The sequence below is a fragment of the Pseudomonas fuscovaginae SE-1 genome, from assembly GCF_000364705.1.
GTDB lineage: Bacteria > Pseudomonadota > Gammaproteobacteria > Pseudomonadales > Pseudomonadaceae > Aquipseudomonas > Aquipseudomonas fuscovaginae_A.
The window spans coordinates 1-81391 of the sequence record NZ_AQOH01000061.1 but is presented as its reverse complement, the minus strand read 5'-3'; the positions used below and the strand labels follow the sequence as shown (position 1 = coordinate 81391).

Annotated in this window: 73 protein-coding genes, 2 tRNA genes and 1 pseudogene; 36 read left to right on the top strand and 40 right to left on the bottom strand. The window is 63.6% G+C overall.

The annotated features are described in order from the left end of the window. Positions 1-137: 137 nt before the first annotated feature. The 7 genes from K675_RS0107250 to K675_RS0107220 all read right to left on the bottom strand — a co-directional run bounded on the left by K675_RS0107250 (position 138) and on the right by K675_RS0107220 (position 8293). Complete coding sequence (locus K675_RS0107250) at positions 138-992, bottom strand: D-hexose-6-phosphate mutarotase (protein ID WP_017902848.1); 855 nt, start codon at positions 990-992, stop codon at positions 138-140. 125 nt (positions 993-1117) lie between these two features. After that, the gene (locus tag K675_RS0107245) at positions 1118-2467 is read right to left on the bottom strand and encodes a carbohydrate porin (RefSeq protein WP_017902847.1); all 1350 of its coding nucleotides are present in this window, start codon (positions 2465-2467) and stop codon (positions 1118-1120) included. Positions 2468-2557: 90 nt separating this feature from the next. Further along, positions 2558-3715, bottom strand: a complete 1158-nt coding sequence (locus tag K675_RS0107240; RefSeq protein ID WP_017902846.1) for an ABC transporter ATP-binding protein — start codon at positions 3713-3715, stop codon at positions 2558-2560. A gap of 2 nt (positions 3716-3717) precedes the next feature. Beyond that, on the bottom strand, positions 3718-4563 hold the full coding sequence (locus tag K675_RS0107235; protein WP_017902845.1) for a carbohydrate ABC transporter permease: 846 nt from the start codon (positions 4561-4563) through the stop codon (positions 3718-3720). Next, a complete protein-coding gene (locus K675_RS0107230) occupies positions 4556-5464 on the bottom strand; it encodes a carbohydrate ABC transporter permease (RefSeq protein WP_026145004.1) in 909 nt (302 codons plus the stop codon). Before K675_RS0107230 ends, K675_RS0107235 begins: the two co-directional genes overlap by 8 nt. A 148-nt stretch (positions 5465-5612) precedes the next feature. Then, positions 5613-6899 carry an ABC transporter substrate-binding protein gene (locus K675_RS0107225; protein ID WP_017902843.1) on the bottom strand — a complete coding sequence of 429 codons (1287 nt, stop codon included), beginning with the start codon at positions 6897-6899 and terminating at the stop codon, positions 5613-5615. 125 nt (positions 6900-7024) lie between these two features. Then, the gene (locus K675_RS0107220; protein WP_017902842.1) at positions 7025-8293 is read right to left on the bottom strand and encodes an AGE family epimerase/isomerase; all 1269 of its coding nucleotides are present in this window, start codon (positions 8291-8293) and stop codon (positions 7025-7027) included. A gap of 340 nt (positions 8294-8633) precedes the next feature. Here K675_RS0107220 and K675_RS0107215 point away from each other — a divergent pair, with 340 nt between their 5' ends. Beyond that, entirely contained in the window at positions 8634-9278 is a 645-nt protein-coding gene (locus K675_RS0107215; RefSeq protein WP_017902841.1) for an AP2 domain-containing protein, read from the top strand. On the opposite strand, the gene K675_RS0107210 is transcribed toward K675_RS0107215, so the two are convergent. From K675_RS0107210 to edd, 4 genes are all read right to left on the bottom strand, one after another. Next, positions 9247-10707 (bottom strand): sensor histidine kinase, encoded by a 1461-nt coding sequence (locus K675_RS0107210; protein WP_017902840.1) that lies wholly within the window; start codon positions 10705-10707, stop codon positions 9247-9249. The genes K675_RS0107215 and K675_RS0107210 overlap by 32 nt on opposite strands. Further along, positions 10697-11428 (bottom strand): response regulator, encoded by a 732-nt coding sequence (locus tag K675_RS0107205; RefSeq protein WP_017902839.1) that lies wholly within the window; start codon positions 11426-11428, stop codon positions 10697-10699. Before K675_RS0107205 ends, K675_RS0107210 begins: the two co-directional genes overlap by 11 nt. Positions 11429-11617: 189 nt before the next feature. Then, positions 11618-12577, bottom strand: coding sequence for a glucokinase (locus K675_RS0107200; protein ID WP_017902838.1), 960 nt, complete (start codon positions 12575-12577; stop codon positions 11618-11620). Beyond that, positions 12574-14400, bottom strand: a complete 1827-nt coding sequence (gene edd, locus K675_RS0107195; RefSeq protein ID WP_017902837.1) for a phosphogluconate dehydratase — start codon at positions 14398-14400, stop codon at positions 12574-12576. The genes K675_RS0107200 and edd overlap by 4 nt, the downstream gene beginning before the upstream one ends. 212 nt (positions 14401-14612) lie before the next feature. On the opposite strand from edd, the gene gap reads away from it, so the two are divergent. After that, positions 14613-15614 (top strand): type I glyceraldehyde-3-phosphate dehydrogenase, encoded by a 1002-nt coding sequence (gap, locus tag K675_RS0107190; protein WP_017902836.1) that lies wholly within the window; start codon positions 14613-14615, stop codon positions 15612-15614. A 71-nt stretch (positions 15615-15685) separates the two neighbouring features. Here the strand turns inward: gap and K675_RS0107185 are convergent, their stop codons facing one another. The 10 genes from K675_RS0107185 to K675_RS0107140 all read right to left on the bottom strand — a co-directional run bounded on the left by K675_RS0107185 (position 15686) and on the right by K675_RS0107140 (position 24436). After that, a complete protein-coding gene (locus K675_RS0107185; protein WP_017902835.1) occupies positions 15686-15913 on the bottom strand; it encodes a hypothetical protein in 228 nt (75 codons plus the stop codon). Continuing rightward, the gene (locus K675_RS0107180) at positions 15913-16629 is read right to left on the bottom strand and encodes a lipopolysaccharide kinase InaA family protein (protein WP_017902834.1); all 717 of its coding nucleotides are present in this window, start codon (positions 16627-16629) and stop codon (positions 15913-15915) included. Before K675_RS0107180 ends, K675_RS0107185 begins: the two co-directional genes overlap by 1 nt. Before the next feature lie 4 nt (positions 16630-16633). Then, entirely contained in the window at positions 16634-17314 is a 681-nt protein-coding gene (locus tag K675_RS0107175) for a class I SAM-dependent methyltransferase (protein ID WP_017902833.1), read from the bottom strand. A 193-nt stretch (positions 17315-17507) separates the two neighbouring features. Then, a complete protein-coding gene (locus K675_RS0107170; RefSeq protein WP_017902832.1) occupies positions 17508-18788 on the bottom strand; it encodes a sensor histidine kinase in 1281 nt (426 codons plus the stop codon). After that, entirely contained in the window at positions 18778-19461 is a 684-nt protein-coding gene (colR, locus tag K675_RS0107165) for a two-component system response regulator ColR (protein WP_017902831.1), read from the bottom strand. Before colR ends, K675_RS0107170 begins: the two co-directional genes overlap by 11 nt. Positions 19462-19699: 238 nt before the next feature. Continuing rightward, complete coding sequence (gene groL / locus K675_RS0107160) at positions 19700-21346, bottom strand: chaperonin GroEL (protein ID WP_026145003.1); 1647 nt, start codon at positions 21344-21346, stop codon at positions 19700-19702. A gap of 50 nt (positions 21347-21396) precedes the next feature. Further along, positions 21397-21690 carry a co-chaperone GroES gene (locus K675_RS0107155; RefSeq protein WP_017902829.1) on the bottom strand — a complete coding sequence of 98 codons (294 nt, stop codon included), beginning with the start codon at positions 21688-21690 and terminating at the stop codon, positions 21397-21399. 261 nt (positions 21691-21951) lie between these two features. Continuing rightward, a complete protein-coding gene (locus tag K675_RS0107150) occupies positions 21952-22425 on the bottom strand; it encodes an FxsA family protein (RefSeq protein ID WP_017902828.1) in 474 nt (157 codons plus the stop codon). 65 nt (positions 22426-22490) lie between these two features. After that, complete coding sequence (locus tag K675_RS0107145; protein WP_026145002.1) at positions 22491-23222, bottom strand: HugZ family protein; 732 nt, start codon at positions 23220-23222, stop codon at positions 22491-22493. Positions 23223-23428: 206 nt separating this feature from the next. Next, a complete protein-coding gene (locus K675_RS0107140; RefSeq protein ID WP_026145001.1) occupies positions 23429-24436 on the bottom strand; it encodes a DUF481 domain-containing protein in 1008 nt (335 codons plus the stop codon). A gap of 198 nt (positions 24437-24634) precedes the next feature. On the opposite strand from K675_RS0107140, the gene K675_RS0107135 reads away from it, so the two are divergent. From K675_RS0107135 to K675_RS0107120, 4 genes are all read left to right on the top strand, one after another. Continuing rightward, positions 24635-24949, top strand: a complete 315-nt coding sequence (locus K675_RS0107135; RefSeq protein ID WP_051070740.1) for an MGMT family protein — start codon at positions 24635-24637, stop codon at positions 24947-24949. A gap of 44 nt (positions 24950-24993) precedes the next feature. After that, a complete protein-coding gene (locus tag K675_RS0107130; protein ID WP_026145000.1) occupies positions 24994-26544 on the top strand; it encodes an AmpG family muropeptide MFS transporter in 1551 nt (516 codons plus the stop codon). 147 nt (positions 26545-26691) lie between these two features. After that, the gene (locus K675_RS0107125; RefSeq protein ID WP_017902823.1) at positions 26692-28407 is read left to right on the top strand and encodes a proline--tRNA ligase; all 1716 of its coding nucleotides are present in this window, start codon (positions 26692-26694) and stop codon (positions 28405-28407) included. Between the two features lie 17 nt (positions 28408-28424). Further along, on the top strand, positions 28425-29378 hold the full coding sequence (locus K675_RS0107120; RefSeq protein ID WP_026144999.1) for a hypothetical protein: 954 nt from the start codon (positions 28425-28427) through the stop codon (positions 29376-29378). A 38-nt stretch (positions 29379-29416) separates the two neighbouring features. Here the strand turns inward: K675_RS0107120 and dinB are convergent, their stop codons facing one another. Continuing rightward, positions 29417-30478: a DNA polymerase IV gene (dinB, locus tag K675_RS0107115; protein ID WP_017902820.1), complete on the bottom strand. Its 1062-nt coding sequence runs from the start codon at positions 30476-30478 to the stop codon at positions 29417-29419. Positions 30479-30764: 286 nt separating this feature from the next. Here dinB and K675_RS0107110 point away from each other — a divergent pair. From K675_RS0107110 to K675_RS0107095, 4 genes are all read left to right on the top strand, one after another. Further along, positions 30765-30841, top strand: a tRNA-Met gene (locus tag K675_RS0107110). Positions 30842-31050: 209 nt separating this feature from the next. Beyond that, a tRNA-Met gene (locus K675_RS0107105) sits at positions 31051-31127 on the top strand. A gap of 270 nt (positions 31128-31397) precedes the next feature. Then, positions 31398-34040, top strand: coding sequence for a bifunctional lysylphosphatidylglycerol flippase/synthetase MprF (gene mprF, locus K675_RS0107100; RefSeq protein ID WP_026144998.1), 2643 nt, complete (start codon positions 31398-31400; stop codon positions 34038-34040). Continuing rightward, positions 34040-35323, top strand: coding sequence for a virulence factor family protein (locus K675_RS0107095; RefSeq protein ID WP_017902818.1), 1284 nt, complete (start codon positions 34040-34042; stop codon positions 35321-35323). Before mprF ends, K675_RS0107095 begins: the two co-directional genes overlap by 1 nt. Positions 35324-35389: 66 nt before the next feature. On the opposite strand, the gene K675_RS0107090 is transcribed toward K675_RS0107095, so the two are convergent. Next, positions 35390-37288, bottom strand: coding sequence for a potassium transporter Kup (locus K675_RS0107090; RefSeq protein ID WP_017902817.1), 1899 nt, complete (start codon positions 37286-37288; stop codon positions 35390-35392). Between the two features lie 308 nt (positions 37289-37596). Between K675_RS0107090 and rimO the strand changes: the two genes are divergently transcribed. The 5 genes from rimO to K675_RS0107065 all read left to right on the top strand — a co-directional run bounded on the left by rimO (position 37597) and on the right by K675_RS0107065 (position 41848). Then, positions 37597-38934, top strand: a complete 1338-nt coding sequence (gene rimO, locus K675_RS0107085; RefSeq protein WP_017902816.1) for a 30S ribosomal protein S12 methylthiotransferase RimO — start codon at positions 37597-37599, stop codon at positions 38932-38934. Between the two features lie 105 nt (positions 38935-39039). Beyond that, entirely contained in the window at positions 39040-39489 is a 450-nt protein-coding gene (locus tag K675_RS0107080) for a GNAT family N-acetyltransferase (protein ID WP_017902815.1), read from the top strand. 241 nt (positions 39490-39730) lie between these two features. Beyond that, complete coding sequence (locus tag K675_RS0107075; RefSeq protein ID WP_017902814.1) at positions 39731-40441, top strand: rRNA pseudouridine synthase; 711 nt, start codon at positions 39731-39733, stop codon at positions 40439-40441. Between the two features lie 49 nt (positions 40442-40490). Then, the gene (locus K675_RS0107070) at positions 40491-40952 is read left to right on the top strand and encodes a DUF1456 family protein (protein ID WP_017902813.1); all 462 of its coding nucleotides are present in this window, start codon (positions 40491-40493) and stop codon (positions 40950-40952) included. A gap of 125 nt (positions 40953-41077) precedes the next feature. Beyond that, the gene (locus K675_RS0107065) at positions 41078-41848 is read left to right on the top strand and encodes an SDR family oxidoreductase (protein ID WP_017902812.1); all 771 of its coding nucleotides are present in this window, start codon (positions 41078-41080) and stop codon (positions 41846-41848) included. Positions 41849-41881: 33 nt separating this feature from the next. On the opposite strand, the gene K675_RS0107060 is transcribed toward K675_RS0107065, so the two are convergent. After that, on the bottom strand, positions 41882-42979 hold the full coding sequence (locus K675_RS0107060) for a PLP-dependent cysteine synthase family protein (protein WP_198291620.1): 1098 nt from the start codon (positions 42977-42979) through the stop codon (positions 41882-41884). Between the two features lie 296 nt (positions 42980-43275). On the opposite strand from K675_RS0107060, the gene nhaA reads away from it, so the two are divergent. Beyond that, a complete protein-coding gene (nhaA, locus tag K675_RS0107055) occupies positions 43276-44457 on the top strand; it encodes a Na+/H+ antiporter NhaA (RefSeq protein ID WP_017902810.1) in 1182 nt (393 codons plus the stop codon). A gap of 254 nt (positions 44458-44711) precedes the next feature. Here the strand turns inward: nhaA and K675_RS0107050 are convergent, their stop codons facing one another. Next, the gene (locus K675_RS0107050; RefSeq protein ID WP_010450521.1) at positions 44712-45176 is read right to left on the bottom strand and encodes a glycine zipper 2TM domain-containing protein; all 465 of its coding nucleotides are present in this window, start codon (positions 45174-45176) and stop codon (positions 44712-44714) included. A 174-nt stretch (positions 45177-45350) separates the two neighbouring features. Between K675_RS0107050 and K675_RS0107045 the strand changes: the two genes are divergently transcribed. After that, complete coding sequence (locus K675_RS0107045) at positions 45351-45584, top strand: hypothetical protein (RefSeq protein ID WP_017902808.1); 234 nt, start codon at positions 45351-45353, stop codon at positions 45582-45584. On the opposite strand, the gene pdxH is transcribed toward K675_RS0107045, so the two are convergent. From pdxH to dinG, 5 genes are all read right to left on the bottom strand, one after another. After that, positions 45581-46228 carry a pyridoxamine 5'-phosphate oxidase gene (pdxH, locus tag K675_RS0107040; RefSeq protein ID WP_017902807.1) on the bottom strand — a complete coding sequence of 216 codons (648 nt, stop codon included), beginning with the start codon at positions 46226-46228 and terminating at the stop codon, positions 45581-45583. The genes K675_RS0107045 and pdxH overlap by 4 nt on opposite strands. 39 nt (positions 46229-46267) lie before the next feature. Then, the gene (locus tag K675_RS0107035; protein WP_026144997.1) at positions 46268-47332 is read right to left on the bottom strand and encodes an OmpA family protein; all 1065 of its coding nucleotides are present in this window, start codon (positions 47330-47332) and stop codon (positions 46268-46270) included. A gap of 111 nt (positions 47333-47443) precedes the next feature. Further along, positions 47444-48589 (bottom strand): EstA family serine hydrolase, encoded by a 1146-nt coding sequence (locus K675_RS0107030; RefSeq protein WP_017902805.1) that lies wholly within the window; start codon positions 48587-48589, stop codon positions 47444-47446. Between the two features lie 145 nt (positions 48590-48734). After that, on the bottom strand, positions 48735-51098 hold the full coding sequence (locus tag K675_RS0107025; protein ID WP_017902804.1) for a beta-galactosidase: 2364 nt from the start codon (positions 51096-51098) through the stop codon (positions 48735-48737). Between the two features lie 138 nt (positions 51099-51236). Beyond that, a complete protein-coding gene (dinG, locus tag K675_RS0107020) occupies positions 51237-53381 on the bottom strand; it encodes an ATP-dependent DNA helicase DinG (protein WP_017902803.1) in 2145 nt (714 codons plus the stop codon). 98 nt (positions 53382-53479) lie between these two features. On the opposite strand from dinG, the gene K675_RS0107015 reads away from it, so the two are divergent. Further along, on the top strand, positions 53480-53944 hold the full coding sequence (locus K675_RS0107015) for a CopD family protein (RefSeq protein WP_017902802.1): 465 nt from the start codon (positions 53480-53482) through the stop codon (positions 53942-53944). A 168-nt stretch (positions 53945-54112) separates the two neighbouring features. Here K675_RS0107015 and K675_RS0107010 read toward each other — a convergent pair whose 3' ends face one another. Next, positions 54113-54871: a hypothetical protein gene (locus K675_RS0107010; RefSeq protein WP_017902801.1), complete on the bottom strand. Its 759-nt coding sequence runs from the start codon at positions 54869-54871 to the stop codon at positions 54113-54115. Next, positions 54864-55142, bottom strand: a complete 279-nt coding sequence (locus tag K675_RS0107005; protein ID WP_017902800.1) for a DUF1145 domain-containing protein — start codon at positions 55140-55142, stop codon at positions 54864-54866. The genes K675_RS0107010 and K675_RS0107005 overlap by 8 nt, the downstream gene beginning before the upstream one ends. Before the next feature lie 267 nt (positions 55143-55409). Between K675_RS0107005 and K675_RS0107000 the strand changes: the two genes are divergently transcribed. Next, positions 55410-55907 carry a DUF6231 family protein gene (locus K675_RS0107000; RefSeq protein ID WP_017902799.1) on the top strand — a complete coding sequence of 166 codons (498 nt, stop codon included), beginning with the start codon at positions 55410-55412 and terminating at the stop codon, positions 55905-55907. Between the two features lie 5 nt (positions 55908-55912). Beyond that, the gene (locus K675_RS0106995) at positions 55913-56389 is read left to right on the top strand and encodes a YchJ family protein (RefSeq protein ID WP_026144996.1); all 477 of its coding nucleotides are present in this window, start codon (positions 55913-55915) and stop codon (positions 56387-56389) included. Positions 56390-56395: 6 nt separating this feature from the next. On the opposite strand, the gene K675_RS0106990 is transcribed toward K675_RS0106995, so the two are convergent. Next, a complete protein-coding gene (locus K675_RS0106990; RefSeq protein WP_017902797.1) occupies positions 56396-56899 on the bottom strand; it encodes a hypothetical protein in 504 nt (167 codons plus the stop codon). A gap of 99 nt (positions 56900-56998) precedes the next feature. Between K675_RS0106990 and K675_RS0106985 the strand changes: the two genes are divergently transcribed. Next, positions 56999-57478: an LEA type 2 family protein gene (locus K675_RS0106985; protein WP_017902796.1), complete on the top strand. Its 480-nt coding sequence runs from the start codon at positions 56999-57001 to the stop codon at positions 57476-57478. A 7-nt stretch (positions 57479-57485) separates the two neighbouring features. Beyond that, a complete protein-coding gene (locus K675_RS32130) occupies positions 57486-57686 on the top strand; it encodes an SEC-C metal-binding domain-containing protein (RefSeq protein WP_037006349.1) in 201 nt (66 codons plus the stop codon). Between the two features lie 268 nt (positions 57687-57954). On the opposite strand, the gene K675_RS0106975 is transcribed toward K675_RS32130, so the two are convergent. Further along, positions 57955-59343 carry an ATP-binding protein gene (locus K675_RS0106975; protein WP_017902794.1) on the bottom strand — a complete coding sequence of 463 codons (1389 nt, stop codon included), beginning with the start codon at positions 59341-59343 and terminating at the stop codon, positions 57955-57957. Beyond that, entirely contained in the window at positions 59340-60050 is a 711-nt protein-coding gene (locus tag K675_RS0106970; protein ID WP_017902793.1) for a response regulator, read from the bottom strand. Before K675_RS0106970 ends, K675_RS0106975 begins: the two co-directional genes overlap by 4 nt. 195 nt (positions 60051-60245) lie before the next feature. Between K675_RS0106970 and K675_RS0106965 the strand changes: the two genes are divergently transcribed. The 5 genes from K675_RS0106965 to K675_RS0106945 all read left to right on the top strand — a co-directional run bounded on the left by K675_RS0106965 (position 60246) and on the right by K675_RS0106945 (position 66542). Then, positions 60246-62630, top strand: a complete 2385-nt coding sequence (locus tag K675_RS0106965; protein ID WP_017902792.1) for a TonB-dependent receptor — start codon at positions 60246-60248, stop codon at positions 62628-62630. Between the two features lie 3 nt (positions 62631-62633). Further along, complete coding sequence (locus K675_RS0106960; protein ID WP_017902791.1) at positions 62634-63314, top strand: Fe2+-dependent dioxygenase; 681 nt, start codon at positions 62634-62636, stop codon at positions 63312-63314. 31 nt (positions 63315-63345) lie between these two features. Continuing rightward, entirely contained in the window at positions 63346-64461 is a 1116-nt protein-coding gene (locus K675_RS0106955; protein WP_017902790.1) for an ABC transporter substrate-binding protein, read from the top strand. 222 nt (positions 64462-64683) lie between these two features. After that, on the top strand, positions 64684-65763 hold the full coding sequence (locus tag K675_RS0106950) for a FecCD family ABC transporter permease (protein ID WP_017902789.1): 1080 nt from the start codon (positions 64684-64686) through the stop codon (positions 65761-65763). Then, complete coding sequence (locus K675_RS0106945) at positions 65760-66542, top strand: ABC transporter ATP-binding protein (protein WP_017902788.1); 783 nt, start codon at positions 65760-65762, stop codon at positions 66540-66542. Before K675_RS0106950 ends, K675_RS0106945 begins: the two co-directional genes overlap by 4 nt. A 170-nt stretch (positions 66543-66712) precedes the next feature. Here K675_RS0106945 and K675_RS0106940 read toward each other — a convergent pair whose 3' ends face one another. Next, positions 66713-67267, bottom strand: coding sequence for a cysteine hydrolase family protein (locus tag K675_RS0106940; protein WP_017902787.1), 555 nt, complete (start codon positions 67265-67267; stop codon positions 66713-66715). Between the two features lie 139 nt (positions 67268-67406). On the opposite strand from K675_RS0106940, the gene K675_RS0106935 reads away from it, so the two are divergent. From K675_RS0106935 to K675_RS0106910, 6 genes are all read left to right on the top strand, one after another. Further along, positions 67407-69860, top strand: coding sequence for a penicillin acylase family protein (locus tag K675_RS0106935; RefSeq protein WP_017902786.1), 2454 nt, complete (start codon positions 67407-67409; stop codon positions 69858-69860). Between the two features lie 651 nt (positions 69861-70511). Further along, complete coding sequence (locus K675_RS0106930; protein ID WP_026144993.1) at positions 70512-71291, top strand: transporter substrate-binding domain-containing protein; 780 nt, start codon at positions 70512-70514, stop codon at positions 71289-71291. 57 nt (positions 71292-71348) lie between these two features. Further along, positions 71349-72077, top strand: a complete 729-nt coding sequence (locus tag K675_RS0106925) for an ABC transporter permease (RefSeq protein ID WP_017902784.1) — start codon at positions 71349-71351, stop codon at positions 72075-72077. Continuing rightward, a complete protein-coding gene (locus K675_RS0106920; RefSeq protein WP_017902783.1) occupies positions 72074-72784 on the top strand; it encodes an ABC transporter permease in 711 nt (236 codons plus the stop codon). The genes K675_RS0106925 and K675_RS0106920 overlap by 4 nt, the downstream gene beginning before the upstream one ends. 9 nt (positions 72785-72793) lie before the next feature. Next, entirely contained in the window at positions 72794-73912 is a 1119-nt protein-coding gene (locus K675_RS0106915; RefSeq protein WP_017902782.1) for a succinylglutamate desuccinylase/aspartoacylase family protein, read from the top strand. Between the two features lie 7 nt (positions 73913-73919). After that, positions 73920-74684, top strand: coding sequence for an ABC transporter ATP-binding protein (locus K675_RS0106910; protein ID WP_017902781.1), 765 nt, complete (start codon positions 73920-73922; stop codon positions 74682-74684). 132 nt (positions 74685-74816) lie between these two features. Here the strand turns inward: K675_RS0106910 and K675_RS0106905 are convergent, their stop codons facing one another. The 3 genes from K675_RS0106905 to dcd form a co-directional block, all read right to left on the bottom strand. Then, entirely contained in the window at positions 74817-75653 is an 837-nt protein-coding gene (locus K675_RS0106905; RefSeq protein WP_017902780.1) for a transporter substrate-binding domain-containing protein, read from the bottom strand. 121 nt (positions 75654-75774) lie between these two features. Next, positions 75775-75981, bottom strand: a complete 207-nt coding sequence (locus K675_RS0106900) for a hypothetical protein (protein WP_017902779.1) — start codon at positions 75979-75981, stop codon at positions 75775-75777. A 108-nt stretch (positions 75982-76089) separates the two neighbouring features. Next, positions 76090-76656 (bottom strand): dCTP deaminase, encoded by a 567-nt coding sequence (gene dcd / locus K675_RS0106895; RefSeq protein ID WP_017902778.1) that lies wholly within the window; start codon positions 76654-76656, stop codon positions 76090-76092. A gap of 387 nt (positions 76657-77043) precedes the next feature. Between dcd and K675_RS0106890 the strand changes: the two genes are divergently transcribed. Continuing rightward, positions 77044-77253, top strand: a complete 210-nt coding sequence (locus tag K675_RS0106890) for a cold-shock protein (protein ID WP_017902777.1) — start codon at positions 77044-77046, stop codon at positions 77251-77253. A gap of 300 nt (positions 77254-77553) precedes the next feature. On the opposite strand, the gene apbC is transcribed toward K675_RS0106890, so the two are convergent. Beyond that, the gene (gene apbC / locus K675_RS0106885; protein WP_017902776.1) at positions 77554-78648 is read right to left on the bottom strand and encodes an iron-sulfur cluster carrier protein ApbC; all 1095 of its coding nucleotides are present in this window, start codon (positions 78646-78648) and stop codon (positions 77554-77556) included. A 286-nt stretch (positions 78649-78934) separates the two neighbouring features. On the opposite strand from apbC, the gene metG reads away from it, so the two are divergent. Continuing rightward, positions 78935-80986: a methionine--tRNA ligase gene (metG, locus tag K675_RS0106880; RefSeq protein ID WP_017902775.1), complete on the top strand. Its 2052-nt coding sequence runs from the start codon at positions 78935-78937 to the stop codon at positions 80984-80986. 115 nt (positions 80987-81101) lie between these two features. Next, positions 81102-81391, top strand: a pseudogene (locus K675_RS0106875) (NADH:quinone oxidoreductase); the annotation flags it as partial.

Below are 81391 nucleotides of genomic sequence, written 5' to 3'. Positions count from 1 at the left end.
CGACTGCCTTGCAGTCGAGCGCGGGCAAGCCCGCTCGCCACAAACCCACACTTCACAAGTCCACAAACCCACACTCCACAAGTCCACAAGTCCACAAGTCCACAAGTCCACAAGTAGCAATCCACAAACAGACCTCATCAGGCCTGCGCGCGCGCCTGCAAGCTCAGGTGTGCCCGTTCTCCGGGCGCCAGGCACAGGCTGTCGGTGCCGCCATTGGCCGCCTCGACACAGACGAAGCCCATCACCTCGCTCCAACTCACCCCGAGCAGCGGCCGCTGTCCCGGATGCCAGACCACCGTATCGGCGCTGTCACCGGTATCGATGCACAACTCGCGCTGCCAGGCGTGATCCTTGAGGTGCAATTCGCCCTCGTGCTGGAACACCCGCTGGCAGCCACCCTCGACCCGCAACTCGCCTTCCTGCTGGCAGACCCGGCGGCTCAGATGATCATACCCCTGCGCCCCGTCGAGCCCAGACAGCGCTACCTCGCCAACGTCGCCGATACGCCAATAGGCGTGCAAGGCATGACTCAACTGGCAAGGTTCACTGTCCTGGTGCTCGGTGCTGAGGCGCAGATCCATGCTCTCGCCCAGGCGGGCATGCAGGTCCACCTGCCAATCGCACAACTGCAGCCGCCAGTGCAGGCTGACGCCCTGCTCATCGGAACTGCTCTCCAGCAGCTTCCAGTCGATCAACCGCGCCCAGCCATGGGACGGCCAGGCATTTTCACTCGGATGACGACCGTACCACGGCCAGCACACCGGCACCCCACCGCGAATCGCGCCGACCTGCGGCCACTTCGCCGCACACCACAACCAGGGCTTCTGCCCCCGTGGCTGGAAATGCAGCAACTGCGCGCCCTGGCGACTGAACACCGCCTGGCACAGCGGATGGTCGATGACCAGCACCTCACGCTGCTGAAAGCGCTCCCACTGGAACACCGGCTGTTCGCGCCGGGATTTGAAGAAACGTTGTAGGGGTTGCTCGTGCATGTGCCGCGAATCCTGGAATCTCTGTCGTCGTGAAGCCAACGCGTCCTGCTGCGCAAAAAAAAGCGGACGGTCGGGTGACCATCCGCAAGATGCGCACATAGAGAGAGAGCTTATCAGCCGAAGCCTCAGAAGACCGACTGAATTTTCAGACCGGCCACCAGGGCGTTGTCGACCTGATCCACGCCACCCGGATGGGTGATGTACTGCAGGTTGGGCCGTACGGTCAGCCAGTTGGTGACATGGATGCCGTAGTTGAGCTCGTAGTTGTACTCGGTTTCGCGCAGTGGCGAGTACAGCGGGTTGTCGTAGTCGCTGACACCGATGGCGGCGTTGGCCAGCTCGGCGTTTTTCTTCACGTCGTCGTTGACATGGATACGAGCGACGCCGAAGCCGATGTCATCCTTGGGACGCGCATCGAACGGCCCCTTGTACACCAGCATCAGCGACTGGTAGTTGTCGACGACGTTGGTGTCCTTGTCGTGGAAGGTCGCGTTGGCGGCGATGTTCAGACCACGGGAAGCGTCGCCGTTGTGGCTGGTCAGTTGCTGCTGCGCGACGAACCAGTAGCCGTGCTTGCTGTCGTGAACGCGATAGGCGTTACCGGTGGTGGCGGCATCACCGCCATTGACGTCCTCGCGCACGTCATTGGCCGGCGCCGTGCTCTTGTAGTAGCCGACCCGGTATTCGCCCGGCAGGTTGTTGACCTTCGGCGACCAGACCAGCTCGACCGGCAGCACGGTACCCTTGGTGCCACTGCCGCTGAGTTTGAAGCCGTTGCCGTGCTCCAGTTGCGACGGGTTCTGGTTATACGCGCCGATCTGCGCATACAGCTCGGGGGTGATGTGGTACTTCACGCGCAGCGCAGCCTGGCTGACAGGCCAGTTGTACCAGATACCGGTCGCCCAGTTGCCCACCTGGGAACCGCAGAACGCCAGGTTCTGGAAGTCGCAGGGGAAGGTGTTGAAGTCTTCACCCTCGCCGAAGTAACCGGCCTTGACATCCAGCTTGCCGTCGAGGAACTGGTGCTGGATCCACAATTGGGTCAGACGCACCATGTGGCCACGGCCGTAGACTTCCTGGGAGGAACTCAGGGTGCCGGCACGCGGATCACCGACACGGTCGTTGGAAATGTTGTAGCCGTTACGGTTGGTGAGCTGGATCTTCGCCTGGGTGTTGTCCCAGCCCCACAGCTTCTGCAGGTCCAGCGCCACGCCCAGGCCGAACTGGTCGGCGTAACGTGCGGTCTTGTCGTCGTTGTAGCCACCGTGCAGGTTTCCACCGACCTCACCGACGTAGTCGGCCTTGATATCGATACCCTGCTCGATGAGCCGGGTGCGTTCACCGCCCCAGTCGCCGGTCATCCATTTGGAGTCGGCGCTGAATGCCTCGTCCGCCATCGCATGGCCAGCCATGACCAAGGCCGCCGCCGCTGACAACTGGCAGATCAAGCGGGTGTTGGTGTTCCTCTTTTTCATCCCTACATCCTCGTCTTTATTGTTATTAACAGTCTTTATTGAACGTGGTTTACATCGATTGCGACGAGCGGCGAGCCGCCCGCCCTGAATTCAACGGCCCTTGAATTGCGCCACATTGTCGCCACTGGCCTGGGACCGGGACTGCGCCACCTGGCCCAGGCGCTCGCCGGTCGCGGCGTCGAACAGCAACACCTTGGCCGGATCGAACTGCAGGGTCAGGGTCTCGCCCACCTGTGGCGCCACGTCCGGCGCCAGGCGGCAGCAGACCTTGCTGTCATTGAGGGTGACGAACACCAGGGTGTCAGGCCCGGTCGGCTCGGTGACCTGCACTTCGGCACGGATGCTCGGCAGACCGGCGTCGCCATTGGCCAGCAGGATCTGCTCGGGGCGCAGCCCCAGCACCACTTCGCGATCTTCCAGGCCCGCCTCGCTGGTATTGAGCGGCAGTTCGCAACGCGCCTGGCCACTGTCGAGCAGCGCCACCAGGCGGCCATCCTTGCGCTGCAGGCGCAGCGGAATGAAGTTCATCGGCGGCGAACCGATGAAGCTGGCGACGAACTGGTTGGCCGGGTCGTTGTAAATCTGTTTCGGCGTGCCGAACTGCTGGATGATGCCATCCTTAATCACCGCCACCTTGTCGCCGAGGGTCATCGCCTCGATCTGGTCATGGGTGACGTAGACCGTGGTGGTCTTCAGACGCTGGTGCATCAGTTTCATTTCGGTGCGCATCTCGACCCGCAGCTTGGCGTCGAGGTTCGACAGCGGTTCGTCGAACAGGTAGATCTTCGGCCGCCGCGCCAGCGCCCGGCCCATCGCCACGCGCTGTTGCTGGCCACCGGAGAGCTGGCCCGGCTTGCGGTTGAGCAGGTGTTCGATCTGCAACAGCTTGGCGACCCGGGCGACTTCCTCGTCGATGGCCGACTGGCTCATCTTGCGGATCTTCAGGCCGAATTCGATGTTCTCGCGCACGCTCATGGTCGGGTACAGCGCATAGGACTGGAACACCATGGCAATGTCGCGATCCTTGGGGCTCATGCCACTGACGTCCTGGTCGCCGATCATGATCGCACCGCCGGTGATGCTCTCCAGGCCGGCGATGCAGTTCATCAGGGTCGACTTGCCGCAACCCGAAGGGCCGACGAGGATCAGGAACTCACCGTCCTTGATCGACAGTTCGATGTTCTTCAGGGTGTCCGGCAGGCCGGCGCCATAGGTCTTGTTTACGTTGCGAAGTTCGAGCGTTGCCATGATTACCCCTTGACTGCGCCGGCCGTCAGCCCGCGCACGAAATACTTGCCTGCGACCACATAGACCAGCAGCGTCGGCAGCCCGGCGATCATCGCCGCCGCCATGTCCACGTTGTATTCCTTGACCCCGGTGCTGGTGTTGACCAGGTTGTTCAGCGCCACGGTGATCGGTTGCGAATCACCGCTGGAGAACACCACGCCGAACAGGAAGTCGTTCCAGATCTGGGTGAACTGCCAGATCAGGCAGACCATGATGATCGGGGTCGACATCGGCAGGATGATCCGCCGGAAGATGGTGAAGAACCCCGCGCCATCCAGGCGTGCCGCCTTGACCAGCGCATCGGGAATGCTCACGTAGTAGTTGCGGAAGAACAGCGTGGTGAAGGCCAGGCCATAGACCACGTGCACGAACACCAGGCCGGTGGTGGTGCTGGCCAGGCCCATCTTGCCGAGGGTGAACGAGGCTGGCAGCAGCACGGTCTGGAACGGCAGGAAGCAGCCGAACAGCAGCAGGCCGAAGAACAGCTGCGAGCCGCGAAAGCGCCACATCGACAGCACGTAGCCGTTCAGCGCGCCGATGGCGGTGGAAATCAGCACCGCCGGAACGGTGATCTTGATCGAGTTCCAGAAGTAGCCGTTGACCGTGGCCCAGGCCTTGACCCAGCCAATGTCGGTGAACACCGTCGGCCAGCTCAGCAGGTTGCCGGTGCTGATGTCGTCCGGCGACTTGAAGCTGGTCAGCAGCATCACCACCAGCGGCACCAGGTACAGCAGCACGGCGATGATCAGCACCGCATGGATGGCAATGCGGCTCAGGCTGATGGAGGGTTTGTCGGCGAGACTAGTCATGACGCTTGGTCCTCAGCTCGGAGTACAGGTAAGGCACGATGATCGCGAGAATCGCACCGAGCATCAGAATCGCACTGGCCGAGCCCATGCCCATCTGGCCGCGACTGAAGGTGAAGGAGTACATGAACATCGCCGGCAGGTCGGACGAGTAGCCAGGGCCGCCCGCGGTCATCGCCGCCACCAGGTCGAAGCTCTTGATCGCAATGTGCGCCAGGATCATCACCGCACTGAAGAACACCGGACGCAGGCTGGGCAGCACCACCTTCCAGTAGATCTTCGGCATGCTCGCGCCATCGATCTGCGCGGCACGGATGATCGACTGGTCGACACCGCGCAGGCCGGCGAGGAACATCGCCATGATGAAGCCCGAGGCCTGCCAGACGGCGGCGATCACCAGGCAGTAGACGACGCGGTCGGGGTCGATCAGCCAGTCCAGACGGAAGCCTTCCCAGCCCCAATCACGCAGCAGCTTGTCCAGGCCCATGCCCGGGTTGAGCAGCCACTTCCAGGCGGTACCGGTGACGATCATCGACAACGCCATCGGGTACAGGTAGATCGTGCGGATGAACCCTTCGCGACGGATGCGCTGGTCGAGAAACACCGCCAGCATCACACCGATCGCCAGGGTGATGGCGATGAACAGGCCGCCGAACAGCGCCAGGTTCTTGCTCGCCACCCACCAGCGGTCGTTGTCGAACAACCGCGCGTATTGCGCCAGGCCCACCCATTTGTAGGTCGGCAGGAAAGTCGAGTTGGTGAACGACAGCACGAACGTCCACAGGATGTAGCCATAGAAGCCCACCAGCACGATGAACATGCTCGGCGCCAGCACCAGTTTGGGTAGCCAGCGCTGCAGGAAATCGAACGGCGAGGCCTTGCTGAACACAGCAACAGAGCTCATGGGAAAATCCACTACAGGAAAGAAGGAACTGCATCGACACCCTCGGCAGGAGCCGGGCTTGCCCGCGAAGACGGTGTGTCAGTCAACGAATCCGTCGGCTGATGTACCGCTTTCGCGGGCAAGCCCTGCTCCTACAGGGAGGGAGCGTTTACTTGGCGGACTTGACCGCCGCGCCGAGCTTCTTCGCCGCATCGGCCGGGTCGGCTTTCGGGTCGTTGATGTAGTTGGTCACCACATCAAAGAACGCGCCCTGTACCGCCAGCGTGGTTGCCATGTTGTGCGCCATGCTCGGTTGCAGGCCGCCGGTCTTGGCATCGGCGAGGAAGTCCTTGGCCGCGGTCTGCGCACAGGAGTCGAAGCCATACTTGGCCATGTCGGCCAGCATGTCGTTGCGCACCGGGATCGAGCCCTTGTTGATGCTGAAGACCTTCTGGAAGTTCTCGCCCAGCACCACCTTGGCGATGTCCTGCTGGCCGGCCGCGGTCCCCTTGTCCTTCTGCTTGAACACCGCCAGGGAGTCGATGTTGTAGGTGAAGGCCTTGTCGGTGCCCGGGAAGGCTACGCACTGGTAGTCCTTGCCAGCGACTTTCTTGGCTGCGGTCCATTCGCTCTTGGCCCAGTCACCCATGATCTGCATGCCGGCCTTGCCGTTGATGACCTTGGCCGCTTCCAGGTTCCAGTCCTGGCCCTTGCCATCGACGTCCATGTAGGTCGCGACTTTCTTCAATTCGGTCAGGGCCTTGACCATTTCAGGGCCGGTCAGGGCGGCGTTGTCCAGGTCGACCAGGGCCTTCTTGTAGCCGTCGGCGCCCATCACCGAGAGCACCACCGCTTCGAACACGGTGCTGTCCTGCCAAGGCTGGCCACCGTGGGCCAGTGGAATGAAGCCCGCGGCCTTGAGCTTGTCGCCGGCTGCGTAGAATTCCTGAAGGGTGGTCGGCGCCTTGTCGATACCGGCCTTCTTGAACACCTCGGGGTTGATCCACAGCCAGTTGACGCGGTGGATGTTCACCGGCACGGCCACGTAGTCACCGTCATACTTCACGGTGTCGGAGACTTTCTTGTCGAGCAGGCTGTCCCACTTCTCTTCCTTGGCAACGTCCTTGAGAACGTCGGTATCGAGCAGCCCGGTGGAAGCCCACTCCTGGATGTCGGGTCCCTTGATCTGGGCAACGCCCGGCGGGTTGCCGGCTACCGCGCGGCTTTTCAGCACGGTCATGGCCGTGGCGCCGCCACCGCCGGCGACAGCACCGTCCTTCCAGGTGAAGCCGTCTTTTTCGACCTGGGCCTTGAGTACGTCGACAGCCGCTTTTTCACCACCGGACGTCCACCAGTGAACCACTTCCACACTCCCTTTGGAGTCGGCAGCCAGTGCGCTGAGGGGGAACAACGAGGCGAGGGAAATCACTGCGGCGAGGCGAGAAATCGAATTCATCTGAAGTACCTTTCTTGTTGTTATGCATGCAAGTCTGGTGCTTGCGCTGCATCGGATTCTAGTAAAGGCGAGTGCCCTCGCAGGTAACGAAGGGACGCGCGAATGTCACCACATGGTTACATCGCTCAGACCACGGTTTTCGACGCAAAGTGCCGGGCCAGAGCGCTTGCCAGGCTTGGCGCCAGTGGCAGGCAGGGTAACAGGACTGCCTGGTAGGCGTGATAGAGGTCGGGCTTGCCGCCCCAGATCCGCGCACTGGGCCGGTTGTGATCGTCCAGTTCGTGATGCCAGCCGCCCTGCTGCCGGTCGATGAAATGCAGCTCGTTGAAATCCCAGAAACGTCGGTACCAGGTTTCGTATTGCGGCTCTCCCGTGCGTCGCAGCAGGGCCGCCGCCGTCGCGCTGGCCTCGCAGTGGACCCAGTGCAGGCGCTCGCTGACCACCGGGCGATTTTCCCAGTCCAGGGTGTAGACCACGCCGGGTCGGCCGTCCGCCGCCCAGGCATGGCGACAGGCGCCGGCGAACAGCTCGCGGGCGTCCTCCAACAACCATTCTGGAGTCTGCAGCCCGGCCGCACGACGGGCCGCCTCGAGGTGCAGCAGCAGCCGGGACCATTCGAAGGCGTGCCCCGGCGTCGTCCCATAGGGGCGGAAACCGTCGGCAGGATTGTCCTCGTTGTAGTCCCGCCGGGGCTGCCACTGACGGTCAAAATGCTCGATGACCGCAAAGCCGTTGCCCGCCGCCTGCTGGTGAATCAGCCGCTCGACGATCCGCAAGGCGCGCTCCAGCCAGCGGCTGTCGCCCGTGACGTCGGCCAGGGCAAGAAAGGCCTCGGTGCCGTGCATGTTGCTGTTGGCGCCGCGATAGGCCTCCTCGTTGCTCCAATCACGGGCGAAGGACTCGCGCAGCGCGCCCTCCTCCTCGCTCCAGAAATGCGTGTCGATCACCCGGATCGCCTCGGCCAAAAGGCCCGGCGCATCCTGGCTGCCGGCAACCACCGCCGAACTGGCGGCGAGCGCGACGAAGGCATGCAGGTAGGCGGCCTTGCCGCTGTTGCCATCGCGATGTCCCGGCGTCGCGTACCAGCCACCGAAGGTCGCATCGCGCAGTGGCCCCCAGAGCGCGGCGACACCGTGCTCGACCAGCGGCAGGCAGCCGGGAATGCCCTGGATATGGGCCATGGCAAAACAGTGGGTCATGCGCGCGGTGTTCATGGTTTCGGCCATGGCCTGGGCCGGCAGGCGCCCCTGGCCGTCGAGATTGCCGAATCCTTCGGCGAGCCTGGCGGACCGGGCGAACGCCAGCAGGCGCCGTCCTTCTTCCATCAACCAGGCATTATGGGCAGGTGCGTTCAGCCAACTGCCGAACGAAAATTCAAGGCTGTCGCCTGTCATGCGCTTCACCGTTCTTGTTATTCAGGAGCTTGTTCCGGAGCAGGGCGTGGCCTGTCGTGCCAAGGATTCTAACCAGCACCCTGGCGGCGTCAGGTAACGAAGCCCGAGGAAAATGTCACCGGATGGTGACAATTGCGGGACACTGAAACCCAGCCCTTGTCAGGCTCCTTCATGACGCAAAGTAGGAAAAATGCCGATTAGGCCGCTTCCCTTTTCCCTGTAGGAGCTATCCCTAAAGCCTTTTCCCACATTGAAGGTCGACATTGCCTGAGCGAATCTCGCCAATCGTCATCCCTGACCGCCCCATGAAAAGCCGACGCCCGCGAAGGAGGCATGCCCCATGGTCAACGACAATCCGCGCCTGGCCCGCCAATGCTGCATCTACCCCCTGCATCTGGGAAACCGGCAATACGCCTGGAAAGTGGAAGTGCGCCGGGGTGGTAGATTGCTGAGCGAGATATTCACTTTCGAGCAGTACGGCGGCGAACAGCCGGCGCGGCTGGCTGCCGAGTCATGCCGCAATGCGCTGGTACTGAAAATGCCCGCCGCGCTGACCTATGAAAGTCGCCAGCGTCTGCTGCCCCACAACACCAGTGGCCATCCGGGGGTGATGAGGATCGAAACCAATAATGTCGGCTACTGGCGCGCCAGCACGAAAATCCATGGCTACAACCTGACCCGCAGCTTCAGCGTCGAACGCCATGGCGAGGAACAGGCCAAGCGCCTGGCGCTGAGTGAGCGACAACGGCAACTGGCGATTTGCGAAGAGCCCTATGAAGAGGCCATGAAAATCCTGCAACAGCATTTCAGCCAAACCAATGCCCGCGTACGCGAGCATCGTATCCAGGCAGCCATCGGCCAGGCCCGATGCCGACGCGCCTCAACAACCGAACTCCAGTCGCAGGACGATTCGTCACCCCTGATCATCAGCCCGGAGCAGGCCTCGCTGTCGATCAGTCGGCATTTCGCGGCAGGAACAAAGTGACCCGCAAGCCACCTTCGCGCAGGTTCTGCAGGCTCACTTCGCCGCCATGGCTGTGGGCGATGTTGCGCGCGATGCCCAGGCCCAGGCCGTAGCCCTGCTGCTGGCCGGACAGGCGGAAGTGCGGCTCGAACACCTGTTCCAGGCGCTGCTCGGGAACCCCGGGGCCCTCGTCGTCGACGTGCAGGATGAACGCACTGTCATCGTCCTCAATGTGCAGGTGCGCCCGTTCGCCATACTTGAGGGCGTTGTCGATCAGGTTGCCCATGCAGCGGCGCAGGGCCAACGGCTTGCCGGGATAGGGAGCAAGCGCCCGGCCCTCGAGGCTGACCAGCCCGTTGCCGGTGGGCGAAAGGTAGCATTCGACCAGGGTATCGAGGGCCTGGTTGAGGTCCACCGGCTCGATATTCTCGTGGATATCGGTGTCCTTCACGCATTGCAGCGCGCCCTTGACCAACATCTCCAACTCATCGAGATCGCGCCCGAACTTCAGTTGCATCTGCTCGTCCTCGAGCAATTCGACCCGCAGGCGCAAGCGGGTGATGGGTGTGCGCAGGTCGTGGGAAATCGCGCTGAACAACTGACTGCGCTCGGTCAGGTAGCGACTGATGCGCTCACGCATGGTGTTGAGCGCACGCCCGACCTCCATCACTTCGCTGCCACCGCCCTCGAGCACCGGCCTCACCTCCTCCGCCCCCAGCGACATGTCTCGCGCGGCACGGGCCAGGCGCTTGAGCGGTCGGCTCTGCCAGTGCACCAGCAGGCCGATGAACAGCAGCAGGAAGCCGCTGGTGAGCAGGATGAACCACACCTGCTGGGCCGGCAGCCCCTCCTCCTCCAGACTGGTGTAGGGCTCGGGCAACAGCGAGGCGATGTACAGCCATTCGCCCGGCGACATCTGGATCTGCGTCACCAGCACCGGCGGGTTCACCGGTTCCAGGGTCAGGGCATAGTGGGCCCAGGAACGCGGCAGTTCATCGAGCTTCAGGCCGCCATTGAAGATCCGCAGGTTGTCGGGGCTGACGAAATTCACCGTGATATCGACGTTATTGCCCAGGGACTGGCGCAACACCTCGTGGACCGCTTCGAGCACCGCGGTCTTGCGTGGGGTCGGGCCGAGCAGTTGCATGTCCAACGGCTTGTCGTTGAGGGTCACGACGAACCGCGTCCCACCCATGCTGCGCAACTGATCGAGCACCAGCGGCCGATAGGCCAGGGGCAACGAGCGCAGGTAGCTGACGCTGGCGGTCATGGAATGGGCCAGACTGCGGGCGCTGGTGACCAGCCCTTCGAGCTGGGTGGCGCGCAGTTGCGAAAGCCAGATGACGCTGGACAGCGCCTGGGCCAGCAGCACCGCGAGCAACGTCAGCAGCAGCATCCTGCCAAGCAGCGAACGGGGTACCGGCAGGCGCTGGCGCAGTTCAGAGAGCATTGGCGGCCGTGACGTTGGCGGCCAGTTGGTAGCCGCTGCCGCGCACGGTGCGGATCAGTCGCGGTGGTTTTTCGGTGTCACGCAGGCGCTGGCGCAGGCGGCTGACGGCCATGTCGACGATACGGTCGAGAGGCATCAGGTCGCGCCCGCGGGTGGCATTGCCGATGGTGTCGCGGTCGAGAATTTCCTGGGGATGATCGAGAAACAGCTTGAGCAGGGCGAAGTCGGCACCGGAGAGAATCACCTCTTCGCCGTCGATATGAAACAGCCGGTGACTGACCGTATCCAGCCGCCACTCGTCGAAGGCCAGCACTTCACTGCCGCCACGCTCCTGACCGAACTGCGCGCGGCGCAGCAAGGCCTTGATCCGTGCCTGCAACTCGCGGGGGCTGAAGGGCTTGCCCAGGTAATCGTCGGCGCCCAGTTCCAGGCCGATCACCCGGTCGGCCTCGTCGGAACTGGCGGTGAGCATGATGATCGGTACATGGGCCTGGCGCGGGTGCTGCCGAACCCAGCGGCAGAGGCTGAAGCCATCCTCGTCGGGCAGCATCACGTCGAGAATGACCAGGTCGCTCGGGGCGTCGTTGAGCGCCTGGCGAAAACCGGCGCCATCACCGACCGTACGCACCTGGAAACCGGCACGGCTGAGGTAGGTGTCCAGCAGTTCACGGATTTCCTGGTCGTCGTCGACCAGGAGAATGGACTTACTGAATGCGCTCACGGTGGATGTCCCTGTTGTTGTGGTTAGGACCGAAACGCGGATTATGCCTCAATCGATTGAGCCGTGAAGATGTGTTGCCGATACGAAGCCATTCGCGGGCAAGCCCGGCTGCTACAGGACTGCGGTGGGTTTGAAATCACCACCGTATCTGCAGGAGCCGGGCTTGCCCGCGAAAAGGCCTGCGCCGAATCAGTCGCAGAGCGCCTGCCGCAAGGCCACGCCGGCCCCGATCAGCCCGGAATACGGGGCTGTCACCAGCCACACCGGGATGCCCTTGAAGTAGTCGCTCATGCACCCCTTGTCGGCAAAGCTTTTGGCGAAGCCGCTCTGGATGAAGAAATCGGCGAAGCGCGGAATCACCCCACCGACGATATAGACCCCACCGCGCCCTCCCGTAGTCAGCACGTTGTTGCCCGCCACCCGCCCCAACCAGCAACTGAACTGCTCCAACACCTCCCGGGCCACCGGGTCCCCGGCCAGGCCGGCAGCAGTGATCGCCTCCGGGGTCTCCAGCACGGGCGTGTGCCCATCCACCGCGCAGATCGCCCGGTAGACGCGTGGCAGGCCACCGCCACTGAGGGCGGTCTCGGCGCTGACATGGCCGATTTCGTCATGAATGTGTCGCCACAGTTGGGTTTCCCGCGGGCTGCTCAGGGGCAGGTCGACATGCCCGCCCTCACCCGGCAGGGCCATGAAACCACCGTTGCCCAGATCCAGCAGGGTACCGACCCCGAGACCGGTCCCCGGGCCGATCACCACCGCCGGCCGCCGCGGCTCCGGGGTACCTTCGCAAACCACGCGGAAATCGCCAGGCTCCAGGCGGGTCATGCCCAGGGCCATGGCCGAGAAATCGTTGACCAGCAACAACTCGTCGACCTGCAGGGTGGCGCAGAACGCCTTGCGGCTCAGGCGCCAGTGATTGTTGGTGAAGCGGAACTCATCGCCACTCACCGGTCCCGCCACCGACAGGCACACGGCACCGATGGCACCGGGCTGCAGGCCCAGACCACTCAGGTAGACCTTGATGGCGTCCTCCGGACAGGCGTGGTCGGCAGTCGCCAGCACCTTGACCGAGTCCAGGCCGTTATCTTTCCACAGGGCGAAACGGGCGTTGGTCCCGCCGATATCGCCAACCAGGGCCAATTTCATTCAAGGCTCTCCAGGGCCGAAGTGAAGGCACTGGCCCCCTGCTCCGCCGAGCTGAAGGCCATGCGCATGAAGCCGAACAGTTCGCGGCCACAGCCGACATTATTACCCAGCAGACCGACTGCCGGCTCGCGCGCGGCGAATTCGGCGTCATCGACCAGCACCTTCAGCGTGCCTTTCACCCCATCGACCCGGATCACGTCGCCATCGCGCACCCGTGCCAGCGCGCCGCCGACATGGGCTTCAGGGCAGACATGGATCGCCGCCGGAATCTTGCCCGAGGCACCGGACATGCGGCCATCGGTGACCAGCGCGACCTTGAAGCCGCGGTCCTGCAGCACGCCAAGAAACGGGGTCATCTTGTGCAGTTCCGGCATGCCGTTGGAACGCGGGCCCTGGAAGCGCATGACCGCCACGAAATCCCTCTCCAACTGGCCGGACTTGAACGCATCGGCCAGGTCCTGCTGATCCTGGAACACCAGCGCCGGGGCTTCGACCACCTGATGTTCCGGCGCCACGGCGGACACCTTCATCACACCCCGGCCGAGGTTGCCTTCCATCACCCTCAGGCCACCCTCGGGAGAGAACGCCCGGGCGACCGGACGCAGGATGTTTTCATCGAGGCTCTCGGTCGGGCCTTCACGCCAGACCAGCTTGCCGTCCTGCAGGAACGGCTCGCGGGTGTAGCGGCTCAGGCCGGGGCCGGCCACGGTGTTGACGTCCTCATGCAGCAGGCCCGCCTCCAGCAGCTCGCGGATCAGGAACGACATGCCGCCCGCCGCCTGGAAGTGGTTGATGTCGGCCTTGCCGTTCGGATAGACGTGGGCCAGGGTCGGCACCACCTCGGAGAGATCGGCCATGTCCTGCCAGGTCAGGTGGATGCCTGCTGCCCGCGCGATGGCGGGCATGTGCAGGGTATGGTTGGTCGAGCCGCCGGTGGCGTGCAGGGCGACGATGGAGTTGACCAGTGCCCGCTCGTCGACGATTTCGCCGATCGGCATGAAGTTGCCGCTCTGCCTGGTCATGCGCGTGACCTGGAACGCCGCCTCGCGGGTCAGCGCATCGCGCAGCGGGGTGTTCGGGTTGACGAAGGACGCGCCCGGCAGGTGCAGGCCCATCACCTCCATCAGCAACTGGTTGGTGTTGGCGGTGCCGTAGAAGGTGCAGGTGCCGGGGCTGTGGTAGGACTTCATCTCCGACTCCAGCAGTTCCTCGCGGCTGGCCTTGCCTTCGGCATAGCGCTGGCGCACATCGGCCTTCTGCTTGTTGGAAATACCCGAGACCATCGGCCCGCCCGGCACGAAGATGGTCGGCAGATGGCCGAAACGCAGCGAGCCCATCATCAGGCCCGGCACGATCTTGTCGCAGATGCCGAGCATCAGCGCCGCATCGAACATGTTGTGCGACAGCGCCACCGCGGTCGACATCGCGATCACTTCGCGGCTGGCGATCCCCAGTTCCATGCCCGGCTCGCCCTGGGTCACACCATCGCACATGGCCGGCACGCCGCCAGCGAACTGCCCGACCGAGCCGATCTCGCGCAGGGCCTGCTTGATCTGCTCCGGGTAGGTCTCGTAGGGCTGGTGTGCGGAAAGCATGTCGTTATAGGACGAAACGATCGCCACGTTGGCAGCGTTCATCATCCGCAGGGTTTCCTTGTCCTGGCTGCCGCAGCCGGCCACGCCATGGGCGAAGTTCGCGCACTGCAGCTTGCCGCGCACGGGCCCGTCGCTGGCGGCACCACGAATCAGTGCCAGATACGCCTCGCGGGTGGCGCGGCTGCGGGCGATTAGCCGTTCGGTGACCTCAAGAACGCGGGGATGCATGTGTAGAACTCCAGGCTGACGGATATGGCGACCTGTGCGTCCTGAAGTGAGCGAAGACCTCGGCTGGCGGGGCTTTTCGTTCATCCGGACCCGTTGATTCAGGTCACTCGTTGTAGATAAAACAAAATATTGCCACTAAAAAGGCTTGTTTTCTATTTCTATGCGAATAATCTTGTAATTCCAACAACAAAATTACGACAGGCGCTTTTCCCATGACGCTAAGAATCGCAATCAACGGATTTGGCCGTATCGGCCGCAACGTCCTGCGCGCACTCTATACCCAAGGTTACCGTCAGGACCTGCAGGTCGTCGCCATCAATGACCTGGGCGACAGCTCGATCAATGCCCACCTGCTCAAGTACGACACCGTCCACGGCGCGTTCGAGGCCAGCGTGGAACATGACAACGAAAGCCTCACGGTCAACGGTGACCGCATCGCTGTCAGCGCGATCCGCAACCCGGCCGAACTGCCCTGGGCCGCCGAGAAGATCGACGTGGTGTTCGAATGCACCGGCCTGTTCACCGACCGCGCCAAGGCCGCCGCGCACATCAGTGCCGGTGCCCGCAAGGTGATCATCTCCGCCCCGGCCAAGGGTGCCGACGCCACCGTGGTGTATGGCGTCAACCACGACATCCTGCGCCAGTCCCACGAAATCATCTCCAACGCTTCGTGCACCACCAACTGCCTGGCCCCGGTGGCCCAGGTGCTGCACCGCGAACTGGGCATCGAAAGCGGCCTGATGACCACCATCCACGCCTACACCAACGACCAGAACCTGACCGACGTCTACCATACCGACCCGTACCGCGCCCGTTCGGCGACCCAGAACATGATCCCGAGCAAGACCGGCGCAGCGGAAGCCGTCGGCCTGGTGCTGCCGACCCTGGCCGGCAAGTTGACCGGCATGGCCGTGCGTGTGCCGGTGATCAACGTGTCGCTGGTCGACCTGACCGTGCAGCTCAAGCGCGAAGCCAGCGCCGACGAGATCAACGCCCTGTTCAAGGAAGCCAGCCAGCACTCGAAGATTCTTGGCTACAACGCCCTGCCGCTGGTCTCCAGCGACTTCAACCACAACCCGCTGTCGTCGATCTTCGATGCCAACCACACCAAGGCCAGCGGCAAGCTGCTCAAGGTCCTGGCCTGGTACGACAACGAGTGGGGCTTCTCCAACCGCATGCTGGATAACTGCCTGGCGCTGTGCAACGCGGAATGACGGCAAGGCCTGAGTGAATGGCCACAAGAAAAAGCCTCGTCGATCGCGAGGCTTTTGGGGTGAACAGGGTCTCAACTCTGCGGCTTCAAGCCCTGGGAAAGCCCGAACATGAGCAGCAACAGGTCGTGATCGGGCTTGACGCTCACACTGGCCTTGGCCACGCGCGGCAAGGGACAACGCTCTGCACTCTGGGTCATGCTGAGGACCCGCGGCCGCGGCTGTTCCCAGACCACCAGCGCCAGGGAAGCGACAGCCAACGCCCCGATCAGAAACAAACCTCTAGCCATTTCTAACTTCATCACCGTAAGCCTTTGATGGTGCTGCCGAACGCCATACCGTAAAAGTAGTTCAGCCTGCTCCAGTCCGCCTCGTTCCACGACGAATGGCGTCGCAGTTGCTTCAGGTCGTGCCGAGCCGCGCGGCGGCGGCTCAAACGCTGGCGGGCCTTCTCGAAATCCAGCAAGGCCACCTCGACGCTGGCCGACTCTGCCTCGCCAACGACCCGGACGAACACGTGCTTGATATACAGGCAGCCATGCTGCCAGCGGCCACGGTGCATGCGCGCCAGCGTACCGGCCAGTTCCTGAAGCAGGCGATCGTGCAACGCCTCACCATGCCGCTCACGCCCGCCCTGGGCATACCATTGCTCGATTTCGATGAAGCCATCCAGGGCGGCGGTCACCAGCAGGGCCTGCCATCGGCCTTCGGGATCACGACGCGCACCGCAGAACACCAGCTCGGGAACCCTCACATCGAGCATGCGCAGGTCGTTCAGCGCAGCCTGCTCACGCAGCACCGTCGGGCGGCCGAAGGGATGCAGCAGGCTGCGGTAGGTATGCCCAACCTGGCGCTTCACGTACAACAGCCGACCGCTGCTGCCCGTCACACGCTGGACGCCACTTTCGCCGCCGCGACGCTGGTTGGGTTCTTCGACCCACTCGCCCTTGCGCGCCCAGAAGTGCTCGAAACGATCAGTGGTGGATCCTGCGGTATACGAAGCGTAATCAACGGCCATCCTGCTACCTCTTGCGTAAGACATAGACCCGCCACATGGCGTAGAACGGAAAGAAGTCCAGATGCTGCTGAACTCGAAAGCCAACGCGCTTGAATTCTTCTTCGACCCGCGTGGCCGGCAATACAAAACGATTCTGGTAACTGTCCGGCTCCGCCGCGGCCTGCCGCGCGCGCTCCAGGCGCTTGCGACGCCAGGCCTTGAAGTTGCCGTCCACCCACAATGACACGATCACGCTGTCACGGGTTACCCGATAGAACTCCCCGAGCAACGCCAGCCGATGCGCCGATTCACCGATATGGTGTAGCAGACGCATGCAGAAAATGCTGTCGACCGCGTTCTCCGGCAAATCGATATCGAAGGCCGAAGTCTGCAATGGGCGCACCCGACTCACCACCTCCGCCGGTTGCGCCTTGAGCGCGGTTTCCAACATCGGTGCGGAATTGTCCGCCCCGATGATCACGCGGTTCGGCTTCTGTGCCAGCAACGGCCAGAAGCGCCCGGCCCCACAGGGCAGATCGAGCACCAGACCCGGCTCACCAGCCAATGCCAGGGCGTGACGGGCCAGTTGCTCGTCCCGAAGGTGGGACAGCCGTCGCGCAAGACCGTTCTGATGCTTGTGCAAATATTGCCGAGCATGCTGCTCGTCGTATTTGTCGGAAAACTCAAGCTTTACCGGGGAACCCATAACCGTCTCCTGTAACTGATGGCCAGAGGTTAAGCAGGCGTACGTCAGCTACAGGTCGTTCCCTCGTGAAAAATTCGTACCGTCCAGTACAAACCATTACAATTTTTTACAGGTCAACAGTAATGGCAGGGGGCCACAATCGTAAACCCCTGCCGCGTGTGCCCCGAGGGCGCGGGCACACGCTGGGACACCTTCAGATACCGGAGGGGGCCAGGTCCACCTGGAAGCGGCAACCATTGGGCTCCATGGTCGTCAGTTTGACCTGCCACCCCTGGTTCTCGCAGATCCGCTGCACCAGCGAAAGGCCCAGCCCCAGGCCCTCGCCACGCTTCTCATCACCCCGCACGAACGGCTGGAACATGGCTTCGCGCTTCTCCTCGGGAATCCCGACACCCGTGTCTTCGACCACGAACCCCGCGGGCTCCAGCGTCAGCCGAATGAAGCCCTGTTCCGTATAGTGCAGGGCATTGCGCAACAGATTGCCCATCACCGCGTGCAGGAAGGTGGCGTTATAACGCGTACTCAACGGACAGCCCGGCTCGAAGATCAACGTCAGCCCCTTTTCCTCGATCGGCGTGCGCCACAAGCCGATCAGGTCCTCGGCCACCACGCTCAGCGAAACCTGCGGCGACATGCTGGCATCCTCCCGCTGCGCCCGGGCGAGCATCAGGAAGGTCTGCACGAGTTCGCGCATTTCCTCACTCGCACGGGAGATCCGTTCGACCTGATTACGTCCACGGGGGTCGAGCGCCGGGTTTTCCAGCAGCAGCTCGCAGGAAGTGGCCAGTACCATCAGCGGCGTACGCAGCTCATGGCTGACATCACTGGTGAACAGCCGCTCGCGAGTCAACGCATCGCGCAGGCGGCCCAGGGTCGCATCGAAGGCCACCGCCAATTCGCCGACTTCGTCGGCCGCGTAGTCCGGTGCCAGCGGTGGGGCGAAACCGAGCAACTGGTCGCGATGGCGTACCTGGCGGGCCAGCCGCACCACCGGCGCCATCACCCGGCGCGCCAGCCCCCAGCCGAGGAAGACCGCCAGCACCAGGGCCAGGACAAACCCCACCAGCACCACGGCGAACAGCAACCGCTCGCGCTCCTCGAAATCGCTCTGGTCCTGCAGCAGCACATAGCGCCGGCCGTCGACCACCTCGACCATCGCGTGATAGGACAGCTGCTCACGGAACACCTCGTGGAACCCCGGATCGAGGTGGCGCAGGTCCTTGGGCAGCTCGAAATCGCCCTTGCCGCCACTGTAGTAGAACAGTTGGTCGGGCTCGGGCCGGTGGCTCCAGTCACTGACGCTGTCCATCAGCAACAGGCGCTGCAGGTCGCCACCCAGCCCCGCGGAGATCAGTTTCTCCTCGACCAGGTGGACCGTGGCCACGATCCCCATGGCGAAGGTGCCCGCCACCAGCGCGCTCATCAAGGCGAAGGCGATGATGATGCGCTGGGCCAGGCTCTGCTTAAACTCCATCGCGACCCTCGGCCAGCCGGTAGCCGACACCATGCACGGTGTGCAGCAACGGCTTGTCGAACGGTTTGTCGATCACCTGGCGCAACTGGTGCACATGGCTGCGCAGGCTGTCGCTGTCCGGGCAGTCGTCGCCCCACAGCGCCTCTTCCAGCACCTCCCGACGCAGTACATGCGGGCTCTTCTGCATCAATACCGCCAGCAGCTTCAACCCCACCGGGTTGAGCTTGAGCAGACGCCCCTGACGGGTCACCTCGAGGGTATCGAGGTCGTAGCTCAGGTCGCCGACCTGCAGGGCTCGCCGCCCGCCGCCCTGGGCACGACGCAGGACCGCTTCGATCCGCGCCGCCAGTTCGGACAGCGCGAAAGGCTTGAGCAGGTAGTCGTCGGCACCGGACTTGAAACCCTGCAGACGGTCGTCGAGCTGGTCGCGGGCGGTCAGCATGATCACCGGCGTGTCGCGTCGGGCATCCTCGCGCAGCCGCTTGCAGAGGGTATAGCCGTCGATTCCCGGCAGCATGATGTCGAGCACGATCAGATCGTAGTGCTCGGTGGCGGCCAGGTGCAGACCCGACAAACCGTCCTGCGCGCAGTCGACGGTATAGCCTTTAAGCCCCAGGTAGTCAGCCAGGTTGGCGAGGATATCGCGGTTGTCTTCAACCAGTAGAATTCGCATGGGTACTCTCTCCGTACGCGGTAACGACCGTCTTGGCTCGCGCAGCTTACGGTGTCGCTCAGGCCACGGCTAGGGCAGGAGGATTTAATGGTTTTTTTACCCCCGGTTCACGAAACGGCCACGACAGCACCGGCAGAATCGGTCGCTGCCGAAGCCTGGCCGCCGCTTCGGCGGGCAAACCGCGGGCACAAAAAAGCCCCGCACCAGGCGGGGCTTTTTCATACGGGAGCCGGGTGGCTTACATCATGCCGCCCATGCCGCCCATGCCGCCCATGTCTGGCATGCCGCCAGCGGCTGGAGCGTCTTTCTTCGGAGCTTCGGCGATCGCAGCCTCGGTGGTCAGGATCAGACCGCCGATGGAGGATGCAGCCTGCAGAGCCGAACGGGTGACCTTGGTTGGGTCCAGGATACCCATCTCGATCATGTCACCGTATTGGCCGCTGGCAGCGTTGTAACCGAAGTTACCCTTGCCGTTCTTGACTTCGTTGACCACGACGCTTGGCTCGTCACCGCTGTTGGCGGAGATCTGACGCAGCGGTGCTTCAACGGCACGACGCAGTACAGCGATACCAACGTCCTGATCGGCGTTGTCGCCTTTCAGCTCGCTGATGGCCTGCAGGGCACGGATCAGGGCCACGCCACCGCCAGGAACCACGCCTTCCTCGACGGCTGCGCGGGTAGCGTGCAGGGCGTCTTCAACGCGGGCCTTCTTCTCTTTCATTTCGACTTCGGAGCCGGCGCCAACCTTGATCACCGCAACGCCGCCGGACAGCTTGGCCAGACGCTCCTGCAGTTTTTCACGGTCGTAGTCGGAGGAAGTCTCGGCAACCTGGGCACGGATCTGGGCGATGCGTGCTTCGATATCGCCCTGTACGCCGGAACCGTCGACGATGATGGTGTTTTCCTTGGACAGGGTCACGCGCTTGGCGCTGCCCAGGTGCTCCAGGGTGGTGCTTTCCAGGCTCAGGCCGATCTCTTCGGAGATGACGGTACCGCCGGTCAGGACGGCGATATCCTGCAGCATGGCCTTGCGACGGTCGCCGAAGCCCGGTGCCTTGACGGCCGCGACCTTGACGATGCCACGCATGTTGTTCACGACCAGGGTCGCCAGGGCTTCGCCCTCGACGTCTTCAGCCACGATCAGCAGTGGGCGGCCGGCTTTGGCAACGGCTTCCAGCACTGGCAGCATTTCGCGGATGTTGGAGATCTTCTTGTCGACCAGCAGGATCAGCGGGCTGTCCAGCTCGGCGGTCATGGTGTCCGGCTTGTTGACGAAGTAAGGGGACAGGTAGCCACGGTCGAACTGCATGCCTTCGACGACCGACAGTTCGTTTTCCAGGCCCGAGCCTTCTTCAACGGTGATCACGCCTTCTTTACCGACTTTTTCCATGGCTTCGGCGATGATGTCACCGATGGAGCTGTCGGAGTTGGCGGAGATGGTACCGACCTGGGCGATCGCCTTGGTGTCGGCACATGGCTTGGACATCGACTTCAGTTCCTTGACGATGGCCACGGTAGCCTTGTCGATACCGCGCTTGAGGTCCATCGGGTTCATGCCGGCGGCAACGGCCTTCAGGCCTTCGTTGACGATCGACTGGGCCAGAACGGTGGCGGTGGTGGTACCGTCGCCAGCGTCATCGTTGGCACGGGAGGCAACGTCCTTGACCAGTTGCGCGCCCATGTTCTCGAAGCGGTCTTCCAGCTCGATTTCCTTGGCGACGGAAACGCCGTCCTTGGTGATGGTCGGAGCGCCGAAGCTCTTCTCGATGATCACGTTACGGCCTTTCGGGCCCAGGGTCGCTTTTACCGCGTCAGCCAGGACGTTAACGCCAGTCAGCATTTTCTTGCGGGCGGAGTCGCCGAATTTAACTTCTTTAGCAGCCATGATCGTTATTCCTTAAATACTTTGTAGTAACGGGAAGAATGAGCGGGGAATCAGCCTTCGATAACGGCGAGGATTTCGTTCTCGCTCATTACCAGCAGGTCTTCGCCGTCTACTTTCACAGTGTTGCTACCGGAGTACGGGCCGAATACGACCTTGTCACCCACCTTCACAGACAGCGCACGTACTTCACCATTGTCCAGCACACGGCCAGTACCTACAGCGAGAACTTCACCGTGGTTGGCTTTCTCGGCGGCCGAACCTGGCAGCACGATACCGCCGGCGGTTTTCTTTTCTTCTTCGCTGCGACGAATGACGACGCGGTCATGCAGAGGACGAAGCTTCATTGTCGATCTCTCCTAATTATGGTTTTTTCAACGACCGGTATAGGCACCGGCCGGTTAACAAATCCGGCGTTGCCGGTTACGGCTCGGCGAGCGAACCGTGGAAGTCTGTCTGGCGACTCTCGCCAAAACCTTGCGGTGACCGTTACATAGGGGCACCCGAGACGATTACAAGGGCACCCAACGATTTTTTTTCACACGATCAGCGAAGCGCCAAAATGCACACGGCACCCGAAGGTGCCGTGTGTAGGGGCAACGGGTCACTCAGGAGTCACGATGCTCGAACTCACCCTCGATCACCTGAGGCCGACGACCGTGGGCCGGCGTGCTGTCCGGCTGGCCACGGGCATACAGGTCATCGGCGAAGGCGCGCTGACGCATGGCCTGCTCCTCGGCCCGCCGCCGCATCCGTTCGGCCGCCAGGCGGCGAGTCGTCGGCAGCAGCAACAGCAGGCCGAACAGGTCACTGATGAAACCGGGCAACAGCAACAGGCCGCCGCCCAGAGCCAGCATCAGCCCCTCGAGCATGGTCTGTGCCGGCAGTTCACCACGGTTCAGGCTTTCACGGGCGCGCAGGGCGGTGGTCAGGCCGGCCACCCGCAACACCAGCACCCCGATCGCCGAGCCGAGAATGATCAGCGCCAGCGCCGGGAAGAACCCGATCGCCGTGCTGACCTGGAAAAATACGTACAGCTCCAACACTGGAAACAGTAGAAAGAGCAAAAGAAAAGCGCGCATCAAATAGGTCCTCTGCGGAAGAAATCCTTCCCGTCATTCTCAGATGCCGTCGATATCCGGTGAATTCAACCCTCGACAGCCGGCTTTTTCGGCCAATGTTCGGCGCGAGCCAGGGAAACCAGGGCTTCGCGAACCTCCGTCGGCGTGTTGCAAGGTGTTTCAAAGCCCAGCCAGTACAGCCCCTGGCCGATCCGCAGGTGCATGCCCTCGGTATCGATTCCCGCCAATTGCGCCGGCTCGCGACTGGGCAGCCCGGTCAACTCCACGTAATGGGCGATGGCCTTGGCGTGATCACTGTTCATGTGTTCGACCATGCTCACTTCGGCCTTGCCGGCGAACGGGTTGGCCAGAGTCACCTGATCCAGCCAATGGATCGCGCCGAAACCGCCGATATAGCGATGGCGTACCGGGTTGAGCACCCAGAAATCGAAATCATGGGCCTTGTGATAACCCCGTGAGTCCGGGAAGTAGCGGTAGTAGCGCTCGGCCGCGGCGTCGATGGTATCCGCCCCGGTCAGCTTATGGGCCTCGGCCAGGTAGGTCAGGCGACCGACCGCCTGGACATCCTCGGCCTCACGCTCGCCCACCAGCAGCGAACACTTCGGGTCTTTCTGCAGGTTGTGGGTGTGCTGGGCGATACGGCTGATCAGGATCAGCGGCCGCCCCTGGTCGTCCAGGCAATAGGGCACCACGGAGCCGAACGGGAAGCCGGGCATGGCCTTGGAATGGGTCGACAACACGCCCCGATACTCCTTGAGCAACAACTCGCGCGCATTCCTGGCTACTTCAACGCTCACCTTATGACTCCTCTTCGAAAACCCGTCACCGACGGACGAGCACCCCGGACCCGATTCACCCAGGGACTGCTCTGGCTGACTGACGCCTTGCAAGCGCCCCACGCGCCTGCCGCCGCACGCGAATGCAACTCAATGACAAGGTAATCATTATCCGCCGCGGTTGCCAGAGGCGGTCGACCGACCGGCCGCCCGTGCGGGAGGCGAACCTACCAGGCCACGCCGAAACCGACGGTGTAGCGGGTCTTGTTCAGGCTGCTTTCATCGTCGCCATTAATAATGTCGCGTTCGGCCTTGAGGTTCAGCGAGGCCCAGTCGGTGATCTTGTAGCGCAACCCGAGCTGGGCATCGAGGGAATACTTGGACGGACCGCTCAGCGGCCGACCGACCTCGCCATTGCTGAACAGCTCGATGGTCTTGCCGACCAGGTAACGGTTGTAGTCCCACTTCATGCCCAATGAATAGAAACTCTTCTTCTCGCCATCGGCATACTCGTAATGGGTGTTGTTGAGCAAGGACCCGAGGGAAAAGGCACCCAGTTCGTCGTCCCAGAACTGGTAACCGGGACCGGTACCGATGGTGCGCTGGCGCGACAGATCCTCGACCCGGTCGCGCTTGTAGGTCAGGCGGCCCTGCCAGAACCATTTTTCGGTGAGGAAGCGGTCGAGGGCGTACTCGACCCCCCAGTTGTCGGTGGTCACCACGCTGTCCTGGAACTCGCGGTTGTACTCGCCTTCGGCATGGTGACGCCAGGCGCCATGGCGGGCGGTGGTCTTGAAGTCGATGTCGTAGTCGTCGGTGTCCTTTTCCGCGCGCTTGTAATCCATGGCCACGTCGACATTGCCCTTCCAGACCATGTCCTCGATCAGCGGCTTGGGCTTGACGATCTGCTGGATGCTCGCCAGCTCCACGGTTTTCGGCGCCTCGCCATTGGCCAGGGTCACCTTGCCGGCATCGGCCGCCTGCAGGGACTTGGCCTTCTCACCGGTATAGGCGTCCTGCTTGACCAGCAGCTCCTGGTCGCTTTCCAGGGTCTTGACCTGGGACCAGTCCAGCGACACGGTTCCGGCATAGGTCGTCTGGACCACCAGCTTGCCACCGTCGAACAGCTTGATCTTGCCGCTCAGGCGATCACCGTTCTTGAGCCAGACGGTATCGGCCAGCAAGGGCGTGGAGGCGCTGAAAACAGCAAGGCACAACAGGGTTCTGGACAACATGGGCAACACTGGACTCGGGTTTGCAAGAAAAAACCGGCATTATCACGCTGGATGCCGCCTGAACAAGCACTGACCGGGCAGCACTTATCGAGTTCAATAATCACTCCCGATAATTCAGAAAATACCTACATAAAGGGTAAGAATTGCTACAGGAATGAACGCGTGAGCGAAGAAAACGCCAGCGAAAGCCCCGCGCAGATGCGCCGCACCGCCCTCTACCTGACCCTGGATCAGGTGCCCGAAGGCAAGGTGGTCACCTACGGCCAGCTCGCCGAGCTGGCCGGACTGGGCCGCGCCGCGCGCTGGGTCGGGCGCACCCTGAGCCAACTGCCGGCCGATACCCGCCTGCCCTGGCACCGGGTCCTCGGTGCCGGCGGTCGGATCAGCCTGCCGGCCGGTAGCCCGTCCGGCGACGAGCAACGCGCCCGGCTGCGCACCGAGGGCGTCAGCGTCCTGAACAATCGTGTCGATATCAAGCGCCATGGCTGGCGCCCGATAGAGCACAGCGGTTAGAGTGCGCGCTTTGTTTCCGTCAACCCTGAGGCAGATTCCAGCCCATGCCCCGTAAAACCTGGCGCGCCGCGCTTGCTGCCTATGCCAGCCCCTCGACATTAGTGTTGCTGCTGCTCGGTTTCGCTGCCGGTCTGCCTTACATGTTGGTGTTTTCGACGCTTTCGGTCTGGCTGCGCGAGGCTGGCGTCGCCCGTGAAACCATCGGTTATGCCAGCCTGATCGGCCTGGCGTACGCCTTCAAATGGGTCTGGTCGCCCCTGCTCGACCAATGGCGCCTGCCGTTGCTGGGCAAGCTCGGGCGTCGCCGTTCCTGGCTGGTGCTGGCGCAGACATTGATTGTCCTGGGTTTGATCGGCATGGGTTTCTGCGACCCGCAGAAGCACCTCTCCTGGCTGATCGCGATCGCCGTACTCGTCGCCTTCGCCTCCGCCACCCAGGACATCGCGGTCGACGCCTACCGACTGGAAATCGCCAACGACAGCCAGCAGGCCGCCCTCGCCGCCAGCTACATGTCCGGTTATCGGGTGGCGGCACTGCTGGCGACGGCCGGCGCACTGTTTTTCGCCGAAGGTTTCGGCTCCACCGGTTTCAGCTACAAGCACTCGGCCTGGACCGGCACCTACGTGCTGTTCGGCGTGCTGATGATCCCGGCGCTGCTCACCACGCTGCTGATGCGCGAGCCGCCGGTGCCGTTGCGCACGCAACTGTCGGCCGGGCGCTACAGCTTCATCCACCAGTTGGCCTCGGTGTTCGTGCTGATCATCCTGCTGGTCTCGGTACCGGCGATGTTCACCCAGCTCTATAACACCGACTTCGCCAGCGTGCTGTTCCATGGCGTCAGCCTGCTCGACCTGCTGCTCGAGGACCGCGCCTTCCTCCGTGCGATCCTCTACACCACCCTGACCGCCCTCTGCCTGTCGAGCATGGGCCGCCGTGGCCTGGCACCGGTACTCACGCCGGTCAACGATTTCATCGTGCGCTACCGCTGGCAGGCCCTGCTGCTGCTCGGACTGATCGCCACCTACCGGATGTCGGACACGGTGATGGGGGTGATGGCCAACGTCTTCTACATCGACCAGGGCTTCACCAAGGACCAGATCGCCGGCGTCAGCAAGATCTTCGGCCTGATCATGACCCTGGTGGGCGCCGGCATGGGCGGCCTGCTGATCGTGCGTTTCGGCATCCTGCCGATCCTGTTCATCGGCGGCGCCGCCTCGGCCGCGACCAACCTGCTGTTCATGCTGCTGGCCGACATGGGACCGAACCTGAACATGCTGATCGTGACCATTTCCCTGGACAACTTCAGTTCGGGCATGGCGACCTCGGCATTCGTCGCCTACCTGTCGAGCCTGACCAACCTGAAGTTTTCCGCTACCCAGTACGCCCTGCTCAGCTCGATCATGCTGCTGCTGCCGCGACTGATCGGCGGCTACTCGGGGGTGATGGTGGAGAAGCTCGGCTACCACAGGTTCTTCATCGTGACCGCCGTGATGGGCATTCCCACCCTGATCCTGATCGCACTGCACTGGTACCAGGAGATCCGTGGCGGCGGCCCCGCGCCCGCTCATGAGACAAAAACCCAGGAAACGCCGTAACGGGGCTTCCTGCCCGGAAACACCCCGTAAACACGGGGGGAGCCAACCGCCCCCCGCGCAAGACCCGCCTCATGCCTGTACGCCGCCTGATCCCGCCCGTACAATGCTCCGTCATTTCCAGTCATAAGCACCGACAACGGCCAATTCATGCGCACCAGTCAATATTTGCTCGCCACACTGAAAGAAACGCCTTCCGATGCGGTCGTGATCAGCCACCAGCTGATGCTGCGCGCCGGGATGATCCGCAAACTCGCTTCCGGCCTGTATACCTGGCTGCCGATGGGCCTGCGCGTGATGCGCAAGGTCGAGGCCATCGTGCGCGAGGAAATGGACGCGGCCGGCGCCCTGGAAGTGTTGATGCCGGGCATCCAGCCAGCCGAGCTGTGGCAGGAATCCGGTCGTTGGGAACAGTACGGCCCCGAGCTGCTGCGCCTGAAGGACCGCCATGACCGCGACTTCTGCGCCGGCCCGACCCACGAGGAAGTGATCACCGACCTGTGCCGCAACGAGTTGAGCAGCTACAAGCAGTTGCCGATCAACCTGTACCAGATCCAGACCAAGTTCCGTGACGAGATCCGTCCACGCTTCGGCCTGATGCGCGGCCGTGAATTCATCATGAAGGACGCCTACTCCTTCCATGCCGACCAGGCGTCGCTGCAGGTCACCTACGACCGCATGCACCAGGCCTACTGCAATATCTTCACCCGCCTGGGCCTGCGTTTCCGTCCGGTGGAAGCCGACAACGGCTCGATCGGCGGTGCCGGTTCCCACGAGTTCCACGTGCTGGCCGAATCCGGCGAAGACGATATCGTCTTCAGCAACGGCTCCGACTATGCGGCGAACATCGAGAAGGCCGAAGCGGTGCCTCGCGAGACGTCGCGTCCTGCCCCGACCGAGGAGCTGCGCCTGGTCGACACCCCCGACGCGAAAACCATCGCGCAGTTGGTGGAAGGCTACAACCTGCCGATCGAAAAGACCGTCAAGACCCTGATCGTCCACGCCGAGGAAGAAGGCAAGCTGGTTGCCCTGATCGTCCGTGGCGACCACGAGCTGAACGAAATCAAGGCCGCCAACCAGCCTGGCGTCGCCAGCCCGCTGGTGATGGCATCCGACGCCGAACTGCGTGACGCCATCGGCGCCGGCGCTGGCTCTCTCGGCCCGCTGAACCTGCCACTGCCGATCATCATCGACCGTTCGGTCGCCCTGATGAGCGACTTCGCGATCGGCGCGAACATCGACGACAAGCACTACTTCGGCGTGAACTGGGAGCGTGACCTGCCCGTACCGACCGTCGCCGACCTGCGTAACGTGGTCGCCGGCGACCCGAGCCCGGACGGCAAGGGCACCCTGGAAATCAAGCGCGGCATCGAAGTCGGGCACATCTTCCAGCTGGGCACCAAGTACAGCGAAGCGATGAAGTGCCAGGTGCTGGGCGAGAACGGCAAGCCGGTCACCCTGACCATGGGCTGCTACGGCATCGGCGTATCCCGCGTGGTGGCAGCGGCCATCGAGCAGAACAACGATGACAACGGCATCATCTGGAGCGACAGCCTCGCGCCCTTCCAGATCGCCCTGGTACCGCTGCGCTACGAAACCGAGCAGGTGCGCGAAGCCACCGACAAACTCTATGCCGAGTTGACCGCTGCCGGCTTCGAGGTACTGCTGGACGACCGCGACAAGAAGACCAGCCCGGGCATCAAGTTCGCCGACATGGAACTGATCGGCATCCCTCACCGGATCGTGGTCAGCGACCGCGGCCTGGCCGAAGGCAACCTGGAATACAAGAGCCGTACCGAGAGCGAGGCGCAGGCGCTGCCGGTGGCCGACGTGCTGTCGTTCCTCCAGGCCCGTATCCGTCGTTGAATCCGGATAGAGCCAACATGTCCAGTCGAAGTACCTTGACCCTCGGGGGTGCCGCCTTGTGCGGCGCCCTGCTGCTGGCCGGCTGTGCCAACCCGATGTCGCAGCGCAGCGAGCACGAGGAGCGCGTCGAGCGCAAACTGCTCGAACACAGCCTGCAGATCGATGTCGGCGAGCCGAAGATCCTCGAGTTGCCGCAGCGCCGCGTCCGGATCCACGAACAGAAGACCTTCGAGGTCACCGAGTTCGATGTCACCCGTCGCTACGACCGCTATACGCCCTACCAGCCCTGGCGCAAGGCCTACGAGATACCGCTGGGCGCGGTGGCTCTGGTCGGCGGCATCGGCGCCAACGTGGTCAACGTGTTCGCCCTCGGCTCCCTGCCCACCAGCGTGACCCGCGACTGGCTGAGCTATGGTGTCGACGGCCTCAACCCGTTCATGAACATGCAATCCCATGGCCGCGCGCAACAGAACCTGGCCGGTATCGAGGAAGTCCAGCGCGACAAGCGCACGGAGTATTCGAGCCTGCCCTGGGCCGAGCGCCCGGTCGAGGTGGTCGCGGGTCGCCAGACCCATGAACTGACCACCGACCGCCACGGTGTCCTGCGCCTGAACCTGCTGGACAGCCCGTTTGCCGAGCAGGACCTGAACCGAATCGGCAGCCTGACGATTCGCGTCGAGGACACCCAGGACCAGATCCATTCGGACTCGAGCCTGTCCATCAGCAGCAAGCTGCGTGGCAAGCTGGTCGAGGCCCATGCGCTGATCTACGACGACCTCGAGGGCGACGATGTCGGCCAATGGGTGCATCGCGTCAAGCGCCTGTCGGAGCTGGGGCTGGAAGAGGAAGCCAGCGAACTGGAACAGAGCCTGATCGAACTGACCCGCAACGATCCCGAGTTGCAGCGTGAGTTCCTCAAGTCGCTGACCCAAAACGCCGGACGCCTGGTGGCCGATCCCGGAGCCATCTGAGTTGATCGAGGGGGACCGCCTTCTGCCAGGTGCGCCCCTCAACGACTGAACAACTCCAACTGCTCATGCCCACCGCGCAGATCCTCCAGGCGTACGCCAATGCCCAATAGACGCACTGGCTTGCCACCGCGGGCGAATGCCTGGCTGAGCAATTGCCGGTAACTCTCCAGATCCCGCGCAGCTCCGGCCTGTTCCAGGGTGGTCTGGGTGAAATCGTGGAATTTCACCTTGACGAACGGCTTGCCCGGTCGATAGCTACTGTCCAGCCGCGCCATGCGGCCAGCCAGGGTTTCCATCAACTCCGGCAGTCTTTCCAGGCAACTCGCCAAGTCGGGCAGATCAATGTCGTAGGTATTTTCCACACTGATCGACTGCCGCCGACTGTCGTTCTGCACCAGCCGCTCGTCGATCCCCCGCGCCAACCCCCACAGGCGCTCGCCAAAACCGCCGAACTCACGCACCAGGGCCAACCGACTCCACTCGCGCAACTGCAGGCAGTCGACGATCCCCAGCCGCTCCAGCCTCTGCGCCGTGACCTTGCCGACGCCATGCAACTTGCTAACCGGCAGTTCGGCGACAAAGTCTTCCACCTGGTCGGGGGTGATCACGAACAACCCGTCGGGCTTTCTCCAGTCGCTGGCGATCTTCGCCAGGAACTTGTTTGGCGCAACGCCCGCCGAGACCGTGATATGCAACTGCCGGGAAACCCGCCGCCGGATATCCTGGGCGATGCGCGTGGCACTGCCGGCAAAGTGCGGGGTGTCGGAAACATCGAGATAGGCCTCGTCCAGCGACAGCGGCTCGATCAGATCGGTGTAGTCACGAAAGATCCCCTGGATCTCCTTCGACACCTCCCTGTACACCTCCATGCGTGGCTTGACGATCAGCAGGTCCGGACACAGCCCCAGGGCGTGCCGCGAGGACATCGCCGAACGCACGCCAAATGCCCGCGCTTCGTAATTGCAGGTGGCGATCACCCCCCGCCGATCCGCCGAGCCGCCCACCGCCATCGGCCGGCCTGACAGGCTCGGATCGTCACGCATCTCGATGGCGGCGTAGAAACAATCACAGTCGACGTGAATGATTTTGCGTTGCGTCATGTAGGAGAGTTCTGGAAACGGAAGCCATGGAACGCCAGTATCGTACCCGAAACTGTATATAGCACCAGTGGTTTGACACTTACTCGAAGATTGCCGGCAGCAACCGAAATGAATTTATTTTTTCAATCGAACAGTGAGCCACAATAGAGCTGAAACCCTTGCCCGGCATGGCCTGGAGCCATCTCAAGGTTCGTCGCTGGAACCTAAGCAGTTGAACAATAAAGAGGTTTTTTGAAATTAGGGTTTGACAGGCCAGCACAGATCTGTAGAATTGCGCCACATCAGACGCGGGATGGAGCAGCCTGGTAGCTCGTCGGGCTCATAACCCGAAGGTCGTCGGTTCAAATCCGGCTCCCGCAACCAAACATCAGAAAAGGCTACTCGAAAGAGTGGCCTTTTTTGTTTCTGAGTGTTTCTATCCAGCCCCCCTTCCCCTCCGTCTCAAAAAACCTTGCCTATCCGAGACTTACCGAAGCCAAGCGGTCATCCCCGGCCTTTCTGTATTTTTTTGACCCTTGGGCCTATTAATGGTTGACAGCGCGCCATTCGACTGTAAAATGCCGCCTCACTGACGCGGGATGGAGCAGCCTGGTAGCTCGTCGGGCTCATAACCCGAAGGTCGTCGGTTCAAATCCGGCTCCCGCAACCAAACATCAGAAAAGGCTACTCGAAAGAGTGGCCTTTTTTGTATCCGTCGAAAAAGCCCTTCCAGCCAACCGCACGAACCCTCGACGGAAATCGGAGTCAATCGCTGCACAGGCTATGCTGAATTCGCAACAAACTTCCTCTACAAAAGCCCCGGGGCGTGGGTCGCCGCAAAGCGGCGAGACGCGTTAATATTTGTAATTATTTTGTCCATAGGGATTGGTAACTTGGCTGGATACCTCCATCCTGTCGCGCACAATCCTAGAGGTGATTGATGCGCGCCAACTCGTCTGAACCACAAGACTCCGTCACAGCGACACACCCGATTGCAGCCACCCGTTTGCGCTGGCTGGATCTGTTGAGCAAATATCGCCAATCCGTCGGCCTGGCCATCACCCTGCTGCTGTTCGCCATTGCCCTGGTCGCCTGTCGTCATCTGCTGATGGAACTCGATCTGGACGCCCTGCACGACTCGATCATGAGCGTGCCCAAGCCGGCTCTGGGCGGAGCGGTAGCAGCCACCGCCATCGGTTTCATCATCCTGCTCGGCTACGAGTGGTCCGCCAGCCGCTACGCGGATGTCCGGTTGCCCGGCAAGACCCTGATGCTCGGCGGCTTCACCGCCTTCGCCATCGGTAACGCCATCGGTCTTTCGCTGCTCTCCGGCGGCTCGGTCCGCTATCGCCTCTACGCCCGCAATGGTCTGGGCGCCGCCGAAGTCGCGCGGATGACCCTGTTCGCCAGCCTGTCGCTGGGTTGCGCCCTGCCGCCTCTGGCCGCGCTGGCGACCCTGAGCAACCTGCCGGCCGCCTCCGAGGCGCTGCACCTGCCGCCCTATCTGCTGGGTGGTATCGCCGTGGTCATACTCGGTCTGTCCGCCCTGCTGGCGCTGGGTATCTATCGCCGTCGCCTGCCGGAGCAACCGATTGCGAACAACCTGCTGGTCAAGGTCGGCCGTCGTACCCTGCGCCTGCCCAGCGCGCGTCTGACCCTGCTGCAACTGGTCATCACCGCCCTGGACGTGGCGGCAGCGGCCACCGTGCTCTACCTGCTGCTGCCGGAAGCGCCCCCCTTCGGCGCCTTCCTGCTGGTCTACCTGCTGGCCCTGGCGGCTGGGGTACTGAGCCACGTGCCCGGCGGTGTCGGGGTGTTCGAAGCGATTCTGCTGGCCGCCTTCACCAATGAACTGGGCGCAGCCCCACTGGCCGCCGCGTTGCTGCTGTATCGCCTGATCTATGTCCTGCTGCCGCTGCTGCTGGCCTGCCTGGCGTTGCTGAGTACCGAAGCGCAGCGCCTGATCGCCTCGCGCCAGAGCATGCGCGTGGCCTCCGGCCTGGCCGCGCCGATCCTCGCGGTACTGGTGTTTCTCTCCGGCGTGGCCCTGCTGTTCTCCGGCGCCACCCCGGAAATCGACACCCGCCTGGAGGGTATCGACTTCCTGGTGCCGGACCGCCTGATCGACGCCTCGCACTTCGGCGCCAGCCTGGTCGGCGTACTTTGCCTGCTGCTGGCCCAGGGCCTGCGTCGGCGTCTGTCGGCCGCCTGGATGCTGACCATGATCCTGCTGCTGGTCGGCGCCCTGCTCTCGCTGCTCAAGGGCTTCGACTGGGAAGAAGCCAGCATGCTGACGGCCACCGCCTGTCTGCTGGGGATGTTCCGCCGCTCCTTCTACCGTCCCAGCCGCCTCACCGAACTGCCGTTCTCGCCGCTGTACCTGGTGGCCAGCCTGTGCGTGCTCGGCGCCTCGGTGTGGCTGCTGCTGTTCGCCTACCAGGACGTGCCCTACAGCCACGAACTGTGGTGGCAGTTCGCACTGGACGGTGACGCCCCGCGCGGCCTGCGCTCGTTGCTCGGTGCCGCGGTGCTGCTGGTGGTGGTCTCGCTGACCTGGCTGCTGCGCACCGAACGCCCGGTGATCCACCAGCCCAACGCCGAAGAGCTGGAACGCGCCCACAAGATCCTGCTGGCGTCCGACCAGCCCGACGGCGGCCTGGCGCTGACCGGCGACAAGGCGTTCCTGTTCCACCCCACCGATACCGCGTTCCTGATGTATGCCCGCCGTGGCCGCAGCCTGGTGGCGCTGTACGACCCGATCGGTCCGGCGCGCCAGCGGGCCGAGCTGATCTGGCAGTTCCGCGACCTGTGCGACACCCACCACGCCCGCCCGGTGTTCTACCAGGTGCGCGCCGAGAACCTGCCTTACTACATGGACATCGGCCTCACCGCGATCAAGCTCGGCGAGGAAGCCCGGGTCGACCTCAAGCGCTTCGACCTCGAGTCCAAGGGCAAGGAGATGAAGGACCTGCGCTACACCTGGAACCGCGGCAGCCGCGACGGCCTGTCCCTGGAAATCTACGAACCGGGGCAGGCCCCGATGGACGAGCTCAAGGTGATCTCCGACGCCTGGCTGACCGGCAAGAACGTCCGCGAGAAAGGTTTCTCCCTGGGTCGCTTCAGCAAGGACTACATCAATCACTTCCGGGTGGCGATCATCCACTTCGAAGGTCGCCCGGTGGCGTTCGCCAACCTGCTCGAGACCCACAGCCATGAACTGGCCAGCCTCGACCTGATGCGTTCGCACCCCGATGCGCCGAAGCTGACCATGGAGTTCCTGATGGTCGGCCTGATCCAACACTACAAGCAACAGGGCTATGCCCGTTTCAGCCTCGGCATGGTCCCGCTCTCCGGCCTGCAGCCACGGCGCGGCGCACCGCTGACCCAGCGCCTGGGCTCGATGGTGTTCCAACGTGGCGAGCAGCTCTACAACTTCCAGGGGCTGCGCCGCTTCAAGGACAAGTTCCAGCCTGACTGGGAACCCCGTTACATGGCCGTACCAGCCGGACTCGATCCGCTGGTCGCCCTGGCCGATACCGCCGCCCTGATCGCGGGTGGCTTGACTGGATTGGTGAAACGCTGATGATTCGACGCTCCTGGCGGTTGTTGCTGGCAATGGTGGTGGTTCTGGTCGCGCTTGCGGGCGTCGGCTACTGGTTCTGGAACCGCCCCGCGCCGGAACCCACCCTCGAACACCTGAGCCAGGCCGATGGCTCGCCCCTTACCCGCCTGATCCCGGGAACCTCGCCGAAGGCCCAGGTCATCGTCGCCACCCTCGCCGAAGACGCCCTGAGCGACAAGCAACTGGCGGCCCTGAGTCGCGGCGGCGCGGCGCAGATCGTCCAGGTGATTCTGCCCAAGGACGACTGCAAGCTGCAGCAGGCCGCGCTCGATGCGGCGATGAAGCAGTTGAGCGGCCCGGCCACCGTGGTCACCGGCATCGGCCCTGGCGCCTCCCTGGCCTGGAACTGGCTGGCTACCCAGAACAACGACAAGGCCCAGGCCATCTCGGTCGGTTTCACCCTCGAACAACCCGGCTGCAGCACGCCGGTACCGAAGACCGCCGCCCATGGCCACTGGCTGGTGGCCTGGAACGACGGCCCGGACGATCCGAGCGCGGCCTTCGTGCGTGATCAACCCAACGCCGAGACCAGCATCAGCGACTACGACGTCCATCTGCCGCAGGTGCTGAACAACGAACTGCGCAAGATGCTGGTGGGCAACGAGAACGGCGGCCTGGCGATCCCGGTGGTCGAGGTACCGGCCGGCCAGACCACCGACACCGTGACCCTGTTCCTTTCCGGCGACGGCGGCTGGCGCGATCTGGACCGTGACGTCGCCGGCGAAATGGCGAAGATGGGCTACCCGGTGGTGGGCATCGACACCCTGCGCTACTACTGGCAGCACAAGAGCCCGGAACAGAGCGCCGTCGACCTGACCGAACTGATGCAGCACTACCGGCAGAAATGGGGTACCAAACGCTTCGTGCTGACCGGCTACTCGTTTGGCGCGGACGTGTTGCCGGCGATCTACAACCACCTGCCGGAAGCCGAACAGCAACGGGTGGACGCAATCATCCTGCTGGCCTTCGCCCGCAGTGGCAGCTTCGAGATCCACGTCGACGGCTGGCTGGGCAAGGCCGGCATGGAGCTGGACACCGGCCCCGACATGGCCAGGCTGCCAGCAGCCAAGGTGCTGTGCATCTACGGCAAGGAAGAGGTCGACGAAAGCGGTTGCACCACCAAGACCGCCGTCGGCGAATCGATGGAACTGCCAGGCGGGCACCACTTCGACGAGAACTATCCGGCACTGGCCAAACGCCTGATCGCGGCCATCGACAAGCGCCAGAAGGACAAGGCCGAGTAAGCGCAAGCCAGGCCGAAAAAAGCCCCCGCTGCCGCCAGGCAACGGGGGCTTTTTCAGGCTCCGGGTTTACATTTCGACCTGGGTACCCAGCTCGATCACCCGGTTCACCGGCAACTTGAAGAACCGCAGATTGCCATTGGCGTTCTTCAGCATGAAGGCGAACAGCGACTCGCGCCAGCGGGCCATGCCGACGAGCTTCGAGGCGATCACGGTTTCGCGGCTGAGGAAGTAGGTGGTGCGCATCGGGCTGAAATCCAGTTCGTCGAGATGACACAGTTTCAACGCTTCCGGCACGTCGGGCTCGTCGGTGAAGCCGAAGTGCAGGATCACCCGGAAGAAGCCCTCGCCGTAGGCGTCGACCTCGAAACGGCGCTGGGCCGGCACCCGCGGAATATCCTCGTAGACCACCGTGAGCAGCACCACCTGCTCGTGCAGCACCTGGTTATGCAGCAGGTTGTGCAGCAAGGCATGGGGCACCGCATCCGGACGGGCGGTGAGGAATACCGCCGTACCCTGCACGCGATGCGGCGGCTGCACGCGAATACTGCCGATGAAGATCGGCAGTGGCAGGCCGCCTTCGTCGAGGCGATCGACCAACAACTCCTTGCCGCGCTTCCAGGTGGTCATCAGGAGGAACAGCACGATCCCCGCCAACACGGGGAAAGCCCCGCCCTGGACGATCTTCGGTACGTTGGCGGCGAAGAACAGCCCATCCACCAGCAGGAACCCGACCAGGATCGGCACGGTGAGAATCGGTGGCCACTTCCACAGCAACAGCATCACCGCCGACACCAGAATACTGGTGATCAGCATGGTACCGGTCACCGCGACACCGTAGGCCGAAGCCAGTGCGTTGGACGATTCGAAACCGAGCACCAGCAGGATCACGCCCACCATCAGGGTCCAGTTCACCGCCCCGATGTAGATCTGCCCCTGCTCGGCACTCGAAGTGTGCTGGATGTACATACGCGGGATATAGCCGAGCTGGATCGCCTGGCGGGTCAGCGAGAAGGCCCCGGAAATCACCGCCTGGGAGGCGATCACCGTGGCCAGGGTCGACAGTCCCACCAGTGGGATCAGCGCCCAGGACGGCGCCAGCAGGTAGAACGGGTTGCGCGCCGCCTCGGGGTTTTCCAGCAGCAGCGCGCCCTGGCCGAAATAGTTCAGCACCAGCGCCGGCAGCACCAGGGCGAACCAGGCACGGGCGATCGGCTTGCGCCCGAAGTGCCCCATGTCGGCATACAGCGCCTCGGCACCGGTCAGCGCCAGTACCACGGCGCCAAGGATCGCCACGCCCATGCCGGGATGCACGATGAAGAAACGCACCCCCCACATCGGATTCAGCGCACTGAGCACCTCCGGATGCTGGGCGATACCATGCACCCCCAGGAACGCCAGCACCAGGAACCAGGCGACCATCACCGGGCCGAACAGCTTGCCGATGCTCGCCGTGCCGTGTTTCTGGATCAGGAACAGCCCCACCAGCACAATCAGCGCCAGGGGCACCACCCAGTGCTCCAGGCCATCGAAAGCCAGCTCCAGGCCTTCCACCGCCGACAGCACCGAAATCGCCGGCGTGATCATGCTATCCCCGTAAAACAACGCCGCGCCGATCAGACCGAGAATGATCAGCACCGCCCGCAACCGCGGATAGGACGCCGATGCACTGCGCGCCAACGCGGTCAGGGCCATGATCCCGCCCTCGCCCTGGTTGTCCGCACGCAGGATGAACAACACGTACTTGATCGAGACCACCCAGATCAACGACCAGAAAATCAGTGCCAGAATCCCGAAGACGCCATCGTGATTGACCTGCACCCCATAGCCGCCGGAGAACACCTCCTTGAGGGTATACAACGGGCTGGTGCCGATATCGCCGTACACCACCCCCACCGCGGCAACCAGCATGCCCAGCGGCTTCGCCGCCGGGTGCCCGGCTTGCGCCTGACTCACTGCCTGACCCATCAACTACTCCCCCACAACCCGGACCGGGGCTTCTTCAAAGAAGCACTATTCTTTTTTCAGTTCAGCATGTCAGTGCAGCATGCGCTGCTTTTCCTACAGTTGCCGATGCTCAATCTTTTGCCGGCAATTTGAAACAAAAAATGACAACAAACGCCAACGCGGCGAAGCATAGCGCAGCACTCGTCGCATTTCCCTCCATAAAGCTGTTCAAGTGCCTCGCTCGCCGCTAGAATTGCGCACTTTTTGATCAGAGGCGCGCCCAGCGCCCGTCGTCACCGAACGACCTGACACCCCAACCGAGGTTAGACATGTCCACCCCCACCGCGCCGGCCAATCCCAAGGTCGGATTCGTAAGTCTTGGTTGCCCGAAGGCCCTCGTGGACTCCGAGCGCATCCTCACCCAACTGCGCATGGAAGGCTATGACGTCGTCTCCACCTATCAGGACGCCGATGTCGTGGTGGTCAACACCTGCGGTTTCATCGACAGCGCCAAGGCCGAATCCCTGGAAGTGATCGGCGAGGCGATCAAGGAAAACGGCAAGGTGATCGTCACCGGCTGCATGGGCGTGGAAGAAGGCAATATCCGCGAAGTGCACCCCAGCGTGCTGGCGGTGACCGGCCCGCAGCAGTACGAGCAGGTGGTCGGTGCCGTGCACGAGGTCGTGCCGCCACGCCAGGACCATAACCCGCTGATCGACCTGGTGCCGCCACAAGGCGTCAAGCTGACTCCGCGCCACTACGCTTACCTGAAGATTTCCGAAGGCTGCAACCACAGCTGCAGCTTCTGCATCATTCCGTCCATGCGCGGCAAGCTGGTCAGCCGCCCGGTCGGCGACGTCCTCGACGAGGCCCAGCGCCTGGTCAAGGCCGGCGTCAAGGAACTGCTGGTGATTTCCCAGGACACCAGTGCCTACGGCGTCGACGTGAAGTACCGTACCGGCTTCTGGAACGGTGCCCCGGTCAAGACCCGCATGACCGAACTGTGCGAGGCCCTGAGCACCCTGGGCGTCTGGGTGCGTCTGCACTACGTCTACCCGTACCCGCACGTCGACGAGTTGATCCCGCTGATGGCCGCCGGCAAGATCCTGCCGTACCTGGACATCCCGTTCCAGCACGCCAGCCCGAAGGTGCTCAAGGCCATGAAACGCCCGGCGTTCGAGGACAAGACCCTGGCGCGGATCAAGAACTGGCGCGAGATCTGCCCGGAACTGATCATCCGTTCGACCTTCATCGTCGGCTTCCCCGGCGAAACCGAGGAAGACTTCCAGTATCTGCTCGACTGGCTGACCGAAGCCCAGCTCGATCGCGTCGGCTGCTTCCAGTACTCGCCGGTCGAAGGCGCCCCGGCCAATGACCTGGGCCTGGACGTGGTCCCGGACGAGGTCAAGCAGGACCGTTGGGAACGCTTCATGGCGCACCAGCAGGCCATCAGCTCGGCCCGCCTGCAACAACGCATCGGCAAGGAAATCGAAGTGCTGATCGACGAAGTGGACGAGAACGGCGCCGTTGGCCGTTGCTTCTTCGATGCCCCGGAAATCGACGGCAACGTATTCATCGACGGTGCCGGCGATCTCAAGGCGGGCGACAAGATCTGGTGCCGGGTGACCGACGCCGACGAGTACGACCTCTGGGCGGAACGCCTGTAAGCCGTAAAAAACTCGAAAAGCCCCGCTCTTTCCACGAGAAGCGGGGCTTTTTTACGACTATCGTTTGGCGAACGATCCGCTTCGCGCCAGAAAAGGAAGGGCGACATGCGCCAGCACTCAGCCATCTACCCCCCCAGGGCCAACGACTACCAGGAACTGACCGACGTCTGGGAAGCTTCCGTACGTGCCACTCACGACTTCCTTCCGGACAGCTACATCGAGCTGCTGAAGAACCTGGTGCTGACCCGCTACCTGGATGCGGTCATGCTGATCTGTACCCGCGACTCACGTCAGCGGATCAGCGGCTTCGCCGGCGTCGCGGCGGGCAAGGTGGAGATGCTGTTCATCGCCCCACAGCACCGCGGACAAGGCCTGGGCAAGCTGCTGTTGTGGTACGCCATCGACCACCTGAATGCCGACCAGTTGGACGTCAACGAACAGAACCCGCAGGCCATCGGTTTCTATTTAAAGCAGGGCTTCGAGGTGGTCGGGCGTTCGGAGCATGATGGCATGGGCCAGCCGTATCCGCTGCTGCACCTGCGGCTCAAGCGCTGAGCTGTGGCGCCCCACAAGGCACGAGCCTGGCGCGATCACGTGGGAGACGGCCGGGCGGCGCTCCGCTTGCTGGCGATAGGGCCGGCAACTCTTGCGCCGCCTGTTCGACCGCTATCGCCGGCAAGCCGGCACCTACAACAAAGCGGTCTGCGCCACCCCAGACCCAACTGCGACAAATGTTGCCGGACGCAACCGGCGCTGGCAGGTACAATGGGCACCCTTTATCGTTACGGCCGCTGTCATGTCTGAACCCATCCGCCTTTCCAAACGCCTCATCGAGCTGGTCGGCTGCTCCCGCCGGGAGGCCGAGCTGTTCATCGAGGGTGGCTGGGTCACGGTCGATGGCGAAGTCATCGACGAGCCGCAATTCAAGGTCGACCAGCAGAAAGTCGAACTGGACCCGAATGCCAAGGCCACCGCACCCGAGCCGGTGACCTTGCTGCTGAACCAGCCCGCCGGCCTCGATACCGACGGAGCACGCCAGTTGCTGGGCGCCGCCAGCCTGTCCGAGGAGCACCGCTACGGCAAGCGTCCGTTGCGCGGGCATTTCCTGCGCCTGAACAGCGCGGCCGAACTGCAGACCAACGCCAGCGGCCTGCTGGTGTTCACCCAGGACTGGAAGATCCTGCGCAAGCTGACCGAGGATATCGCCAAGGTCGAGCAGGAGTACGTGGTCGAAGTCAGCGGCCGGATGATCGAGCACGGCCTCGAGCGAATCGGCCGCGGCATCACCGTCAAGGGCCGCGAACTGCCAGCGGCCAAGGCCAGTTGGCAGAATGAAAACCGCCTGCGCTTCGCCCTGAAGAACCCGCAGCCGGGCCTGATCGCCCAACTCTGCGAAGCCGTCGGGCTCAAGGTCGTGGCCATCCGCCGGATTCGCCTTGGCGGCGTGTCCATCGGCAAGGTGCCGGTCGGCCAGTGGCGCTATCTGTCGCCCAAGGAAAAGTTTTAATTTCAACGCCGCTGCGCATACGCGGCGTTTACCACCCAGGACTGCCCACATGATTCACAACGATGTATTGCGCAGCGTGCGCTACATGCTCGATATCAGCGATGCCAAGGTCGCCGACATCATCCAACTCACCGGTTTCGACACCTCCCGGGCCGATATCGTCAGCTACCTGAAAAAAGACGAGGAAGAAGGCTTCGTGCATTGCCCCGACGAGGTCATGGCCCATTTCCTCGATGGCCTGGTCATCTTCAAGCGTGGCAAGGACGACAGCCGTCCGCCGCTGCCGGTCGAGCTGCCGGTGACCAACAACATCATTCTGAAGAAACTGCGTGTGGCCTTCGAGCTCAAGGAAGACGACCTGCACGCGATCCTCAAGTCTGTCGACTTCCCGGTTTCCAAGCCGGAACTGAGCGCGTTGTTCCGCAAGGTCGGCCACAACAACTATCGCCATTGTGGCGACCAGTTGCTGCGCAATTTCCTCAAGGGCCTGACGCTGCGCGTACGCAAGTGAGCCCAGGCCCGCGCGAGCCAGCCAGCTCCGCGGGCATGAGGGGACATTCCCCGGGGCAATAGTGGCTCCACTGGCGGAGCCCGGCGGCTAGGGTATGACGACCCTATTCCCGCTCAGGACTCGCCATGCTTCCCTACTTTTCCCTGCAAGGCCGCACCGCACTGGTGACCGGTGGCACCCGTGGTATCGGCCGGATGATCGCCAAAGCCTATGTCGAGGCCGGCGCCACGGTCTATGTCTGCGCTCGCGATGCCGAGGCCTGCCGACAGACCGCCGAGGAGCTTGGTGCACTCGGCCACTGTCATGCCCTGGCCGCCAACCTGGCCAGCGAGGCGGGAGTGCTGGAATTGGCCACGCAACTGGGCGAAGCCGTCGATCGCCTGGACATCCTGGTCAACAACGCCGGCACCACCTGGGGGGCACCGCTGGAAAGCTACCCGGCCAAAGGCTGGGAGAAGGTCATGCAGTTGAACGTCACGGCGGTGTTCGGCTGCATCCAGCAGTTGCTGCCGCTGCTGCGCCGTGCCGGATCGGCAGACAATCCGGCACACATCATCAACATCGGCTCGGTGGCGGGGATTGCCTCCTTTGGCGAGCAGGCCTATGCCTATGGCCCGAGCAAGGCAGCCCTGCACCAGATGTCGCGGATACTGGCGCGGGAACTGGTGAGCCAGCATATCAACGTCAACGTGATCGCCCCCGGACGCTTTCCAAGCAAGATGACCCGGCATATCGTCGAGGACGAACAGGCCCTGGCGCAGGATTGCGCGCTGATCCCGATGAAACGCTGGGGCCGCGAGGAAGAGATGGCGGCCCTGGCCATCAGCCTGGCGAGCACCGCGGGGGCCTATATGACCGGAAACATCATTCCGCTGGATGGCGGATTCAGCCTTTAGGTCATCGCTGCAGGCTGGCAGTGGCCAGCCCCTTCAGATCCCTGAGCGCAGAACGTTCCCGGGCAGCGTCTCGCCCCGCTCGACAGTGGCCGCCACCTGCTCGATCAGCTCATCCAGGACATGCCCCTGGGCCTTCAGCCAGGCCTCGTCGTAATAGGTCGTGGCATAACGCTCGCCACCATCGCAGAGAATCGCCACGATCGAACCGCTCTCCCCGGCCTCGACCATCTGCCGTGCCGCCATCAATGCACCGACCAGGTTGGTCCCGCTGGACCCACCGACCCGTCGCCCCAGGCGCCGCGCCAGGTAGTGCATGGCCGCCAGGGACAAGGCATCCGGTACCTTGACCATCGCATCGATCACCTTGGGCAGGAACGACGCCTCGACCCGCGGCCGGCCGATACCCTCGATCCGCGAACCGCAGTCCAGGCGCAGGCTGGCATCGCCGCTCTGGTAGTAATCGAAGAACACCGAACGCTCGGCATCGGCACACAGTACCCGCGTGCAATGCTGGCGGTAGCGCACGTAGCGGCCCAGGGTCGCCGTGGTGCCGCCGGTGCCTGGGCTGGAGATCAGCCAGCTCGGCTCAGGATGCCGCTCGAAGCGCAATTGCTGGAAGATCGACTCGGCGATGTTGTTGTTCGCCCGCCAGTCGGTGGCCCGCTCGGCATAGGTGAACTGGTCCATGAAATGGCCGCCACTCTCGCGCGCCAGGCGCTCGGACTCGGCGTAGATCTGCGTCGGGTCCTGTACCAGGTGGCTCCTGCCCCCATAGAAGGCTATCTGCGCGATCTTCTCCTGGGAGGTGGTGGCCGGCATCACCGCGATGAACGGCAGCCCCAGCAGCCGGGCGAAGTAGGCCTCGGAGATCGCCGTCGAACCGCTCGACGCCTCGATCACCGGCGCTCCCGGTTTCAGCCAGCCGTTACACAGCGCATAGAGGAACAGCGAGCGCGCCAGGCGATGTTTCAGACTGCCGGTGGGATGGCTGGACTCGTCCTTGAAATACAAGTCGATACCCGGCAGCCCGGGCAATGGCAGGGGAATCAGGTGGGTATCGGCACTGCGCTGGAAATCGGCCTCGATGATCCGGATCGCTTCCCGGGACCACTGTCGGTTATCGCTCATGATGGATTACTCGTTGTCACGGACACGCCCGAAGGCGCTGACGGGCTGGCGTGCGCATAGCTGACAGCCAAACCACGAAAAGAACAAGGTGAAAGATTCAACCGGCAACAACTATAGGAATTTTCCTACAACCCGCACAGATACAGTGAGGACGCATTTGCACGGGTAACTGCTAGGCTGCCATGAGTTGATTCCCCAGCTTTCCAGTTATCGCCAATAGAAATATAGGTCCTGCTTTAACAACTGATGGTACGGGTTTGGGTGTCCCACCTTTTGACTTCATCGATGGAGGGCGAACCTTGCCTCTGCGTAGCACATTCACACGGTTCTTTCAGTTGGAAGCCGCCAGCGGTCTGTTATTGATTGCCGCTGCCGCCCTGGCTCTGCTGATCAACAACTCCCCGCTGTCGTACCTGTACAACGGCCTCCTGGATGTTCCGGTGGTCGCCCAGGTCGGCGCCCTGAAGATCGCCAAGCCGCTGCTGCTGTGGATCAACGACGGCCTGATGGCGCTGTTCTTCCTGCTGATCGGCCTGGAGGTCAAGCGTGAAGTGCTGGAAGGCCAGCTGTCCAAGCCTTCGCAGGTGGTCCTGCCAGGTGCGGCGGCGATCGGCGGCATGGTGGTACCGGCGCTGATCTATTGGCTGCTGAACCGGGACAACCCGACGGCACTCGGCGGCTGGGCGATTCCCATGGCCACCGACATCGCCTTCGCCCTCGGCGTATTGGCCCTCTTGGGCAAGCGGGCTCCGGTGTCGCTGAAGCTGTTCCTGATGACCCTGGCGATCATCGACGATCTGGGGGCGATCATCGTCATCGCGATGTTCTACTCCGGCGAATTGTCGAATCTGTCGCTGCTGCTGGCGGGAGCGTGCCTGCTCGCCCTGGTCGCGATGAACCGCCTGGGGGTGATCAAGCTCGGTCCCTACCTGGTCGTCGGCCTGATCCTCTGGATCTGCGTACTCAAGAGTGGCGTGCATGCGACCCTGGCAGGCGTGACCCTGGCGTTCTGCATCCCGCTACGCACGAAAAACGCCGAATCGTCGCCGCTGCTGAGCCTGGAACATGCCCTGCACCCCTGGGTGGCCTACGGTATCCTGCCGCTGTTCGCCTTCGCCAACGCGGGCGTATCGCTGGCAGGCATCAACCTGGAGAGTTTCACCCATCACGTACCGCTGGGTATCGCCGCCGGCCTGCTGATCGGCAAGACCATCGGGGTATTCGGCCTGACCTGGCTGGCGATCAAGGCCGGCCTGGCGGCACTGCCCCAGGGCGCCAATTGGGGTCAGGTGCTCGGCGTGGCGATCCTCTGCGGCATCGGCTTCACCATGAGCCTGTTCGTCGGCTCCCTGGCTTTCATCCCGGGCAGCAGCGACTACGCCGGCATGGATCGCATGGGTATCCTCACCGGTTCGATGCTCGCGGCAGTGATCGGCTACATGGTCACGGCCATGGCCAGCCGGCGCAGCACCCTCCCATAGGTACATTGGCTTGCCATTGCAGGAACAGACTTACCCGGCGGGAACCTGACTGTGCCATCGTAGGAGCAGATTGGCGCCTGGAGGAGCAGGGCTTGCCCGCGAATAGGCCCTTGAGGCCATGCAAAGCTTCGCGGGCAAGCCCTGCTCCTACAGCGGGAGGCGCCGAGAGGGAGCGGACCGATACGCTCCGGACAAAAAGAAAACCCCGGCCAAGAAACTGGCCGGGGTTTTCTGTTACAGCCTGATTGCAGGAATCAGTGGGAAACGCGGCTGGTACCACCGACAGTGGAGATACGCACACGCTCGCCGACACGGAAGATCTCGTTCGGCGCCACTTCCTGCACGTAGGCACGCAGGCTGCCGTCATCTTCACGTACGGTGATTTCCACGCCCTGGGTCTTGGTCAGGCCTTTTTCCGCCATGTTGCCCAGCACGCCACCGGCCACCGCACCGATCACCGCAGTCACGATACTGCCACGGCCACCACCGATGGCACTGCCACCGACACCGCCGACGATCGCACCGGCACCGGCACCGATTGGCGAGTTGGTGCCTTCGATCTGAACCGGACGCAGGGATTCGATGGTACCCAGGCGGATGGTCTGTACGCGACGGGCCTCATCACGGGAATAGGTGTCGCCGGTCAGGCTGTTGGTGCAACCACCCAGCAGCATGGCCATTGTGGAGAAGGAAGCAATCAGCAAAACAGACTTACGCATGGGGGCAGCTCCAAGAGGACATAGTTCAATTAAACTCCGCAGCTTGACCTCTGTCACGACAGCCTGCGGATAAAATGGCTTTCATTCAGCGCCAGTACAGACTCGACGTACATTAGAACCGGGACAGGGCAATGCGCTTTTGAAGCGCCTTTCCCACCCGCCACAAGGACCGCCATGGATTACTTCATCATCGCCATCACCACTGCCGCCGGATTGTATTTCCACGGGTGGCTGTATGTGAAAACCAGACGCTGGATGGACCGTGACCTCGCATTATCTCTTGCGGGAGACAACGAGGCGCGGAAAAAGTTCATGCTGCAGCGTCTCGAGGACGCGAGGAAGCGGAAGGTCAAGCGACGAGACCTGCAGCGTTGGCTGGAAGCCGCCGCTGCAGAGTTTCCCGGTTAGGGGGCCAGGCGCGCGCGCGTCCAGCCGGTATCCGTCAGCCGGTAGTCGAGACGGTCGTGCAGGCGACTGGCGCGGCCCTGCCAGAACTCCATGCGCTCCGGCAACAGCCGATAACCGCCCCAATGCTCCGGGCAGTGCGGCTGGCTGTCGCAGAACCGGGCCTGGGTGGCCTGGAGCAGCGCCTCCAGCTCGCCACGGTCGGCGATCACCCGGCTTTGCGGTGAAGCCCAGGCCCCCAGGCGGCTGCCCAGCGGACGCACCTGGAAGTAGGCATCCGATTCCTGCGGCGAAACCTTCACCACGCGTCCCTCGATCCGCACCTGGCGCTCCAGGGCCGGCCAGAAGAACGTCATGGCCGCGAACGGCCGCGCCGCCAGTTGCCGCCCCTTGTCGCTCTCGTAGTTGGTGAAGAAGGTGAAACCCTGTTCGTCCAGCCCCTTGAGCAACAGGATGCGGCAATGTGGCCGACCGTCCTCGTCGACGGTCGCCAGGGTCATGGCATTGGCCTCCACCGGCGCCTGTTCGGTTTTCACCGCATCGGCGAACCACTGGTGGAACAGCGCGAACGGTTCGGCCGGGGCCTGGGCCTCGGTGAGACCGTCGCGGGTGTAGTCGCGGCGCATATCGGCCAGGGCTTGGGTCATGAGGCTTTCCTTTTCAGTCCAGGATCGGTCGGCCGCGAATCAGTTCTTGGCCGAATTGTCGGTTGCCGCGTCTTTCTTCGCCACAGCCGCCTTGGCTGGCGCAGCTTTCTTGACCGGAGCCTTTTTCGCCGGAGCCTTGGCCGGAGCTTTCTTGGCTGCGGCGGTCTTGCCCTTGGCGGCTGGAGCCGGCTTCTTGGCTGCCGGAGCCGCAGGCTTAACGTCCTGGGCCGCGACCATGGTCGCCGGCACCGGAGCCGGAGCCGGAATGCTGTATTTGCTCAACAGCGCCACCATAGTGTTCTGCGGAGTCAGGATGATTTCCATGCGACGGTTCAGCGCACGCCCTTCGTTGCTGTCGTTGGCCGCACGCGGCATCACCGAGCCCATGCCGCGCAGGATCAGGCGATCGCGCTGCAGGCCGCTGAGGCGGAAAATCGCCGCGATCGACTGGGCACGCTGCTGGCTCAGGGACTGGGCAGCTTCGGTACCCAGGACGTTGTCGCCATGACCGAGCACCAGCACTGCGGTTTGCGGGTCGGACTCGACCGCCTTGGCAACCTTGGAGAACGGGCCGAGGGTGATGGGCAACAGCATTTCCGGACGCTTGGGGTTGTAGAAGCCGTCGATCGGGGCCACCACCACCAGCACGTTCTCGCGCCGCTCCAGCTTCAGCGAAGTGTCCTGGATCGCGGCGCGCAGGCGCGGCTCATGGTCGTCGAGCCAGGCCTGGGTGACTTTCGGGTCAGGCATCGGCACAGCCTTGACCGACGGCTGGTCGGCGTCCTTGGCCTTGCTCGAACCACCAAACGGCCACCACCAGTGGGTTTCCGCGGGAGGCGTCGGATTGGTCGCGGCAGCGACGGCAGTCGCCAGGGGAACCGGCTTTTCTTCAGCCTTGGCGGCGGCAGGGGCAGCAGCCTTGCCATCCTTGCTGGCAGCCGGGGCTGGCGCCGCAGCACTCGAAGCCTGGGCATCGCTCTTTTCGGCCACCTTGTCCGAAGAGCCGAACGACCACCAGTGGCCGCCATCTGCATTTTGTGGAGTTTGTGCGCAACCGGTGATGGTCAGGCAAAGGGCCAGGGCTAGGGACTTGTTAGATGACATTGGAGATCCACAAAATGAGGTAGTAATTACAGGGGCCCGAGGGCCATATAAACAGACGCTTGGAAAACACAAAAGCCACAGGGTTCCGACCTGGGGCTTGCCGTGCGTATTCTACAGACAGCCGGCCAGAATCCGTACCAGCTTCTGGGCCCGCGGGTCCATCAGGACGTACGGCCCCAGGGTATTGGTCACGAAACCGAAGGCGACATCATGCTCCGGGTCGGCAAAACCGACCGAACCCCCGGCACCCGGATGCCCGAAAGCCCTGGCACCGAGACCGAACGTGGCGTTGGCGACGTCCGGCTGATCCAGCATGCAGCCCAGACCGAAACGGGTCTGGGTCAGCAGGGTCTTGTCCATGCCCAGGCTGTGCTCGCGAGTCAGTTCGTCGAGCATCTCCCCTTCCAGCAGGCTGCCATCGAGCAGACCGCTATAGAAACCGGCCAGGCTGCGCGCATTGCCATGGCCATTGGCCGCCGGCTGCTGCATGCGCCGCCATTCCGGTTTATTGGTGCTGGTCATGATAGACGGCGGATTGGTGAAGGCTCGGGTGGTCATCGCCGTCGGCTCGCGCATGGTTACCTGCAGCAGGCGCTGGGCCGCCGCATCGCCGACATTGCCCTTGCCACGGGCGATGTGCGCAACCCGGTGGAACTCCTCGTCCGGCAGGCCGACGTGGAAATCCAGCCCCAGCGGGCGGGCGATCCGCGCGGCGATGGACTCACCCGGCCCACGGCCGTCTGCCCGGCGCAACAACTCGCCGATCAGCCAGCCATAGGTGATCGCCGCATAACCATGGCCGTCGCCGGGCGTCCACCAAGGTGCCTCGGCGGCCAAGGCATCGACCATCACCTGCCAGTCGTAGAGCGACTCCGGTGCCAGCAACTCGCGCAGGGCCGGCAGGCCGGCCTGATGGCAAAGCAACTGGCGCAAGGTGATCCGTTCTTTACCGGCTGCGGCGAATTCGGGCCAGTAGCGGGCAACCGGCACGTCCAGTTGCAACTTGCCCTCGGCCACCAGTTGCAACGCGGCGACGGCGGTAAAGGTCTTGGTGCAGGAGAACAGGTTGGCGATGGTGTCGCTGTGCCAGGCCTCGGCACCGTCCTTGTCGGCGGTACCGGCCCAGAGATCGACCACGGTTTCCCCGCCGATCCGGATGCAGAGCGCGGCACCGCGCTCCTGGGGATCGTCGAAGAGGGCCGCGAACGCCTCGCGAACCGCCTCGAATTGAAGCTCGAAATGACCCTGAATCTGCACCCTTGAATTCCCCCGGGCAAACGCCTGACAAAGTGCGTGCATTGTTCCAGCGATTGTCGGGTTTGGGAACAGACACGGGGCGAACGGTTCTTACACCTGCACTGTAGGAAAAATGCCCCTGAGACAGTCCAGAGGGGCTTTTCGATCAGTGACCATTACCGGAGTGCCCGCCCGCATGCCCGGCGGCACCACCGCCGGCGCTGCCGGAACGGCCCTTGCCGCCACTGTCGTCGTGGTCGATACCCTTGGCCGCCTTCTGCTGGGCATCGACCTTGGCCTTCTCGGCCGCCTTGCCCAGCAGTTCGAGAGCCTGCAGATTACTCTTGCGTACGCTCTCGACGAAGCCCTGAAACGGCACATCGGTGATGCCGACCAGACCGAAGTGGCCGTTCTCGCCATCAAGCAGGCGTCCGGTCACCGGCTGATCGAGATACTGGAACCAGTGCACACCGACGATCGAAGGCTCGCTCACCGCCTGCTTGAGGAAGTTGGCATAGGCCGGGCCACGGTCATCCTCCTTCGCTACCTCGGTCAGCCCCCCCCAGAAGGGGCCACGATCCCGCGAGCCGAAGTTGAACTCGGTGATCAGCACCGGCTTGTCCAGCGCCGCCAAGCGGTCGAAGTCGTAGCCGTCCTGGGGTTGCAGCGTGTAGAAATTGAAGCTCAGCACGTCGCAGTACTGCGCACAGGAGGCGACCGCCTCCGGTGTGCTGACGGCGAAGCGTCCACCCAGCAGCAGATGGTTCGGCGCATGCCATTTCAGCGAATCGGAGATGGTCTTGAAGTAGGTATCGGCAAACACCTTCTGGAAATACTTGAGGTCAGCCTCGATTTCCGGGTGCTCGGGATTGGGCAGTGGCGCCTCGAACCCCGGGTCCTCCATCTGCTCCCAGGTCGGGATATCCACGCCCCAGGCCTTCGACAGCCCCTGCTGGTTACGGTACTTGTCGCGCAGTTGCTTGAGGAACGCACGCTTGGCCGCCACATCGGTGGTCATGCGCAGGGTGCCGTAGGCCAATGCGTAGCGGGATTTCGGATCGTCGCCAGGACCGGCCCAGGCCAGCTCGTTGTCGGCGAAGTAGCCGACCAGCCAGGGATCGTCGCGGTGATCGCGGGCGGCGATGGCCACGGCACGCTCGGTCGCCATGGCAAAGCGCGGGTCGAACGGATCGGGCATGCCGCCCCACCAGTCGCTACCGGTGCTGATGCTGGCGTAGTCGCCGACAATCGACAGCGGCAAGGTATAGGGCACGCGGTCATTCAGGCCCAGCGCCGGGTCGCTCCAGTTGCCGATGGTGTTGAAACCCCAGGCCTGCAACCGGTCCAGGGTGTGGGTCTGCCAGCGCTTGGCGTCGAAGCCTTCGGTGCACGGCTGCTGCGACTCGCCTTCCCTGGGCTGGGCGCAAGGCTTGCCATAGGTGCGTTGCAGGTTGGCACCATAGAAATCGAACCAGCGCCCACGGTTGAATCCGCGTCCGGCGTTGGAAGCCAGGGCGACACTGTTATCCCCCTTGCCATAGTAGGCGGCCAAGGGCTCGCCCGCCTTGGGCAGCTCGCCGAACATCCATTCACGCCCCTCGACATAGGTCTGCTGGTCGCTGGCACTGACCGTGTTGACCCCGAGGGAATAGAACGGATGGCCTTCCGGCGTCACCAGGTACCAGCGGCCGTCGTGCTTCTCGGTGCGGAAAAAGCCCGTGGCCTCGAAGCTCGGCCCCTTGGTCCAGCCGCCAAACCTGTCCAGGGCATTGCGTTCACGCTCGGCCAGCCAGCCCTTGAGCTGTTGCCCTTCGCGGTTGGCCGCACTCTTGAGTTGCTCGTCGGACGTAACCTTTTCCGGCCACCTGGCACGGCTCGACTGGCCGTAGCCATCGACCAGCGAGCTGTAGGCGGCCTTGATCACATCGTCGCCGTTCTGCACGCCAAAGCGCTCCAGCAGGATGTTCTGCGCCACTTTCGGCTTGTCCATCGACAAGGTCACCGACACCACCTGCGAGCGGTCCAGCTCGCCGACGCTGCTGGCCAGCAGCACCCGCTGACCGTCCACGGTCAGTGGCATCGGCGGCCCGGCACGCATGCCCTGGCTCAGCGGCGAAAAGGCCTGCAACGGCACCAGCAGGGTCTGAGCCGGACCGGCCGGCAGGTCGACACGGCTGGTCAAGGTCTTGCCGTCGTTGCTCTGGATGGTCACGTTGAGCGTCAGCGCCCAATCCATGGCGCTCTGGATCCGCAGGCTCATCACCCCGGACTGCGACCAGTCCCAGGCTCCGCTCTGCGGCGTCAGGCGCAGGCTCGGCTGCGCCGTCGGGGTGAAGGTGACGCGGCGCAGCACCTCGCCCTCGGCAGTCTGTTCGGCATTGGATTGCGGCAGGTCCGCGCCGTTGGTCACCACCTGCACCACATCGGCGGGACGAACGAAGTTGAACAGGGTCTGCTGGCCAGCAGGCGCGGCCAGCAGTGGTGCGGCGAACAGCAGGGCAAAAACGGTGGGCAGCGTACGGCGAATCATTTGAATCCAGTTCTCCCTATCGGCCAGTCAACGGCCTGCGTGGCGCCGGGCTCTGCACGAAACTGCCTGGGCGGATTCGTGCGGCCCTCGAAAGCGCCCTCCATAGACAACGAAATAGGCGATTTAACCCAGGTCACATCAAGATATTTCACGCCGGAACGGTGGCAAGGCATTGAGGATAGCCTTCCCATAGCGCTGGGTGACCAGGCGTCGGTCGAGCAAGGTGATGATCCCCCGGTCCGCCTCGGTACGCAGCAAGCGGCCACAGGCCTGCACCAGCTTGAGCGAGGCGTCCGGCACCGCGATCTCCATGAACGGATTACCGCCACGGGCCTCGATCCACTCGGCCAGCGCCGCCTCGACCGGATCGTCCGGCACCGCGAAGGGGATCTTGGCGATCACCACGTGTTCGCAGTAGGCACCGGGCAGGTCGACCCCCTCGGCGAAGCTCGCCAGGCCGAACAGCACGCTGGAGTCGCCACCATCGACCCGCGCCTTGTGCTTGTTGAGGGTTTCCTGCTTGGACAGGTTGCCCTGGATGAATACCTGCCGACGCCAGTCGCGATCCAGGCCGTCGAACACGTCCTGCATCTGCTTGCGCGAGGAAAACAGCACCAGCGACCCTCGGGAGCCTTCGACCAGCTCCGGCAGGTCACGGATGATCGCCGCCGTATGGGCGGCGGCATCGCGCGGATCGGCCTTGAGGTCCGGCACCCGCAGTACGCCGGCATCGGCATGATGGAACGGGCTCGGCACCACCGCCGTTACCGCGGTCTTCGGTAGGCCGGCACGCATGCGGAAACGATCGAAGGTGCCCAACGCGGTCAAGGTCGCCGAAGTCACCAGGGCCCCGTAGGCCACGTTCCACAGGTTGCGCCGCAGCATGTCCGCGGCCAGGATCGGGCTGGCATTGACCTCGATGTCGAACAGCGCGCCACTTTCGGCCAGCGTCAGCCAGCGCGCCATCGGCGGGTTGTCCTCCGGGTCCTCGGTGGTGAACGCGGTCCACAGTTCCCAGTTGCCCTGGGCGCGCGACAGCAGGCTGCCGAACAGCGGATACCACTCCTCGGCCTGGCTGCTGGTGATGCCGATGCTGACCTCGCCGTCCATGCCTTCCTTGAGCAGGTCGGTCAGGCGGGTGAACAGGTCGTTGAGGCGGGCGAAGCCCTTCTTCAGCTCGATGCCGATTTCCCGAATGTGCTCGGGGATCACCCCACCGACGAAGCGATGACGTGGCCGCTCGCGGCCTTCCATGTCTTCGCCGCTGCGGAAGTCGGCCAACTGCTCGCAGGCGCTGAACATGAACTGCTGCTGGGTCTTGATCTCACGGGCCAGTTCCGGGACCTGCTCGATCCACTTGCCCAGGTCGCCCGGCAGCGGATGCTGGGCCAGCAGCTTGGTCAGGTTCTTGGCGGTCTGCTCCAGCCAATCGGCGGTCGAGCGCAGCCGGGTGTAATGGGCAAAGTGGCCGATGGCCTTGTCCGGCAGGTGATGGCCTTCGTCGAACACGTACAGGGTGTCGCGCGGGTCGGGCAATACCGCGCCGCCGCCGAGGGCGAGGTCGGCCAGCACCATGTCGTGGTTGGTGACGATCACATCGACCTTGCCCATGCCCTCGCGGGCCTTGTAGAAGGCGCACTGGCCGAAGTTCGGGCAATGGCGGGTGGTGCACTGGCTGTGGTCGGTGGTCAGCCGGGCCCAGTCGGCATCTTCCAGGGCCGTGGGCCAGCTGTCGCGGTCGCCGTCCCATTTGTTGCCGGCCAGTTTCTCGATCATGCTGGTGAACAGCTTCTGGCTGGCCTCATCGACCTCGATCTTGAAGCCTTCTTCCTCGAACAACTGGGCCGTGGCGGTTTGCGCATGGCCCTCCTGCAGCAGCATGTCGAGCTTGGACAGGCACATGTAGCGCCCACGGCCCTTGGCCAGGGCGAAGCTGAAATTCAGCCCGCTGCTGCGCATCAGGTCCGGCAGGTCCTTGTAGACGATCTGCTCCTGCAGGGCGACGGTCGCGGTGGCGATCACCAGGCGCTTGCCGGCCGCCTTGGCGGTGGGGATCGCCGCCAGGCTGTAGGCGACGGTCTTGCCGGTACCGGTGCCGGCCTCGACCGCCACCACCGCCGGCTCGCCGTCGCGGCGGCCTTCGTCATCGGTGTCGATATCGCCGAGGACCTTCGCCACTTCGGCGATCATCAGGCGCTGGCCATAACGCGGCTTGAGGCTCTTGGCTTCGAGGAAACGCGAATAGGCGCCCTGGATCGTGGTTTTGAGTTCGGTGCTGATCATGATTCTTCGGGCGCGAAAAACGCTGGATAAATTTTCAGTGGTTCGAATGGCCGCTATCATACCCCGCTAATTCATCCCACGCCGAACGGAGTAGCCGAATGACCGCTTTTGCCCTCGTTTATGCCCTGCATCTGCTGGCGGCCCTGATCTGGGTCGGCGGCATGTTCTTCGCCTGGATGGTCCTGCGTCCGGCGGCCATGGCCGCACTGGAGGGGCCGGCCCGGCTGAAATTGTGGATCCAGGTGTTTCAGCGGTTCTTCGTCTGGGTCTGGGTCGCGGTGGTGGTGCTGCCGATCAGCGGCATGGGCTTGCTCCATCTGCGCTTCAGCGGATTCGAGACGGCGCCACGCTACGTACAGATCATGATGGGGCTGTACATCGTGATGTTGGCACTGTTTCTTCGTATCCAGTCATTGCAGTTGCCGGAACTGCGCAAGGCGGTCGAGGCCGGGCAATGGGCCGAAGGGGCCACCGTGCTGGGCAGAATTCGTCGGCTGGTGGGGATCAACCTGCTGATCGGGCTGACGCTGGTGGCGATCGTAGCGGCGCGGCCGATGCTCTGAGACGGGTGCTGAGAGGATGATCGCCATCGCCAGCAAGCCGGCTCCCAGAGGTTCGGCGTTGCACCTGAACCTTGTGATCGGCAGCGACCTCGTGGGAGCCGGCTTGCTGGCGATGGGGCCGGCAAGTCATGCCTCATGTCGACTGGCAGACTTGGCGCCCCAGGCCATTCACAACCGCTGGATGGTTACGCTACCAGCCTCGCCCTGGGGCCCTGGCTTCCCGGCCAAGCCAGGTCGACCCGGTTTGCCGCCGGCGGTGTCATAGATGAAGCAGCCCTTGGACTTGCCACCGGCACCAGGGCGTCCCGCCGCTCCCGCCGGGCCACCGGCACCACCATCGACCTGGACCTTGATCTGCTCGGCCGGGTAGTCCCGTGGCAGTTGCAGCCGAACCTGCGCTCCCGGTGCGCCCTGGCGGCCATCGCCGCCATTGTCACCGTCCGCGCCGCGTCCGGCACTGCCCCAGGTGCAGCCCGGCTCCGCACCGTTGGCACCGTCGAGCCCGACATAACCCGGAACGCCGGTGCCGCCACGGGCGTCCACCGACAACAGCGGCCCTTTCAGGGCGTCGATCCGTACATTCAGGTTCCGCCCAGGCAAGGGTGCCTTCTGATAGGTACCAGGAGCACCGCGCGCGGTAATCTGGCTGCCACTGTCGAGCTCGGCGCGCACGGCCTTGAGCTCGAAGGCCTGTTCACTGGGCACGATGGCGATACGCGCCTCGCGCCCAAGGTGCAAGTCGCCCACATCCAGCCGGGTGATGCCTGCTGGAACCAGCAGGGTGCCATTGTCGGCCACCTCCAGGCGCTCCAACTGCAGGGAACTGGTATTGCCCGGCAGACGCAGCACGGAATGGGGCTCGACGCTGACGACCTGGGCGAAAGCCAGGGGGCTGCACAGCGCTGCCAGCAGGCAAAGACTACGCATGGCTGGCCTCCTCACGGGAGGGAAGTGGCAGAACCTGCACATGGAACATGCCGAATATCAGGATCTGCGCCCGATCACGCCAGGGATGGGCACGCTCGCGCAGGCTGCCGTTGAACAGCAGCACCTCCAGCAAATGAGTCAACAACAGCAGGCTCCCGGCCAGATTCACCAGCAGACGGAACGGACTGATCAGCGGGCTCACCAGGTTGACCAGCACCACCAGCCAGAACAGCAGTGTCAGGACCTTCCCCAACCCCCAAAGCACCTTCATACGCCCCTCTCGTGAATTTATTCTTTGGGCGCACAGTAACGGCTTGCACGGGCACTTTGCCAGTGGGCTGAAAAAATTATTCTCCAACGGTCGGTTTCCCCCAAGGTTCGGCGAAATCACCCACTCCAGAGCCGCAGGGAACACCAGCGGCCCGTGCCGTCGGTTCATCCGTTCGCCTTCGCCCAGGGGCCTTGAATTATCCGCACAGACCACTAGGCCCGCCCCGCCGGGCAGGCTAGTCTTTGCAGTTCTGATTGAGGATTTTCGATGACCGAGAGCATTTCTTCCCGCACGCCCCAGCAAGCCCTGGCGGCACTCCTGGACCGCTATGCCCCGCAGACCCTGCTGCTGGTGGGCGCGAGCAGCTTTCCGGCACTCGAGGCATTCCAGGCGGCTCACCCGCAGACCCAGGTCGCCTTCGCCGAACCCGGGGCCCTGCCGGCCGAACTGGCGGCGCGACGTTTCGACCTGGCCCTGGTGCTCGACTGCCTCGAACACTTGCCCAAGCGAGCCGGCCGGGAACTGCTCGGCGGTATCCGCAACCTCAATGCCAGCCGCCTGGCGGTGCTGGTGGACATGCCGGCCGCCGACTGGCAGGACAGCGACTTCTTCGCCCTGGCCCTGCAGAGCAGCGAACGCTTCCAGCGCGACGAGCAGGTGCTGACGCTGTTCACCTATGACCTGCGCGAATACAAACAGGTCCCGGACTGGCTCAACGCCAAGTTCTGGGCCAACCCGGAAAACTTCGGCAAATACTGGTGGTGATTCCCGTGAGCGTATCGATTTGCCCCTGCGGCAGCGGCAACCTGCTCGACACCTGCTGCGGCCATTATCATGCCGGCCATCCAGCGCCCTGCGCCGAAGCGCTGATGCGCTCGCGCTACAGCGCCTACGTGCTGGGTCTGGTCGATTACCTGGTGGCGACCACCCTGCCGATCCAGCAGGCCGGCCTGGACCGCCAGTCCATTGCCGACTGGAGTGCGCAAAGCACCTGGCTGGGCCTGGAGGTGGAAGGCTCGGAGGTGTTCGGCGGCCAGCCGGAACATGCTTTCGTCACTTTTACCGCACGCTGGCACGACAGCGGCGGCGAACACAGCCACCGCGAACGCTCCGCCTTCGTGCAGAACGCCGGACGCTGGTACTTCATCGACCCGACCGTGACGCTCAAGGCCGGGCGCAACGATGCCTGCCCCTGCGGCAGCGGGCAGAAATACAAGAAGTGCTGTTCGGGCTATCTGGCCGGATAAGCCGGCTCAGCACAGCTTCAGATGGGAGGTGTCGGGTGCCGCCGGTGCCGCGGGCCCCGGGATCTGTCCCATATCGCTGCCCAGCGGTGCCATGCTTAGCGCCGACAGGTCGAAAACCGGCGCGACCGCTGCCGGCCTCGGGTCCTGCAGGTCACCGCCGACCTCGGCAATCGCGTAATCCGGCGCATCGACGGAGCTGAATGCGGCCATGCAGACGTCGCGCGGCACCACCCGGGCACGACTGGCCGGTTCGGCAGCAGTGTCCACCGCGACCTCTTGCGGCGGCATGGCCAGCACTTCGACCCGCGCGCCGGCCCGCTCGAGGGTCGCGCGGTACTTCTCCGCGGCCGCCGCATCGAGCTGGTTCTTCAGCACCAGCCGGCGCCCGGAGAACAACAGTTCGATCCGCTGGGTATCGGCCTGGAACAGCCGCGCCAGGTTGCTGCGAACCTGCTCGACCGACGCCCCGGGCAGCAGTTCGCCACTGAAGACAATCTCGTAAAGGCTCATGACCACGCTCCTGTGTGCCCATTCGATCCCAGGTTGACCGACAGCAGTATCGCCCAGTTGATGGGGTCGGACTAGACTGGGCTTCGAGAGGAGGCCCCCATGCACCCACGGACACTCGCTACGCTCGCCCTGCTGGCCGCCCTGGCGCTGCCCGGCTGCGCCTCCTGGCTCGATGCCGGGCCTCGGGACCCCGAGGTCAGCGTGATCCGGGTGGAACTGGTCAAGGCCACGCTGCTGCAGCAGAGGTTCAAGCTGCACTTTCGCCTCGACAACCCCAACGACAACCCCCTGACCGTGCGCGCCCTGCACTATCGCATCTACCTGGACCAGTGGCTGCTGGCCGAAGGCGACTACGACCGCTGGATGACCGTGGAGCCCAACAGTCGAGCCTTTTTCGTGGTGCCGGTACGGACCAACCTCTGGCAGCACCTGAAACCGCTGGCCAAGCGCCTGGAAAAACCCGGCAAGCCCATCCCCTATCGGCTGGAAGGCACCCTGGAAACCGGATTATTCATCGGCTATGACGTGCACCTGGAGCACAAAGGCGAGATAATTCCCGGCGATCTCATTTCGGAGTAGTTCCAGCATGACCCAGCAACCTCACGTCCATGGCCCCGATTGCAACCACGATCATGATCACGCGCACCACGATCACGGCCACGTTCACGGCCCGCACTGCAACCACGCGCACCAGGAGCCGGTACGCAACGCTCTGAAGGACGTGGGCCGCAACGACCCGTGCCCATGCGGCAACGGCAAGAAATTCAAGAAGTGCCACGGCGCCTGACGCCTCGTCTGAAAGCCAGGCCGTACCAGCCGCCTTGGGAGCAGTCCAGAGCGGCATGCTCGATATAACGCGCGCCCGTCACTTTGTGGGAACGGGCTTGCCCGCGAAGCTTCCGGCACACTCAGGGCCGCCTTCGCTGGCAAGCGAACGCCCACGGAGCTGCGGCGCACGCCAACCAGACGATCACCGCCACACTCGTGCACGCCTGTTCTGCCGCTTATCGGCAGTGAACTGAAGACAGTTCCCCGTAGCTTGCTGCGCTTGCCCCCTAATCCTCGCGCCGCTCGAAGGCCAGCGTCACCTCCAGCCCGCCGCCTTGGCGATTGCGCAAGGTCATGCGGCCACCGTGGGCCGCCGCGATGGTATGGGCAATGCTCAGCCCCAGGCCATAGCCGCCGGTTTTCGCATTGCGCGAACCCTCCACCCGATAGAAAGGCTCCACCACCTGCTCCAGCAGCGCCTCGGGAACACCCGGGCCGCGATCACGGATGATGATACGCAGGTGCTGCGACTCGTCCTCGATCCGCACCACCACCTCGCGACCATACCGCACCGCGTTCTCCAGCAGGTTCTGCACGCAGCGCTTGAGGCTGCGGGCATAACCGGGCAAGGGTCGTTGTGCCCGGCCCTCGACGCTGATCGGTTCGCCGATATCCTCCAGGTCGGCCTGCAGGCTGCGCAGCAGCGCATTGATATCGATGCTCTGGCGCTCCTCGTTCACCTCGCCACTGCTGACGAAGTCCAGGGTACTGGAGACCATGTGTTCCATGTCTTCCAGATCCGTGCGAAAGCGCTCCTTGACCTGGTTGTCCTCCAGCAGTTCGGTGCGCAGGCGCAGCCGGGTGATGGGCGAGCGCAGGTCATGGGAAATGGCCGCGAGGAAACGGGTGCGCTCGGCGATACTGGCGATCAGTTGCTGCTGCATGACATTGAAGGCCTGGGCCGCCCGTCGAACCTCGGTCGGCCCGTCCAGTGGCAACGGCGGTCGGCGGATGTCCCGCCCCAGGGCCTCGGCGGCCTTGGCCAGGGCGTTCAGCGGACGGATCGCCAGGCGCACCGCGAGCAACGCAATGATCACCACCACGATGATCCGCAACAGGTAGATACGCATCACGTAGTCGAACAGCAGATCCAGCGGCGAAGTGCTGGTCCAGCCCTGCTCCTCGCTGGCCTCCACCAGCAGCCAGCGACCATCGGGCAGGCGCAGGTCGATCAGGAAGCGGCCGATCGCCGGACGGGCGCCGAACAGTGTGGACAGGCCGGCAATCTGCCCCTGCTGATCCACCACCGACACCTGCAACAGGCGCAGGGTCTGGGAGTAGCCGGTCTTCTCCGACAGTACCTTGTTCAGCAACCGCTCGGTGTCCTGGTCCTTCTCGCTGAGCCTGCCGGGGATACCGCTGGCCTGTTCACTGAGGGTCAGGCGAAAGTTCGGCGAGTCGATCAACTCGATCAGGCTGTCCGCACGGTGCGGGTCAAGGTGCGAAAGACGGACGATATTGGCCAGCCGGGTAGCGATCAGGCGGGAGGGGATTTCCAGGACCTGACTGTGGCGTACGTCGTACCAGATGCTGCTGGTGAGGATCTGCGCCGCCAGCATGCCCGTCACCAGGATCAGCACCAGCCGGCCGAACAGCGAGCCCGGCCACAGCTTCACGACTGGGGTTCCACATCGGTGGCGGTGAGCATGTAGCCCTCGTTACGCACGGTCTTGATCAGGCTCGGCTCCAGTTGCTGGCGCAGACGGCTGATGCACACGTCGATCGAGCGGTCGAACGGCGTGCTGTCCTTTTCGAACACGTGATTGAGCAGGAAATCCCGGCTCAGTGGTCGGTTGGGATGCTGCAGCAGCAGGCGCAACACACGGAAATCGGTGTTGCCCAGGCTGATCACCAGCCCTTGCGGGGATAGCAGTTGGCGGGCCCGGGTATCCAGTTGCCAGCCGGCGAAGCGAATGGTCGGCACATCGTCGATCCGCGCCCGCTCGGGGAAACTCTGGGCCCGGCGCAACACCACCTTTATACGCACCAGCAGTTCGCGCGGGTCGAACGGCTTGGGCAGATAGTCGTCGGCGCCCAGTTCCAGGCCGAGGATCCGATCCACCAGAGTACCGCGGGCGGTCAACATGATCACCGGGGTGTTGGAGGTCACCCGCAGTTCGCGGCACAGACTCAGCCCATCCTCCCCCGGCAGCATCAGGTCGAGGACGATCAGGTCGATGACATTCAGTTCCAGGCGGCGGCGCATCTCCTTGCCATCACAGGCGGTGGAGGTCTGGTAGCCGGCGTTGGTCAGGTACTCGGAAAGCAACTGACGGATTTCCGGATCGTCATCGACGATCAGCAGATGATCGGGCTTGCTCATGAGGAAAAGTCGGTGTCCGAAAAAAACTACGGGATAGCCGAAAGTTCTCGGCCTGTAGAAATGAAATGTAATGGAATGTGTTGAGACGCGCTTGTATGCAATTCCAATACAAAGCGCGACCCGTCCGCCGAGGCTGGCTCTTTAGACTACCGAATCTAAATAAGATTTATTTAAATTTAGCACAGGTTGTCCCGCATGCCGTCGTCGTCCCAGCCTTCCACCTCACGTCTGCAACCCCTGTCCCTGCCAGGCTCCCTGGCACCGGTCTTCGGCCTGATGGCCATGGGCGCGCTGCACTCCGCCATGGCCCAGGATACCGAAACATCGGGCGCCCTGACGCTGCCGGAGCTGAAAGTCGAGGGCGAGTACAGCTCGCCGTTCAAGGTCGACCGCGCCAGCTCGGCCAAGCTCAGCCAGCCGCTGCTCGACACGCCGCAGAGCGTCACCGTGGTCCCCCAGCAGGTGCTCAAGGAACAGAACGCGCAGACCCTGCAGGAAGTGCTGCGCAACGTACCCGGCATTACCTTCATGTCCGGCGAAGGCAATCTGGGCTGGGGCGACCTGTTCTCGATCCGCGGCTTCTCCTCGGAACAGAGCCTGACCGTCGACGGTGTGCGTGATGCCGGCATGTCGACCCGTACCGATACCTTCAACCTGCAGCAGGCCGAAGTGTTCAAGGGTACCGGGGCCATCGAGTCGGGCATCGCGGCGGTCGGCGGCAGCGTCAACCTGGTCAGCAAGGAAGCCCACCTGGGCGACCGGAACAAGCTTTCGGCCGGGGTCGGCAGCGACAACTATCGGCGCCTCACCGCCGATCTCAACCACGAATTGAACGACACCACCGCCGTGCGCCTCAACCTGATGCGCCACTACAACCAGGTGGCCGATCGCGACGATGTCGACTACGACCGCTGGGGCCTGGCCACCTCCCTGGGCATGGGCCTGGGTACGCCGACGCGGGTATTCGTCGACCTGTTCTACCAGAAGGACAACAACACCCCGGACGGCGGCCTGCCGATCCAACGCGGCACCCACGGCGACACCATGCCGGGCGTGAAGCGCTCCAACTGGTATGGCGATTCGAGCCTGTATACCCAACAGACCGAAACCCTGTCGCTGACAGCGCGCCTGGAACATGACTTCGACAACGACGCCCGGCTGAAGAACCAGATCCGCTGGGAACGCACCGACAACTTCGCGGTGCTGTCGCCGGCGCGCTTCTTCGCCGCCGACGCCAACGGCCAGAAGACCTGTACCGGCACCCGCTGTGCAACCCTGGGCTACACCGGCGTCGGGCCGGTCAGCCAGGTACCGGGCTCAACGGTCAACGCCTACCCCGGCTACGTCGCCAGCGGCGACACCGCCCATGGCATCCTGCGCGGCTCCGACTACGGCCAATCCAAGCGCTACACCATTCTCGACAACCAGACCGACTTCAGCTTCGGCTTCAACACCGGCAGCCTCTCCCACGCGGTGGTCAGTGGCCTGGAGCTGTACCACGAGACCTACGGTGGCCTGAAGCGCAATGCCGAAGTTCCCGCCGGCGACATGCTCTTCGATATGGCCGACCCGCAGCACGACTTCGCCAGCACCTGGGTGACCAAGGGCGAAGGTGAACCCCGCTCGGTGATCGACAACGCCGGTCTCTACGTGGGCGACACGGTGACCCTGAACGACCAGTGGCAGGTGCTCGGCTCGCTGCGCTACGACCACTGGCGCGCCCAGACCACCCAGCGCGGCCAGGCCGATATCGACAGCACCGACGGCGCCCTGAGCGGCCGCGCCGGCGTGGTCTACAAGCCGCTGCCCAACGGCAGCCTCTACGCCTCCTACAGCGAGGCGGCGGAGCCTTCGGCGATTGGCGCCTCGACCAACAACCAGATCTACGGCGCCTCGACCACCAGCAACTACTCGCCGGCCAAGTCCAAGACCTATGAAGTCGGCACCAAGTGGGACCTGTTCCACGACCAGTTGAACGTGACGGCGGCGCTGTTTCGCACCGAGCTGGAAAACTCCTGGGAGTACCAGAGCGGTGAAACCGCCCCGGTGCGGGCCCTGCCGGCCAAGCGTGTCGACGGTGTCGAACTCGGCCTGCAGGGCAACCTCACCCCGCAATGGACCGTGTACAGCGGCTTCTCCGCGCTCAAGAGCGTGCAGACCAAGGGCGCCAACAAAGGCTCCGAAGCCAAGAACGTGCCGGACCTGACCGCCAACCTGTGGACCACCTACCAGGTCACCGAGGATCTGAGCCTGAGCTACGGCGCCAACTACGTCGGCCGTCGCCGCTACAGCGACAACAAGTACGTCGGTGGCCTGAACAACAACAGCAGCTACGCCACCGGGCCGGCCGGCGTCTACGCGGTCTACGTCAAGGACGACGAGAAGGCGCCGAGCTACTGGCTGCACAACCTGGCGGCGCAGTACCAGATCAACGCGCAGACGCGGCTCAACCTGAACCTCAACAACGTCTTCGACAAGTTCTACTACAGCCAGATCGGCGCCTCGCTGGACGGTTTCCAGTTGTACGGCATTCCCGGTGCCGGCCGCACGCTGACGGCGAGTGTCGATTATGAGTTCTGAGTCATGCTGATCGAGATTCCCGAACTGTTCAGCACCGAGGAGACCCGCGACATGCTCGCGGGCCTGCTGGCCGAGCCGTGGATCGATGGCAAGGCCACCGCCGGGCTCGGCTCGGCGCGGGTCAAGCACAACCGGCAACTGCCCGAGGACTCGGCACTGGGCATCCGCCTCGGCGAGCGGATCCTCAACCGGCTCTCGGACAATGCCCTGTTCATGTCCGCCGCGCTGCCAAAGAAGATCTACCCGCCGCTGTTCAACCGCTACAGCGACGGCGAGTCGTTCGGGCTGCATATCGACAACGCCATCCGCGGCCTCAAGGGCGTGCGCGAGCGGGTCCGCACCGACCTGTCCGCCACCCTGTTCCTGGCCGACCCGGCCAGCTACGACGGCGGCGAACTGGTGATCCGCGACACCTTCGGCGAACACGCCGTGAAACTGCCGGCCGGGCACCTGGTGCTCTACCCCGGCAGCAGCCTGCACCAGATCAACCCGGTCACCCGTGGCGAACGGATCGCCGCGTTCTTCTGGATCGAAAGTCTGGTCCGCGAAGACAGCCAGCGCAGCCTGCTGCTGGACATGGATGTGGCGATCCAGCGCCTGAGTGCGCAACACGCCGACGAACTGTCGCTGCTGCAACTGAGCGGCGCCTACCACAACCTGTTGCGGCGCTGGAGTGACGTCTGATGCGCCGCCCGCCCCTCCCGGAGAAACCGTGATGATCAAACCCCGTGCGCTGCTGCGCCTGAGCGCCCTGTTCACCGTTCTGCTGCTTGTCCCCGTTGCGGCGGCGTCGGCCCATGAGGTCACCGACGTACTGGGCCGCAAGGTCGATGTACCGGACCACGTCCAGCGCGTGGTGCTCGGTGAAGGCCGGCTGATGTCCGCCTTCGCCCTGCTCGACCGCGAGGCACCGTTCCAGCGCATCGTCGGCTGGCAGAACGACCTGCGCCTGCTCGACCCGCACACCTACGCCGCCTATGTCGCCAAATTCCCCAAGGTCAAGGACATCCCGCTGATCGGCCAGGCCTCGGAGCAGAGCGTCAGCGCCGAGGAAATCCTCAGCCTCAAGCCGGACCTGGCGGTGTTCAGCATCTCCGGCCACGGCCCGACCGAGCACAGCCCGGTTGCCGACATACTGGCCAAGGCCGGTATCGCGGTGCTGTTCGTCGATTTCCGGATCAACCCGATCAATGGCACCCACGCCAGCCTCGACGCCCTCGGCCAGGCGCTCGGTCGTGAAGCACAGGCCAAGGCCTACCTGGACTTCTACGACCAGCACGTGAAAGCCATCACCGACAAGGTCGGCGACCTGCCGGACAGCCAGCGGCCGAAGGTCTTCCTCGAGCTGCTGGCCGGCGCCTGGCAGGCACCGGGGCATACCACCGGCAAGAGCGGCATGGGCGAAGTGATCCGTACCGTCGGTGGCGTGAACATCGCCGAAGGCGTGGTGCCAGGTGCTCTCGGTGATGTCAGCGTCGAATACGCACTCAAGGCCGATCCGGACCTGTATGTCGCCACCGGCAACCACAAGCCGGGCCTGGTCCTGGGTGCCGGGGTCAGCCAGACCGAAGCCCGCACGGCCTTCGACACGGTGCTGGCACGTCCCGAGTTCAAGAACCTGCGGGCGATCCGCAGCGGCAACGCCCACGGCCTTTGGCATGACTTCTACAACTCGCCGTACAACCTGCTGGCGATCGAGGCCCTGGCCAAGTGGACCCACCCTGAGCTGTTCGCCCAGTTGAATCCACAGGACACCCTGGAGGCGATGAACAAGCAGTTCCTCGATACCCCGATCAAGGGCGCGTACTGGATCGATGCGCAAGCCAAGTAATCGACTTCAACCCTGAGGAACAGGGCTGCCGGAATGGCTTCGACACCGATCCCATGTGGTGAGCGGGCTCGCCCGCGCTCGGCTGCAAGGCAGCCGTAAACCGGAGAACTCGGTCTATCGGATAGACCGGGTTTTCCGGTTTCAGGGGAACTGCGTTCCCCAGCGGGGGCAAGCCCCCTCGCCACAGAGTCAGTGAACAGCCAACACCCGAGTACCGCCCGCATGACCGTGATGACCCCATCCCTGAACGCTTCACCCCTGGACCTGGCCGCTGCCAGCCAGGGTTATCGCCGCCTCCTGCTGCGCCGCCTATGGTTGCTGGTGCTGCTGGGCGGCGCCCTGCTGTGCGCGATGCTCATCGACCTGGCCAGCGGCCCGTCCGGCATGGGCCTGCCGGCCCTGCTCGACGGCCTGCTGCACCCCGGTCACCTGAGCCTGACCGACCAGGTGATCATCTGGAACGTGCGCCTGCCCTACACCCTGATGGCCGTGCTGGTCGGCTGCGCGCTGTCGCTGGCCGGCGCGGAAATGCAGGCGATCCTCAACAACCCGCTGGCCAGTCCCTTCACGCTCGGCGTGTCGTCGGCCGCGGCCCTCGGCGCGTCGCTGGTGATCGTGTTCCCGCTCGCCACCGCCTGGCTGTCGAGCAATACGGCCATCTCCGTCTCGGCCTTCGTCTTCGCCGCCGCCTCGGTCTTCCTGCTGCAAGCCATGTCGCGGCTGCGGGGTGCCGGGGTGGAAAGCCTGGTGCTGTTCGGTATCGCCCTGGTCTTCAGTTGCAATGCGATAGTGGCGCTGCTGCAACTGGTCGCCACCGAAGACGTGCTGCAACAACTGATCTTCTGGACCCTGGGCAGCGTGACCCGGGCCAACTGGGACAAGCTGGGCATTCTCGCGCTGGTGATCGCCCTGGTCATGCCGTTCTCCTTCACCGCAGCCCCGCGCCTGACCCTGCTGCGCATGGGCGAGGACCGTGCGATGAGTTTCGGCGTCGATGTGAAGCGCCTGCGCTTCGCTTCATTGTTGCGCATCAGCCTGCTGTCGGCGACGGCGGTGGCCTTTGTCGGCACCATCGGTTTCATCGGTCTGGTCGGTCCGCACATCGCCCGCATCCTGGTCGGCGAGGACCAGCGTTTCCTGCTGCCGGCCAGCGCCCTGGTCGGTGCCCTGCTGCTTTCGCTGTCGTCGATCGCCAGCAAGCTGATCATGCCCGGCGTGGTCGTACCGGTGGGGATCGTCACCGCGCTGGTGGGCGTACCGATCTTCGTCGTGCTGGTGTTCAAGCGTGGGAGGCAACTATGAGTGAGCAAGCACAGGGCCTGGCAGTCGAGCATGCGGTGATTGGCTACGGCCGGCGCCAGGTGGTCCGCGACCTGAGCCTGCCGATCTTGCAGCCGGGCACGCTGACCGCCCTGATCGGCCCCAATGGGGCCGGCAAGTCGACCCTGTTGCGCGGGATCGCCGGCCTGGAAAAGATGAGCGGCAGCGTACGCCTGCAAGGTGAGGATCTGGCTCGTCTATCGGTGGAGGAACGCGCCCGACGGGTGACCTACATGCCGCAGAACCTGCCGCCGGGCCTGAGCCTGAGCGTCATGGAAAGCGTGGTTGCCGCCCTGCGCGTCGGCCGCCTGTCGCACCGGCAATGCCTGGATGAAGCGTTCAGTGCCCTGCAGCGCATCGGGATCACTCACCTGGCGGACCAGTGGTTGAGCAGCCTGTCCGGGGGTCAGCGCCAACTGGTCAGCCTGGCGCAACTGATCGCCCGCCGGCCACAGGTGATGCTGTTGGACGAGCCGACCAGCGCCCTGGACCTCAACTACCAGTTGAAGGTCATGGCCTGCGTGCAGTCGCTGGTACGTGAACACCGGTTGATCGCCGTGGTGGTGCTGCACGACATCAATCTCGCGGCCCGCTACGCCGACAACCTTGCGGTGCTGCGCCAGGGGCAACTGTTCGCCAGCGGCACGCCGCAGGACATTCTCGATACGCGGCTGTTCGCCGAGGTCTATGGCGTCCAGGCCCGGATCGAGCGCTGTTCGCGGCAGACCCTCCAAATCCTGGTGGATGAGGCGATGGGCTGATCCCATGTCGACCGTCTCCCTGGCATAAGGTCCCTTGAAACCCGCGCTGTTCCTGTAGGAGCCGGCTTGCTGGCGATAGCAGCGTATCAGTCAGCAAAGATGTTGACTGACAAGCCGCTATCGCCAGCAAACCGGCTCCTACAACAGCCATGTGCTGCCGCCAAACTCGCCTATCGGCCCATCACCTCGGCGGCGGACACCACCGTCGCGTACTCGCCATGCAGGTTCCCCAAGGACATGGCGTGTACCTCCTGGGCGGTACGCATCTGGCCGAAGTAATCCGCCTTGTCGAAGGTGTAGCACGCATCCTCGGCCACTCGGGTGATGAACCCGAGATTGCCCGCGGTACGCGCCGTCGCCTCCACCGAGTTGTGGGTCGCCACGCCGACGATCACCAGATCATTGATGTGCGCCGCCTGCAAACGCTCTTGCAGACGCGTGGCGCAAAAGGCATCCGGCACCGCCTTCTGGATCAGCCACTCACCCGGCAACGGTCGAAACCGTTCCTGGAACTCGACCCCCGACTGGCCAGGCCAGAACACCGATTCCGACGAACGGGACAGATGCTGCACGTGCACCACGGGCCAGCCGTGTTCGCGCCAATGTTCCAGCAACTCGGCGATCCGCTCCTCGGCCGCGGGGTTGTTGCGTGGCCCGAGCCGGGGCTGAAGGATGCCCTGCTGCTGATCGATTACGATCAGTGCGGCACATACCCTGGTGGTCATCGTTCTTTCGCTCCCTGTCCGACAAGAACCGACAGGATCGCATAAAACCGCAAAATAACCGCGGCCCCCGTCTTGCGCGGCCTGGTCCCGCTCACTAACGTAGCGCCTTTACTGACGCTACCCCCGCAGGAGCCTTGCCATGGCCTCGCCAGCCTACCCTCACTTTTTCAAAAAATGTGGCGTCGCCGCCGCCGTGGCAGGCCTGCTCGGCCTGGCCGGCTGCCAGTCCTGGAACGCCCGGGACAGCCTGCCACCGACTTCCGGCGTGCAGCCGATCAAGGGCCTGGCTCAGAACGTCTCGGTGCGCCGCAACACCCTGGGCATGCCGCTGATCGAAAGCAACAGCTTCCATGACGCACTGTTCACCCTGGGTTATGTCCACGCCAGCGACCGCATCACCCAGATGGTCACCCTGCGCCTGCTGGCCCAGGGCCGCCTGGCGGAAATGAACGGTGCCGAAGCCCTGGATACCGACCGTTTCATGCGCGCGGTCAACCTGAAGAAAAGTGCCGGCGAGCTGTACAACGCCGCCTCGCCGCGCCTCAAGCGTTTCTTCGAGGTCTATGCCCGTGGCGTCAACGCCTACCTGTTCCGCTATCGCGACAGGCTGCCACCGGACCTGGCCCGCACCGGCTACCTGCCCGAATACTGGAAGCCGGAGGATTCCGCGCTGATTTTCTGCCTGCTGAACTTCCAACTGTCGGCCAACCTGCCGGAAGAGATTTCCTCGCTGGTGATCGCCCAGAAGGTCGGGATCGACAAGCTCGCCTGGTTGACCCCGAGCGCTCCTGACGAGCCGCTGCCACAGGCCGAGACGGACAAACTCAAGGGCATCGCGCTGAGCCAGGTCAGCGGTCTCGCCGTCGTCGACAAGGCCTCTGCACAGGTCAGCGCCCTGAACGGTTTCGGCGCCGGCACCTCGACCAACTGGGCCATCGCCCCGCAACGCAGCCGCAGTGGCAAGAGCCTGCTGGCCGCCGACCTGCAGCAACCGACCAACGCTCCCGCCGCCTGGAACTACGTGCAGATCCGCGCCCCGAAGTACCAGGCCGCCGGTCTGTCGGTCGCCGGCCTGCCAGCGATTCTCTCCGGCTTCAACGGCAAGGTCGCCTGGAGCCTGGCGGCAGTGCCGGGCGACAGCCAGGACCTGTTCCTCGAGAAGCTCAAGCGCCAGGGCAATGCGCTGTATTACGAAGCCGACGGCAAATGGCTGCCGGCCATCGTGCGCAACGAGACCTACTTCATCAAGGGTCAGCGCTCGATCCGCGAGACCGTCTACGAAACCCGCCACGGCCCGCTGCTCAACAGTGCCCTGGGCGACGCACCGCTGGCCGGAGGCTACGGCCTGGCCCTGCAGACTGCGCCGCTCAAGGACGACAAGAGCCTCGATGCGTTCTTCGACCTGTCCCGCGCACAGAATGCCGAGAAGGCCTCCGACGCCAGCCGGGAAATCCGCGCCATCGCCCTGAACATGATCTTCGCCGACGCCAGCAACATCGGCTGGCAGGTCACTGGCCGCTATCCGAACCGCCGCGAAGGCGAAGGCCTGCTCCCCTCACCGGGCTGGGACAGCCGCTTCGACTGGGACGGCTACGCCGACGCGATGCTGCACCCGTACGACCAGACCCCGCCGCAAGGCTGGCTCGGCACCGCCAACCAGCGCACAGCGGCCAAGGGCTACGGCATGCAACTGTCCAATTCCTGGTACTACCCGGAGCGTGGCGAGCGCCTCGCGCAACTGGCCAGCGCCGGCAAGCAGGACACCCGCAGCACCATCGCCATGCAGTACGACCAGAGCACCACTTTCGCCAACAAGCTGAAGAAGATGTTCCAGGCCCCGGGCATGGCCCAGCCGCTCAAGCAGGCCATCGACGCGCTGCCGCAAGCCGAACGCGCCAAGGCGCGTGAAGCCCTCAGCCGGTTGATGGCCTTCGACGGCAAGCTCAGCCCAAGCTCGGCCGACGCCGCGCTGTACGAACTGTTCCTGCAGGAAAGCCTGAAGCAGATCTTCCTCGACAAGCTCGGCCCGGAAAACGGTCCGGTGTGGCAGGCCTTCATCGCCAACGGCCGGTTGTCCTACTCGGCCCAGGCCGATCACCTGCTCGGGCGTGAGGACAGCCCGTTCTGGGACGACAGCCGCACCCCGCAGAAGGAAGACAAGCCGGCGATCCTCGCTCGCAGTCTGGCTGCCGCGATCAGCGCCGGTGACAGCCAGCTGGGCACGGACCACAAGGCCTGGCAGTGGGGCAAGCTGCATCGTCTTGACTGGAAGAGCGCCAGCGGTCAGAGCCTGCGTGGCCCGGTCCAGGTCGGCGGTGACCACACCACCCTGAACACCACGGCCTACCTGTGGGGCGGCGACAGCTTCGAGACGGTCCTGGCTCCCGCCGTGCGGATGATCGTCGACTTCGGCCAGATCGAACCCATGAGCGGCCAGCAGAGCCCCGGCCAGTCCGGCAACCCGGCCAGCCCGTACTACGCCAACGGCCTGGATGGTTGGCTGAAGGCCCAGTACGTCAGCTTCCCGATGCAGCCGCAGAACCTCGACAGGGCCTACGGCACCAGTCGCCTGACCCTGACCCCGGGCAAGTAGGTCCGGCGCGCGAAGCAGGGATTGCGGTTGCGGTTGCGGTTGCGATGATTGTGGCGAGCGGGCTTGCCCGCGCTCGGCTGCAAAGCAGCCGTAAACCTGGCGACCGGTTCTCCCTGGCACAGCGCGGGAAGGTTTAGGGGCTGCTCTGCAGCCCAGCGGCCCGAACACAAAAAATCTGACAGTCTCGTTTAGGGCTGCTCTGCAGCCCAGCGCGGGCAAGCCCGCTCGCCACATCCCTCATCCCTCATCCCTCATCCCTCATCCCTCATCCCTCATCCCTCATCATCCCTCATCCCTCATCCCTCATCCCTCATCATCCATCATCCATCACCCATCACCCATCACCCATCACCCATCACCCATCACCCAGCACCAGGCACCAGGCACCAGGCACCGGTCATCACCTCAAATCACACAATCCCGGCCCTGTGATGCCCACCTCCCCGCCCATTTACCGCACCAATATTGTGCGCTTGTTTTCTGATGCCCGATTTCGGGCATCATGAGCTGGCTTGTAGCCATATTCCTACCTTTTGAAACGCTTGTTCGGGACTATGGTTCGGAAATTGCTACTTTTATCCGGTCATACGCGTTCCAGTAACAGTACTTAATGCGCCACAAGCGCTCATTCTGGTCTTCAGGGATTAAATAATGAAAAAAGCATTGCTGACCCTTTCCGCACTGGCTCTCTGCATGGGCGCAAGCGTCGCCATGGCCAAGGAATACAAGGAACTGCGCTTTGGCGTGGACCCTTCCTACGCGCCCTTCGAATCCAAGGCCGCTGACGGCAGCCTGGTCGGCTTCGACATCGACCTGGGCAACGCCATCTGTGCCGAGCTGAAGGTCAAGTGCAAATGGGTCGAAAGCGACTTCGACGGCATGATTCCGGGCCTCAATGCCAACAAGTTCGACGGCGTGATCTCGTCGATGACCGTGACCGAAACCCGCCAGAAGGCCATCGATTTCTCCAGCGAGCTGTTCTCCGGCCCGACGTCCCTGGTGTTCAAAAAAGGTGCGAACTACTCCACCCCCGAATCCCTCAAGGGCAAGACCGTGGGCTACGAGCAAGGCACCATCCAGGAAGCCTACGCCAAGGCCGTGCTGGACAAGGCCGGCGTGACCACCAAGGCCTACGCCAACCAGGACCAGGTCTACGCCGACCTGACTTCCGGCCGTCTCGACGCCTCGGTACAGGACATGCTCCAGGCCGAACTGGGCTTCCTGAAATCGCCAGCCGGCGCCGGCTACGAAGTCAGCAAGGCCATCGACGATCCTCTGCTGCCATCGAAGACCGCGATCGGTATCAAAAAAGGTAACAAGGACCTCAAGGCACTGCTGGACAAAGGTATCGAAGCGTTACACAAGGACGGCAAATACGCCGAAATCCAGAAGAAGCACTTTGGCGACCTGAACCTGTATAGCGGGAAGTGATCCCCTGGGCGCCCCCTGCAAAGGGGGCGCTTTCCTGACGGCCAAAGGCACACGTTCATGTTCGACAACCTCCTGCAAACCCTGGGGCTCTCCGCCTTCAGCCTGAGAGGCTTCGGCCCGATTCTGCTGGAAGGCACCTGGATGACCATCAAACTATCGATTCTGTCGCTGCTGGTGAGCGTACTGCTCGGCCTGCTCGGCGCCAGTGCCAAGCTTTCCAGCATCAGCCTGCTGCGCCTGCCGGCCCAGATCTACACCACGCTGATCCGTGGCGTACCCGACCTGGTGCTGATGCTGCTGATTTTCTACAGCCTGCAAACCTGGCTCTCCAGCCTGACCGATGCCATGGACTGGGACTACATCGAGATCGACCCGTTCGCCGCCGGGGTCATCACCCTGGGCTTCATCTACGGCGCCTATTTCACCGAAACCTTTCGTGGCGCGATACTCGCCGTGCCACGCGGCCAGCTCGAAGCCGCCACCGCCTATGGGCTCACCCGCGCCCAGCGCTTTCGCTTCGTGACCTTTCCGCAGATGATGCGCTTCGCCCTGCCAGGGATCGGCAACAACTGGATGGTGATCCTCAAGGCCACCGCGCTGGTCTCGATCATCGGCCTGGCCGACCTGGTCAAGGCCGCCCAGGATGCGGGCAAGAGCACCTATCAACTGTTCTACTTCCTGGTGCTCGCCGCCTTGATCTACCTACTTATCACCAGTGCCTCGAACTATGTCCTGCGCTGGCTTGAACGGCGTTATGCCGCGGGCAGCCGGGAGGCCGTACGATGATCGAACTGCTCGAACAATACTGGCGTCCGTTCCTCTACAGCGACGGCCAGCACATCACCGGCCTGGCCATGACGATGTGGCTGCTCAGCGCCTCGATCTTCATCGGTTTCCTGCTCTCGATCCCGCTGTCGATCGCCCGGGTCTCGCCCAGGCGCCGCATTCGCTGGCCGGTGGAGTTCTACACTTACCTGTTCCGCGGCACGCCGCTGTATATCCAGTTGCTGATCTGCTACACCGGGATCTACAGCCTGGAGGCGGTACGCAACCAGCCGTTGCTCAACTCGTTCTTCCGCGATGCGATGAACTGCACCATTCTCGCCTTCGCCCTGAACACCTGCGCCTACACCACGGAGATTTTCGCCGGGGCGATCCGCAGCATGAACCACGGCGAGGTCGAGGCGGCCAAGGCCTACGGCCTCACCGGCTGGAAACTCTACGCCTATGTGATCATGCCGTCGGCCCTGCGTCGGTCGCTGCCGTACTACAGCAACGAAGTGATCCTGATGCTGCACTCGACCACCGTGGCCTTCACCGCGACCGTTCCGGATATCCTGAAGATCGCCCGGGACGCCAACTCGGCGACCTACATGACCTTCCAGTCGTTCGGCATCGCCGCGGTGATCTACCTGGCGATCACCTTCACCCTGGTCGGCCTGTTCCGGCTGGCCGAACGCCGCTGGCTGGCCTTCCTCGGCCCGGCTCACTAGGACTTTCCCATGCGTCATGTCACTCATGACCTGCTGGCGCCCGTACCGGGTACAGCACGTCAGATCCACAGTTTCCACTTCGGCCCGGAACAGGCCGAACGCAAGGTCTATATCCAGTCGTCGCTGCATGCCGACGAACTGCCGGGCATGCTGGTCGTCTGGCACCTCAAGCAGCGCCTGGTCGAGCTGGAACAGGCCGGCCGCCTGCGTGGCGAGATCGTTCTGGTGCCGGTGGCCAACCCGGTCGGCCTGGAACAGGTGCTGATGGATGTGCCCCTGGGCCGCTACGAACTGGAAAGCGGGCAGAACTTCAACCGCTGGTTCGTCGACCTCAGCGAAGAAATCGGCAACCGCATCGAACAACAGCTCAACGATGACCCACGGCACAACCTGCTGCTGATCCGCCGTGAGCTGAAGGAGGCCCTGGCCGCCGAGGTCCCGGCCACCCAGTTGCAATCCCAGCGCCTGGCGCTGCAACGGATCGCCTGCGACGCCGACATGGTGCTCGACCTGCATTGCGATTTCGAGGCGGTGACCCACCTGTACACCACGCCCGAGGCCTGGCCGCAGGTCGAGCCGCTGGCGCGCTACATCGGTTCCCAAGCCAGCCTGCTGGCCACCGACTCCGGCGGCCAGTCGTTCGACGAGTGCTTCACCCTGCTCTGGTGGGACCTGCGGCAACGCTTCGGCGAGCGCTTCGCAATGCCCATGGGCAGCTTCTCGGTGACCGTCGAACTGCGTGGCCAGGGCGACGTCACGCACCCGCTGGCGAGCCAGGATTGCCAGGCGATTCTCGACTACCTGACCCAGTTCGGGGTGATCGATGGCGAGATCGCGCCGCCACCGGCCCTGCGCTATCCGGCCACGCCGCTGGCCGGGGTCGAGCCGGTGGCCACACCGCTTGGCGGCCTGCTGGTGTTCCACGCCCTGCCAGGGGAATACCTGGAGGCCGGGCAACTGATCGCCGAAGTCATCGACCCGATCAGTGACCGGGTCATCCCTGTCCACAGCAATACCACGGGGCTGCTCTACGCCCGTTCGCTGCGCCGCATGGCGACGGCCGGCATGGTCATCGCCCATGTCGCCGGCCGCGAGGCCTATCGCAGCGGCTATCTACTTTCCCCTTGAGGTACCCATGTACAAACTGACCATTGAAGGCCTGCACAAGAGCTATGGCGACCACGAGGTGCTCAAGGGCGTTTCGCTCAAGGCCAAGACCGGTGATGTGATCAGCCTGATCGGCGCCAGCGGCTCGGGCAAGAGCACCTTCCTGCGTTGCATCAACTTCCTGGAAACGCCCAATGACGGCGCCATGAGCCTCGACGGCCAAGCGATCCGCATGGTCAGCGACCGACATGGCATGCGCGTCGCCGACGAAGCCGAACTGCAGCGCATCCGCACCCGCCTGGCGATGGTGTTCCAGCACTTCAACCTGTGGAGCCACATGAGCGTGCTGGAGAACATCACCATGGCGCCGCGCCGGGTGCTGGGCGTTGATCGCAAGGAAGCCGAGGACCGCGCCCGCCGCTACCTGGACAAGGTCGGCCTGCCGGCGCGGGTCGCCGAGCAGTACCCGGCGTTTCTTTCCGGTGGCCAGCAGCAGCGGGTGGCGATTGCCCGGGCGCTGGCGATGGAGCCGGAAGTGATGCTGTTCGACGAACCGACCTCGGCCCTCGACCCGGAGCTGGTGGGCGAAGTGCTGAAGGTGATCCAGGGCCTGGCCGAGGAAGGCCGGACGATGATCATGGTGACCCACGAAATGAGCTTTGCCCGCAAGGTGTCGAGCCAGGTGCTGTTCCTGCACCAGGGGCTGGTGGAAGAACAGGGAGCGCCCGAGGACGTGCTGGGCAACCCGCAGAGCGAGCGGCTGCGGCAGTTCCTCAGCGGTAACCTCAAGTAATTGGGGAAGGTTTCAGGGCCTCTTCGCGGGCAAGCCACGCTCCTACAGGGGTTGCTGCCATGCCCGGAATACGTGTACGGCGCAATATTGTAGGAGCGTGGCTTGCCCGCGAAGAGGCCATCACGCTCTGCCTCAGTTATGGGCAGCCTGCCACGGATAGGCCAGCCACTTCTGCATGCGCTTGGCGAACCGCCCGCTTTCCATGTCCTGGTGCAGCCACTGGTCAACGTACTGCTTGAGCACGATATCCCTCGGCAACAGCACCGCCTTCTCGGAAAAATCGAACGGCTGGTCCGGATGCACCGCGCACAACTGCGGGTGCAGCTTCTCCTGCAGGCGCGTCTCCACCGCGTCGGTCATCATCAGGTCGGCCTTGCCGTCGACGATCTGCTGGAAGATGGTGACATTGTCCTGATGCACGATGATCCGCGCCTGTTTCAGGTTGGCCCGGGCGAACTTCTCGTTGGTACCGCCCGGGTTGACGATGGCCGTTACCTGCGGCTGGTCGATCTGTTCCAGGGTCTGGAAGGCCTGCTGCCGGGAGCACAGGGTGATCGGTGTCTTGCCATCACGCTGGTACGGCTGTGAAAAAAATGCCTGCCTCTGGCGCTCCATGTTCACCGAGATGCCACTGATCGCCAGGTCGAAGTGGTCCGCCTGCAAATCGTTCATCAGCGTCGGCCAGGTCGTCGGCACCAACTGCAGCTTCGCCCCCATCGATTGCGCCAGCTCCTGTGCCAGCTCGATGTCCAGGCCGATGAAATGCTCGCCACTCTTGTAGCTGAAGGGCTTGTAGTCACCCGTGGTGCCGACTCGCAGTACACCCTGCTGAATGATCCGGTCGAGCCGACCGACCACTTGCATCGGCGCAGCACCCTGCGCCAGCTCGGCAGCCTCGACCAACGGGGTGGCGACCAGCAGCGCCGAAAGCAGGAGCCGGGAAAATCTCAGGGGAATGGAAAACGTCATGGGCAGCCCTTTTTATTGTCTGATATCCGTGAGTGCGCGTTGATGGCACTGGCGCAGACTACCTGCAAGGACTGGAACAGGCGACCCCTGGACGGCACGCGGCCGTCCAGTCGGCCATGGATCAGGCGACAGGAGCCGGTGGCGGTTCGTCGGGCAAGACCGGTTCGCCCGGCTCGGTGGGCTGTTCGTTGGGGGTATCGGGTTCGGGCTGGCCGGGAATGCCGCCCATCAGGGTCTGTGGGTGGGCGAGCAACGACCAGGCCAGCAGGCCCACTTGATTGGGTTCCAGTCTGGCCAGTTCGGCACTGATGCTAGGATCGATCTTCATGGGCGACTCCTGGGCGATAGGGTCCGGTCAGCCTTGCGCCAACCGGAACGGTACACCCAGTAGAGTGCACCAGCGCCCAGGAATTCCCTCGGGCTGACCGTCCGCCGGTCAGGTGCGCGGCAGGGTCACGCCACGCTGGCCCTGGTACTTGCCACCACGGTCCTTGTAGGAGACTTCACATTCCTCGTCGGACTCCAGGAACAGCATCTGCGCCACGCCCTCGTTGGCGTAGATCTTCGCCGGCAGGGTGGTGGTATTGGAGAACTCGAGGGTCACGTGGCCTTCCCACTCCGGCTCCAGCGGGGTCACGTTGACGATGATGCCGCAACGGGCGTAGGTGCTCTTGCCCAGGCAGATGGTCAGCACGTTGCGCGGAATGCGGAAGTACTCGACGGTACGGGCCAGGGCGAAAGAGTTCGGCGGAATGATGCAGACATCGCTCTTGATGTCGACGAAGCTGCCGGCGTCGAAGTTTTTCGGATCGACGGTCGCCGAATTGATGTTGGTGAACACCTTGAACTCGTCGGCGCAACGCACGTCGTAGCCATAGCTCGACACGCCGAAGGAAATCAGCCGGTCGGCGCCTTCGCCCCGCACCTGGCGCTCGACGAAGGGTTCGATCATGCCGTGCTCTTGCGCCATGCGGCGAATCCACTTGTCCGATTTGATGCTCATGGCGGGTGTCCTGAAATAGCGAGGTGGAGAAATTCTGCCGGGCATCTTACCGGGGCGCATCGCCGGGTTCAAAGACCGGGGGGCGATTTGCCTCAAAAAGCTGCCCCGGATACCCCCGCCAAACCCGGCCAAAGCCCTTGTGGCGGGCGCTTTCTGGCAGTACGGGACGCCGTCAGTCACGAAATCGGCGAAACCTTGGCAAAGACCATTGGCACGTTCTGGAAAAAGGGTTAAGGTGGCGCCACTGTGCTGCTTGTGTCACTGAGAATCTCTCCACGATGTTGAATTTCGATCCAACCATCTCCAAGAATTTTTCCTGCTCTTTGCACTCAGTCTCGGCCAGGGCGTTTCCTGAGTCGCAGTTAACTTTGTCCAAGGAGACATCAAATGTCTAATCGCCAAACCGGTACCGTCAAGTGGTTCAACGATGAAAAAGGCTTCGGCTTCATCACTCCACAATCCGGTGACGACCTGTTCGTACACTTCAAAGCCATCCAGGCTGACGGTTTCAAAACCCTGAAAGAAGGCCAGCAGGTTTCTTTCATCGCTACCCGCGGTCAGAAAGGCATGCAAGCTGAAGAAGTTCAAGTTATCTAACTTGTCCTGAGCCAGCAAAAAGCCCCGCTCTCTCACGAGAGGCGGGGCTTTTTTGTGCCTGGGTGTTTTCCCTTCCAAGGCGATGAAACATTTTCGTGGCACACGAGCTTTCATGATCAGCGGGCTTTTGTGGTGAGCGGGCTTGCCCGCGCTGGGCCGCAGGGCGGCCCTGAAACCTGCATCCCGCATATATCAGCCCTATCGGGTTGCCTGGTTTTGCGACTGCCTTGCAGTCGAGCGCGGGCAAGCCCGCTCGCCACAAAAAGCCCGCCCACCAGCGGGCGGAGTCAACCCGACGGTTCAATCGTCGCTGATGGTGATATTCGGCAACGCCTGGCTCGCCGCTTCCTGCAGGACGATCCGTGCCCCCACATGCCGGGCCAGTTCCTGATAGACCATGGCGATCTGCCCGTCCGGCTCGGCCGCCACGGTCGGCCTGCCGCCGTCAGCCTGCTCACGAATCACCAGCGACAGCGGCAGCGAGGCCAGCAGCTCGACGCCGTATTGCGAAGCCAGCTTCTCGCCACCGCCTTCGCCGAACAGATGCTCGGCATGGCCACAGTTCGAGCAGATGTGCACCGCCATATTCTCCACCACGCCCAGCACCGGAATGTTCACCTTGCGGAACATCTCCACCCCCTTCTTCGCATCGAGCAGGGCCAGGTCCTGCGGCGTGGTGACGATCACCGAGCCGGCCACCGGGACCTTCTGCGCCAGGGTCAGCTGGATGTCGCCGGTACCCGGCGGCATGTCGATCACCAGATAATCGAGGTTGCCCCAGTCGGTCTGGGTCACCAGTTGCAGCAGGGCCCCGGAGACCATGGGGCCACGCCAGACCATCGGTGTGTTGTCGTCGGTCAGGAAGGCCATGGACATGACCTCCACGCCCAGGGACTCGATCGGCACGAACCACTTCTGCTCCCTGATCTTCGGCCGGGTGCCTTCGGCGATCCCGAACATCACGCCCTGGCTCGGGCCGTAGATGTCCGCGTCGAGAATGCCCACCTTCGCCCCTTCGCGGGCCAGCGCCAGCGCCAGGTTGGCCGCCGTGGTCGACTTGCCCACCCCGCCCTTGCCGGAGGCCACCGCCACCACGTTCTTCACGTTGGCCAGGCCCGGGACCTGCCCCTGGGCCTTGTGCGCGGCGATCACGCAGTCGATCTCGACCTTGGCCGAAGCCACGCCGTCCAGGCCTTCGATGGCCAATTGCAACATCTGCGCCCAGCCGTTCTTGAACAGACCGGCGGCGTAACCCAGTTCGAGGCGGACGCTGACCCGATCGGCCTGGATGTCGATGGCCTTCACGCACCCGGCGCTGAGCGGGTCCTGGTTCAGATAAGGATCGGTGTACTGGCGAAGGACGGCTTCCACCGCTGCGCGGTTGACTGCGCTCATGGGCAACTCCCGAAAAAGGCTGAGTGAAACAGACAGCTATCGTAACCGTTCTGGCGCACGCAGGCATGTTTGTGGCGAACTGACTTGCCCGCACTCGACTGCAAAGCAGTCGCAAAACCGGCAAGCCAGGTCAAACGGGGGGCTGTGTAAAGCGGTTTCAGGGCCGCTTCGCACCCCAGCGCGGGCAAGCCCGTTCGCCACGGTTTGCTCACCACTAAAGGATGAATTATGTGTGCGGGGGCTTTATAGTGTCGGGTCTTCGTTTCACTTCAAGTAGCCGAGCCCCATGTCCGAGCCACGCCAGATTCTCGTCACCAGCGCCCTGCCCTATGCCAATGGTTCCATCCACCTCGGCCACATGGTCGAGTATGTCCAGACCGACATGTGGGTGCGTTTCCAGAAGCACCGCGGCAACCAATGCATCTATGTCTGCGCTGACGACGCCCATGGCTCGGCCATCATGCTGCGCGCCGAGAAGGAAGGCATCACGCCGGAACAGCTGATCGCCAACGTCCAGCGCGAGCACAGCAGCGATTTCGCCGACTTCCTGGTCGACTTCGACAACTTCCACTCGACCCATGCCGAGGAAAACCGCGAGCTGTCGACGCAGATCTACCTGCGCCTGCGCGATGCGGGGCACATCGCCAACCGGGCGATCACCCAGTATTTCGACCCGGAAAAGCAGATGTTCCTGGCCGACCGCTTCATCAAGGGCACCTGTCCGAAATGCGGTACCGAGGACCAGTACGGCGACAACTGCGAAAAGTGCGGCGCCACCTACGCCCCCACCGACCTGAAGAACCCCAAGTCGGCGATTTCAGGGGCCACGCCGGTGCTCAAGGAATCCCAGCACTTCTTCTTCAAGCTGCCGGACTTCCAGGCCATGCTGCAGGGCTGGACCCGCAGCGGCACGCTGCAGGACGCGGTGGCGAACAAGATCGCCGAATGGCTGGACAGCGGCCTGCAGGAATGGGACATCTCCCGCGATGCGCCGTACTTCGGCTTCGAGATCCCGGATGAGCCGGGCAAGTATTTCTACGTGTGGCTGGACGCGCCGATCGGCTACATGGCCAGCTTCAAGAACCTCTGCGCGCGCCGTCCGGAGCTGGACTTCGACGCATTCTGGGGCAAGGACTCCAAGGCCGAGCTGTATCACTTCATCGGCAAGGACATCGTCAACTTCCACGCCCTGTTCTGGCCGGCGATGCTCGAAGGCGCGGGCTACCGCAAGCCGAGCGGCATCAACGTGCACGGCTACCTGACCGTCAACGGCCAGAAGATGTCCAAGTCCCGAGGCACCTTCATCAAGGCCCGTACCTACCTCGACCACCTGTCGCCCGAGTACCTGCGCTACTACTACGCGTCCAAGCTGGGCAAGGGCGTCGACGACCTCGACCTGAACCTCGACGACTTCGTGCAGAAGGTCAACTCGGACCTGGTCGGCAAGGTGGTGAACATCGCCAGCCGTTGCGCCGGTTTCATCCACAAGGGCAATGCCGGCGTGCTGGTCGCGGGCGACGCCGCTCCCGATCTGACCGAGGCGTTCCGCGCCGCGGCCCCGAGCATCGCCGAAGCCTACGAAAGCCGCGACTTCGCCCGCGCCATGCGCGAGATCATGGCCCTGGCCGACCGCGCCAACGCCTGGATCGCCGACAAGGCGCCCTGGGCCCTGGCCAAGCAGGAAAGCAGGCAGGATGAAGTCCAGGCCGTCTGCGCCGCGGGTATCAACCTGTTCCGTCAGTTGATCATCTTCCTCAAGCCGGTGCTGCCGCTGCTGGCCGCCGATGCCGAGGCGTTCCTCAACGTTCCGCCGCTGACCTGGAACGACCACGCCAGCCTCCTGGCCAACCATCGACTGAACGCGTTCAAGCCGCTGATGACCCGTATCGACCCGGCAAAAGTTCAGGCCATGACCGACGCCTCGAAGGAAGATCTCGCCGCCAGCCAGACCGACACCGGCAGCGCCGCCCCACAAGGCAACGGCGAACTGACCAAGGACCCGCTGTCGCCTGAGATCGAGTTCGACACCTTCGCCGCGGTCGACCTACGCGTCGCGCTGATCGTCAAGGCCGAGGCGGTCGAGGGTGCGGACAAGCTGCTGCGCCTGACACTGGACATCGGTGACGAGCAACGCAACGTGTTTTCCGGGATCAAGAGCGCCTACCCGAACCCGGCCGAGCTGGAAGGTCGCCTGACCATGATGATCGCCAACCTCAAACCGCGCAAAATGCGTTTCGGCATCTCCGAAGGCATGGTCATGGCCGCCGGCCCCGGCGGCGAGGAGATCTACCTGCTGAGCCCGGACAGCGGCGCCAAGCCCGGCCAGCGGATCAAGTAACCCCATCCTGCCTGACCTCGCGGGCCACGATCTTCGTGGCCCGCGACGTTTCGTGGCTAGTACGACCCGTTCGCTTGCCGGATAATTCATTCCATACGCTTGCCCGGCACGATCAATGACCGATCTTCTCCTCATCCTCGTCAGCGCCGCCCTGATCAACAACATCGTGTTGCACTGGCCGCTGGCTGTCGATCCGTTGCTGCGGGCCCCGCCGCTGGAGCGGTGTCGGCTGCATGCGCTGGGCATTGCCAGCACGTCGGTGATGTTGGCCGCAACCTTGCTCAACTACGCCCTCTATCACCTGGTGCTGCTGCCGCTGCAGTTGAGCGCCCTGCAACTGCTGGTGTTCCTGCCTGTCTGCATCGCCTTGATCGGTCCGTGTCTGAAGCTGCTGGCACGCTGCCT

Coding starts and splice junctions, on each gene's coding strand:
- rimO (WP_017902816.1), top strand. CDS start 37,597: ATGTCCACCCCCACCGCGCCGGCCAATCCCAAGGTCGGATTCGTAAGT.
- K675_RS0107150 (WP_017902828.1), bottom strand. CDS start 22,425: ATGCGCGCTTTTCTTTTGCTCTTTCTACTGTTTCCAGTGTTGGAGCTG.
- K675_RS0107025 (WP_017902804.1), bottom strand. CDS start 51,098: ATGATTCGCCGTACGCTGCCCACCGTTTTTGCCCTGCTGTTCGCCGCA.
- K675_RS0107230 (WP_026145004.1), bottom strand. CDS start 5,464: ATGAGCTCTGTTGCTGTGTTCAGCAAGGCCTCGCCGTTCGATTTCCTG.
- K675_RS0107035 (WP_026144997.1), bottom strand. CDS start 47,332: ATGTCATCTAACAAGTCCCTAGCCCTGGCCCTTTGCCTGACCATCACC.
- K675_RS0107185 (WP_017902835.1), bottom strand. CDS start 15,913: ATGAAGTTAGAAATGGCTAGAGGTTTGTTTCTGATCGGGGCGTTGGCT.
- K675_RS0107200 (WP_017902838.1), bottom strand. CDS start 12,577: ATGAAATTGGCCCTGGTTGGCGATATCGGCGGGACCAACGCCCGTTTC.
- K675_RS0106965 (WP_017902792.1), top strand. CDS start 60,246: ATGCCGTCGTCGTCCCAGCCTTCCACCTCACGTCTGCAACCCCTGTCC.
- K675_RS0107220 (WP_017902842.1), bottom strand. CDS start 8,293: ATGACAGGCGACAGCCTTGAATTTTCGTTCGGCAGTTGGCTGAACGCA.
- K675_RS0107120 (WP_026144999.1), top strand. CDS start 28,425: ATGTCCAGTCGAAGTACCTTGACCCTCGGGGGTGCCGCCTTGTGCGGC.
- K675_RS0106945 (WP_017902788.1), top strand. CDS start 65,760: ATGAGTGAGCAAGCACAGGGCCTGGCAGTCGAGCATGCGGTGATTGGC.
- K675_RS0107070 (WP_017902813.1), top strand. CDS start 40,491: ATGATTCACAACGATGTATTGCGCAGCGTGCGCTACATGCTCGATATC.
- K675_RS0107010 (WP_017902801.1), bottom strand. CDS start 54,871: ATGCGTAGTCTTTGCCTGCTGGCAGCGCTGTGCAGCCCCCTGGCTTTC.
- K675_RS0107240 (WP_017902846.1), bottom strand. CDS start 3,715: ATGGCAACGCTCGAACTTCGCAACGTAAACAAGACCTATGGCGCCGGC.
- K675_RS0107155 (WP_017902829.1), bottom strand. CDS start 21,690: ATGAAGCTTCGTCCTCTGCATGACCGCGTCGTCATTCGTCGCAGCGAA.
- K675_RS0106890 (WP_017902777.1), top strand. CDS start 77,044: ATGTCTAATCGCCAAACCGGTACCGTCAAGTGGTTCAACGATGAAAAA.
- K675_RS0107235 (WP_017902845.1), bottom strand. CDS start 4,563: ATGACTAGTCTCGCCGACAAACCCTCCATCAGCCTGAGCCGCATTGCC.
- K675_RS0107075 (WP_017902814.1), top strand. CDS start 39,731: ATGTCTGAACCCATCCGCCTTTCCAAACGCCTCATCGAGCTGGTCGGC.
- dinG (WP_017902803.1), bottom strand. CDS start 53,381: ATGATCAGCACCGAACTCAAAACCACGATCCAGGGCGCCTATTCGCGT.
- K675_RS0106915 (WP_017902782.1), top strand. CDS start 72,794: ATGCGTCATGTCACTCATGACCTGCTGGCGCCCGTACCGGGTACAGCA.
- dinB (WP_017902820.1), bottom strand. CDS start 30,478: ATGACGCAACGCAAAATCATTCACGTCGACTGTGATTGTTTCTACGCC.
- K675_RS0107140 (WP_026145001.1), bottom strand. CDS start 24,436: ATGTTGTCCAGAACCCTGTTGTGCCTTGCTGTTTTCAGCGCCTCCACG.
- K675_RS0106930 (WP_026144993.1), top strand. CDS start 70,512: ATGAAAAAAGCATTGCTGACCCTTTCCGCACTGGCTCTCTGCATGGGC.
- K675_RS0107000 (WP_017902799.1), top strand. CDS start 55,410: ATGACCGAGAGCATTTCTTCCCGCACGCCCCAGCAAGCCCTGGCGGCA.
- K675_RS0107250 (WP_017902848.1), bottom strand. CDS start 992: ATGCACGAGCAACCCCTACAACGTTTCTTCAAATCCCGGCGCGAACAG.
- K675_RS0106955 (WP_017902790.1), top strand. CDS start 63,346: ATGATCAAACCCCGTGCGCTGCTGCGCCTGAGCGCCCTGTTCACCGTT.
- K675_RS0107175 (WP_017902833.1), bottom strand. CDS start 17,314: ATGGGTTCCCCGGTAAAGCTTGAGTTTTCCGACAAATACGACGAGCAG.
- pdxH (WP_017902807.1), bottom strand. CDS start 46,228: ATGACCCAAGCCCTGGCCGATATGCGCCGCGACTACACCCGCGACGGT.
- mprF (WP_026144998.1), top strand. CDS start 31,398: ATGCGCGCCAACTCGTCTGAACCACAAGACTCCGTCACAGCGACACAC.
- K675_RS0107090 (WP_017902817.1), bottom strand. CDS start 37,288: ATGGGTCAGGCAGTGAGTCAGGCGCAAGCCGGGCACCCGGCGGCGAAG.
- gap (WP_017902836.1), top strand. CDS start 14,613: ATGACGCTAAGAATCGCAATCAACGGATTTGGCCGTATCGGCCGCAAC.
- K675_RS0107125 (WP_017902823.1), top strand. CDS start 26,692: ATGCGCACCAGTCAATATTTGCTCGCCACACTGAAAGAAACGCCTTCC.
- K675_RS0106900 (WP_017902779.1), bottom strand. CDS start 75,981: ATGAAGATCGATCCTAGCATCAGTGCCGAACTGGCCAGACTGGAACCC.
- edd (WP_017902837.1), bottom strand. CDS start 14,400: ATGCATCCCCGCGTTCTTGAGGTCACCGAACGGCTAATCGCCCGCAGC.
- K675_RS0107015 (WP_017902802.1), top strand. CDS start 53,480: ATGACCGCTTTTGCCCTCGTTTATGCCCTGCATCTGCTGGCGGCCCTG.
- metG (WP_017902775.1), top strand. CDS start 78,935: ATGTCCGAGCCACGCCAGATTCTCGTCACCAGCGCCCTGCCCTATGCC.
- K675_RS0107180 (WP_017902834.1), bottom strand. CDS start 16,629: ATGGCCGTTGATTACGCTTCGTATACCGCAGGATCCACCACTGATCGT.
- K675_RS0106940 (WP_017902787.1), bottom strand. CDS start 67,267: ATGACCACCAGGGTATGTGCCGCACTGATCGTAATCGATCAGCAGCAG.
- K675_RS0107095 (WP_017902818.1), top strand. CDS start 34,040: ATGATTCGACGCTCCTGGCGGTTGTTGCTGGCAATGGTGGTGGTTCTG.
- K675_RS0107245 (WP_017902847.1), bottom strand. CDS start 2,467: ATGAAAAAGAGGAACACCAACACCCGCTTGATCTGCCAGTTGTCAGCG.
- K675_RS0107050 (WP_010450521.1), bottom strand. CDS start 45,176: ATGCGTAAGTCTGTTTTGCTGATTGCTTCCTTCTCCACAATGGCCATG.
- K675_RS0106935 (WP_017902786.1), top strand. CDS start 67,407: ATGGCCTCGCCAGCCTACCCTCACTTTTTCAAAAAATGTGGCGTCGCC.
- K675_RS0106920 (WP_017902783.1), top strand. CDS start 72,074: ATGATCGAACTGCTCGAACAATACTGGCGTCCGTTCCTCTACAGCGAC.
- K675_RS0106910 (WP_017902781.1), top strand. CDS start 73,920: ATGTACAAACTGACCATTGAAGGCCTGCACAAGAGCTATGGCGACCAC.
- K675_RS0106950 (WP_017902789.1), top strand. CDS start 64,684: ATGACCGTGATGACCCCATCCCTGAACGCTTCACCCCTGGACCTGGCC.
- groL (WP_026145003.1), bottom strand. CDS start 21,346: ATGGCTGCTAAAGAAGTTAAATTCGGCGACTCCGCCCGCAAGAAAATG.
- K675_RS0106990 (WP_017902797.1), bottom strand. CDS start 56,899: ATGAGCCTTTACGAGATTGTCTTCAGTGGCGAACTGCTGCCCGGGGCG.
- dcd (WP_017902778.1), bottom strand. CDS start 76,656: ATGAGCATCAAATCGGACAAGTGGATTCGCCGCATGGCGCAAGAGCAC.
- K675_RS0106905 (WP_017902780.1), bottom strand. CDS start 75,653: ATGACGTTTTCCATTCCCCTGAGATTTTCCCGGCTCCTGCTTTCGGCG.
- K675_RS0106960 (WP_017902791.1), top strand. CDS start 62,634: ATGCTGATCGAGATTCCCGAACTGTTCAGCACCGAGGAGACCCGCGAC.
- K675_RS0107135 (WP_051070740.1), top strand. CDS start 24,635: ATGCGCCGCACCGCCCTCTACCTGACCCTGGATCAGGTGCCCGAAGGC.
- K675_RS0107065 (WP_017902812.1), top strand. CDS start 41,078: ATGCTTCCCTACTTTTCCCTGCAAGGCCGCACCGCACTGGTGACCGGT.
- K675_RS0107045 (WP_017902808.1), top strand. CDS start 45,351: ATGGATTACTTCATCATCGCCATCACCACTGCCGCCGGATTGTATTTC.
- K675_RS0107080 (WP_017902815.1), top strand. CDS start 39,040: ATGCGCCAGCACTCAGCCATCTACCCCCCCAGGGCCAACGACTACCAG.
- K675_RS32130 (WP_037006349.1), top strand. CDS start 57,486: ATGACCCAGCAACCTCACGTCCATGGCCCCGATTGCAACCACGATCAT.
- K675_RS0107210 (WP_017902840.1), bottom strand. CDS start 10,707: ATGCTCTCTGAACTGCGCCAGCGCCTGCCGGTACCCCGTTCGCTGCTT.
- K675_RS0107215 (WP_017902841.1), top strand. CDS start 8,634: ATGGTCAACGACAATCCGCGCCTGGCCCGCCAATGCTGCATCTACCCC.
- K675_RS0107170 (WP_017902832.1), bottom strand. CDS start 18,788: ATGGAGTTTAAGCAGAGCCTGGCCCAGCGCATCATCATCGCCTTCGCC.
- K675_RS0107225 (WP_017902843.1), bottom strand. CDS start 6,899: ATGAATTCGATTTCTCGCCTCGCCGCAGTGATTTCCCTCGCCTCGTTG.
- K675_RS0106970 (WP_017902793.1), bottom strand. CDS start 60,050: ATGAGCAAGCCCGATCATCTGCTGATCGTCGATGACGATCCGGAAATC.
- colR (WP_017902831.1), bottom strand. CDS start 19,461: ATGCGAATTCTACTGGTTGAAGACAACCGCGATATCCTCGCCAACCTG.
- K675_RS0106985 (WP_017902796.1), top strand. CDS start 56,999: ATGCACCCACGGACACTCGCTACGCTCGCCCTGCTGGCCGCCCTGGCG.
- K675_RS0107130 (WP_026145000.1), top strand. CDS start 24,994: ATGCCCCGTAAAACCTGGCGCGCCGCGCTTGCTGCCTATGCCAGCCCC.
- K675_RS0107005 (WP_017902800.1), bottom strand. CDS start 55,142: ATGAAGGTGCTTTGGGGGTTGGGGAAGGTCCTGACACTGCTGTTCTGG.
- apbC (WP_017902776.1), bottom strand. CDS start 78,648: ATGAGCGCAGTCAACCGCGCAGCGGTGGAAGCCGTCCTTCGCCAGTAC.
- K675_RS0106925 (WP_017902784.1), top strand. CDS start 71,349: ATGTTCGACAACCTCCTGCAAACCCTGGGGCTCTCCGCCTTCAGCCTG.